Below are 115,343 nucleotides of genomic sequence, written 5' to 3'. Positions count from 1 at the left end.
TAATCAACAACCCGCCGAATTTCTTGCGGTGAATATTCGCGTTGCATCCAGACCCGATAGTTGCCGCGTGGCAATTCGATCATGGCATGTTCTTCGTGAATCAATTGGGCGTTATCAGCGGTCACTTCGACGAACAGTGAATCGCCGCGTTGCCAAAGCGCAACCGTATCGGCCAATTTGAAACGATGGCTATGGCCAGTGACTTCGCCATAAGCCAAAGTTGAGCCATTGCGCGGCGTTGCATCACTTGGAATTTGATCAATTGCTGCGATGAGGACATCACCATGTCGCCACATTTGCAAGCCCTTTCTGCTCAGCTGAGCACTAATGCCGCTGCGAATGCTGCCGTTCCAGCGACCCTTCCTGAGCTAGTATAACGCCGCGCCGTGTCAAACAATGTCACAGAATATTTTATAGACTATCCATTTATCGCCTCCCTTCCGTCCCTCCGCTGGAGGGAAACGCAGGGGGTTTTCATCCCCCTGCACCCCCTAAAGGGCAATTTGTGGGCATCAGGAGATGCTTGATGAACTTAACGATCTGTGATTTACATGAGGAAACCTATCAACGATGCTTGGAAACTCACGAGACAAATTGGGGGTGGAAAACAAGCTGTTGCTAAGGAGGAATAGTTGGGGAAATCAAAGGGCATCACGTGCAACATCGAAGCTAAAAAGCGATGCCCATTGCCCAATTTAATCAGGCTTACGAGGCATCGCTGCTACAATACCAACGGCCAACCACGGCGACGCTCACGCCGCTGCTATCGGTAACAACCAAGTTTACCCGACCTGTGCGGCCAAGCGTACAACCACCATACACCGAGCTACCAGCATGCTGCATAATGTCTGCATTCAGCCCAGCACTCCACGTATAACTATAGAGACCGGTTCCACCGATCGCGTAGGCATCGCATGCAAACGCACCACGATTATGCTGAATACCATTGCTATAACAGTCAACTCCAGCGGTCAACGGCCCAGCCAGCGGCGCTGCTGCCGCCGGAACCAAGGGCGCTACGGCCAAAACACATGTTGCAACCAACAAACCAACCAACCGCCGTGATGTTTTGAGCATTGCCAAATCCTTCCATATTCCAGCAAATTTCCTAGCTAGGTACGTAGCTCAAGATTATTATTCATTTGACAGTGTTAATCAATAGGTACTTCATGAATATTTCATTAATAAATATTAACCACACCAACATTAACCTTCTTGACAATCAATAAAGTATACGATATGCTTAGGTTGCTAAGTAATAAGGTTTGTATGTCAAAACCAATTCGCTACTTAAAACTCAGCTATATTCTCATGCGCAAGGGTTTAGACGAAGAACTAAGCGCCTATAATCTGACGACTTCGCAATTTGAAATTTTGGGCTATCTGTATGGTGAGGCTCAATTAGAGCAACAACAACTCCAGCAGTATAGCGGCGTTACTCCAGCAACCTTGACGGGAATTTTGGATAAATTAGAGCAGCGAGATCTCTTGAGACGAAGCCTTAGTCATGATGATGGCCGCGCCAAAATAGTTGGGCTAACCGCTGCTGGAGATGCACTAGTTGGGCAATTAATCGGTGTTTTTCATTCTTTCGAAGCAAAAATGCTCCAAGGCTTTTCAGCCGCCGAGCAGGCCTTATTCACCGATTGGCTTCAGCGTATTGCAGCAAATTTAGGCTATCACGAGCCTGATTAATTTTTTTGACATATATTTAGCATCCTAATTAATTTATCAACTTGGAGAACTTAATGAATGTGGTTGTAACTGGGGGAACCAGCGGAATTGGCGCGGCGGTCGTGCGCGAACTGAGCCAAAATGGCCAGCGTGTGAGCTTTATTGGGCGTAATCGTGAGCGTGGTCAAGCGATCGCTGCTGAAACAGGCGGCCATTTTATACAAGCCGATTTATCGTTGCTCCGCGAAACGCACCAAGTTGCCGCGCAATTCCAAGCGCCAATCGATAGCCTAATTCTCTGTGCTGGTGGTATTGGCTCAAAAGCAACACCTCTCGTTACGAGCGAAGGCTTTGAAACCGTGTTCGCTACCAATTATCTGAGCAAATTTAGCTTATCACAACAGTTACTCCCACAATTAACTACCAATGCCAGTATTGTGATGGTTAGTGGGAATAGCCGTTACAACCATGCTTCAACTGCGTGGCAAAGCCCCGAAAAAGGCTTGCGAGCGGCGTTAAAAGCAAGCCTAGCGCTAGATTTATATGCTCAGCAGCTTGCCAAAAACCAGCCAACGCTCCGTATTCATACTTGTTATCCAGGCATGGTTCGCACTAATTTATTTAAGCAACAGGCGTTGCCAGTACGGCTATTGATAGATTTATTTGGTCAAGCGTCAGCCCAAGCCAGTAGCTATCTCACGCGGCTCATTTATGAACGTCATGAGGGAGTTCATTGGCACAAAACCAGCCCAATGCAGCTTCATTTGCCGCCAACCGCTGCTGATGTAGCGCTTGAACTATGGAATTATAGCCATAGCCTGCTTGCCAAATATAGCTAGGAGTTACCAATGAACTACAAACTTGGATGGTTAGTTGATCAGCACGTTTTAGCGCTTACTCATTTTACCTCGGCTATCACTCCTGAGGAGTTTCATGCTATTTTGGCTGAAACTCAAACCTATTTACAGCAGATTACGCATCCTTTTCAGGTAATCATTGATAATCGTATGATCAGCGATCGAAATGTTGCATCACTAGCCATGATTATGCAAGCTTTTCCAAGCTTAAACCATCCACAATTAAGCTGGATTGTGATGATTTTACCTGAGCCAATTAAACATACCGCGGCTCAGCGTCCAATTCAGCAGCATGGAACAATTCAATTAATCTATGTTGAAAATTTGGTGCAAGCATTTGATCATGTACAGCATGTTGAACCAAACATCGACTTAAACCAGCGTGACCAAGGCTTTTTCGATCAGCCCTAACGCAGGCGTTGCGCCAATAGGCCTTTGACCAAGCCAAGGATCACAAATGAGATAACTAGCAGCAGCAGGGCCAAAACCAGCGCCACATTTAGATCTTGCTCAAAGCCTTGGTAAATTGCCAAAGGCATGGTTTGGGTGCGGCCCACGAAATTGCCAGCAAAAATGATGGTTGCCCCAAACTCACCCAACGCTCGCGCCCAAGTCATCACGGCTCCGCTCACTAGGCCTGTCCACGCCAAGGGAATGCTGATAAACCAAAAAATTTGGCGCGCATTAGCTCCATCAAGCGCCGCTGCATCCTCAAGATCATGGTCGATGGTGGCGAAGGCAGCACTAGCAGCTTTGATGTAGAACGGCGAGGCCACAAACACTTGCGCCAACACCACCGCAGCCGTCGTAAAAGGCAATTCAATCTCAAGGATGCGCAGATATTGCCCAAGCAAGCCACGCCGCCCAAATGCCATCAACAAGGCAATGCCCGCAACCGAGGGCGGCAAAATCATCGGCAAATCAATCAAGGTATCGAGCAAGCTTTGGCCGCGAAAGCGCGGACGCGCCAGCAAAATCGCAATTGGCGTACCAAAAAGCAGCGTAATGAGCATACTGCTGCTGGTGGTCAAAATGCTAAGGCTGAGGGCTTCGCGGACTATTTGCTTGCCAAAGGTGCTAGCTAAAGCAGCAACTGGCACGCGTAGCGCTAAGGCAATTAATGGAATCAGCAAAAAGCCCAGCAACGGCAAACTACCAAGAATGAGCCAAAATTGACGACCAAAGCGCTTGTTTCGCATGAATCTTCCATAAAAACAGGATAGGCTACAACCTATCCTGTTGGTCTATTTAGGCGATGATGAGCTTTATTCTACCCTGATTTTGACCAGCTTTTTAATTTGGTTGGCGTTCATGGCACTTGGCACAATGCTGGTAAAACTGCCATCACTATCAAGCGCAATAATCGCCCTTGGATCGGCAGTTAAGTCGGCAATTGGCACAACGCATTGGTTGCCATCGCTGCCAATAAAAGTAAAGGTTTTGGCATCGGCCTTGGGTTGAATTTGAATCAACAATTGGCCAATGCCTAGGCCACGAAAACGCTCATCAGCAAACTCGACTTGTTGGAGTTCGTAGGTTTTGAGCAAATCGGCGGTCAACGTGAGCGGAGTCGTCAGATTGCCTTCGATCAGCAGTTGGTTGGTCGTGCTCGCTGGAGCATCGCTGACGGTGATAAAGCCATAACGCCGCAAAATTTGCTGGCCTTCAGTCGCCAAAACCCGATCGATAAAGGCTTGAGCTAAGCTTGGGTTGGGACTATTTTGGGTGCTTGCAATCGGATAGGTGGCGATCGTATTCAGCTCATCAGGAATTGTCAACGTGCCAATGCTACCATCGCTAATCGACGCGGCATCGGTGGTATAGACAATGCCTGCATCGGCCTCGCCAAGCGAAATTTTGCTCAACACGGCTTTGACATTGGCCTCATACGAAACCACATTCAACAGCACGGTTGGGCTATAGCTGGTGTCATATTCGGGCAAAGCAGATGCTTTGGCCAGAAAATCCAAGGCATAATTGCCAACTGGCACGCTGGCACTGGCCAAAACCAGTTTTAAATTGGGCTTGGCTAAATCCTGCAAGCGTTGAATTTGGCCAGGATTATCTTGGGGATAAATCACAATCAAGCGATTACGGGCAAATGGCTGGCGCGCTGCATCGTTAATTACGCCAGCATCAACCGCAACTTGCATTTGTTTCGAGTTTGCGGAAGCAAAGACATCAGCGGGCGCACCTTGTATCATTTGGGTTGTCAATTGATCGGAGCCAGCAAAATTGAAATTAATCTTCGTGCCGGGATGGCTTGTCTGAAATTCGTTGCCAATTTCAGTAAATGCGCCAGTGAGCGAGGCTGCCGCAAAAACATTAATCTCGCCATTCAAACTTGGCGCGCCGTTGGTTGGGTTGGCGGGGGTTGTTGGCGCAGGGGCGTTTGTAGCACCACAGGCCAATAACCCAAGGCTCAATCCGAATAATCCGATCTGCCGAAGTAGCTTCATTCTCAACATCCTTATCCAGCCCCACAATCAGGGTTTATTGCCGTTTTCAAGCGCCTAGCATACCACGTTAATCAAGTAAGAAGGAAGAATTATGAAGGATGAAAATCAAAGGCGGATTTGGAATTGCGAACTTGATCCACGAAGGGCACGAAGGAACACGAAGGACGAAACCGCAAAGAGCACGAAGGGGAAGTTTTAACGCAGAGCCGCAGAGGCAGTGAGGCTATGGGCTATCGGCTATCGGGAGAATAGGTGGATTCGGCGAAGAAGCTGGGGATTGAATACATACCCGATTCCCAGCCCCTAGCCCCCGATCCCTAGTGCAAAACCGCGAAGAGCACAAAGGCTATAGGCTGTTGGCTATAGGCTATTGACGTTCCCAACAAATCTCCGCTAGCCTAACGCCTCCAACCGATAGCCATGATTTTTCGCCACAGATTGGCACAGATTATTCAGATTATTGTTCTGTCCGATAGCCATCAGCCAAAAGTCTATAGCCCTTCATGCTCTGCGCCTCTGCGTTAACATACCGCTCCCCAACTCCCTCTGTTCTATGTTCTCTGCTCTATGTTCTTCATCCTTCATCCCTCATCCTTCATCCTTCATCTAGTCGCGCCACCACGTGGTTAAGCCAGCGGGCTGACTTGGCTCGACTGGCTGGCCAAGTTGCGGCGTGAGAATGGCGATCGGGCTGCCTTCAGCGGCTTTGAGCAAGCGCTCAATCGGCTCATCCCAGGCGTGCAGCGAGAGGCAATATGCGCCCCAATGCACGGGCAACATCGTGCGAGCTTGCAACATTTCGGCTGCTTGCAAGGCTTCTTCTGGCTGCATATGCACGCCTGGCCACGCAACATCGTATTGAGCCATTTCGATGGTGGCGAAGTCGAATGGGCCATAGCGTTGGCCAATATCCTCAAAGCCAGCAAACATGCCGCTATCGCAACCAACGTAAATGCGGGAGCTTGGACTCATCACGACCCACGAAGCCCACAGCGTGCTGTTGCGTTTGATCCCACGGCCTGAGAAGTGCTGAGCTGGCACGGCGGCAATCGTCAAATCAAATTCGGCCAAATGCAATTCTTCCCACCAATCAAGCTCGTGGATGCGGCTGCTGGCAACGCCCCAATGCTCCAAATGCTCGCCAACTCCTAGCGCTGTGACGAACGGCATCGTGCCCCGCGCCAGCCAGCGAATCGTCTGTTTATCGAGATGATCATAATGGTCGTGCGAAAGCAACACCAAATCGATTGCTGGCAATTGCTCAAGCGCAATCGGCGCATTTTGAAAGCGCTGCGGCCCAATGCCTTGAACTGGCGATAAATGCTTGGCCCAGACCGGATCGGTCAAAATCGTGATCCCGGCAAATTCGATTAATAAGGTTGAATGGCCGAGCCACGTCACCCGCAAGCCCGATGCTGGCGGCGTTTGATGAAAGCTTTGGCCAGGCCATGCACTTGGCAGTGGCTTGTTTGGCCGCCGCTGTTCCTGGCCAAAAAATTGGCGCTGCAAGGTCGAAAACATCGAATTAGCTTGCATCATCGTGGTTGGATACAAATTTTGAAATTGGTTATTGCGATAGTATGGCGATGCCAAAATACGTTGTTTTCGACTGCGCATGAGCGTTCCTCAAACAGAAAATGTAGCTAAATTGAGCATAACACGCTGGCAATCGAATATTCTGCCAGAATGATGAATAAGTTGTGATCAACCATTAACGGCGATTCTTTGGGGTACAATGAATTGCGATGTTGTGTTGTGAGGATCTTCAGCAATGCCTATTTTTGAACCAATCGGCCTCGCCTATATCGAGCTAGCCTTTCGGATTAACCAACATATCGATGGCTATGTTGATGCTTATTCTGGCCCAAATTATTTGCGCGATCAAGTAGTGGAGAGCGCTGTTTGGCCAACCAACCAACTGGTGCAGGCCGCCGACCAACTGCTTGAACAGATTGAAACCAGCGATTTGCCAATTCGCCGCCGCACCTATTTGCGCAAGCAAGTTGCAGCCATGGCCACAACCTGTCGCCAATTAGCAGGCGAGCAGTTTGATTACCGCGAGGAAGTGCGACGCTGTTTCGATATTGAGCCAGCGATGATCGACGAAGCACTGTTTGAAGAAGCAATCGAAGAACTTGATAGCTTGTTGCCAGGCCAAGGCGACGTGCTTGAGCGCACGCAAACCTGGCGACGACAATTCGACATTAGCGGCGAGCAAGCACGCCCGTTGATCGAGGTGATCGAAACTGAATTGCGCAGCCGAACGTTGGCCTTGTATCCCTTGCCTGCCAGCGAAAAAGTCGATTTCCGCTTGGTCAACAATCAGCCATGGAGTGGCTATAACTGGTATTATGGCAATTATCATTCGGCGGTTGATATTAACACCGACTTGCCAGTTGCGCTCAACGGCTTGACAAGCTTGGTTGCTCACGAAGCCTACCCGGGCCACCACACCGAACATTGCATCAAAGAACGTGATTTGTATGCAGGCCGAGGCTGGGCCGAGCACTCGATTTTTTTGCTCAACACACCAGAATGTGTGATGGCCGAAGGCATCGCCAATAGCGCAGTAGGAGTGTTATTCACGCCCAAAGAATTGGTTGAGTGGCAAGCCCAAAATCTCTATCCCAAGGTTGGCATCACTGGCGATCCCGCCCAAGAACTGCGGATTAACCTTGCAATGAAAGCCTTAGCTGGGGTGGCCGGCAATGCAGCCTTATTGCTGCACGCCGAAGGTCGACCTGCCAATGAGGTTGTTGATTATTTGGTGCGCTATGGCTTGACCAGCGAGGAACGTGCCCAGCATCGCATGCGCTTTATCAGCGCTCCATTGTGGCGGGCCTACATCTTCAGCTATTTCTATGGCGAGCAAATGATTAACCGCTGGTTTGAAGGCGGCGATCGCATCGAACGCTTTCGTACCTTGCTCAGCGAGCAAATCTATCCATCGTTGCTTGAGCAATGGGTGATTGAGCAAGCGAACCAGTGTTATAAAGGTTAATTTGGGTTCCCTCACCCCCCAGCCCCCTCTCCCACGAAAACGCGGGCGAGGGGGAGCATCGATTTTAACCACGCATTGCCACGGAACCGCAGGGTTATAGCCCCTCGCCCGTCGGACGGGAGTGGGGTTGGGGTGAGGGGAAGTGTAGTTTAACCAAGTTGCTGATTAAGCCAATTGACCACCACTTGCAAACTATCGAGATTTATTTCGTGGCCCATGGCAAATTCATGGTACTCCAACTGCACCGGCAAGGTTTGCAGAAAATCGCGAATCGCTCGCCCATACTGAATCGGAATCACCTCATCGTAGAGGCCATGGACGGCTAAAATTGGCTTGTTGGCAATATGCTCGCGGTCGGTTTGCGGCCCAACTTCGGGCATCCAACGGCCACTCATCAAAATGGTGCCCGCAATCAGTTCTGGTTTGGTCAGGGTTGCGCCCAAGCTCATAATTGCGCCCTGCGAAAAGCCACCCAAATAGATTCGCTGCGGATCGCAATCGTAGGCGCTGCATGCTTCGCCCAAAAAGCGCTGCACTGTTTCCCAACTTTGTTGGGCTTGGTTGGTATCGATATTAAATCCTTTGGAATGCCACTGAATATCGAACCACGAAAAACCACCAAATTGGTAGCGATGCGGGGCGCGAGCAGCAACCACACATAAACGCGGGTCGAGATATTGGGCCAATGGCAACAAATCGCGTTCGTTCGATCCTACACCATGCAACATCACCAAAAGCGGGGGTTTGCCATTCGCACTTGGTTGACGAGGTTTGGCAACCTCGTGAGTGAGCGAAAATTGACTCATACTACTTCGTTACTCCTTAGGCCCAACGGCGACCGCCATCAACAAAGATCGTTTCGCCAGTAAAATAGGGCGCTTCAACGATAAATCGCACAGCTTTGGCAATATCTTCGGGCACGCCAAGCCGTTTGAGTGGAATTTTATTCAGTGCATTGCCATCGTCTTGCCAACCATCGGGCAAGAGTGCCACGCCTGGCCCAACCGCGCCAACCCGAATCTTGGGAGCCAAGGCCAAGGCCAAGCCACGCGTCATCATAATAATTGCTGCTTTGGTCATGCCATACGGCACAAAGCTAGGCCATGGCACTTCGCCGCCAACATCAGCAATATTCACGATTACGCCATGCGCTGGCATCAATTTGGCGGCTGCTTGGGCACAGAAAAATGGCGCACGCTGATTAATCGCCATCAACGAATCCCATTCTTCGACAGTCACGCTGCCAACTGGCGTGCGCGGAAAATCGGCGGCACTATTGACCAACACGGCCAGCGAGCCACAACGGCTTTCAATCGCGGTAAACATGGCTTCAATCGCCGCAACATCACGCAAATCGGCGCTATAAGCCCATGTTTCACGGCCAAGCGCTTGAATTTCGCCACAGGTTTGCTCGGCCTCAGCGTGCGAGGAATTGTAGTGAATAATTAAATCGTAGCCTGCGCTAGCTAATTCCAAGGCGATAGATTTGCCCAAGCGGCGCGCGCCACCAGTCACGATTGCCCAACCATTACTCATAGATTCTCCTCGGCCTGCTTCTGAAAAATCAACAAAAATTGATGTACCTGATTGGCGACAAAACTATAGGGATAGCCAAACGGATACAACATTGCACTTTGATCGTACCAAATCCGATAGCCACGATAGCGCAGTTGCGACAACTGATACAACGCTGACACAATATCGGCATGGAGCATGTTATGATGCTCTGGAGTTGGTTGCAGGTCTTTGACAAATAAGACCAAATGACCGCCAACCCGCAATGGTTGCAAGCTTTGCGCCACAATCTTGGTGAGTTCGCTCAGGAAGGTTGGGTAATCCACATTGCCCAAATCAGCAGGATCGTCGGTGAAGGGCGTGGCAGCAGCATTGCCCTGTTTACGGCGCTGGCCAGTTCGCGCCCGACTGAGCATCGAGCTATAGGGCGGGTCGGTCAAGACCAAATCAAATTGCTGTTGCTGAATGCTTGGGCTAGTGAGCAATTCGCGGGCATCGCCCTGCAACACTTGCAAGCGTGGCAAAGCCAAGGCATCAGCCGCTTTGCCATACAATTCAATATACTGCTGCGATAATTCAATGCCGATTGCTTGGCGTTGGGTTTGGGCGCAAGCGAGCAAGGTTCCACCAACTCCGGCAAACGGGTCGAGCACCCAACCGTTTGGTTTGGTAAAAAACCGAATAATTTCGCTGAGCAAGGCTGGTGGTTTGGGCGATGGATGCGCTTTGCGAATGTGATGCGCGGCTGAGGCAGAGCCACGGGTTGGGTAGGCACTGGCTAAAACTGGCCCCGACCAAGCTGCCCATTCTTCAGGCGTTAAATCATTGAGTGGCGTTGGCGGCGTACCAGTAAGCGCAATCGATCGCGTTGCATACAGCCATTCGCGGCCCAGCAAATCGTTTAACTGGTTGCGGTGGTGCGGCTGTTGCGCTTCTGAATCGCTCATAGCGGCTCCTTCTTTCGCTAACACAGGCTGGCGCTATTGTAGCATTGAACGAGTCGGCTTTGATTGGATTGTTTTAGAATACTTATGTTAAGGAGAACTGTGTATGAGCGACCAAAATTCACGCGCTGCCTATGCGAATCAGGTGCAAATTAGTGGTAGCCCTTACGATTTCACCATCGATTTTGCTTGTGTCGAAGATGTGCGCAATAACACCGCCAGCGTGCAGCCAGTAGCACGGATAATGATGAGCCCGCAACATACCAAGGTGCTTGCCTTGATGTTGCTCAAGCATGTCGCCGCTTATGAGCATGCAATCGGCGTAATTGAGCTACCAAGCGCATTATTGAACGATATGAAACTTGGCAATTTAGAACATTTTATTAGCCAAGTTAATTTAAACGAATAACCAAATTACCCTTGAGGAGAATGTGGATGTCAACGCCATCACGCCTGCTTTCGCCATTGCCCGCTAGCCGCAAACGCTGGTATCATCGCTTGCCTTTGGGCTGGGTCGTTGTGCTTGGGTTTTTAATTGTAGCCTTGTGTTATCCAGTTATTTATTTTGGCCGCACCGCTGTGTCACTGATCTATATCGACCAAGCTGATAACGCTATGCTCAACGGCAAATGGGATACCGCCCGCGCCGCCTATGTTAATGCCATGGATTGGAGCCTGGAATACGAGGAGCCGTTTGATTTGCGCTGGAGTTTGGCGCTGCGAGCCAACGCAGTTCAGGCAGCTGTTGATGACTTTAGCGACGTAATTAAAAATCATCCTGATCGCTATATGGCCTATTGCTATCGCGCCGAAGCATACATGGATTTGGATTTGCCTGCCGAGGCCTTGGCCGATTTTCAGGCGTGTCTTGAGCGCGAGCCAAGCCCTACCTGGCGAGCAAACGCCAAAAATATGATTGATTATTTGCAAAAATAATGGGAAGCACCGCAATGCATGGATTATTGATCATTGGTCATGGCAGCTTGTTGGCGGCTTCGGGCGCAACCATGCTACGCTTAGCGGCGCGGCTGCGCGAACGCGGCGTAGCTAGCTTGGCAGGAGCTGGCTTTCTTAATTATAGCCAGCCGGATTTGGCCCAAGCGACCGCCCGTTTGGTCGAGCAGGGCGCAACTGAAATTACAGTGCTGCCCTATTTTTTGATTGATGGCTATTTTGTGCAAGTAACGTTACGTCAACAAGTTGAGCACATGGCCAGCCACTATCCGAATGTGGCGTTTAATCTTGCTCCGGCCTTTGGCGAGCACCCAGCCTTGGCCCAATTAGTGCAAAAACGTGCCGATCAAGCATGGCCAGCGCTTGAATACAATCAAGCAGGGTTGTTGATTTTAGTCCATGGCAGCCCGCGACCTGCCTCAAATGCCCCAATTCAGGCGGTGGCCGAACGCGTGCGCCAAGCCACACCTTGGGCGGCTGTGCAGGTCTGTTTTATGGATTTGAACGAGCCGAGCATCCCTGATGCGCTTGATGGCTTGATTGCCCAAGGGCTTGAGCAAATTGTGGCCGTGCCCTATTTTATTCAATTTGGCAGCCATGTGCGCGAAGATTTGCCCGAAATTATTCAGGTAGGCCGCGAACGCCATGCTCACGCGCAGATTGTGCTAGCGCAGCATCTCGATTACGATGAATTATTAATTGATGTGTTGACTGATCGAGCAGCTGAGCGGCGGCCAATTCATGGCTGAGGTTGCGGAGGAATAATGCAGCGTTTTCCAAATAGCCAAATCCATAGCTGGGATTTAACTCCTGAGCAAGCGATTGATCTGCAAATGCAGCTGCGTGAGCAAGTGCGAATCGTTGATGATTTTACCCAGCCATTGCAAACCGTCGCCGGCGTTGATGCAGCGTTCGAGGATGATGGCGCAACGACCAGGGCAGCGATCGTTACATTGAATTTTCCAGCGCTCCAGCCAAGCGAAAAAACCTTGGTGCGGAGACCAACTACGTTTCCCTATATTCCAGGTTTATTATCGTTTCGCGAAATTCCTGCCGTTTTGGCGGCGTTGGAGCAATTGCAGCACTTGCCCGATATGTTGCTCTGTGATGGTATGGGCATTATGCATCCACGCCGCTTTGGCATAGCCGCCCACTTAGGCATTTTGACCGATCTGCCGACAATTGGCGTAGGTAAAAGCTATTTGTGTGGCAAACACGCGCCAGTGCCCGACGAACAAGGCGCGTGGGTTCCAGTCTTTGATAAAGGCGAACAAATTGGGGCCGTCGTGCGCACCCGCGCCGGCACTAAGCCACTCTACATCTCGCCTGGCCATCGAGTAAGCATTCCAACAGCAGTTGATCTGGTTTTGCGTTGCACAACCAAATATCGTCTACCCGAAACCACGCGCTATGCCGACCAACTCTCCAAAGATAAAGCCAATAATGGCGGATTGCAATTGCCACTAGGCTAAGCATGCCCTCACCCCAACCCCTCTCCCACGTGGCGGGCGAGGGGCTTTGATTATGTGGTTCGAGCGCAAATTTCAGCGCAACTTCTCTCTGTTCTCTGTTCTCTGTTCTCTGTTCTCTGTTCTCTGTGTACTGATTCATTGCGTTAACAACGATTCCCCCCTCACCCCCTAGCCCCCGCTCCCGCCAGCGAGGCGAGGGGGAACCACGAATCCAGTGCTCCCCTCGCCCACTGCACGCGGGCGAGGGGCTTTGATTATGCGGTTTGAGCGCAACTGCTCTATGTTCTATGCTCTTTGTTCTGCGCTTTATGCTCTCTTTTTCGCCATCAACAACTCATCGTGATACACGCCATCGTAATAAATGGCCATTTGTTCGACTCCATAGACGCTATAGCCACAGCGGCTATAGAGCTGAATTGCGCTGGTATTGGCAACATGAACCATCAGGCGAATAATTGCCACCGATTGTTGCCAAGCCCAAGCCTCGGCCATGGCAAAAAGCTGGCGGCTGAGACCATAGCCACGCCACGCAGGGTCGGTATACACGCCCCAAATGGTCGCTTGATGGCTCGATTTGACTCCACTTTCGCGCCGAATGCCAACCGTTGCCACCAGCTGCGCTTCATGCAGCGTCACAAAAATTTGCTGCGTGGCAGGGTTCAGATTGGCAATGCGTTCTTGCCAATGGCTATCGGGCTGGGCGGCGCTTTCGGCGAAATCCGAGCCAAAAAAGCTGGGGTGTTGTTGCAAGGCTTGCAAGCGCAAGCGCTTGAATTCGGGCCAGTCCTCGGTTTGGGCAGTGCGCAAGGTTATCTCGCCACGCTCAGTTGCAATCAGCATTCGGCTATCTCCACAGGTAGCAATCAAACGCCACCATGGTACAATAAGCGCGAATTCTTTCTATACAACTTGAGGTGGATATGCTGCTTTTGCTGATCAAATTAACGATGCTTGTGATAATGCTTGCAGGAGTAGTGGCGGTAGCCTATCAATTAACTCAGGCCGCACGCGGTAAGCCATTGGCCCAAGCCAAACCAGCAGCCACGCCAGCCAGCGAAGGCGAGGAAGTTGCTTAATGGCATCGCGCATTCTACACCTTTCCGATTTGCACGCAGGCCCACCGTTCAACCCCGAAAAAGCCAAACAAATTCTTGAGGCTGCTTGGCAAATCAAGCCAACGTTAACGGTGTTGTCTGGCGATTTTGTGCAGCGGGCCGATATTAAAAGCCAATGGCTGACCATTCGTGATTTTATTGCCCAATTGCCTCAACCAACCATTGCGGTCATGGGCAATCACGATGTGCCGCTGTATAACGCGCTCTATCGCATGCTACGGCCCAATTATTACTACAAAAAATATATCTCGCCAATTTTAGAGCCAGTTTGGGGCAATGAAGATTTTGTGGCGGTTGGGGTCAACACGACCCGCTCGTTCACAGTCGATGGCGGCAAATTGACCGACCAACAATTGCGGCAACTTGATCGTACCTTGGCGCGCTATCCTGACAGCTTATGTAAAATTGTGATTATGCATCATCATCCGGTTATGCCGCCAGGCGAAACCCGCGATGTGATTCAGAATGCAGCGGCAGCGCTCAAAACCTTCGATCGCAGCAATGTTGAACTGGTGTTATGTGGCCACACCCATGCCTCGTACATCGGCAACACGCTGGAATTCGACCCCGATTTGCGCCAAGGCACGGTGATTGTGCAAGCAGGCACAGCCACCTCGCGGCGTGGGCGGCGGTGGTATCGCGGTAAAAACGCCTTCAACGTGCTAGAAATCGAGCAAATGCGCACCGTTATTACCCAATATTTATATTTGGAAGATGCAGCACGCTTCTTGCCCGTCAGCCAACACCAATTTCCACGGCGCTCAGCAGGCGTGTATGCCCTGCCATTGAACGAAGCAGTGCTTGAAATTGTTGAACCAAACGCCTAAACCAAACGAGCGCTGAAGTTTCAGCGCTCGTTCCATTTTCAATTTAAGGTTGGCTTGGAACTTCAAAGCCACTATTCGCGACCAGCCACGTGCCATCATCTTGCTCAACAAGTTCGACTAATTGGTTGGCGGGATAATTAATCGCTGCACCATCGTCCATCTGCCCGACCAATGTGCCATTAATTTGGACATACGCGCGGCCATCTTCGATCTTTTCGAGCGTATATTGATCATTTTGATAATCGATAGATTTGATTCGTGGCATGACCTGTCGTAGCTGCCAACCAGCATCACGCCGCATCTCGGGCACCATCAATGCGACCATCCGATCAACATTCCGTTCTTCAGTTGCTGCAACAAATGCCTTGACTTGGTTGACGGGTGCGGTATCATCGCCACCACAGGCTGTGAGTGTTAGCAAAAGGCAGCCTATAAGCAACTGTTTGAAACGCATGGGGAATCCTCCAGCGTGCTGAGTGTTTGTCAGGAGGCGATTATATCATGAGCCGTCGCATTGCACTTGTTTTTTGTTTGATTTTGCTGGTCGGCACCCCCGTCGCTGCCCAAAATCCCTTAACCAGCCCACCCAACGACCCCGATGCCAATAAACAATGGGTTATTCGCCAGCTTGGCCTAACCTGCGCATGGGAGCATCTGACAGGCAGTTCCGATGTGACTGTGGCCGTCATCGACTCTGGCGTTGATATGAATCACCCCGATTTGGTCGATATTTTGCGCACCGACGGCTTTGATGCAGTCGATGGCGATGACGATCCGTCCGATGAGAATGGCCACGGCACTCACGTTTCAGGCATTATTGCTGCCACAATCAACAATAGCAAAGGAATTGCAGGGGTTGCTGGCGGTGGCACGCGCATTTTGCCCATTCGGGTGATGGCCGCCGATGGTTCTGGCAGCAATCAAGATATTATTGCTGGCATTCGCTATGCCGTCAGCAAAAATGTCCAGATCATCAATATGAGCCTTGGTTCGATGTTGCCGCTTGATAGCGAAGATATTGTTGCCGCCATTCAAGAAGCTGATGCTGCTGGCGTGCTGGTGATTATCGCCGCTGGTAATTCGTTTGTGCCCTTGCCCAACTTTGCCTTTGGAGTCGAAGAATTTGCGATGGTTGTGGCCGCAACCGACCCCGAAGATCGCAAAACCGACTTCTCGAATTATGGCAACTGGATTTCGGTTTCTGCTCCAGGTGCAGGTATCTACTCAACCATGCCGACCTACGATGTCTACATGACCAGAGATTTGCCCGCCGAAGAGCGCTTCAACAAAAACTACGACCAAATGAGCGGCACATCACAGGCCACACCCGTTGTTGCTGGTTTAGCGGCCTTGCTGTTTGCCCAACACCCCGATTGGAACGCCGACCAAGTGCGGGCCGAAATTGAAAAAACTGCCGATGACATTTCGGCGCAAAATCCAATCAAGCGCTATGGCCCAGTAACCTATTTCGAGCCAAGCAACCTTGGTACAGGCCGAATTAATGCCTGTAACGCGCTTGGTGGGCCAATTAAGGGCAGTGCAGCGGCGGTTGGTGGCCCCGAAGGCAAATCCAACTTGATCAAGCTGCTTGGTTTTAGCGCGGTGATGTTGGTGGTTTTGGGTGGCTTGACGGTATTTTTGGTGCGCCGCCGCAAACAAAACTCGCGCCCAGGCGCAATTCCTGCTGGGGGGTTCGCGCCGCCGCCGCCAATTCAGTATGATCAAGCCTTCCAACAACAACCAATGTATGATCAACGCAACCTTGCCTCGCAACCGATCGTCGGATCAACGCCACCATTGAACCAAAGCTACGCACCGCCAAGCGCAGCACCAGCCGCTGGTGGGCCAGCATGGGGCAAATTGACGGTTGTGCGAGGAGCCGAAGTGAACAAGTTCTATTTGCTACGCGAAAATCAGGTCTTTATTGGCCGCGAAGCTGGCTTAGATATAGCAATTAGTGGCGATAGTACTGTTTCGCGGCGGCATACGATTCTCTATCGCGATCCGCGTGGCATTGAAATTGAAGATGCGGGCAGCAGCCATGGCACAAAAATCAATGGCATTCCGGTTCAAGGCCGCCAATTGGTTCGACCTGGCGATGTGATCGAAGTTGGGCAGACGCACTTACGTTTTGAGGGCTAAAATTTGGAACTAGCACTTGCATTGTTGATTATGTTCTTGGGTTTGGTCAGCGTGGTTATTTTGCCAATCTTACCAGGCTCAGCCCTAATTTGGCTTGGAGCGTTGCTCTATGCCTCCATGACTGAATTTGTGGTGGTGGGCTGGGGAACCTTGGCGGTTTTAGGCGTGATTGCGCTGATTGCTATGACCAGTGATATTTGGGTTGGTGCTTTGGGGCAACGCCGGGGCGGGGCCTCAATTTGGGCTACCATCTTTAGTATGATTGGTGGTATTATTGGCCTATTCATCCTGAACATTCCAGGCATGTTGATTGGTTCGATCATAGGGGCATTATTGCCAGAGTGGCAACGCTGGCGCGATGGTAAATTCGTGCTTGATGTTTCATGGCGTACCATCAAAAATTGGCTCGTAAGCATTGCAATACAAGTTTCACTTGGCCTCGTAATGGTTACGATCTTTTTGGTGCGCGTGATAACCGGTTAAGCAACCCTAGGCTAAAACCAACGTATAGTCTAACGCTGACAGAAGAATGCGTCACAGTTTTGCCGCTTCTGGCAAAACCAGTGGCGCATTTTAGAGCGAATCAACGAAGTGGCAAGGGCTGTCAATCCACTTTGAAAGGACATCAACCATGAATATCAAACAGCTACTCATCGGGAAGCCGTTCCCCAGCAGTAGTGCCCATCACGAACGGCTCGACAACATTCGCGGATTGGCAGTCTTTGCATCCGACCCCATTAGCTCCAATGCCTATGCCACCGAAGCAATTATGCGGGTGTTGATTTTGATCAGCGCCGCTGCCTTGAGTTACACCTTACCAATTGCAATCGGGATTGCAGCCTTGGTGCTGTTGGTGGTACTGAGCTACAACCAAACCATCCACCACTACCCGATGGGCGGTGGCGCATATATGGTCAGTAAGGATAACCTCGGTCGCACAGCTTCATGGTTGGCAGGTGCTTCGATTCTTAGTGATTATGTGCTAACGGTGGCGGTTTCGGTTTCGGCAGGGGTCAAAGCAATTTCTTCGGCCTTTCCCGATGTTGCCTTTTTCCATGAACACCGCGTGTTAATTGGAATTGGGATTATTCTATTAATTACGTGGCTCAATTTGCGTGGTTTGCGCGAAAGCGGCACCATCTTCGCAATCCCTACCTATGCCTTTGTGATTGGGGTCTTTCTGGTGCTGGCGGTTGGTTTGGCCCGCTACTTTGGCATTTTTGGCGAGCCATTGCCACCACGCAGCGTTGCCACCGATGAAGCTGCACGCTCAGGCCTCGATAACTTCGGCTTTATTTGGCTGGTGCTGCGGGCCTTTGCTGGCGGGTGTACTGCCTTGACTGGGATTGAAGCAATCAGCGACGGGGTGCAGGCCTTCAAAAATCCCGCCCCCAAAAATGCGATTATCACGATGCGCGCCATGGCTATTATGGCCATGACCTTGTTCATCGGGATTAGCTTTATCGCCACCCATATTCCAATTACGATTTTGCATGAAGGCGGCGAGAGCGTGCTTTCGCAGATGACCCGCACGGTTGTTGGCAGCGGTTTTCTCTACTACTGGGTTCAATTTACCACAATGTTTATTTTGATCCTAGCAGCCAACACCGCCTATGCCGACTTCCCACGGATCGCCGCGTTTTTGTCGAATGACGGCTTCTTGCCACGCTGGCTTTCGCGCTTGGGCAGCCGCTTGGTCTATAGCTCAGGGGTGATCGCGCTGGCCTTCCTTTCGTCGCTCTTGCTGGCAGTGTTCGGCGGCGAAGAACATCATCTGTTGCCACTGTATGCAATTGGCGTGTTCCTGTCGTTTACGCTTTCGCAAGCAGGCATGATTGTGATGTGGCGCAAAGTTGCCAAACTCAAACCAGGCGAAAGCCTCAATACGGGCATCACAACCTTGCACTACGAGCCAAACTACAAGCTCAAACGGATTCCAAGTATGATTGGGGTTGGTTTGACGGCAGTGGTTTTGGTGGTGTTGACCGTCACCAAATTTACCGAAGGCGCATGGCTGATTATTCTGGCCTTGCCTTTGATTATGCTGTTGTTCCGCACGATCAAAAAACACTATGACCATGTTGCGACCAATTTAAGTTTGACTGGCCTGCAACCTAGCGATTTGCGCTCGCCTGCTGATGTGGCAATTGTGCCAGTTGGCAGCATTCACCGTGGCTCGTTGCGCGCCATCAAATATGCCTTGAAACTAACCGACGATGTGCGGGTGGTGCAGGTGGTTGGCAGCGACGAAGAAGAAGCCAAAACTCGCAAACGCTGGGAACAGTGGGATGAGGTGTTGGGCAAGGCCAAATTGGTCTTCTTGCACACCGACTACCGCGATTATCTCACGCCACTGGTTGATTATGTCGACCAAGTGAATAGCAAAGAGTTTCCAAGCGATTTGATTACGGTGGTTATTCCAGAGTTTGTGCCCGATTCGACGCTTGCCAAGGCGCTGCACAACCAAACAGCTGTGATGCTCTTGCTCGCATTGCGCAAATATGAAGATGTGGTGGTGATTAGCGTGCCCTATCATTTGCATGCGCTGCCTGGTAGCCCTGAAGATATTGTGGTCAAAAATCCTGCATAACACTCGATCGGCGGGCTTGATTCAGTTCAAGCCCGCTTATTGTTAGTTCATATTCGTTAACAAATCTCATTGACAAAAACCTTGAGTGTACTATAATCAAGCCTATGTTCGCCGCCGACATAACTAAATTTGATTGGGCGGTTTTTTTATGCAAACGGAAACGGGTATGCGCTTTCAGCTACACCAATCCAACTTAACCAATGTCGGCTTACCGTATTGCTCCCAACAAGCACGGCACTCGCCCCATTCTCCCCCACACGCCTAAACTAAATCTGCAACCATAACGCTCCAACTAAGCGCTTCTTTAAGCTGGATTGATCGATCTCCTGCTTGAGTCTGCTTGATTGCGACCTTTGATACAGAACATTTGTTCAAATTTAATTGAATAACAAAACCTCAATTCGAGGAAACGCCAAGGAGTTTTTCCATGTTGACGCAATTAAAGCGGGTTTTAGTGGGGAATCCGTTAGAAACTGCTGCCCAATCGCATGAGCGGCTGGATAAAAAAACCGCGCTGGCAGTCTTTTCGTCCGATGCGCTCTCATCGGTTGCCTATGCCACCGAAGAAATGCTGGTTCACCTTGTGCCAGCTGGCGTGATTGCATTCAGCACCTCGCTCTGGCTGGGAATTGGAATCGCTGTGTTGCTGATGATCGTCACCATTTCGTATCGCCAAACTATTACCGCCTATCCCAGTGGTGGCGGCTCGTATATCGTGGCCTCGGATAATCTCGGCACACTCGCTGGTTTGATTGCTGGCGGTGCATTGTTAATTGACTACATTCTGACGGTAGCCGTATCGATCTCATCTGGCGTTTCGCAATTGATCTCGCTGGTGGAGCCACTCCGCGAATATCGAATTGAAATTTGTATTATTGGGATTGTGCTGCTGACGCTAGCCAATTTGCGTGGCATTCGCGAATCGGGGGCGATTTTTTCGCTGCCAACCTATTTCTTTGTCACGATCATTTTGCTAACGCTTGGCTATGGCTTTTACAAACAACTGACTGGTACGATTCAGCCGTTGGTGCTTTCGGATAGCCTGATGGGGCCGCATGAACAGAGCTTCTCGCCCTTGGGCAACGAAGGGATAACCGCGTTTTTACTAATGGGAGCGTTTGCCTCTGGCTGTTCGGCGCTCACTGGGGTTGAGGCGATCTCGAATGGTGTGCCAGCTTTTCGCAAACCAGAGCCACACAATGCCCGCGTGACCATGGTTTGGATGTCGGGTTTGCTTTTGGTTATGTTCGCAGGCATAACCTGGTTTGCCCACAAATACGGCGCACGCCCGCAATTCAACGAAACCGTGATTTCGCAAATTGGGCGTGGCATTTGGGGTCGGACCACCGGAACGGAAACAGGCTTTCCCAAAGTCATGCATGGCATGCTCCAAATCTCGACGGCAGCGATTTTGCTGGTTGCCGCCAATACGAGCTACGCCGATTTTCCCCGTTTGATGTCGTTGCTAGCGCGTGACGGCTTTTTGCCACGCCAATTCTCATCGTTGGGCGACCGCTTAGTCTTTTCAAATGGGGTTATTTTTCTTTCGGTAGCGGCGGCGCTGTTGGTGATTGGCTTCGATGGCTCAGTCACCAATTTGATTCCCTTGTATGCGGTTGGGGTGTTCCTTTCGTTCACACTCTCACAATCGGGCATGGTCTTGCGCTGGTTGCGGCTCAAGAGCAAGGGTTGGCAACTTAATTTAGTTGTTAATTTTTTTGGGGCAATCGCCACAGGCATCGTGTTAATTATCAATGGCACGACCAAATTCAAAGAAGGCGCATGGCTGGTCGTAATTTGTATTCCAGTGTTGGTGTTGATCTTTATGGCGATCAATCGCCACTATAAAGGCGTGGCAAAACAACTTTCCTTAGAAGGGTTTAGTAAACCAGCAGCTTTAGAAAATAATGTGATTGTATTGGTTTCATCATTGCATCGTGGCACGGTTAAGGCCCTCGAATATGCCAAATCGATTGCACCAGGCAAGGTTCGCGCCTTATATATTGAATTTGAGCATGAGCACGAAAAAACGGCTCGCTTGCAAGAGCGTTGGCAAAACTGGGAGCCAGATGTGCCCTTAGATATTGAAATATCTAAATATCGATCGTTATTACGCCCAATTTTGCGCTATGTTGATCGGATTGAAGCAGAGCGCCATGATGACATTCTAACCATCATTTTGCCCGAATTTATTCCGGCGCGAATTTGGGAATATGCCTTGCATAATCAAACTGCCTTCTTCTTGAAAGGCGCACTGTTATTCCGGCGCAATAAAATCGTCATTAGCGTACCGTATCATCTTGAACGTTAAACTTAGCAACTCTTAATCAAAAAACGCTCGAACTGCCTCAACAGTCGGGCGTTTTTTCTTGACAGGCAATGATGGGCAACGTATGATTACCGCCGTCTAAACCGACACCCACCACAAGCTTAGGAAGGTCAGAAGTGATGTATTTTGTGAGTCAAACCAAGCGCCGCCTAACAGCAGGTCTGTTTGGCGCTGTTGCGTTGGTCCTTGCCGCCTGTGGCAGCAGCAATCCGCCACTGACGGGAATTGTAACAGATAGCTATACCCAAAAGCCCGTTGCTGGAGTAACCGTTCAAGTTGGCGAAGCAAGCGCAACAACTGATGATGCTGGCAAATGGACGATTAATGAATGGGAAACCACCAATTCGTTATTGGTTCAAGCCAGCGATTATAGCTCAGCCACGCTTAGCTTGGCCGATAAAACCCCAGTCAACGAGCAAACGCCGGTAGAAGTTAATCTGACGATTCGGCCCAATACGATTAGCGGGGTTGTGCTCGATCAATACTCACAACAACCTGTCGCCGGCGTGACGGTCAAGGCTGGCAGCAGCCAAGCCACCAGTGGCACCGATGGCCGCTACAAATTAACCAATGTTGATGAAAAAGCCGAAGTTGTGATTGCAGCGAGCGATTACACCAGCGCCACCGCAACCCTTGAAAAGCAAACCAGCTATGATGTGTCGTTGCGCCCAACCAGCTTAAGCGGCATCATCAGCGACAAATATAGCCAAAAACCAGTCAGCGGAGCCACCGTGCAGGTTGGCAGCGCCACTGCTCAAAGCGATGCCGAAGGTCGCTATATCGTGAAGAACATCGATTTGAATGCGCCAGTGGTGTTTAGCGCCACCGACTATAGCAGCCAAACCTTGGAATTGCCCCAAGCAGCCTCGTTGGATGTTGTGTTGCGACCTTCAACGGTGCGCGGCTCAGTCGTTAATAGCGAAACTGGCAAGCCGCTGACCAAGGGCACAGTTATCGCGATGGTCAAGCCATTTGAAGGCGCAGACGAAACCTATCCTTACACGGGCACTGCTGTTACAATGACGCGGCTCAAGCCCGATGGAACCTATGAATTAACTGGCGTTCCCGAAAATGCTCAAATTCAGGTGCTCTCACCTGGCTATCGCAAGGCATGGACGGCGCTGAGCGATGGCAAGTTCACCGCTGATCTTGAAGCAGAAGAATTTGTTGCCAAAGCAATTTACATTACCGCCGCCACTGGCTCATCGAAATCTGCATTAACCGAATTGTTTGATCTGGTTGATCAAACCGAAGTGAATGCGATTGTGCTTGACATCAAGCTCGATATTGCTGGCGAAGTTGGTATGGTTGGCTACATTTCCAAAAATCCATTGGTGATCGAAGCCGACACTGCGGTTGATTATTTGGATATGGAATGGATTGTGGCTGAAGCCCGCAAACGCAATATCTACTTAATTGGCCGGATGGCAGTGATGCGCGATAATAGCTTGGCCGATGCCCACCCTGAATGGGCTGCCCAAAGCCGCGTCACTGGCGGCGTATGGGAAGATGATGGCGGGCTTAAGTGGCTTGATCCATTCAATCAGAACGTCACCGAGTATAATGTTGGCGTTGCCAAAGAAATTGCCGATTATGGCTTTGATGAAGTACAATTCGATTATATTCGCTTCCCATCGGATGGCAGCACTAGCAATTTGATTTTCTCGCAGCCAATTGACCCAGAAAATAATCCTGAAGTGATGTATGAAGCGATTGGCGATGTGCTCAAGCGTGCCCATGGCGACATCAACGGCGCAGGCGCATTCTTCTCAATCGACGTGTTTGGCTATGCTACTTGGCGCAACATGTGGGAAATTGGCCAAAGCCTTGAAATTATGGCCGATCATACCGATTATGTCTGTGCAATGGTCTATCCTTCGCACTACGATCGTAATGAGTTGGGCTTCGATAACGCCGATGCGCATCCATACGAGATCGTCAAAGATAGCATCGAGAAGGGCCAAAAGCGCATGGAAGGCAAATATGCAGTCCAACGGCCTTGGCTGCAAGCCTTCACCGCAACCTGGCTCAATCCAGTCACGAGCTATGGGCGCACCGAAGTTCGCGCTCAAATGCAAGCTGTCGCCGAGGTCGAAGGCACCTATGGCTGGATTCTCTGGAATGCTGCCAACTATTACGACCCAGAGTGGCTTGATTAATTAACCATCATCAAAAATTAAGGGCTATAGGCCACAGTTGCTGCTTGTAACTGTGCCTATAGCCTATAGTCCTTAATTTTCCTGTATCGACGAGGTACCTATGCGCCGTACGTTTTTCATGGCAGCAGTTGGATTATCGCTGGTGCTCAGTGGCGTGGCTTGGCGAGCGAATGCCCAGACCAGCCCCGCGAGCAAGGTGCAAACTGCCACCTTTGCCCAAACATCGGTCGCCGATTGGCAGGCTGGCACGCTCGAAGGCTTGTTAGTGACCAATAATAGCGATGGCGAGTTGCGGCTCGATCAAACTGCAACGCAGGGTACTTTCACATCGGTTGCCCATGAGGTTCCATTTGTTTGGAATGCAGTTTCAGCACATTGGAATTTTGATTTGCCAGTTGGCACTAGCCTTAGCCTCAAGCTACGCACCAGCGCCAATGGCACCGAATGGCGCGAATGGCAAACTCTGAATGTAGCCCAAATTTTGGCTGAGGGCGAGCAATTGCTGGGGCCAATTGGGGTCGAGGCCGGTTCACGCTGGCTGCAATATCAGGTTGATTTTGCCAGTACCACCCAACCTGCCGCACCAAGTTTGCAAGCCATCGCTTGGCGCTTTCTCGATACCAGCAGCGGCCCAAGCCTGACCGACCAGCTTAATCGTGCGCCTGCTGCCTTTGGCGGCACAACATTCACTCGCCCACCACAAGTGATTAGCCGCACCAGCTGGGGCGCATTGCCTGGCATTCCCAATTTGTTGCCTTCACGGCCTCGGCGCATCGAATTGGTCAGTTTGCCGCTCAATAACCAAGCCGATCCGCCAACCATGTTGCGGGCCTTGCAAGCAGCCGCCCAAGCAGAAGGCGGCTCGGATCTACCCTATCAATTTGTGGTCGATCAAGCTGGCAATGTCTATGCTGGGCGCAACGGCTTTCCAGCCAGCAATGGCACGATTCGCTTAGCCTTGCTTGGCGAATTAACCGATGCAGCGCGCACTGGCTTGGGCCAAATTATCGCTTGGATTAGCGAAGCCTATCGCTTACCGCAAACATTAACCGTGCTTGGCGGCTTGGATGTTGAGCAAGCTGAATCGATTCGCCGCACAGCTGACCAATTGACCGTGCGCAAACGGCTGACCTTTGTTGAAAGCAACACCCGCGATTACAACGAGCGGATTATGTTGTTCAATCCATCAAGCCAAGTTGCGCGCACGATCGTCACCTTCTTGCCCGGCCAAACCAATGCCGTGCGCCGCGAATACGAAATTCAACCAGGCCAACGGGTCAATATTATCGCCAACGAAATTTTCAGCGATACCTTCAACTTGCCAATCGAAGTTAGCTCAAACCAAGCAATCGTCGGCGATCGCACGATGTTGTTTGCCAATGATGCATTGGGCGAATCGGGCATTAGCCGCTGGAGCCGCACGTGGTATTTTGCTGAAGGCGATGGCACGAACGATCGCACAAGCTTGCTGTCGCTCTACAATCCACAGCCAAGCGAAGTTGTGGCCAACTTGCTGATAATGCCAACCGATGGCATTACCGCCACGCGCCAAGTGTTGCTGCAACCATTTACCCGCACCCAAGTCGATTTGAGCAACAACAATCCCAAAGCTTTTGGCCTGCGGGTCGCGGCAACTGCCCCGATTGCAGCCGAACGCACGGTGTTGGTTGGCCCAACCAAGGGCGGCGGGTTCTTGACCAAAGGGGCGATTGCACCATCAAATACCTGGTATTTTGCTGAAGGTGCAACCCTTGACCCATTTGTCACCACCTTGGCCTTGCTCAATCCAAATCCGGTTTCGGCGGCAATTACCACCACCTTTATGACTGAGGAAGGCTCGACCTTCACCCGCCGCTATCAAGTGCCAGCCTTGGCGCGGCTCGATGTTGATATGCGCGAAATTGTGCCCTCGCCGCAAGGAGTTGGCACGATGTTGACCTCAAGCCAGCCGATTGTGGCCGAACGCACCAGCTATTTCAATGGTGGCAATAGCGCCACCAACAGCATGGGCGCTGCTGAGCCAGATTATGTTTGGCACTTTGCTGAAGGTCGCACCGCCGACCCAGCCACCGAATTTTTGCTGGTGCTCAACCCAAATCAACGCCCAGCCCAAGTCACGGTTACGCTTGGCAAAGATGATGGCACGACCCAAGTCGTTGAATATACCATTCCGCGCACAGGTCGCATCTCGATTTTGCTCGATACGATTGACCCGAACTTGCAATCGCACACCATTACGGTTGCCTCGAATTTGCCAGTCGTTGCCGAACGCACAATTTTGATCGACAATACCAGCGGCGGCGGTGGCCATAGCGCGCTTGGCACACCCGAACGTTAATCAGCAAACAACCGGATTGTCTATGCAATCCGGTTATTTATTTTAGAAACAAACGCTTATGCCAGAATTACCAGAAGTCGAAACTGTTCGCCGTTCGCTTGAGCAAGAGTTGGTCGGGCGGCGCTTTGTCGCCTTACGCAGCCTTGGTTGGCCCAAAATTGTCAATACGCACAGCCCTGAGCTGTTTGCCGAAGCCATCGCCCAACGCCAAATTCAGCAGGTGCTACGCCGCGCCAAATACTTGCTGCTCGAGCTGGATAACCACGAAACCTTGATTGTGCATCTGCGCATGACTGGGCAAATGTTGGTTGTCGCCGCCGATCATCCAACTGACAAACATACCCATGTGGTCGTCGAGTTGGATAATGGCCGCGAGTTGCGCTTTCACGATCCACGCAAATTTGGCCGCTGGAGCTTGGTTGATCGCAGTGGTGTGGCCGAACTGAACCAACGCTTGGGGCCAGAGCCATTGGGCGACGATTTTACGCTAGCCGATTTTAGCCAGCGCTTGCAACGTAAAGCCACCAAAATCAAGCCAACCTTGCTTGATCAAAGTGTGTTGGCTGGCGTTGGCAATATCTATGCAGATGAAGCGTTGTGGTTGGCCAAAATTCACCCCTTGCGGACGGCCAAAAGCCTCAATCCAGCCGAAGTTGCGGCGCTTTTCGAGGCCATAAAAATTGTGCTGCGCAACTCGATTGAGCATCGCGGCACAACCTTAGTCAATTATCGCGATGCCTATGGTGCAAGCGGCGAAAATCAATATCATCTGGAGGCTTATGGCCGCACTGGCGAGCCATGTCGCCGCTGTGGCACGCCGATCGAGCGCATCGTCGTGGGGCAACGCGCAACCCATCTTTGTCCTGTTTGCCAGGTTTAAGAACAAAGAGCATAGAACATAAGGTTTAAGCAACGAGTACAGAAGTTCTATGGTTAACGCAGAGGCGCAGAGAAAGTATTTGCTCTGCGCCTCTGCGTTAATTTATATCTTCGTGAATCTTCGTGTTCTTCGCGGTTAAAACTGGCCCCTAACCCCTGACCTCTGGCCCCTGCTAAATCAGCTTGAGGCTCGGCGTGGCATCGAGCGACCAATCTTGTTGCAGGCCTGCCTGATAGCGATAATAGGCGGCAGCGCCGATCATGGCGGCGTTATCGGTGCAGAGCCAAATTGGCGGGTAGGCCACCGGAATTGGCTTGGCGGTAGCACTGAGCCGTTCGCGCAAGGCGGTATTAGCGGCAACTCCACCAGCCAAAATAATCGTTTTGGCTTTGTATTCGCGGGCGGCGGCAACCGTCTTTTGCACCAACACATCAACCGCCGAATCTTGGAAGGCGGCAGCAAGTTGGGCGGTAAACGCAGGGTCAACCTCTGCCAATTTGACTTTCTCCATGCGCTCGCCCAAACGATCGTTGACCACGTTCAGCACAGCGGTTTTCAAGCCGCTAAAGCTCCAATCGTAGGTTCCGCGCAACCAAGCGCGCGGCAATTTGAGCGCACCAGGGTTAACCCCACGGGCAACTTTCTCCATTTGCGGGCCACCAGGATAGCCCAAGCCCATAATGCGGGCAACTTTATCGAAGGCCTCGCCCACCGCATCATCGCGGGTTTGCCCAAGCAAGCGATAATCGCCATGATCGTTGAGCAGCACAAGCGCTGTGTGGCCGCCAGAAACAATCAAGGCCACACACGGAAATTCGGGTGCTTGATAAGCCAATTCTTTGGCCGTATGCAACCACGAAGCATAAATATGGCCTTCTAAGTGATTGACCCCGATAAACGGCAAATTGCGCGACCACGCAATTGCTTTGGCGGTGTTGATGCCCGTTAATAAAGCTCCTGCCAAACCTGGACCATAGGTTGTGGCAATCGCGTTGATTGCGCTCCAACCACCAGGCACTTGGGCCAGCACCGTATTGATCACCGGAGTAATGGTTAAAATATGCTGGCGTGAGGCCACTTCGGGCACAACACCACCATACCGCTGATGAATATCGATCTGCGAAGCAACGCTATTGGCCACAATCTCGCGACCATCGCGAATCACTGCGGCAGCGGTTTCATCGCACGATGTTTCAATCGCTAAAATCGTAAAGCCTGGGGGCAATTGATGTGACATGGATTCCTACGTTCTATTTCACCTAGCTGTCAGTTGCGTTGGATTGACGCTGTGCCGTGGCTATGGCATGATACGAGTGGATAAAAACGACAACACCCCGTTTTTGGGGTGCTGTCGTGCGTTTAGTGCTGTGAAGTGGCTTCCCCAGCGTGGCTATCCACAACGACTTCGGTATCGTGAGCGTCTTGATTGGTTGCATCTTGATGCTCATGGCCGTGGTCTGCATCATGATGATCATGATGGCCATGGCCACCAATGTTATATTCACGGACTTCGCTGGCGGCTTTAACCCGCCGATCATATTCGCCATCGATGGCATCGCGAAATGCCACAAAAAACTCTTTAATGCCCATTACGGTTCTCCGTTGAATGATCTGCTGTCGCATTATACCAAAAGTGGCAGCACGGTGTAAGAAAGAATAGTATTCATGTCAACTGTTGGTTGTTTAATTTTACACGGCTTTACGTCATGCGCCGATTCAGTCAATCGCGTGCCAAGCCGTTTAATTCCGCATAATATTCCCTATCGCATGCCCTATTTGCGTGGTCATGGCACCTTGCCCGAAGATTTGCAAGGCGTGACCTGGCACGATTGGTATGCTGATGCCAACGCAGCCTTTCGCGATTTACGCCGCGAGGTCGATAAAGTTATTTTAATTGGGCTTTCGATGGGCGGCTTGGTTGCCAACCATCTGGCTGCCGCCCATCGCGACGAGGTACTTGGCGTGGTCAGCGTGGCCGCAGCTATGCGCTTTCACTACAAACATGCCGATCGGGCGCGTTATGTTGCGCCAATGCTGGGCATGTGGGGCGACGAAAATCGCGATATGGGCGCTGGCTGGTACGATAAAGAGACAGGTCGCCAACATGGCAATTATCGGCGCTTTCCCGCTCCGGCGTTTGTTTCATTATGGCGCTATGCCAAAGTCGTGGAACAACAATTGCCACGAATTACTGCGCCAATTTTAATCATTCATTCACATCAAGATCGTACAATTCCAACTGCTGCTGCCGAAGCAATCTACCGCCAAGTCGGCTCAGTCGATAAACAATTAATCTGGTTCGATAAAAGTGGCCACGAAATGCTCCGCGATGGCGAATCGCCAGCAGTTTTAGATGCGGTTGAACACTTCGTGCTGCATCATCGTGCGCAATATCAATCATCAACAAACAAGGAGTAGTTAGCTGCATGCCTGCAAAAACCGATACGCCTGAGGAATCGACCAACGGGTCAGCCAACGATCTATCGCTCGATGCTGAGCATGTTAGTAGTCAAGCTACCACGCCCTTGCCCACGCGCTCGCGCCCAAAAAGCAAGGCCAGTTCCAACCCTAACGATGCAGCGTTAATGAATGAATTGCTGTTGAACAACCAAGCGGCTCCTGCTCGCCCACGGGCGCGCACGGTTCCCCGCGCCGAGCACGAGGGAGCCTATGTGCGCGTACCCAAGGCAGTTCAATCGGCAGTTGGCGCAGGCCCAACCTCACGGCCTTTGCCACCCAAACACAAACAGCCCCCAGTCAAGACCACCTCGCGCGGCGCTGGCTGTGGCATGATTGCGCTTGGCATCTTGCTGGCTGTGGTCTTGGTTGGTGGCGGTACAGCTCTTTGGGGCTATCTCAAGGTCAAGGGTGCTACTAGCGATATGTTGGTCACCATTCCAACGCCAGAGCGCAATGTGGTTGAGAATCCAAATAATCAAAATTCGCCACCAAACCAGCCACTCGCGACCCCCGATATTGTCAAAGATCCCTTTAACTTGTTGTTGATTGGGGTCGATTTACGCGAAAATGATACCGAAGCTCGCACCGATACGATCATCGTGTTGCACGTTGATCCAGCGCAAAAATGGGCCAGCATGGTTTCAATTCCTCGCGATAGTTGCGCCGAAATTCCAGGCTATGATGAGCCTGGCACCTGCTCACAACGGATCAACGCCGCCTACGAATTGGGCTATAAACGTGGAATCGAGAAAAAAATGGCCAATCCTTCAACCGAAGGCATGGCCCTAACCCGCGATACCGTCGCCAATATGCTCAACCTCAACATCGATTATGTCGCCCAAGTTGATTTCAAGGGCTTTCGTAAAATTGTTGATGCAGTTGGTGGCATCACAATCAATGTGCAACGCCCGCTTTGGGATGCGTCGTACCCAACCGATGACGATGATTATGGGGTTATTCGGCTGTATATTCCTGCTGGTTTGCAGCACATGGATGGCACGACAGCCTTGCGCTATGCTCGCTCGCGCCATCAAGATGCCGATTATGGCCGCTCACGCCGCCAGCAAGATGTGATTCGAGCATTCGTGCAAACCCTCAAAGACAAAGGCTTGTTTGATCAAATTGATTCATTGAACAGCCTCAGCGAACAACTCAAAGGCTCGTTCTACACCGACCTGCCGATTACCGATCTTGGTAATTTGCGTGCGCTGGCTGGGCTTGGCACCGACATCGCCAATGGTCGAATCAAGAGCGTCAAATGGGATACTAGCGCCGTCGCAGGCTATATTGATGCAGCTCAATATGTACCAATTTGGGATCAATCAAGCATCAATGCCACCGTCAACGAACTGTTGACCTCGCCGATTCCCGATACCAACAGCCCAGTTGATGGTAGCTCAAACACACCATCAGACGATAACTTGAGCATCGAAGTGATCAATGGGGCCCAAATTAGCGGGTTGGCGGGCGATGTTGCGACCCATCTTGAAAATCGCGAATATCAATTGCTCACCTCGTCAACGGCTTCAACCGTCTACGACACCACCAAAATTATCGATTTTGGCAATCATAAAGAGCTGCGCGAGCAACTAGCCGCCGAATTGGGCATCAACAGTCGCAACATCATTGTGGTCAGCAAAACCAGCCCCGCGCCCGAACAACCAAAGGGCAAGCCGGCCTTGGTGCTGCTACTTGGCCGCGATTACGACGAGAGTTGGCGCACGCCCTAAGTTTTACCAAGGCGCAGGAATCTAACCTGCGCCTTAATGGTTTAGCTGAACATTATGCGCCGCCGTGGCAAAGCATGCTCACGATGGTGCTATAATAGGCCCATTGTATCGGCAATCGGACAACTGAAGGATGACGCAGCGTTGTGCGTCGGATGGCTCACTGCATGCTGCGGTGAGCTTTTCATATATCCCAAGGAGGATAACCCCATGCCAATCGATTGGAGTGCTAAGTTCGCGTTTGAAGGGCTGACCTATGATGATGTGCTGCTGATTCCAGCCTACTCTGATGTCTTGCCCTCGCAAATCGACGTTAGCACGTGGCTAACCCGCGAGATTCGTTTGAATATTCCAGTTGTCTCGTCTGCGATGGACACGGTGACTGAGGATCGCATGGCGATTGCGCTTGCTCGCGAAGGTGGCCTTGGCATTATTCACAAAAATATGGCTCCTGCCCAACAAGCAGATTTGGTGCGGCGGGTCAAGCGCTCAGAAAGTGGCATGATTACCGACCCAATTACCTTGCGCCCCGAACAAACCATCGGCGAGGCTTGGGAACTGATGAGCGATTACCATATTTCAGGGGTGCCGATTACCAGTGCTGCTGGCGAATTGGTTGGCATACTCACCAACCGCGATTTGCGCTTTGAAACCGACCCCATGCGCAAAATCAGCGAATTGATGACCAGCGAAGAACTTGTGACCGTGCCTGTTGGCACAACCCTCGATCAAGCTAAACAAGCCTTGCACCAACACCGAATCGAAAAGGTTTTGGTTGTCGATGAACATGGCAAACTCACTGGCTTAATCACTGTCAAGGATATTCAAAAGCAGATCGAACATCCCGCCGCCACCAAAGACGCGTTTGGCCGTTTACGGGTTGGCGCTGCGGTTGGCGCTTCACCAAGCGAATTAGAGCGCGTAAAGTTATTGGTCGAGGCAGGCGTTGATGTGATTGCAGTCGATACCGCTCACGGCCATTCCAAAGCAGTGCTCGATGCGATTGCCCGCATCAAACAACAATATCCCGACCTGCAAATCATTGGCGGGAATGTTAGCACCGGCGAAGGTGCACGCGCCCTGATTGAACACGGTGCTGATGCGGTGAAGGTCGGGCAAGGGCCCGGCTCAATTTGTACCACTCGGGTGGTATCTGGTGCGGGGATGGCCCAAGTTACGGCAGTGATGGAGTGTGTAAAAGCAGCTGAAGAAGCAGGCGTGCCAATCATCGCCGATGGTGGTATCAAGTATAGCGGTGATGTAGCCAAAGCCTTGGCCGCTGGCGCGCACACGGTTATGCTCGGTGGCTTATTGGCAGGAACCGACGAATCGCCAGGCGAGATGATTCTCTACCAAGGGCGCTCGTTCAAATCCTATCGCGGCATGGGTTCGATTGGCGCGATGCAACAAGGTAGCAGCGATCGCTATTTCCAAAGCAATCAGCCTGCCCGCAAACTAGTCGCCGAAGGGATCGAAGGCATGGTTCCCTACAAAGGCGCGCTCGCCGATACGATTTATCAATTGGTTGGCGGCTTGCGCTCAGGCATGGGCTACGTTGGGGCACATAATGTTGATGAACTGCGCAAAAACGCGCGCTTCTCACGGATTTCGCCAGCAGGCTTGGCCGAAAGCCACCCGCACGATGTGACAATTACCAACGAAGCACCAAACTACGAACGCCGCGGCTAGATTTCGCAAACAGCCCTGCTTCCGATTATAAAGAAGCAGGGCTGCTATTTTTAGCCAACTTGGGCGCTATCGTTGCCAACAGCAGCCAAAGTTTCTTTTAAATGATGGCCTTCGTGCCAGATACACCCACCAGTTTGGGCAACTGGTGAAGCTGCCTCGCCACCCCAAGGCGCAACCATTGGCGCTGCGATTTGTTCAGGAGTAAAGCTTGCCAATGTATCCTTGATTTGCTGGCGCACTGTTGTCCATTGATCGAGCGCTTCTTCGTAGCTCAGGTGCTTGCGTTCGCCAACCGTGCGACCATTGAAAGCATTCAGCCCTGCATCGTCGCCTTCCAAATCTGGCATTTCGGTCAGGTAGCTTTGGCCTGCCTGATGGGCCTGCAACCCCTTCAAAAACTCTTCTTCCCAAATAGTCAGATGGCTAATGATATTGGTGACCGTCCAAGGGCCATTAGCATAGACCAAGGCATTTGGGTCAAGCTCGCCAAATTTGGCTTGATTCGCCGCCCGATCAGCATCGAGTTTCGCGATCATGGATTCGACAGTAGGGTTTTGCATACACACTCCCATAATAGAACGTCTGTTCCATTATAGCCAAATCGCTGCTGGATTAACTCCATCTTTTGGCGGAGTTTGCGCTATTTGCCTTGCCATTTGGCAGCACGTTTTTCCAAGAATGCGCTTGTGCCTTCTTTAACATCTTCGGTCACGCAGAGTTGGCCAAAAATGCCATTTTCGTAGGCAATTGCATCGCGTAGGCTCATTTCAGCGCCACGATTAATCAAGCGTTTGGCTAAGGCTGTGGCCAATGGCGCATTTTTGGCAACCTTGGCCGCCAGTTTATGGGCTTCGTCGAGCAATTCTGCTGCCGGCACAATTTTTTCAATCAAGCCAAGCCGCTGGGCTTCACTGGCTGGAATGCGCTCGCCAGTCAGCACCAAATATTTGGCCACGCCAGTGCCAGCCAAGCGTTGCACCCGCAATGCGCCACCCCAGCCAGGCACCAAACCTAAACCAACTTCGGGCAAGCCAACTTGCGCTTGTTCGCTAGCTAGCCGAATATCGCAGCCCAAGGCAAGCTCAAAGCCGCCACCAAGCGCAAAACCGTTGATTGCGGCAATCGTAACTTGCGGCAATTCGCCAAGTTTCCACAATACATCGTGCAACGCTTCCGACATTTGGCTGCCTTGCAATGAGCTTTCGATGCTGTTGACTTCGCTAATATCAGCGCCAGCAACGAAGGCTTTTTCGCCAGCCCCAGTAATAATCAAGGCGCGAACACCGGAATCTTGGGCCAATTGATCGACGGCTTGGCCCAATTCGCGAATCGTTGCGCTGTTTAAGGCATTCAAGGCCTTAGGCCGATTGACCGTTATAACCGCAACCTGTTCGTTAATTTCAAATACAATATTTTCAAACGCCATAGAAATCCCCTGTCTGTAAGTATGAATTATGAAGGATGAGGGATGAAGTTTGGATCAAACATTACTAGAATATTGCTCATCTCGCACGATTTATGAGTCGAAAATGCGCAGAATCCAGTGAAAGATCAAACAAATTCATAGAAATGAAGGATGAATTAAGTGATTCATCCTTCATCCCTCATACTTATAAAAGCCTTGGCCCGATTTGCGCCCGAAGTGACCTGCCAGCATCATGCGCCGCAGCAATGGTGGTGGGGCAAAACGTGGCTCGCGAAATTCATCAAACATAATATTGGCAATCGAGTAGACCGTATCAATGCCCACAAAATCGAGCAAGGTTAATGGCCCCATCGGATGCCCACAGCCCAGTTTCATGCCCTCGTCAATATCTTCGCGCGTAGCAACCCCGCTTTCGAGCAGGCGCACTGCATCGAGCAAAAACGGCACAAGCAAACGATTGACAATAAAGCCGGTGGTGTCACTGGTATCGATTGGAGTTTTGCCCAAGGCGCGGGTAAATTCGTGCAATGCGGCAATTGTTTCATCGGAGGTCGTCAGCGCGCGCACAATCTCGACCAATTTCATAACTGGCACAGGATTGAAGAAGTGCAAGCCAGCAAAGCGATCAGGGCGCTTGGTGACTGCTGCCATTTCCATAATTGTTAGTGATGAAGTATTGGAAACAAAAATCGTGCTGGGGGGACACAATGCATCAAGCGCAGTAAAGACTTCGCGTTTGGCTGGCAACTGCTCAACAATCGCCTCAATAATCAAATCACAATCAGCCAAATCGTCGAAGCTGGTGGTGCCATGCAAACGGGCTAGGCTTGCATCGCGGTCGGCGGCACTAAGCTTACCTTTGCCCACATCCTTGTCCAAAATGGCGTTGATGCGAGCCAAGCCTTTATCCAACACAGCTTGATTAACTTCCCGCACAACCGTCGTGAAGCCTGCTTGGGCGGCAACTTGGGCAATGCCCGCGCCCATCAAGCCACAGCCAAGTACCCCGACTTTTGTGATCGCCATCGATCATCTCCTTGTGCTACAACAAGCAATCTATTGGCGCTATTATAGCCGACTTAGAATGCAGTGCGTCACATGGAATTATGAAGGATGAATTATGAAGGATGAAATCAGGGAGCATGTTTTAGGCTATGGGCTATAGGCTGTTGGCTATTGGAGAATTGTTCGAGCAATTCGTGGCGAAAAGAATTATACTTCGTGCTCTTCGTGCTCTTCGTGCTCTTCGTGGATCAAACCTTAACGCAGAGCCGCAGAGAATTAAGGGCTGTTAGTTATGCGCTTGAAAGTCCAACCATTGTTCCGATAGCCCATAGCCGAGAGCCTCATGTTCGTGCTCTCTGCTCTCTGCTCTCTGTTCTCCTGCATGGCAACAGCGGCCAGCTATCGAAAGCACTACTTGCTGATAACTGACCGCTGCTCGCTAGCGCCCGACAGATTAGTTATGGCTAATTGGTTGCGGTTGGCCTTTGCTATCTTCAGGTATTTTGGTTGGCACTGGCGCTGGCGGTTGTGGCGTTGGCACTGCCGCCGTCGGTTGTGGCGTTGGCATCTCGGTTGGTTTAATATCTTCAGGCACTTTGGTTGGCACTACCACGGTTGGGTTACGCACAACAACTGGTGTTGCAGTAGGCAGCCCAATAATGGGATTTTCGGTCGCTGTTGGCAGATTGGTTGGAGCACTTGTTGGCAAGGCTGTTACTGGCGGCAACTCGGTCGCCGTTGGCACATCGGTTGGCAACGGTGTGCTGGTTGGTAACAGCGTTGGCACTAAGGTAGCCGTTGCAATCGGCTTGACTACTGGTGCTGGAACCTTGGTTGGCTTCACGGTTGGCAATGCGGTGCTCGTCGAGGTCGGCAAAACAACCTCGGTTGGCTCAAGCGTTGGAGTTTGGGGCTTGGGCGGCACACGTGGGTTGGCAATATTTGGCCCAACTGTTGGGTCGGATAAGATAATCGGCTGATCGGCGATTGTTGGTTCAAGCATAAGCTTGACCATTTGGGTTGGGGTAGCCGAAGCACTCGCAACCATGCGCTGACTACTTTGATCAAGCGTCTCAATCAAATCATGGTGCTTAACGTCATCGCCAAGATTTTCGCTTGGGATAATCGCAATCGTTGTTTGCAGTTGTTGATTGGCTTGGCGTAACTGATCACGACGTGGATCATTGGTATGGGTTGGCGCAAGTGCTAGCTCGATCGATTGAGTTTCATTCACCACTTCATCAAGCAAGCCATTTGGCACTGGCTTATTTAATGCCACCAAGCTGGCAATTTCGCGCTGACGTTCATTGACCAACTCAATCCGCACAGCCAACTGCTGATCGCTTGGCGTAAAAGCAAGGCTCAGCGATTCGCTCCAGCGTTTAACACTATAGAGATTATCGCCTGGCAGCGCACGAGCTGAAGCCGATAAAACCAGATTACCACTCAAGCACAGCAAGAACACAATCGTGGCAGTTGCCCACAACCAACGTTGGGTCAGCAGCGAACGGCGTTGCTTCGGCTTTGCGGCGGCCTGTGCCCGATAGTGTTGAGCTAAACGCAGAAAATCGGCCTGCGCTTGACTCGCCCGTGGTGACAGCGTTGGTGCGTTGACCTGTTGAAGTGTGATTAATGGATTAATCAATTGGCGAATAGCGTCGGCATGGTGCGGATATTGCTTGCAGAGCGTTTCGAGGCTAACCCCATTCTGCCAAGCATCAATCACCAGCTCGCTCAAATTATCATTCATTAGTCCCCCACTGGTCGAAGTAATCGACCTAGCGCGTTAAGTGCCCGATGCTGTAATGCTTTGATAGCACCTTCGCTACGACCAGTGATTTGCGCAACATCACGAATACTCCGATCTTGCAAAAATCGCAGTATGATCACTTCAGCTTGCTCATCGGTGAGTTGCTGTAACGCCGCATAGAGTTCAGCATGATCCAACGATGCTAACGACTGTTGATCAGGCCCGTCGGTAGGATCAACCACCGTATCAACCAAGGTTTCCTGTTTGCGTCGCCCTTGTCGCCGTAAATGGTCAACGACCCGATCATGAGCGATGCGATATAACCATGAGGCGATGCTCCAACCTTGATAATTGAACGAACCAAGGCCTTCAAGCATCTTGATAAATACATCGGCGCGGATATCTTCAGCAGTTTCACGGTCGCCGATGCGATAATAAATATAACGAAACAACGCTGGCGAGTAGGCCTCGTAAAGGTGTTGCAGCACTGCATGATCGTAGGCTTTGGCGCGTTCGATAATTTCTTGATCGCTGAGAGACTCGATCAAAACGAGCATCCCCTTTCAATGTATACCGTCTGAATGCTCAATTCGTTACGGTTAAGATCGTTAACGTTTTTGACCATTCATCCCCATGGTACAATAGCTTGCGTCTCAGCGCGCAGTCATTGGGTTTTATGGTGACTGCTCTTGCCAATGGGCTGCCTCAACTGTCATTATGTAGATCACAAAGGAGTGTTCATGGCATCGTCAGTGGCCTTACCACCGTTTCAATCAAGTGCTCGCTTAGCTCGTTGGTTGATTCAACCAGGTGCTGTGGTTGCAGCAGGCCAAATTGTGGCTTTGGTTGTTGATGCTCACGCTGAATGGGCGATTCCAGCACACCACGCTGGAACGATTGCAGCATTATTGGTAAATGAGGGAGCCAGCCTCGATGCAACCACTCCATTATTACAATTTGTTGAAACGGTGTCAAAACGCCAACTTACTGTCACCCCATTGGCACGCAAGATTGCCGAACAACATAAGCTTGATTTAAGCACGATCAGCGGCACGTTGGCTGATGGTCGGGTTGGCAAACGTGATATTTTAGCCCACTTGCCTGATCACGCCGCACCCACGCCTAATCCTACTGAGCAACTAGCCGCTCCAGCTGATGGCTTTTGTGTCGCCGAACAGATGGGCAATGCGTTTGCCCAATCAGAGCAGGTGATTATTGTGCCTGCGCCAAAAAGCCAACCAGCTCAGCAACCAACCCAACAATCAAGCAGCCTGCAAGCCTGGACCAACGAGCAACAACAGCAGCTTCAATTGCGCCAAATCGCTGCCGCAACCATCCCGCAAGCCTATTGCTCACACTCAATTAGCGTCGATCGCTTTGCGCCGAGCGAGCTAACCGCCCAACTCCTCTTGGCAACAATCCATCTGTTGCAGCGCCACCCATTGTTGCGCAGCCTCTGGGTTGATGGCGATCGGCTGGAACGCGCCAGTTTGCATATTCTTGCCGAGCATCCAGCGGGCAGCACGAGCATTCCATTTGCAGCCGATCTCAATTTGCGCGGCTTGCAACGAGCGTTAAGCACCAACTCAAATCAGCAGCCATGCGTGTTTAGTTTTATCCAAAGTGATGTCAATCTGTGGAGCGCAGCGCCGATTCGCTACGGTCAATCGGCAACCTTGCACATCGGCGGTGTGCGCAAAGTGTTGCTTGGCGAGGCACTACAAATCAGCCAACAAGCAATTGCAACCCTCAGTTATGATACCCGCTTAATCAGCGATTCTGCTGCCGAAGCATTTTTAGCCGATTTAGCCAAGGCAGTTGCTTAATGATACCCTCGCCCGCGTCCAGTGGGCGAGGGGCTTTAAGCCTGTGGTTTTTACCGCAATCAAGCTCGCCAACTGGATGCGGACGAGTGGGCTGATGGAACGCTCCTGGAGCTAGGGCTGAAGCGGCTGAATCGCCACCGCATCGGCCCAGGTGATTGTGCCAGGAATCGCACTCAGGCCAATGCGGCCAATTTGCCCAGGCTCAAACCAAAATTCGCCCAAACTCAGCCAACTTCCAGCATGCTTCGCTTGATCAATCACGATTTCGTTCATGCCATCGCTATGCGCCACTCGATAATGCGCCGTACCAGCATTAGTCGCCGTATTGGGGATAAACACAAGCACGCGATAGCGGCCTGCTTGGGCAATCCATGGCCGCCAGAGGCTTTGGCCACCACCGTTTGTCCAATGCGAGCCATTGAAATTCCCAGCTGTATCAGCCTGCCAATGGCTGCCATAACGAGTTGTGGTCGCCGGATCGCTGTCGTCGGCCAAACTGCTCAGCGCTGGTTGATTGCAACTATCAACTTGATCCAGCCAAAGCCAACGACTGCTTGCCCCAGCAGGATGCACCGCCCATGGATCAGGCAGATTGCTACACCAGCCAGCAGGATCAACATCGCGACCCAAGCGCTGAATGCTCAAATGCAGATGGTAATTAACACTACAGCCCGTTTGGCCCACCAGCCCAATCAGGGCCGATTGGGCAATTTGGCTGCCAGCCTGCACATCAACTCGCGCCAAATGCCAATACGAACTGCGATAGCCATTGGGATGTTGAACCACAACCACTCCGGCGGGCGTTGTACAACCGCTATCAACCCAGCCAGCAAATAGCACTTTGCCCGCTGCTACAGCCAAAATTGGGCTATCAGCAGGCAAATCATAATCCCAGCCATTATGCCCATCATAGCCCAATTCGAAGCTTAACCCATTGCTCAGCATCGTCCCATCGGCCTTGATCAAGGGATATTGATGGTCGAATTGGGCAATTGGATGGTTGGCAGCATTAAACGGGGTAAACATAAATGGTTGATCAGCAACCGGATTGTAGATTGGCTGACGTGGATCGCCCATAATTGGCGTGACTTTAGCCACCCAAGCCGCGTTTCCAACCCCAAGCAAGCTTTCAAGCTGGGTTTGATCGTGCGTTTTGGCCAAAACCCGCAACAAGCTGGCGTTGGCCAAATCCAAAGGCTGCTCAGTCGACCACCAACTTCCATCATTAAGTTGAAAGGTGTTGGTTAATGGTTGGCTCAAGCCCTCGCGCAAGCTAAGTGTAACCCACAGCACTTGTTGCGGAAAGCCAGCTTCAGGGCCGCCAAAGGCCTTATCAAAGGCTAAGGAGTTGGTTAAACCGTGATTGATGGTCAACAAGCTGACCAAGACCAAGGGATTGATATTCCAGCGCAGCGCTTGCCCAGTGATGATATTGGCAGCATCTTGGCGCATGTCATTACCAACCGCAAAGCGTTGGTCGGCCAGGGCTGGCAGATAGGTGGCGATGAGAGTTGCCACCGTTTGCGCATCGCCATAACGCGCATCTTGCAAACGCACCGCATCAATTAATAACGGCAGTTGGCGCTGTTCGCCAGCACTCCCGATGCCGGCACCATGCGCGATCGGGGTGGCAAGTGGCGCTTCAACGTGGGTTTGGAGTGAGGTTTGCGCTACGGGCCGCTCGCCAAAAACAGCTGGCAATAAAAATGGCACTGGCAACAACAAACATAAATCGAGCAACAACAGCACAATCAACGGCTTGGGCAAGCCGCGATCAAAATGCCACGCACGCTGCAATGGTCGATGAGGGATAAACGAACGGCGAGCCATAGACCAAACTCCTGCTGCATACAAAAACTGCTACAAGCCTAGCGTGCAACACAGCAAAATGCTATCTACGCAGATTACCAACTGATGTCAGCAGCAGCAATAGCTCACCAAGCATCCAATTCTGCACAGGAAAAACCCCTCGCTCACGGTATGCAGGCGAGGGGCTTGAATGATGGCAACGAAAAGGAGCTTATTGACGCACTACAAACGGCAACAAGACAACATAGCTTTGTTGGCGCTGGCTCAAATTAACCGTTAATGGGCTGATTACGCCGCGCGCACTCACCAAAACTTGATAACTTCCCGCTACTGCGTTGGCAGTGAGCATAACGCTTTGCAGACCATTGCTGGTGGTTGGGATAGCTACCGTAGCGGGGGAAATGCTAGCTCCAGTGTTTGGCGCAGTTAAGTGAATCAAACCACCAGAGCCAACTGGCTCTTCGGCAGCATTCGCTGTGATTGAAAAAACCAGCGGCTCAGCAAATGACGTGTTAGTCAGGGTCGTTTGGTGGTCGCCACTCACCAAATTTAGCTGAAACCCACGTGATTCAAACGCGCCAATATCGCAGCTTGCAGCGCGCGCAACCCCACGTTGATCGCTGCTTGGACATTGCGCAGCACCAGCTGCATCGATTGCAGGACTCCCAGGCAATAAGGCATAGCTGGCGTTCGAGCCGCCATAATTGGCCAATGGAGCGAGCAATGGCGCTGTGTTAGTTAATGTGTTGGTCGTTGAGCCGCTTAAACTTGCGGCGCTCAAATCGCCAATCAAATTGTAATCGCCAGAAACGAAGTTGCCCGCCAAATCGTTGGCTAAGCCATTTCTACGATTATTGCTGATCAACGAATTGATGAGCGTGACCGTCCCAGCAACACGCCGAATGCCTGCGCCATTCAAACCAATTGTTTGGTTATCGGCAATTGTGCTGTTGATGATGTTGAGCGTGCCATCGTAGTGCATAATTGCGCCGCCGCCAGCATCGCTGCCACCATTAGCTTGGTTGGCGCTCAGCGTCACATTGATTAATGTGGTGCGGCTGCTCGCAACCTCTAGCTGAATTGCGCCACCAGCGCCAAGCCCTTGCACTCCATCGACAATATTGCCCTGCAACAAACTTTGGGTAATGGTTAATACCCCGTTGCTATGAATTGCCCCGCCAGCATTGGTTGCCTGATTGGCTTGTAGCAGCACATTCTGCATCGTGGTGGTTGCGCCAGTGTTGCGTAAGCCGCCACCAATAGAGGCGGTGTTGCTCAAAATTGCGGTATCAACAATTTCAATCGTGCCACCTAAGGCATTCAGCAAGCCACCGCCAGCAGTTGTGGCAGTATTGGTGCGAATAATACAATCCTCGATTTGGAGCTTGCCGCCATTGGCAACCATAATTCCAGCGCCACGGGCCGCCGTATTCTGCTCGATAACACAATTGTGTAAGCTGGCCCAACCAGTGTTGTAGAGGCCACCACCACCTTGGCCATTAACCGTAGCGCTGGAATGATTATCGACCAAGCGAACGGATTCAAGCCAAAGCTGGCCTTGATTTTGAATCGCGCCGCCGCTGGTTGCCGTGCCATCAACAATCAGCAGGTTGCTCATGGTCACGCTAGCAGTGCTGGCAATCAAAAATGGTTGCACATCAGCAGTCCCATTTTGGTCGCTATCACCACTAATTACAACATTATGTTCAGCACCAGCAATCGTTACCCGTTGATTCAAACTCAGAGTGCTTGCCAAATGAATGGTTTTAGCGCCATCAAAGTTAATCAAGCCAGCGTCGCATATATTCTCAATTGCTTCGCGCAACGAGCCTGGGCCAGCATCAGCAGCGCTGGTTACGGTCAGGTGCATCCCAGCACAATTGTTTAAATGAAAACTTAATTGATTGGCAGCCCCAAGCGCTGAGGCCGCAACCACATAGTCGCCAGTAAATGCATTCGCGTTGAGTGTTGCACTTACCAAGCCCGTTTGATCAATTAAGCGTGTGGTTTGGGTTGGGATCGTGCTGGCCCCGCTCAATGGTGCTGCAAAGCTAATTGCCCCAGTCAGAATCGGTTCATTGGGATTATTAGCCTGAACTTGCACCGTCAAGGCTTGGGCAAAAGGCTGATTTACGACAGTTGTTTGTTGATCGCCACGAACCAACTCCAGCGTAAAACCTTGCGATTCAAATGCACCAAGATCACAGGCAGCCTCGCGTACAACCCCACGTTGATCGAGGCCTGCAACTAGCGTACTAGCACAGGCACTACTGTCGCCTGCATCAATCGCTGGACTGCCAGGCAATAGCGCAATCGTTGCAGTTGAACCGCCATAATCGCCCAGCCTGCTCAGATACGCCTCGCCACTCAAGCTCGCAGCACAACTCGCATCGGCGACAAAGTTATTATTATTGGTTCCCAATGTCGTCGCCAAACAATCGCCACCAGCATTGTCACTGATCAAACTATTGACCAAATGCAATTGACCTTGGCTGCGCAAGCCACCAATGCTTGGCGAGCTGTTCGACACAATCGTTGTATTGGTTAGGCGCGCATTGGTTGAGCCACCAAAAATATACACGCCACCGCCACGTGTGGTTGCTTGATTATGGGCAATCGTGCTATTTGCAACCACTAACGTGCCACCAAGTGTATCAATGCCGCTACCTTCTAGCGCTTGATTCCCAATAATACTGCTATTGGTAATAATCAGCATCCCATTGTTTAACTCAAACCCAGCTCCAAAACTGGCAGTATTGCTGATAATTGTGCTATTGCTGACATTGGTGCGATTGTCACTACCAGTTGTAAAAATTGCTGCTCCCAATGAAGACCGATTGCCAGTCAATAAACTGTTGGTAACGGTTAAAACGCCACTATTATAGATGCCAGCTCCGCTTGGATTTGTGCCAATCCCAAGATTGGCCTGAATCACGCTCGTATCAACAAACAAATCGGTTTCGTTGTAAATAGCTGCGCCCCGATTAGCCGAGCCATTGATCAGCGTCAAGCCTTTGAGCATAGCAGGTTTGGTAGCATTGACATAGAGAATGCCATTGCTATGCAGCGAGCCATCAAGCGTAATCGACGTATTCTCTGCATCAAGCGTAAAGCCTTTCAAGATTTCTAACCGACTGCTTGGCGTGATCACCATGCTTTCAGCAAAGCTCACCGTTCCTGCAGTGCAGGTTTGGGCCAATGCCTCACGCAATGAGCCAACGCCACTATCGTGATTGGTGCTTACCACACGATTGGGAAAACAGTTGCTTAAGCTGAAGGCAATTGGATTTGCCGCACCTTGCAGGCTGGCTGTAACGCTATAACTCCCGCTAATTGTGTTGGCAATTGGTAGAATGCTCGCTTGAGCATTGCTTGCTAAGGTTGTCGTGAGGGTTGGCGTGTTCAGACTTGCACCACTGGATGGCGCGCTCAAAGTCAGCACTCCACCCCCACCAACTGGCTCGTTGGCAGCATTGGCAACTGCTTGGATGCGCAACGCCAAGGGAAAAGCACTCGCCAAATCTGCCACTTGATGGTTGCCAGCCAGAAGCGTTAAATGAAAGCCTTGTGATTCGAATGCACCAAGATCACAGCCCACACCTTGAGGTCGAGCAATTCCACGTTGATCGATTAGCGCACAAACAGCGCTATCACCTGCATCGATTGCTGGGCTACCAGGCAACAGAGCCATGGTTGGGGTTGAGCCAGTATAATCTGCCAAGCTTGCCAGCAGCGGATCGCCAGTAATCGTGGCAGCACATGAACCATCTTCAATCAACGTATTGCGATTAAGTGCCAACGTACCTAAGCAATTTGGGCCGCTACGACTATTGGCCAAAATAGTATTGGAGCTATTCACGCTGCTACTTATGATTCGCAAATCGGCTCCATTCGTGCCACTATTCGCTGAAAATGTCGTATGCAGCAGATTTGCTGTAGCATTGAAAATGGCAAAGCCGCCGCCATTGGGTGCAGTATTACCCACAAGCGTGCTATTAATCAAATTTGTCGTATTGGCTTCGCTCCAAATTGCGCCGCCATTAATCCCAGCAGTATTTGAATCAAAGGTCGTTTGCTCAATTGTGAGCGTGCCTGTATCGGCATAGATTGCCCCACCAGAACTGCTAACTCTATTGTTGCGAAAGAGGCTATCGCGAATCGTCAAATTGCCGCGATTCCGAATAGCGCCACCATCGGTTCCAATACCATATTCAAGCGTCATGTGGGTTATTGTGATGCTGGCTGTTACCGTAATATCAAAAATTCGCACATTGGCTGAGCCATCGTTAGTACTATCACCACTTAAAATAATCGAGCGCCCAGTAGCATCGATGGTGATGGGTTTGCTAAGTTGTAATGCCGTATTCAAATAAATACGGTAATCATTGGCAAATGTAATTCTGCCATTAACACAAACATCAACAATTGCCTGCCGTAACGAACCAACTCCAGAATCATTGGCATTGCTCACGATCGCCGGATTGTTACAAAGCGGCGAGTTGGGATTGTGTTGGGCAAACCCTTGCTTCACCAAGCTACTGCCAAGTGGATTGAGCCAAAGCAAACTCATAAGTAGCAGCAATGAGCATGCGCTACGCATCCGCCGAAAGCCAACAAACTGACGCTGAAAATGGTCGTTCATAGCCACCTCATGCATACGTTGCCTAGCACCCAAGCATTCAAGGGCTGAAATTGGGGTTTAAAAATTAGGAGTTGTAACAAATGAGCAGTCGGTAGCAACAATCTTACGCTGCTTGGCACGATTAAGCGAGTTTAAATAGCAACAGGATTGACATACCCCAATATGTCAATCCTGTCGTATCTGCCCAACTCTCCCACAAACTGATGCATATGGCGACCTTCTACGACCTAGCATAGCGGCTTCGCACCTATTTGGCTAGATATTTGTCTAGGGTTTTGTTACGCTAAATCAAGGCAACTTGACATTGTTTCAAAGGCTTGGTAGCATCAAAAAAGGTGGTTTATCCTTGAAAAAGTCAAAGAAGCAATGACGAAAATTAACGATCGGGCTGGACAAATTAACGCTGCCTTTATTGCTGCTGCCGAAACTATTCGGATTCAACGCAAGCGCGCCTTTGAAGATCAGCTTTGGCACAATAAACAAAAAAAGCAGCCTAATCCTTTTAGCCAACAAGCAATTTGGGCCGAATATCCAACCTATAAACGCCTGCTCGAGCAAAGGGCCAAAAATCAGGTAGCCGAACATGTTGTGCGTGGAATTGCCAGTTTGTTGGAATGCCCAACCCATGAGCGCAACCATCTGTTGCGGAGCGCGGGCTACGCCGAAGATCCTGATATTCTTAGCGGGGTAGCCCTCGATGCCCAAATTGCCCAATATCAAAATTTACTCGATATTTTGGTCTATCCGGCATTTTTGGTTAATCAAGTTTGGGATTTGTTGGCGATTAATCAACCGATGGTGCATGTTTTTCAGCAATTTTTGGGGCTACGCTTTGAGAACATTCCCGAACAACATCGCAATATCTTGCACTTCATGTTTGATTCTGTGAATTATTCAGCCCGCAAGCTTTTAAATAAAGGTGGTTTGCAATGGGATCGGGTCGCCCGCAGCTATGTCTACAGTTTTCAACAGGCCAATCGCACCTGCCAATTTGAATCGTGGTATCAAGAGAAAATTACCAGTTTGATGCAACTGCCCGATTTTGAGCGCATTTGGCAGAGCATCGATCCAACCATCAAAGCCCACGATATGTTGAGCCAAATTCAAACCGATAATTTAGTCTACGGTTTGCGCACCATTTACATCAGCGAATCCGATAGCTATACCTACCCCCGCATTCATGCCTATGTTGATGCCACAGGTACGAAACCGGAGCATGATTAGCTGCCGCGACGTTGAGGAGGTTTGGCTGTTGGCTATTGGCTCTAGGCTATCGGAAGCATAATCATGAAAATTTGGGCCAATCTGGGGCGAAAAAACTCAACTTTCGCGTCCTTCGCGCTCTTCGTGGTTCCGATCCTTCGTGTCCTTCGTGGGGAGGCATTTAACGCAGCGGCGCAGAGGATATATGGCTATGGGCTATTGGCTATCGGACATGTGTTGGTAACGTCAAGAGCCAAAAGCCCATAGCCCATAGCCTAGAGCCTCTTTTCCTTCGTAGATCAAAACTGATCCCCGACCTCCAACGATCGATCCCTACTCCTAACAAACTGCCAAGCCAAGCGTGATATGCTATAATGGCTTCGTCTGTTAACAAACATTGTGTGGTGAGAAAACAGTGCAAAGAGCCTCCACGACGTTACAAACAACCCCCATCACGCGGATAGAAGCATCGAATGGCTGGGTTTCGTTGCAATTGCGCGAACTTTGGGCCTACCGTGAATTACTGTTTTTTCTGATTTGGCGCGATGTCAAAGTCCGTTATAAACAGACAGTGCTTGGCGCAGCATGGGCAATTATCCAACCAGTGTTTTCGATGATTGTCTTTACGCTGATTTTCGGCAGGCTGGCCAAGTTGCCCTCGGATGGCATCGCCTACGAAGCTTTTTCGATTACGGCGCTGGTGCCATGGGCGCTGTTTGCCAACGCCCTCAGCCAAGGCTCAAATAGCCTAGTCGGCAACGCAAACCTGATCAAAAAAGTCTATTTTCCCCGCTTAACCGTGCCAATCTCGACCGTGCTTGGTGGCTTGGTCGATTTTGCGATTGCCTTTGTGGTGATGTTTGGCATGTTGCTGTGGTTTGATATTACGCCAACCATCCGCATGCTAGCGTTGCCGCTCTTTATTCTTTTGGTGATCATCACAGGCTTAGGTGTAAGTTTATGGTTATCTGCATTAAATGTGCAGTTTCGTGATATTCGCTACGTCATTCCGTTTATGGCGCAGCTTTGGCAATATGGCAGCCCAGTTGCCTACTCCAGCAGCTTAATTCCCAACCAATGGCGCTGGTTGTATGGGCTGAATCCAATGGCTGGGGTGATCGATGGCTTTCGTTGGTCGCTGCTTGGCACTGGCCAAATCACGTGGTCAACGATGCTGCCATCAGTTGGCATTGCCCTTTTCCTGCTGATCACCGGAGCGTTATATTTCCGCCGCGTTGAAAAACAATTTGCAGATATGGTGTAACAATGAGCGAGATTGCGATTCAGGTCGAGCATTTAAGTAAGCAATTTCGCATTGGGGCGAATTCGTTTCAGAAAACCTTTCGCGAAACTGTGTCCGATGCCATGCTTGCGCCAGCCAGGCGTTTGCGTTCGGCGCTACGTGGCCAAGGCACCCAAGCCGCAACCAAAGAGTTTTGGGCGTTGCGCGATGTCTCGTTCGATGTCAATCAAGGTGAGGTCGTGGGAATTATTGGCCACAACGGCGCTGGCAAAAGCACGTTGTTAAAAGTGCTGTCGCGCATCACCGAGCCAACCGCTGGCTCGGCCATGATTCGTGGGCGGGTTGGCACCTTGCTCGAAGTTGGCACCGGCTTTCATCCCGACCTCACAGGCCGCGAAAATATGTATCTCAACGGGGCAATTCTCGGCATGAGCCGCGCCGAAATTAACCGCAAATTCGATGAAATTGTGGCTTTTGCTGAAGTTGAGCAATTTATCGACACGATGGTTAAGCATTATTCCAGCGGCATGTATTTGCGCTTGGCCTTCGCAGTTGCCGCCCACCTTGAGCCAGAAATTCTGATCGTCGATGAAGTATTGGCGGTTGGTGATGCTCAGTTTCAAAAGAAATGTTTGGGCAAAATGGGCGAAGTTGCCCAGAATGGCCGCACAGTGCTGTTTGTTAGCCACAATATGGCAGCAATTCGCAGCTTATGTCAACGCGTTATTTGGCTCAACAAAGGCACAGTGCTCAAAGATGGCCCATCGGCCTCGATCGTCAACGAATATTTAATGGAAACTGTGACCTCAAGCAGCTCGCGCGTCGATTTGCGCGAGGCCGTGCGCCATTACGATTATGGCAAACGCTTCAAAATCAACGATTTGACCTTCAATCATGGCGAGCCAATTTTGCATGGCGAAGCGCTCAACGTCAGTTTCAACTACGAAGCCTATGCCGATGTTTATGGCGTTTCGTTTGGCTATGGCTTTTCCTCGCTCGAAGGCACACGCTTGATGACGGTTGATAGCGATTTGAACGCGCCACGCTACCAAATCAAGCGCGGCCAGCATGGCCAACTCACTAGCACCATCGACACGCTCAATCTTCAACCAGGCATCTATTTGCTCGATGTTGGCGTGCGTTCTGGTGATGGCAGTGCGCTGGATTATCTGCCTGGTTGCGCGCAAGTCGAGATTTTGCCCGGCCCTAGCACGCCACCATCAATGAGTCGGCTCGATTATGCAGGCAATGTACGGCTGAGCGGGCAGTGGCAGTGGCCTGAAACGGCGCAAGAGGATCGCGATTAATGCAACCATTAAAGATTCTGGTATTGACCAGCTTGTTTCCGCCGCACTATATCGGCGGCTATGAGGTTGGTTGTGGCGATGTGGTTGCCGGATTGCGAGCCAAAGGCCACGATGTAACCGTGCTCACCAGCACCTACGGCGTGGATCGCGAAGTGCGCGAAGGTTTTGTCGAGCGCTCATTGACGATCGATATTCACCCTGTAGCTCAAACCACACTCGCCCATCAACGGCGTTTGTACGAACGCGAAATGCACAATCAGCCGCGTATTTTAGCGCTTGCCAAAGCGCTAAAACCCGATATTGTGTTTGTGTGGAGCTTTTACCAAGCATCGATGTCGGCAGTGCGCATGCTACAAGATCAGGGCTATCGCACCGTCTTTTTCATCTCCGATCACTGGCCAATTCGGATTGGCATTTTCGATCCATGGCACTATATGCCGCGCCACCCGTTGCGTTGGCTTGGGCGCAAACTGCTGGGCTGGAAGCTAGGGCGCAAAACTGGCTTTCGTAATCATCTGCCCATTAGCTATGCGAATGCAATTTTTGCCAGCGACTTTTTGCTCAAGCAAACCCAGCCAATTGGCCCCATGCCCAACACTCACGTTATTCGTTGGGGCGTTGATTACGATTTATTTGTGCGCCGCGAACGCTCAGCAGCGATGGGCCAGCGCCTGTTATTCGTTGGCCAAATTTCTGGCCACAAAGGCATGGAAACCTTGCTCGAAGCCTTTGCCTTGGTGCAACAAAACCATGGCTTCGCACAAGCGACGCTCTCGATTGTGGGTGCTGGGCTTTCCGCCGAATACACCAGCGACATGCAGCGCTACGCCGAAACACTGGGCATCAGCCAAAGCGTCGATTGGCGGGGCAAATTACCGCGCCAAGAACTGCCCGACATTTACGCCAACCACGATATTCTGATTTTCCCATCGCGCTGGGACGAGCCATTTAGCATCACCGTGGTTGAGGCCTTGGCCATGGGCTTGGTGGTGGTTGGCTCGGATACTGGCGGCACGACTGAAATTATCAAGCACGAAGAAACTGGCATGGTCTTTGCTCGCGACGATGCCGCTGGCTGCGCCGCCCATATTGCCACGTTATTCACCCAACCAGCCTTAGCTGAAAAACTACGCCAGCAAGCGACCGCGATTGTTGATCGCGAGTTTCGCATGACCACGATGATCGATCGGGTTGAAGCAGCGCTGTACGCTGCCTGTAACAAGGATTCGCGCCATGACTAAATATATTGCTCGCACACGCCAAATTGTTTGGAAAAATTATCTGCGGGCTTTGCCAGCACTCAAAACGGTCAGCCGCGCCTTTGGTGTCGAAAAGGTTGCCCGTTCGGCGATGCGCACAATTTTGCCAAAAATTCAGGCCAAACGTACCACCAAATGGGCTTGGGCCAGCGAAACCTCGAAATGTCGTGCGCGGCTCGACCCATTTTGTGTTGGCTATGGTTTAGATTTAGGCTTTGGTGGCGACCCAATTAATCCTCGTGCCGTGCGGGTCGATTTGCCGCAACCGTATACTGCTGTTGGTCAATATCCAGTGCAATTGGGCGGCGATGCCGATAATTTGTATTGGTTTGCCGATAATGTGATCGATTATATTTATTCGTCGCACTTGCTCGAAGATTTTGACGATACCAAAGCTGCATTAAAAGAATGGTTGCGGGTATTGAAAGTTGGCGGACGTTTGGTTATTTTCTGCCCTGATGAGCAACGCTTTCGGGTACATTGCCAAAAAACTGGCCAGCCCTACAATCCACATCATAAGCATGCCCATTTTTCGCTGGAGTTTGTCAAAGGCTTGTTGCGTGAACTAGGTCAAACCAAGTTTATCCACGAAAATCCCGATGTTGATATTTATTCGTGGGAATTGGTGTGCGAGAAAATTGAGGCCTAGTTGTGGCAGATCCAAACCAAATTTCATTTTTAGCGCGGGTTCAGCGTCGCTTGCGCTACGATTGGCAAAGTAAATTCATACCACGTTGGTGGCATTTAAATTTGCACCTGCGCAAGCCAATAATCAAGCGAGTACTAGGCTTTGGCGGTGGTCTTGGCGACCAATTATTATGTACAGCAATTTTTCGCGCGTTACGCGAACATGGCGAAGCTGACCTGTGGATGCAAACTAACAATCCCGAATTATTCGCCCATAATCCTGATGTTGCTGGAATTATTCCAGTTATGCCATACTATTTTAAAATTATCGAACAACACAACATGGCCTTTAAACGGCTGAATTATACGACCCATATTAAAGAGCAAGGCCGTGATTTACCACCGCAGCAACATCTAATTACTAATATGGCTTCAGTGCTGGGGATTGATTATCCGGTTGGTATCCGGCCTTATTTGCATTTAACTGCGGCTGAATGTTCACAACATATTATTTCCAAGCCCTATATTGTGGTGCAAAGCTCAATTTTAGCAGCACGTTATCCGATCGCCACCAAAGAATGGTATCCCGAACGGATGCAAATTGTAGTTAATGAATTAGCCAAACGCTTTACGGTAGTTCAACTTGGCATGCCCAGCGATCCCAAACTTGAGCATGTGCTTGATCTACGAGGTAAAGCGAGCATCCGTGAATCGGCAGCAATTTTGCAGGCGGCGCAATTATTTATTGGCTTTGTTGGCTTTCAAATGCACCTCGCACGGGCTGTCGATTGCCGTTCGGTGATTATTTTTGGTGGCCGTGAAGCGCCATTTCAATCGGGCTATAGCTGCAACAGCAATTTGTACACGCCATTAAATTGTGCGCCATGTTGGCTGTGGGAGAATTGCCCAATCGAGCGCCAATGTATGCAGGAAATTACGCTCGAGCAAGTGCTGGCAGCGGTCGAAGACCAATTGGCCTTAGTTGGTCAGCCCTTAAATGTGGATTATATCAAGCCGCGGCCCGCCCATGAGCTGATCGAATTGGAGATTCATCGTGCATGAATTAACCGCAACGCTGGCCAAATTAAGCCAACAACGGGTCTTAATTGTTGGCGATGTGATGCTCGATGAATATATTTGGGGCGATGTTACGCGGATTTCGCCCGAAGCGCCAGTGCCAATCGTCAATGTGCGCTCGCGCAGCTATCGGCCTGGTGGAGCCAGCAACGTGGCCGCTAGCATTGCCGCGCTCAATGCAGAAGTGCTACTTGGCGGCGTAATTGGTGACGATCTGGCTGCCCAACAGCTTAAATTGGCGCTCGAACAGGCGGGCGTTGGCGAAAGCAGCGGCTTGATCAAGGCCCAACGCCCAACCACGCTCAAAACGCGGATTATCGCCCATAACCAACAGATGTTGCGCTATGATAGCGAGGTCAACACTACGCTCGATGCGGCCAGCGAAACTGCGTTGTGTGCGTGGGTTGATAAGCAGATTGCAAATTGTCAGGTTTGCATTCTCTCCGATTATGCCAAGGGCGTGCTCACAGAGCGGGTTTGCCAACATGTGATTCAACAAGCGCGGCGTTACAATATTCCAGTGGTCGTTGATCCCAAGGGCATCAATTATCAGCGCTATGCCCAAGCCAGCGTGATTACGCCTAATCTGCAAGAAACCCAGGTCGTCACTGGCCTCAGCTTACACAGCCTTGAACAACTGCAACGTGCCGCCGATCACTTATTGGATTTGCTGCAAGGCGCGGCGCTTATTATCACCCGCAGCGCTGATGGCATGGCACTCTATCGCAACCAACATGCGCCAGTTTTTTTGCCAACCCACGCTCGCAATGTCTACGATGTGACCGGAGCAGGCGATACGGTCGTAGCCATTTTGGCCTTGGCCTTGGCCAGCGGCAGCAGTTTGGAGCAGGCCATGCAATTGGCCAATATCGCGGCGGGCATCGTGGTGGGCAAAGTTGGCACGGCCACCGTCGATCTGGCCGAATTATCGCAAGCAATCACCAGCCTTTATTCAGTGTAAAAGGAATCGCTATGTCGTGGAAAAGCCGAGTGCGGCCATTTATTCCCAAGCCAATTATGCAGCGCTACATTGCTTGGCGCGTCGCCAGCAATCAAAAAACTGTGCGCCAACGCCTGTTTGAGCAATATGGCCGTTACGCCGAATATACCCTGACCCAACGCTCGTTGCCTGAGTTATTTCCCGAAGGTCGCCAAGCGAGCATCGAAGTGCCAGTTGCCTCGATTGTCCGCGACGATACTATGGAAATGCCCTTGGCCGAATTGTTGTCGTTGGCGGGCGTGACCCAAATTAGCCAGCCCAAAACGATTTTTGAATTTGGCACCTACATGGGCGCAACCACGCGCATGATGGCCCAACATAGCAGCCCCGAAACCAAAATCTACACGCTTGATCTTGATATTAAGACCCGCAACGAATATTTGCGCCGCAATGGCTATCAGTTTGAATTGACTTTCACGCCAGGCCAGCATTTTCACAACACCCCTGAAGCCAGCAAAATCAGCCAACTTTGGCTTGGCTTAGAGCCATTTGATTTTAGCCCGTATTATGGCCAAATGGATCTCGTGTTGGTCGATGCAGATCATTCGTATCCCTTTGTGAAGGCCGATACCGAAGTGGCGCTCAAATTGGTACGGCCTGGTGGCGTGGTGGTTTGGGATGATTATACCTGGGTCGATGCCCACCCTGAGTGTGTTGGCGTAACTCGCTGTGTCAACGAGCTAGCCGATCGCTTACCAATTTATCGCATTCAACAAACCCGCTTAGCAATTTACCGAGTGCCTGCGTGAAACAACGGCTGTGGTTTGTTACCGATAGCACTGGCCTTGGCGGCGCTGAAGGCTATTTAGAAACGCTGTTGCTGAATGCCGATCAACAGCGTTTTGAGCTTGGGTTGTTGATGCCGCCGCGTGCAGCCACCCAACCTTTGATCGATCGGGCCAAAGCTCATGGAGCCAGCATCGCAACCTTGGATGCGGTGCATGAGCATGGTTTATCGTTTAAAGCAGTTAACCAAGCGGCGCAGCTATTTCGCCAATTACGGCCTGATATTGTGCATTTTGTCGTGCCATCGCCACGCCGCGCCGCCGAATTGGTGCTAGGTGCAGCCTTAGCGCGCGTTCCACGCCGCATTATCACCTTCCAATTGGTTACACCAATTCCGCGCTTCAATTGGCTTTCGCACCATTTGCGCTTGCTCAATCGGCGCTGGCAATATGCCACCTTACACGCTGGAATTGCAGTTTCGCAAGGCAATGCCCAGTTGTTACTTGAGCAATTTGGCTTTCCTAAGTGGCGCTTGCACACCATTTATAATGCCGTCGATAGCCAGCGCTGGCAGCCACAACCGCGTGATCCAGCAACCCGCGAGGCTTGGCAAATTCCCCACGATGTGCCACTTTTAGGCGTGGTTGGCCGCTTGAGTCGCCAAAAAGGCCATCAAATATTGTTCGAGGCGCTACCAACAATTTGGCAACAGCAGCCAGATGTTCATGTAGCGCTCATTGGCGAAGGCGATTTGGAGGGTGAATTACGGCAAGCTGCCCAACATTTGCCCAAGCCTGATCAGGTTCATTTTGTCGGCCAACAGCATGCTATGCCCGCAGCATTGGCAGCCCTTGATGTATTTGTGCTGCCCTCGCTGTACGAAGGCTTATCGTTTGCCTTGCTCGAAGCCATGGCCAGTGGGCAAGCGATTGTGGCCAGCAGCACCGACGGCACGCGCGAAGCGATCAGCGATGGCCAACAAGGCTTATTGGTCGAGCCAGGCCAAAGTGCTGCACTAGCCCAAGCCATCGGGCGCATGCTCAGCAACCAATCATTAAATCAAGCTTGTCGCCAAGCCGCTCGCCAACGCATTCAGCAGCAATTTGAATTGCAAACCATGTTGCAACGCACGTTTGAGCTGTATGAAAAAAGAACATAGAACATAGAGCATAGAACACAAAGGCTATAGGCTTCAGGCTATAGGCTATCGGGAATAAGACCAAAAGCCAATAGCCAATAGCCACCTTCCCTTCGTGCTCTTCGTGCTCTTCGTGGATCAGAAATTTAACGCAGCGGCACAGAGGAACAAAGGATGAAGGATGAAATCAAAAGTCAGAAATCAAAAGTCAAATGTCAAAAATCAGAGTGCGAAGAATATAAAAAATAATCATAAAAATCTGTGGCAAAAAAACTTAATCTTCGCGTTCTTCGTGCCCTTCGCGGTTTCCAAATCTAGCCCCTGACCCCTGATCCCTAAGCCCTCGTTGCTCGTGGATCAGCCTAAAGCACGATTGCCCAAACGCCCAAACTGGCCTACAATACTGCTGCGCAAGAGCGCAAGCTGAGACTAAAGCTCAAGCTGAATCGGCACAGTGTGTTAGAAAGTGGAGGTTCGAATCCTCCCCCAGCCACCACATTCGGCTGGGTAGCCCAATTGGCAGAGGCGCAACCACAGCCACTCAAATTCAGATTATCGCTCTAGATTCAGTATTCGCTGTTGAACATCAAGTCAAGCACTATCATGCATATACCGCTGGATGCTAGTTCGAATCTAGCCAGCTCCGCCAAACTTTGGGGCCGTAGTTTAATGGAAAAACCCAGCGCTTTTAGGACTGACGTGGTAGTTTAAACGTATTGATGTGTGCAAATCAATAGCAACAATGAGGCCCGACACTAGGCTAGAGTTCGGGCCTCTCGCATTTAATCAACATCCAACTCATCAAGCCGCTTGCCAGTATGCTGCACTAAATCTCGTCGTTTCGCCCAGCCAACTCGTTGGGCCACATAGATTCCGCGATGGCCAGAAACTGTGTAGGCAATCACGGTTGTCAGCATCAATGGCACGAGCAAAGCCGAGCCAAATAATTCAACGCCCATCAACACGCAAGCCAGCGGCGTATTCGCTGCCCCTGCAAAGACCGCAATCAAGCCCAAAGCCGCCAGCAGATCGCTTGGCAAACCAAAAAGCTGAGCCAAGGCAGAACCAAGCGTCGCGCCAATCACAAACAATGGCGTTACTTCACCACCTTTGAAGCCCACACCCAACGTCAAACCAGTTAACAATAACTTGAGCGCAAAAGCCCATGGTACAACGCCTTGTGGCTCAAATGCTTGGGCGAGCAACGGCAAACTCAGCCCATTGTAATCACGAGTATTCAACAAAAAACTTATAATTACAATCACTAAGCCGCCAAGCATTGCCCGCAGAATTGGATTGGGCAGCCAATGCCGCGATCGGCGCTGCACCAATTCTGTCCAGATCGCAAAAGCAGCACTCGTTAATCCAAAACAAACCCCAGCAACAATCAAAATAATCCAAGTTGTGCTCAAATCAGGGACACTTGCAACCTGATAATGGCTATGCGCAACATTCAACCAGCGCACCACCGCATCGCCAACCAAGGCCGCAGCCAAACATGGCAATAATGCTTCGTAGCGCAAAACCCCAAATGCCAGCACTTCCAGCGCGAAGATCGTGCCAGCAATCGGGGTGCCAAACACACTCGCAAAGCCAGCACTCATACCCATCATCAGCACTAAACGCACTTCAGCCTGCGGCAAACGCCACCAGCGGCCAAGCTGTGCTGCCAAACTTGTGCCCATTTGCACCGCCGTGCCTTCTCGGCCAGCAGAGCCTCCGCCAAGATGGGTCAGCAAGGTTCCAAGCAATACGAGCGGAGCCATCCGCAAGGGAATTTCCGCTGCGTCTGGGATATGCAATTGTTCGATGATCAGATTATTGCCAGCCGCCACGCTCTGGCCAAAACGCTGATAGAGCCAAGCCAACAAGCCACCAAGCAACGGCAAACAAAGCAACAGCCACCAATTGGTGGTTTGCAGCTGAGTTACCCACGCCAAACTGACGAGAAAAAGCGCACTTGCCAAACCAGCAGTTAGCCCAATTGCCAAGGCCAAACCTGTCCAACGCCCAATTTGGCGCATCAGAGGAACAATTGTTGCCACTATCTGCTTCCTAAACTATCCAATCTGATCCTAAAAACTATCCCCGATCCCTAAACCCTGACCCTTGATCTCTCGTCAACCGAATCACGCTAATTTCTGGGCGTTTGGCAAAACGCAACGGCGGGCCAGTAAAGCCCCAACCACGATTAACATAGATCTGGCTGGTGGCAAGTTGATAGCGGCCCTCCACAAAGCGATCACGCGAACGCACGGCGCTTTCGGTCAAGATCGGTACCCAAATCTGGCCGCCATGAGTGTGACCAGAAAGCACGAGTTGCGGCGCATAGGCACTAATCACGCTTGGTGCAAAAATTGGGTTGTGCAACAATGTGATGCATGGATCGCTAGCATGCAGATTGGCAAAGGCCCGCGCCAAATCAATATTGGCATGGCTCCAGCCATTGCCATCATTATGCTTGGGATCGTCCAAGCCAACCAGATTTAAGCGCTCAGCGCCACGCCGAATAACGGTTTGCTGATTGATCAACAAGCCCAGATCGGCGCGTTTAATTGACCAAATCATGCGATCAATATCACCAGTATAATAATCGTGGTTGCCGAGCACCGAAAAAATACCTTCGCGGGCTTGTAATTGGCGCAACGGAATCGTCGCATCGTCGGCAAATTTGGCATGGCGATCAACAAAATCGCCAGTAATCGTCACAATATCTGCATCAAGCCGATTAATCAAGGCCACAGCGCGGGCCACATCATCGGCGGGAGTGTAAGCACACACATGCAAATCGCTCAATTGCACAATCTTAAAGCCCTCGAAGCGGCTTGGCAAATTGGCGATTGGCAGCTCAAGCTCTACAATTTCGGGGTTGAATGGCTCGATCAAGCTGCTATAGCCAACCAAGCCACCAAGCAGGCCAGCCTCGATCATAAAACGCCGCCGATTGAGCGTTTCGTGGGCCAACGGAGCAGTGTTCGAGCTTGAATCAGCCTTCGGTGTTGGCAATAAGCGCCGCCCAAGCCATAAAGGATGGAGCAATAACAACAAGCCTAGCACCAATGGCAAAAACAAGAGCACCCGAAAAACCGCTTGGGCAAGCCAAAAACGCCAGCCAGTTTGCTCAGCTAGCCATTGCCATTCCTTGAGCCAAGCCAAATTCCAGCCAAACAGGCCGCCACATACTGCCAACCCAACCAGCCACAGCAGCATCCCCAATAGCCCAAACCCAAGCTTGCGTTGCACCGCTTGCTCCTCACCTAAACCAGCGCAATTTTAATAATTCTAGCACTCAAGTATGCTGGTAAGTAGGCCTCAATGCAATCAATCGCTAGTCCACCTCCATAACTAGCATTGGGGGAGGAAGAAAGGCAAAAGTCAGAAGGCAAAAATCAAAAGTCAACATTTAACGCAGCGGCGCAGAGAAATAAAGGATGAAGGATGAGGGATGAAGGATGAAGGCAAAATGTAGAAATCAGAAATCAGAAGGCAAAAATCAAAAGTCAGAAATCAGAAGGCAAAATCAACATTTAACGCAGCGGCGCAGAGGAAGCATGGCCCTTGGCTGTAGGCTATTGGCTATCGGGCATCAATTGGTGAAATTTAGGCAATTCGTGGCTAAAAAAGATCAGCTTGTTGGCACTGCGGAATAATCACATAAATCTGTGCCAATCTGTGGCCAACGGCAAGGATGAAGGATGAGGGATGAAGGGATAGGCTCTCCCCATGGAGCTTGACGTTCTTCGCGTCCTTCGCGCTCTTCGCGGTTTCCATCCTTCGTATCCTTCGTGGATCAAGCACTTCGGGGTACAATGCTGGTGGAATATTGTCTGTGTGAGGATGTTTGATGCAGCTTGATCCTCTATTACGCCAAGCAATCGAAGCCGATTCGGGCTTTCAGCTCGAACACATCAGCGTTATCGGCGCTGGTTGGTTTGCCCAAGCCTACCAATTTGAACACAATGCCCAAACTTATGTGGTGCGAATCAGCAAGCACTACCAAGATTTTTTAAAAGATGCATACGCCGCCCAGCATTGGGGCCAATATTTGCCAATCCCACCAATTATTGCGCATCAGCAATTTGCCGATGGCTGGGTCTACGCGATTAGTCCATTCATCGCAGGCCAAACCATCTCAGCGTTTGAGCCACAGCAACTCAGCCAAATCCAGCCGCACCTGTTTCAAACACTGCACCAACTGCATCAACAAGACCTTGGCCCAAGCACAGGCTGGGGTTTGGCCAACAGTCAAGGCCAAGGCCGCTACCAAACATGGGCCGAAGAAATTTTAGATATTGGCAATTATAAATTTGATTATGTTTGGCGCGATTGGTACGAACGACAAGACCAGACCGGAGCCTTATTGCGCCAAGGCTATCGCGTCATGGAAGGGTTACTCAGCACAATCACCACCGAACGCTCATTAATCCATCGTGATTTTGGCTTTGATAATGTGCTTTGCCAGCAGCAGGCAATTGTGGCCGTGCTCGATTGGGCCGAATTTGGCTATGGCGATTGGGTTTACGATCTTGCCCAACAAAGTTGTTATGGTCAGGCTACAAATTATTTACAACCATGGCTGCGATTTGCCCAACAGTACGATATAATTCCCGCTAATCTTGAAAATCGTTTGCACTGTTATTGGCTGCACATGAACTTAACTGATTTGATTGTCGCGCAGCTGCGCAACGATTGGGCTTGGCATCGCGAGATTGTGCCAGAACTAACCGAGTTAATCGAACATCCTGTGCGAGTGAGGCTGAATTCATGAAGATTACCACCCATCAAGAATTAATTGGCTGGCATCGCTATCTCGAAGCATTAGGGCCGCGCCTAACCGGCAGCGAAGCTCATCAGCGCTTTATCGAATTTTTGGCCACCGAATTAACTGCCCTTGGCTGCGAAGTCCAACGCGATCGCTATTTTTTCACGCGCTGGGAAGCTCAAAACTGGGGCTTGGCGCTACAAAACGCCAATCGCAGCGAAACCAGAATTACCACAAGTTTCTACTATCCCTATTCTGGCTGCACGCCTGCCGAAGGCATTCTTGGCGAATTGGTCGATTGTGGCAAAAGCCCAGGCAATTTCCAACAAGCAGCTGGCAAAATTGCTTTGGTCGAAGTTGCGGTTCCAGCTTTGCCAACCATGCTGTTTATTCACCCAACTAAGGCGGCCCAAGCCAGTGCAACCCAACTCCCAAAAACGCTGCGTAACCCAACCCTTGGCTCGTTTCTCGGCGGCCCCGACCTGCAAGCCGCCAAAAAAGCTGGAGTCAAAGCCGTAATTTGCATGTGGTCGAAAATCTCGCCAGCCAATGCAGCAGCCCAATATTTGCCCTTCACCACCAACTACCAAGATTGTCCGGCGCTATGGGTCGATTCAGTGGTAGGACAGCAACTCAAGCAAGCAGCTGCCCAAGGCCAACAAATTCGCTTCACCCTAGAAGTCACGCTAACTGAGCAATGCCCAACTGAGAGCTTGTATGTGGTTTTGCCAAGCCAAACCTCGAACGAAAGTATTTTGATTAACACCCACACTGATGGGCCGAACGCTCCAGAAGAGAACGGTGCGTTCGGCTTATTGGCCTTGGTACGTTGGTTCAAAAACCAAAGCCTTGAGCGAAATTTAATTTTTATCTTTGCAACAGGTCACTTTCAACTGCCGCAACTTGGCAAGCATGGTCAAGCTACCAGCACATGGCTCGCCGAGCACCCAGAATTATGGAACGGCCAGCAATTTCGGGCAGTTGCTGGGGTTACCTTGGAGCATTTAGGCTGTAGCGAATGGCACGATAATCGAGCCTTCACCAGCTATCAACCAACGACCCAACCAGAAATTGAGTTGACCTATACCACCAGCCCAATGCTTGAACAACTGTATTACAGCGCCCTTTTGCAGCGCACCAAGCAGCGCGTGCTCACCATTCTGCCGATCAACGATATTTATTTTGGCGAGGGTGAGCCATTCTACAAAGTCAATATTCCCACAATTTCACTAATTCCTGCGCCCAATTATTTATGCGCTACGCCCAGCAATGCAGCCATCGATAAACTTGATTTTGATTTGATGCAGCAACAAATCGAAACCTTCGCGCGCGTGATTGGATTAATCGATCAAACCAGCTCTAGCCGCTTGGGCGTTGCCGAACCGCAACCATTTAGCTTGGTTGGCAGCCTATTCCGTCGCATGGTCGGCGCAAATCAGGAGCATTAATCGCCTAGAGTTTTAAACATAAAAATATGGTGCAAGGCTAAATTTCTAGCCTTGCACCATTTGCATTTTCAAAATCACATTTTTATTTCAAAAAACCTATTCAAATTCCAAATCAATTTCATAATTGCCGAATAAAAAGCCGCGATAGCGCAACCAGCCACTCATATTTTCGCCAGCTTGATCCTGTAATTCAACTTTATAGACTTGATCATTTTCGCCTGTGCGCCAGAGAAAGGGGCCAAGGCTCAGCCAAGGGCGTTTAATCGCTACAATTTGATATTTTTGCTGCACAGCCCAATCTTCAATATGTTCATCGCGTTTGAGAATCTGATAGCGCCCAAGCAAAAATGCGCCACTCACAACCGCTAAAGTAACCAAAACATACACAAGCATCAAAAACCTCTCCTTTCAAAACAATCTTGCTCTCGATACGCAGTTAATGATTAAACGTTGCGCTGGCATTATTTTTGGTATGCAACCGCAAGGAGCAGCCATGCCAAAATATCCAACAACTCCCGATGGACGCTATTTTGTGGTCAAGCAACGCTTATGGCGCTGTAGCAACCCAAACTTAGATCCTGAAGAACGTCAACATTTGGTCAATCAATTGATGAACGCCCGCCGCGCTGTTGGCCAAGCCAAACGCCAACAAAACCACGAGGCCGAACGCACAGCTCGCGCCGAGGTTCAGCGCTGTAAAGTGGCGCTCGGCGAACGCGGCCCAGTTTGGTGGAACGATCAAGCACCTGATTATAATCGGCGCTTGATCAAAAACACGCCCTATTGGGATTGGTTTCAAGCTTATGAATCGAATCGGACTGTCAGCTGATCGGAGAAAAGCCCGCTAAACCAGCCACCACAGCGAATCCAAACAGCTTGCATCGCGCCTTGCGCATTAATCACATCAACATAGAACACAGTATGGTATTTACTAGAGCGCCAAAAGAAGGGGCCGCGCCGAAACCAGCGTTGCTCAAGCTCGAGAATCTGGTAGCCGTTGCTAGCAGCCCATTGCTGAATTAACTGGACTGAACGTTTATGTTCAAAGACATGCCAAGCGATAATCAGCCCAACCAAACCGACAAATACCAAAAACGAAAATATTGAATCCATAACAACAATCCTTTCAAACTCTCAATTCGTAGAATAGGTATCCTAAAGCTATACGCTAGGCTGCATAGGGAGTTTCAGCATGAGCAATGAGCTATTTTTACGCCGTAAATGGACATTCAAGGCCCATGGTTCGCAAGTGGTAATGATTAAACGCCCAGTCGAATCAAGCGAACATGTGATTATGAAGGCATTAATTTGGGCTTTATATTTGCCCAACTATCCCGAGGCCCGAGTTGAAACACCAATTGGCTTGCGCTATAAGCCTGATGTGATTGCCCTCGATAGTCAAGGAGCACCGCTGTTTTGGGGCGAGGCTGGCCATGTAGGGATGGATAAATTGGAAACGTTGCTCAAGCGCTATCGCCAAACCCATTTTGTGTTTGCCAAATGGGCCAGTAACCTAGAACCATTAACCCAAGTAATTGCCGAATTAACCAGCACGATTAAACGCTCAGCGCCAATCGATCTGCTGTCGATTCCAGTTGATAGTGGCGAGCGCTTTTTCGCTGCCGATGGCACAATTAGCGTTGAGCACAGCCAAATTAAGTATGTGCAGCTAACGCCGCCATAATTTGGCTGACTGTATGTTCGTGATCGTCGCCAGTGCACTGCACCGTAATATCGGCAAATTGTTGGTAGAGCGGCACACGCTCGGCATATAAATCGGCAAAGGTCTGGCCTGGCTGCATCACAATTCCGCGCGAATCCATATCGCTGATCCGTGGCAAAAGTTCAGCAAATTCAATCGCAAGATAGACGATCGTGCCAAGCCGCTGAAAATTGGCCATGGCATCGGGGCTGTAAATCACGCTGCCGCCAGTTGCCACCACATATTGATCAAGCTCTAGCTCGGCGCAATATTGGTTTTCGACTGCGCAAAATTGCTCAGGGCCAAGCCGTTCGAGAATCTCAATCAAGCGGCCATGCTGGCGAGTTTGAATCACCACATCAGTATCAATAAAATCGAAGACCAACGCTTTGGCCAATAAAATACCCAGCGTACTTTTGCCTGAGCCAGGCATGCCAATTAAAATCACATTGCGATGCTGCGCCATTGCCAAATCTCCAAAACACAAGCGAGGTTGTATTATAGCCAAAAAACTCGCACCGCGATCTCATGGAGAGATCAGCGCGGTGCGAGCAATGCAGGGTATTTTTTACCATCGCAGAGCCGGCTCACTGGCTTTGCAATAGTCGCAGATCGAGTAGGATTTAGGATGTTGAAACCACGAAGAACACGAAGAGCACGAAGGGAAATTGGCTATGGGCTATAGGCTTTTGGCTATCGGAATTATTGCAATACTACAAAATATTCCGCTAGCCTAGCGCCATCTATGCTCTGCGCCTCTGCGTTAAACCTAATCCCTGATGACTTCTAAAGCCTACTTTTGACTTTTGATTTCTGACTTCTGACTTTCCTTATGTTCTGTTTCTACCCCTAAATCCTACTCTTCATCCTTCATTCCTCTTCCCTCATCCTTTCTAATGGGCTCCAACAAATTGTTCGTGCTCGGTCGAGCCGCTCAAGGCGGTGGTCGATGACATACCACCGGAAACTGCTTGGGCAACCATATCGAAGTAGCCAGTGCCAACTTCGCGTTGGTGCTTGACGGCGGTGTAGCCTTCGCTTTCGCGGTTGAACTCAGCTTGTTGCAACTGAACATAGGCGCTCATGCCTTGATCGCGGTAGCCAGATGCCAAATCGAACATGCTGTAGTTCAAGGCGTGGAAGCCAGCCAAGGTGATGAATTGGAACTTGTAGCCCATTGCGCCGAGTTCGCTTTGGAACTTAGCAATCGTGGCATCGTCCAAATTGCGCTTCCAGTTGAACGATGGCGAGCAGTTATAGGCCAACAATTTGCCTGGATATTGGGCATGAATCGCTTCAGCAAATTTGCGAGCTTCTTCCAAGTCTGGGGTTGAAGTTTCACACCAAATCAAATCGGCATATGGCGCGTAGGCCAAACCACGGGCAATTGCTGAATCGATGCCGCCGCGAATGCAGAAGAAGCCTTCTGAGGTGCGTTCGCCAGTACAAAACTCGCGATCACGAGGATCAACGTCGCTGGTCAAGAGGTATGCGCCATTGGCATCGGTGCGAGCGACGACCAAGGTTGGTACGTCCATCACGTCGGCGGCCAAACGAGCAGCTTGCAGCGTGCGAATGAAGTGGCTCGTTGGGATAAGCACTTTGCCGCCCAAGTGGCCACATTTCTTTTCTGATGACAATTGATCTTCGAAGTGCACGCCTGCTGCGCCTGCTTCGATCATGGCTTTCATCATTTCGAAGGCATTGAGTGGGCCGCCAAAGCCAGCTTCAGCATCGGCGATAATTGGCGCAAACCAGTAGGTGCCATCTTTCGCTTCTGAATGATAAATTTGGTCGCAGCGTTGCAAGGTTTGGTTGATCCGCTTGACCACTTGTGGCACGCTGTTGGCGGGATACAAGCTTTGATCGGGATACATTTGGCCTGCCATATTGGCATCGGCGGCAACCTGCCAGCCACTCAAGTAAATTGCTTTCAAGCCTGCTTTGACCATCTGCATCGCTTGATTGCCAGTCAGCGCACCCAACGCATGCACGTAATCTTCGCTATGTAAGAGATCCCACAAGCGTTCAGCACCCATACGAGCCAACGTTTGCTCAATAATGACTGAACCGCGCAAACGCACAACATCTTCTGCTGTGTAATCGCGCTGAATCCCCTGCCAACGTGCGTCCGTTGCCCAACCCCGTTCCAGTTCTGTTGTTGAGATACCGTTCGTGGTGTTCATGGCTGACTCCTTTGTCAAATTACAATGGTGGCATGTAGCTCGTTACAATCGCCAAAGCGCTAGGGCAACATCGCCAAAGTAGCGAGTAAAAATCAAATCTATCCCGACACAGCATTGCAGGTTTTAGTCATTGTTGTTTGATGCTAGCACCTGCACGCTGCCAATTTAATTAATCGATTTGGTCGTAAGCAGGAAGGGTGAGAAATTCGGTAAAGGTTGGGTTGGCAACCAGTTGCTCAAACAATTGGCTAGCGCGGGCATAATGACCATTACGATAGCGTTCTGCGCCAACTTCTTGTTCAATTGTGGCTAATTCTTCCACAACCAACTCGCGCACCCATTCGAGGGTAATTTTGCGAAACTCTTCGGTGATGCCATTGGGCTGATGTACCCATTGCCAAACTTGCGCACGGGAGATTTCGGCGGTTGCTGCATCTTCCATCAAATTGTAGAGCGGCACACAGCCTAAGCCACCAAGCCAAGCCTCGATATATTGGATACCAACGCTGATATTTTTGCGCAAGCCTTGCTCGGTAATTGGCGCTGATGGCTCGAAACGCAGCAAATCATCGGCGGTAATTTCAACTTCAAGCTGCTTGCCAATTTGGTTAGCTTCAGGCATCAAGGCATCAAAGGCGGCCTTGGCCAACGGAACCAAGCCTGGGTGAGCAACCCATGTGCCGTCGTGGCCGTCGCGGGCTTCGCGCTCTTTATCTGCTTGAACTTTGGCGAGGGCTTCGGCATTGGCTTGGGCATCGTGCTTAATCGGAATCTGAGCTGCCATACCGCCCATCGCATGCGCACCACGGCGATGGCAAGTTTTGATCGCCAGCAACGAGTATGAGCGCATAAAGCGTGAGGTCATCGTTACGAAAGCCCGATCAGCAAGCACAAAATGCTCAAGTTTGGCAAATTTTTTGATGCAGCTGAAGATGTAATCCCAGCGGCCACAGTTGAGGCCAGCAGAGTGGTCGCGCAATTCGTAGAGAATTTCGTCCATCTCGAAGGCTGCCAAAATTGTTTCGATCAAGACAGTTGCTTTGATCGAGCCATGGGGCAGGCCGAGTTGCTTTTGGGCAAAGACGAAAACATCATTCCACAAACGGGCTTCGCGATGGCTTTCGAGTTTTGGTAGATAAAAGTAAGGAGCAGAGCCACGGGCGAGTAAGGTTTTGGCATTGTGGAATAAGTACAAACCAAAATCGAACAAACCGCCAGCCATTGGTTCGCCATCAACGGTGACATGCTTTTCGAGCAAGTGCCAGCCGCGAGGCCGCACAAACAACACCGCAACGTGGTCATTTAAGCGATAGGCTTTGCCAGCTTCGTTGGTGAAGCTAATCGTGCGGTTGACTGCATCGCGCAAATTCAATTGACCGCTGACCAAGTTATCCCAGCTTGGAGTGGTGGCATCTTCACAGTCGGCCATGAAGACGTTGGCTCCAGAGTTGAGCGCATTGATGATCATTTTGCGATCGATTGGCCCAGTGATTTCAACCCGCCGATTGCGAATTTCATCAGGAATTGGGGCAATTTGCCAGTCGCTGGCTCGAATGCTAGCAGTTTCAGCGAGAAAATCAGGGCGTTCGCCTGCATCGAGTCGGCTTTGGCGTTCCACTCGTCCGTGCAATACGTCGCGGCGAGTTTGGTCAAAGCTGCGATGCAAAGCAGCTAAAAAGTGGAGAGCTGGTTCCGTCAACAATTCCGCCGCAGCGGGGGTGATGGGGGCGTTGATTTTCACGCCATGTTGCCGATCAGTCATGCGGTCGTTCCTTTCCGGTGCGTCACCATCGACGTTGGATTGGTGCATGGATTCTAGTAAAAACAGGCTTGGTAGATAATTTTTATCGCCAGCGAATTTTCACTGAGCGAAGAATATCACAATGTTTTAAAGCTGTCAAGCGAATATTCGCTAGCAGATAATTTAGTATATTTTAATCCAATGAAGAGCATGAAGGACACGAAGTTGAAACCGCGAAGCACGCGAAGAGCGCGAAGCTGTATTTTTAGCCACAGATTCCCACAGATGTTGAGGATTAGGCTATAAGCTTTTGACTTTTCACTTTTGCCTTTTGATTTGGTATTTCATCCCTCATCCTTCATAATTCATCCTTAAAAAAAGGGGATCGAGCCACTATAGCCCGATCCATATGTTCTATGTGTAATGGTACATGAGGTTAACCGCCGCCTGATCCCCTCACCCCAACCCCTCTCCCACGGCGCGGGCGAGGGGCTTTAATCTTGTGGTTCTACCGCACGGCGTGGTGAAATGGGTGCTCCCCCTCGCCCGCGTTTTCGTGGGAGAGGGGGACACGGTTGCCAATCCCAAATCCCTATGTTCTATGCTCTATGTTCTATGTTCTATGCTCTTTGCTCTATGTTCTTCTAATGAAACGCCGCCATGCCAGCAGCGCCGGTTTCGCCATCTTGCTCGACTTGCGCGCCAGCTTTTTTGCGTCCGCCGCGTAGTTCGATTTCTTTGAGGAAGAAGACGACCACAAAGCCCAAAACCGTGATCCCAAAGCTGAAGATAAACACATGGTGAATACCATCAACCAAGCCATATTTGACCGCGCCCAACAAGGTGTTGTAGAGCGCTTGGCCTTGCTCGCCGCCTTGGGCAAACTGCGCCTGAATCAGCGATTGGGTTTCAGGCGAAAGCAAAATTTGCGGATTGTTGAAGGCTGCCAAGCTTTCGGCTGGTACGCTTTGCACAATTTCAGCAGGAATTGCTGCTTTGAAGGCTGGCAAATAGGCCGAGTTCATCACCGAACCCATTGCCGCCAAAGCAATTGTGCTACCAATCGAGCGGAAGAAGGTTAAGGCTGAGGTTGCTTGGCCAATTTTGTTGGGCAAGGCATTTTGGGTAATCAAGGTATACAGCGACATGCCAGCGCCCATGCCCAAGCCTAACACAACCATATCAATCGCCACATTGGTATTGGTCGAATTCAAATCGAGTTGCAGCAGCAAGAAGCCGCCCAACACGCTAATTGCCATGCCCACAATTGCAATGATTTTGTATTTGCCAGTTGCGGCCACGATTTGGCCCGCCACCACGCTACAAATAATCGCAGTCAGCATCAACGGGGTCATAATCAAGCCACTATTGGTAATCGAGGTGCCAATCACGCCTTGCACAAACAAGGGCAAGAAGAAAATATTACCAAACAGCGCCATATTCGAGATGATTGTAATCAGCACCGAAATGCGGAAAATGCTGTTTTTGAAGAGGCTTGGTTCGATAATTGGCTGGCCATTATTGCGTTCGAGCCATGCTTCATAGGCAATAAATGCGCCCAAAAACACAATCGATAAGCCAAACATGCCCAAAACTTGGGCTGAGAGCCAAGCATATTTCGAGCCAGCCCAGGTGAAGCCCAGCAACAGCGGAACCGTCCCAACAACCAACAAAATCGAGCCGATGTAGTCAATTTTGACCCGTTGGGCTTTGCGTCCAAGGGTTGGCATCAAGAAAATCAAGGTCAAGAGCGCGATAATCCCCAACGGCAAGTTGACGTAGAAAATCCAGCGCCATGAAACGTGTTCGGTCAACCAGCCACCAGCGGTTGGCCCAAGGATGGCCGAAATCCCAAAAACCCCACCAGTGATGCCTTGCCAGCGAGCGCGTTCGCGCGGCGTGAACAAATCGCCAACAATCGCCAAGGCAATCGGCATCAAGGCGGCTGCGCCTAAACCTTGCAAGCCACGAAAAATAATCAATTGGTTCATGCTTTGGGCCGCGCCACACAAGCCAGAGCCAATCAAAAAGACAATTAAGCCAAAGATAAAGAGCGGCTTACGCCCAAACATATCTGAAAGCTTGCCATAAATTGGCACCATCACCGTTGAAGCCAACAGATAGGCCGTCGTAACCCAGGTATAGCGATCAAAGCCGTGCAATTCGGTGATAACTTTGGGCATCGCCGTGCCAACGATTGTTTGATCAAGTGAGGCCAACAGCATCACCAAGAGCACGCTCAACATTGTGAGCAAGGTTTCGCGCTTGGTATAGCGTGGCTGTTCAAATTCGGCTGCTGCTGAAGCCGTTTGCTTAATTGCCGTTTCCATTCCGCGCCTTTCTTAAGCTTGCTTCCGTGAAATCCCATGGAAGAAAATTTGGATTATTTGAGGCAGCAACTCTTCAAACGCCACTGTTTGATCAGTTGTCAGATGATGATAGTTGCGAGGTGAAAGCAAATTGAGATACATCACAATCATCACTTTGGTTGAAATGTGCTGATCAAATTCCCCCTGAGCTTTGCCCTGCTCGATAATTGCCCGTAGCAAATTGCGTGCATGATCAATGATTGGCTGGGTTCGTTCGTGTTTTTCAGCAAAGCGCGAACGCATATCGGCACTACCAAACACTTCGAGAAAAATCTGCATGCGCCGCGCTTCGCTTGGATCGTAAGTGCGACGCAAAATCGCTTCCAAGCGTTCGCGAGCGCTGCTGGTGCTCGCCGCCACTTCTTCGATCACCTGCACAAAGTTTTGTAATTGCCCTTCCACCAAGGCAATCATCAAATCTTCTTTGCTGGGAAAGTGTAAATAGACCGTGCCTTTGGCAATCCCAACTTGGCCCGCAATGTCGTCAATCGAGGTTTCGTGATAGCCACGCTCCAACAAAATCGTTTGGGCGGCCTCTAAAATCAGGCGCGCCCGTTCTTCGCGTTGGCGCTCTTTCAACGACACGGCAGGCTTGGTCGGTTTCTCAGGGCTTGGCATGCTCAGTTCCTTACGCTCAGCCATTATTTGACCATCAAATAAAATATGACTGACAAGTCAAATAATAACTCTAACACTATTCGATGTCAATTCGGTCATAAGTCCTAGGACTTGGGGTTAAATAATAACAGCGCCAAAGGCTGGCGCTGTTGCTGATTGCTTGAGGATTAACAACATTATGGCAATAAGGTACGCCGAATCTCGGCAATCGCGGCATTACGGCGGTCGCGCAGTTGCTCGCCCCACAGCACGGTTGGAACCGATTTCCGCACCGCACAATCGTCAATTGGGCAGCGCTGGCAGGTTTCATGAATCACCGTGCGATGAATCGCCGGATCATCAACAAACTTAATCACCTTCGATAACTCAGGCGTGAAGCGAAAACCAACCACCACGCTGCTGCCGACGGTTGGTGTAAGCACCAAGGGTCGAGCAAACCCAATATCCAAGAAGCGATCTTGGCTTTCTAAAAATTGCGAAATTTGCACATCGACCAACGGCTGCTGCTGTGGTCCCGTTTGCTCAGATAAGTTGATCAGCAGGCGCGAGGCCAACCAACGCCGACAATAGTGTTCATGTAAACCGATTCCACTTGGCAGCAACAAGCGATTCATATTGATCCGTTTGATCAGTTTGTACGAACCATCGACATTGTGAAAGCGCAAAAAGTGCAGCGAAATGCCAAAGGCCGCTGGAATCACCTCGCTAAACCGATAGAGCAACATTTCGGGCGTTACATCATAGTGATTGAGCATCGCCAGCAGCGGCTCGGCACTCCAGCTGGTTTGATTGAACAAGGTCGAAATATCGGCAATCATCGGCTGGCGGGGCATTAATAAAGCTCCGCCAAAATATGAGGCTTTAAAATCATTCGAAACTTGGCGAAACGACAACACTTGATCGGGCGTTGAGGTGACTGAGCGCTCGTTCAGTCCCAAGGCGGCATAGCCAAGCTCGCGCGCCAAAATAAATTTGCGCTGTAACTCATATAAATTTGGGTTGATCAGCAAGGTTTTGCGCGGTGTGTCGATATAAACAGCGCGATAATGCGAAAGTAGCTCGTGATCAGCCAAGGTGGTTTCATCAACCCGATAGCCAAATTGTTGCTGCAAAATCTGCTTAAGCTGCTCGATGCCCACCGGAAACAAATTAAGGTGATATTTGGCAGCAAAGGCTTCAGCCTCTTCTTCGATTTCGGGAAAATAATTTTCGTGAATTTCTTGATACGAACGCAGCGCTGCCCGAAAGAAATGCTCATCCTTCATATCGTATTGGCGCGCAATCTCCCAAATGGCGTGCAACAAGGCGCTCGCTTTATCGGGAGCTTTGGTAAATAAGCCAACCAACTCATTGGGATCAAGCTCAAATTCCTCGAAGGGAAAATGGCGCAACAACGGCGATGAAAGCATATTTTCGAGGTAAGCCAAAGCAGGATTCAGCTTAATCGAGACCAATTCATCGTAGGCTTTGCCCAGCACATGGGCCATTTTAACAATTTTATCGGGCTTGGGATATTTGCGTCCCTTCTCCATCTCAGTCACATACGATGGCGATAACTCGGCTCGTGCAGCAAATTCGGTCAGACTTAAATTGGCTTCGAGGCGGGCTTGACGCAGTTTCATGCCAAAAATTAAATTAATAACATCAGTACTCATTCGATTCCTTCATGCTGCAAAGTCTCTGAACATAGCGTGAGGCAAACACTCTCGCTTAACTATACCATCAGAATCGACCAGCTTGATTATGCTCAGTCGCAAGGCGGAGATATTTAATCGGCCTAAGGCTGATGGCAAAGCGCGGCCAGCAAACGATACTTGAGCGTAGCAACCAATCAAACCAACCAAGCAGGAGCATCCAAAATTTTATGACAGAGCAACAGCAATCAATTCACCTTGCCAACCTACCGCAGATTGACGGCTTGCAGGTGCGTTTCTTTCGCGATGATACAGACTTTGCCGCGATGGCTGAGATTTTTACCGCCGCCTCAAAAGCCTTGGCCGAACGCAATATTACAACGACTGAGGATATTCAACGCCAATATCGCAACACCCCAAATACTGATCTGCATAAAGATCTGGTGATTATCGAAGTTGATCATCAACCAATTGGCTATGCATTTAGTCGTTGGTACGATGAAACTGCGGGCAACCGAATTTTACGCGCAATCGCTCATATTCGACCAGAATGGCTCAATCGCGGGATTGGCCATGCAATTCTGGCCTATCAAGAACAACGGCTACGTGAAATTCATGTCGAGAACCCCACCAGCAACACACCCTTCTTCCAAACATATGGCTTTGATCGTAACCCCTATAGTGCCAAGCTTTATCAAGAATTTGGCTATGCGGTGGCACGGCGTGGTTTCAGCATGAAACGCGATTTGAGCCAGCCGATTGGCAGCCAAGAGCTACCCGCAGGCATCGAAACCCGCCCAAGCCCACCCGAAGTTTATCGCCAAATTTGGGCAGCCGATGCCGAAGCTTTCCGCGACCATTGGGGCTATTCCGAGCCAACCGAAGCCGATTTTCAGCGCTGGGTTCAATCGCCATTCTTCCAGCCCGAGCTTTGGCAAGTGGCATGGCAGGGTGATGAAGTGGTGGGAATGGTGCTCAACTATCTTGATCAGAACGAAAATAGCGAGTACAACCTCAAGCGTGGCTATACCGAAGGCATCAGTGTGCGCCGACCATGGCGCAAACAAGGCGTAGCCTCAGCCTTGATTAACCGCAGCCTTACGATGTTTCGCGAGCTGGGCATGACCGAGGCAGCCTTAGGGGTGGATAGCGAAAACCCAACCGGTGCATTAAGGGTCTATCAACAATGTGGCTTCGAGGTTGAATATAGTTCAAGCACCCATCGCAAACCGTTGGCATAGCATAAAGAACAAAGAACATAGAGCATAGCTGTAATAGTTCATGAGGTTAACCACGGCTTGATCCCCTCACCCCAACCCCTCTCCCACGTAGCGGGCGAGGGGCTTTAATCCTGTGGGTCTGCCGCACAGCGTGGTGAACATGGGTGCTCCCCCTCACCCGCGTTTTCGTGGGCGAGGGGGGATCAAGTCATATATCAGTACACATATTAGCGTTTGGTGCGATTAACTTGATCTGGATGAACAGCTTGTTGGCATAATTTAAAGCCGCATTCGTTAGTGCTTAATCGGAATGTTCATTGGCAGCAAAACTATTTGGCGGCGTGTAAAGCCGAAAATCTTGGAAACGGCAAATAACTGGGGTTGGCGATTGGCTAATAATCCCCAGATCAAGCCGCGCCTGCGGCAAGCGCTCAATTTCTGCCGAGCCAACCCAAACATTATTGATAAAAAAATGATGTTTCTGCCCAATAACCAATAGGCCCAATTGATTAAACGCAGCTGGGCGGATCATTGGAGCATTGGTACGATCAAGGTGAATCTGAAAATAATCGCCGCCGTTGCGAGTGCTGATTACCGACGCAATTTGGAGTTGGTCGCGAATGCGAAAAATTGCATGGCTGGCATCGCTGATTTCTTCAAAAATAAGCGCAAACCCATCATTTTCGCTGCCGCCCGCGACGCGTTGGGCATAGACGCTTAGGTAATAGCTCGGCGGCGCAAAACAGTGGGAATCGCCGCCAATAAAAACATCATTATGAAAACGATTATGTAATGTTAGTTGATAATTACCATTGATCATCGTTCGCTCAACGCGGCAAACCCCATCATCTTTATAGCCTAAGCCCCAATGTTGGCTATTTGAAACAAACGAATCGTGGATGATAAGCTGCCATGTTGATTGCACCGTTGCCAGCGAAACATCCAGATCAGCAACTGCATCAACCCGCGAAACCAACTCCTCACGATAGCGCACAATCGCATATTTCTGCAAAACATCATGCTGCGTGCCATAAGTATTCCATGCTTCTTTGACCGAACATAGCAGCAAATCGGCCTCTAACGCAGTCAAGCCCAAGGCTGTGGCTAAGCGCAAAACCTGATCTTTGAAGCGTGGCGTATGTTTGCCGGTGAACCAATTACTCAGGGTAGGCACCGACACACCTACTGTTTGGGCAAGACTATTTTGATTGATTATCTCGCTACGGCTGCGTTCGAAAAAGATTCGTAACAATTCGGCAAAGGTATAGGCTTGATAGCGATAATCCATTATTCCCCCTGAAAAATCCACACGATTGGCTGTTCAAGCAGGCAATTGATTCGTGAGTGCTAAAAAAACATAACTGCAAGCTGCAACGCCTTGGTAAAGTAGCTGCATCAAGTTCTTGTGCTGCGCAGCATACGAAATTCAGAGCAAGCAACGTGAATCGCGAATTCATGCTTAATTGAATCAAGGAGCCTGTGCCGTATGAATAGCCTTAGTACGCGTGAATGTGATGTGTTGGAATTGGTTGATCAAGGCTGTAGTGATGCAGAAATTGCCCAGCGTTTGGATATTTCGATTTGGACTGTGCGCAGCCATCTGCGCAATAGCGCGAGCAAACTTGGGGTCAAATCGCGCCAACAAGCAGTTTATGCCGCCCGCAATCAGCAAGCGCTCAAACCAGCGGCGCAGGGCAAAAATCGCTAAATTTAGCGATGTGTTTTCCTAGGCGATTGAGTATTATCGTGCTATCCCATAATCCAATACTTCACACCCACAGAGCAATGCTTGCAACCATTTCCTGATTCGTTTTTGCCGCTTGCAATAGGCTCAAACTATCCAGCTGGATTAGGTAAACAATTGATCGTGGCTGGCAGGCGGTTTATAGCCAGCTAAACCCTTGGCATCCACGATCATCAATTCAAGCTTGAGTTAGGCATTATTACGCCAAAGGAGCATCCATGAGCAAGCAAGCAGTTCAACTTACGGCTAACGAACAGCGGATTATGCAAATTCTGATTCAAGGCAAAACCAACAAAGCAATCGCCCACCAACTCCACACCACCGAAGGCACAATTGAAACCAGCCTCCACCGCATCTACACGAAACTCAACGTCGATAATCGCGTCAGCGCCACCCTAGCCTATCTCGCGCTTGAACCCACGCAACATGCTAGGGATGCCTAACATAACTGCAAATCGCTAGGAGATCCTAGCAGCGCAATTATACCGCGATCGCTATACTCTGCTCAAGCCAAATGTTTAAATTTTGTAAAAGGAGAATAGATATGTAGCAAAAGCTAAGGACTTCGATTGATACATAGCATCGATTAGCAATCCTCGCAGAACATACCACTCAGCATCCATCAATCGATACCTATCCACTGATTAATCGCAAACTATAAAGCACGAGATTAAGCACTTTAGATTTGGAGTCGTATTATGCACAAGCGGATGTATGGATGGTTATTGCTCGCAATGTTGCTCACGGTGTTTAATCATATTAATAATGCAACAAGTCACGCGCAATCAAACGACAAAACTGCACCCAACGAAGCCTTCATTTCGCGAATTAGCAATAATGGTACGGGCAAATGCATGAATGTTTATGGTGGTTCACAGAATGATGGTGCTGATATTATTCAATGGCCATGTAACAGCGATACTAACGAACAATTTTATTTTGAGGCTGATGGCGGTGTGCACAAAGATATTGAAACGGAGATAGAATATCCAACTTACCGAATCAAAACCTATGGCGGCGAAATTGGCAAATGCTTCGATGTATATAAAGATTTAGATCTGCCAGGCACTCGGGTAGTCCAATGGAATTGTCATAGCGGAAATAATCAGCGCTGGATTCGTAAATATACCGACTATGGATATGCTATCGTATCGGTTAAAAGTAATTTATGTTTGCAACCATCCCAAGGTTCAAGCGCTGATGCAATTCGTATTCTGCAAGTATCGTGCGATAATTGGCAAAATAGACAAACCTTACTTTGGCAATATTCCTAAATCGTAAGCAATCGTTTAATTGCAAAAAAACAGCACGCGATCGCTCAAATCGCGTGCTGTTTTTTATGCGCGTGCTCGGTCATAGCCTATAGCCAACAGCCAAGTGCCTTATGTTCTATGTTCTATGCTCTCTGTTCTTCCAAGGCCAATTGCATGCGTCGCAAGCCTTCAGCTAGCACCGAGCGCGGCGTGGCAAAATTGACACGCCAGAAGCCCAAGCCAGCCTCGCCATACAAGCCACCTTTTTCTGGCCCAACCTTGGCCTGCGTCCGAAAACGCTCAGTTAGTTCGTCTTCGCTCCAGCCAGTTGCCCGAAAATCGAGCCATGCCAAGTAGGTGCCTTCGAGCGGAGTTAACCGAACCTGCGGATGCTCAGCAAAAGTTTGTTCAATCAGACGATAGTTTTCGCGTAGATATTCACGCAATGCATCGAGCCATTCAGCACCAGCTTCATAGGCTACGGTCAGGCCAATATCGCCAAAGACGGTGCCAACGTGATAGCCGCTACGACCTTTTTCTTCCTCATAGAGCTTACGCTTTTCTTCATTGGCAATCACGCCATACGAGGTTGTCAAGCCGGGCAAGTTGAAGGTTTTGCTCGGTGCGGCCAAGGTAATCAGCAAGTCGGCCAAATCGGGGCGCAAACGGCCAAGCGGGGTAAATTCGGCAAATAACGTTAGGTCGCAGTGAATTTCGTCGCTCACGATTATGACGTTATGCTGCAAACATAAATCAGCAATTCGATTCAGCTCATCTGCGTTCCAAACCCGCCCAACCGGATTATGCGGGCTGCACAAAACCAACATTTTGGCTTGGGCTAATTTGGCATCAAGATCAGCAAAATCAATTTGGTAGCGACCATCGACTTCAAGCAGCCGATTTTCGATAATCGTTCGGCCATTATCAGTAATCGCGCCATAAAACGGGGCATACACTGGCGGCTGCACCACAATTCCATCGCCTGCTTGAGTAAAAGCGCGCACTGCCACGTTCAGCGCAAACACAACCCCAGGATTAATCACCAACTGTTCTTGCGGAATTTCCCAGTGATGGCGGGTCTGATTCCAATGTTGAATTGCCTTGAACATGCGCTCAGGACGCGCAGCATAGCCATAAATTGGATGTTGAGCACGCTCGATCAAGGCCGCTGTAACCGCTGGCGGCGAGCGAAAATCCATATCAGCAACCCACAATGGCAACACATCAGCGCCGCCAAGGTATTGCTCGCGCATATCCCACTTTACCGAATTGGTGTTAACTCGATCAATCACCTGATCAAAAAAATCCGCAGCAATCATGCATGCTTCCTCACGGCCACAAACAAGCTTCTTCAGCACCAGAACCATCAAACAACTCGGCGCTGAGCCGCCCAACGGTTCTGTTGGCAGTAATTGTACTACCAATTTGCAGCCGATTTCGAATAGTTGATTGCCAGCACTCCTCAATTTTTACTCGTCAATGAGCATGAACAACTCAACCAAAAAAGCCCCTCGCCCGCGCTGTGGGAGAGGGGTTGGAGGTGAGGGAACACCTATTTAGCGGCGATAGGCTTTGGCTGCTTGCTGTTTCTGGCGCTCAAAGGCATATTCAACACCCGCTTGCAACGTGCCTTGGGTGCGCACACCCTGCAAATTCACCCCAAGTTGCACGAGCGTTTGGGCCATCTCAGGTCGAATGCCCACCAACAGCACTTCGGCTCCCACCAATTTGGCGGCTTGGGCCGATTGAATTAAATGGTGAGCGACTTGGGTATCAACCACCGGAACCCCCGTTACATCGATCAAGACAGTCGAGGCTTGCTCCTCACTGATGCGATTTAAGAGCGCTTCGGTAATGCGGCTGGCGCGGTATTCGCCCAACGTACCAATCAATGGCACGACCAACACGCCTTGAGACAATGGAATAATCGGCGTGGAGATTTCTGCAATTTGGCTGGCCTGCTCGCGAATATGCTGTTCGCGTAACTTGAGAATCGTATCGGAAAGTTTCATTGCGCCAGTATAAATAATCGCATGCATCCGTTGCATCCACCACAACAATGCGCTTGGATTCGACTCAAAGGTTTGAAGCAAATCGTTACTAATCACCTCAACGCCCATATTGATACCAAACAAAATATCTTCGACCGATGCGCCTTGTTCTGCGCGTTGCGGCCCAATGCGCAGCAGAAAATTGGACATTTCTTGGACTGTGCCATTGTTCAGATCAGTCACGAACGCAGTATAAGCATAGCGAATTGAGGTTTCTAGTTGCTCATAGCTAAAACTGCGATAGAGATTAATTTTGGCATTAAACACACGGTTAGTCGCTGCTTTAACATACTGATCAAAGTGCGCTTGAACATGGTCAAGGATGATTTGCATGGGAGGCTCCATTGCTGGCGCACCAGTGATCGCACATGGGACAGTGATCAGCGTGGCGCTGAATAATTTTGTTGATCAATAAGGGCTAAATCCATCATAGCCTAGAATAATCGCCCTCGCAATCCTGTTTATTCGCCCGTACTTTGTCCCCTCTAAGTGGGATTTTGGCGGCGCGAATGTTAATAGCTTGTAAGCAGCGCGGCCAGCTTTTCGGTTCTATAATACTCACAGGTTTCTTTTGCAGGAGACAGATGATGACACTTGCAACCAATGTTCATCGGCTGCCCAATGGCTTGACCGTAATTACCCGCGAAGTACATACCGCGCCAATCGCCACCAACTGGATTTGGTATAAAGTTGGCGGGCGCAACGAGCGGGTGGGAATTTCGGGCATTTCGCACTGGTGCGAGCATATGTTGTTCAAAGGCACGCCCTCAATGCCCAAAGGTGCCTTCGATGCAACGATTGCGCGCAATGGCGGTACCTTCAATGGCTTTACTTGGATCGATTACACCGCCTATTATGAAACATTGCCAGCCGATCGCTTGAAATTGGGCTTGCAAATCGAAGCTGATCGCATGGTCAATTCATCGTTTGATCCTGATGAGGTCGCTTCCGAACGTACGGTAATTATCTCCGAACGCGAGGGCAACGAAAATAGCCCGAGTTTTTGGCTTGATGAAGAATTACGCTCCACCGCCTTCAAAGTTCACCCCTATCGGAATGGCGTAATCGGCTGGAAGAGCGACCTGCGGGCCATGACCCGCGAAGATTTATATACCCACTACAAAACCTTTTATGCGCCCAATAATGCGGTGCTGGTCGTCGTCGGCGATTTCAAAACCGACGAAGTGCTGAAGCAAATCGAAGAATTGTATGGCCCGATTCCTCAAGGCTTGCCATTGCCTGAAGTGCGCGGCGAAGAGCCAGAGCAACAAGGCGAACGCCGCGTCCATGTTTCGCGGCCCGGTCCCAACTCGATGATTCAAGTTGCTTTCCATGCGCCACCAGCCACCTCGCCCGATTGGGCAGCATTAACCGTGCTTGATGCAGTCTTGACTGGCGGCAAATCGCCGTCGTTCACTGGTGGCGGCGCGCAAACCAATCGTTCAGCCCGCTTGTATCGGGCTTTGGTCGAAGGCGAATTGGCAACCGGAGCTTATTCGTCGTTTATGGCCACGCTTGATCCATTTTTATTCGAAGTTGGCGCAACCGTGCGCCCAGATCGCACAGTCGAGCAAGTTGAGCAAGCGCTCTACGGCGAAATTGAAAAGCTGCAACAAACGCCAATCAGCGACGCAGAATTGCACAAAATTCAGCGTCAAGTGCGCGCTCAACAAGCCTATAGCCTCGAACGTATTAGCAACCAAGCTATGATGTTAGGTATGTGGCAAACCCTCGATAGCTACGAACGCGCCGATAGTTCGTTGGATGAAATTGCTGCTGTTACTGCTGCCGATGTGCAACGCGTTGCCCAAGAATATCTAGCGCCCCAAAAACGCAACGTGGGGATTTTCACTCCAAGCAATAGCAGCGGCGGTGGCCAAATTACCCCAACCGCTCGCACATTTCACCCAGCGCTGAGCTTTTATAATGCCAAAGCCGCTGAAGCCGAAGCGACTGCCGCAGCCAATAATGGCTCGCAAGCAACCCGCCATGTGCTGAGCAATGGAATTGTTGTGTTATTGCAGCGCAATCCCAACAGCCCAACCGTGAGCATTCAAGGTGAAATTGCGCTTGGTCAAGTGCACGAGCCAGCCGCATTAAATGGCGTGGCCGTGTTCACTGCCTCGGCACTCAATCGTGGCACAACCACGCGCAGCTTCCACGATATTACAAATATCACCGAAGATCGCGGCTGCTCGATTGCCGCCAGCGCAGGCCGCCACACCACGTCGTTTGGTGGCAAAGCCTTGAGTGACGATGCACCATTAATTTTGGAATTATTGGCCGATGTGCTGCGCAACCCAACCTTCCCCGAACGCGAAATTGAACGCTTGCGCACCCAATTTACAACCATGCTGCGCCAAAGCGAGCAAGATACACGCTCGCAAGCCTCGAAAGCCGCCCGCGAGCAGCTGTATCCCAGCGATCATCCGTATTATTTGTCGCCCAATGGCTCGCTCGAAACCGTGCCATCCATCACGACCGCCGATTTGGCAGCCTTTGCCAAACGCTATCACCCAGCTGCAACCACAATTGCAATTGTTGGCGATATTGATGAAACGGCGATTTTGGCCGAAGTTGAGCGCTGGTTTGGCGATTGGCAAGGCCAAGGCGAGCCGCCAGCCACCAACGTGCCCGAAGTTGCCCAACCGCAAAGCGTGCAACGTCGCGAAATTGTGGTCGAAGGCAAAACCCAATCCGACCTTGTTTGGGCAGTGCCAGGCTTAGCCCGCACCGACCCTGATTTTTATGCAGCTATGATGGCCAATTTGGTGCTTGGCCAACTAGGCTTGATGGGCCGTTTGGGTGAAAATGTGCGCGACAAACAGGGCTTGGCTTATTACGCCACCAGTCGCATCGATGCCGATGTTGGGGCAGGCGCATGGGTCGTCTATGCAGGCATCAATGCCAAAAATGTTGATCGCGCCCTCAACGCCATTCAAGAAGAAGTTGATCGTTTGCTGGCCGAAGGCATTAGCGAACTCGAACGCAGCGATTCGGTTGCCTATCTCACGGGGATGTTGGGCATTAGCCTTGAAGCTAATAGTGGCATCGCCAACATGCTCTTGAATATCGAGCGCTTCAAGCTGGGGCTGGATTATGTTCAACGCTACCCCGAAATTATCGGCTCAGTCACGCTTGAGCAAATTCACGCCGCTGCCAAACGCTTGCTCTCCGCCGATCGCTATGTGATTGGCGTAGCTGGCCCAGCAGCCTAGATTGGGATAAGTTCCCTCACCCCCCAGCCCCCTCTCCCACTAGATGCGGGCGAGGGGGAGCACGATTGAAAACCAAGAAATCAGGCTTCAACCACTGAACTAAACTCCCCTCTCCCGCGCCACGGGAGAGGGGTTGGGGGTGAGGGAACTCTTCATTCCCACTATTAAATTTAGCTGGTTGCAGCCTCGATCGCTGCTGCAAGATCAGTCCACAGATCTTCTACATCCTCAATCCCAACGCTCAGGCGCAATAACGATGGTGGCAGATGCTCCTGCCCAGGAATTGCCGCCCGCCGTTCCATCGTCGATTCAACTGCCCCAAGGCTGGTCGCATGGTGGATTAATTGCACTTGCTTGCAAACTGCATCGGCAACCTCAGCTCCGCCCACAAGATCAAACGAAATAATCGTGCCAAAACCTTTGAGCACCCGTTGCGCCGTCACATGGGTTGGATGCGAGGCCAAACCAGGATAGCGCACACGCATAACCTGCGGATGGGCTTCAAGCCGCTCGGCTAGTAGCATTGCACTTTGTTGCGCCCGCTGGAGCCGCACCGCCAAAGTCCGCGCGCCACGCACCGCGAGATAAGCCTCAAGCGTGCCGGGCGTTGCTCCGGTTAGTTCACGCGATTTTTTAAGCGCATGCCAGAAGCCAAGATCGTTGGTCGTCGCAACACCAGCCAACAAATCTGAGTGGCCACCAATAAATTTGGTTGCCGATTGCAAGGCCACAGTTGCACCAAAAGCAAGCGGCTGCTGGTTGAGCGGAGTCGCAAAAGTATTATCAACCGCAACAATCGCGCTTGCTTTGCGCGGCGCAGCACAAATAACCGCTAAATCAGCAACCGTCAGCAATGGGTTTGATGGCGATTCGAGCCAAACCAAATCGGCCTTAGCACACGCAGCAACCCAAGCAGCAGTATCATCAACTGCAATACGCTGCAACGACCAACGTCCACGCTCAGCACCAGCCATGGCCAACCCAGCAACGCCTTGATAGCAATCATCAGGCAGCACCACCAGCGCGCCAACCGCCAGCTGATCAAATACCGCCGCAATTGCCGCCATGCCTGAGGCAAACGCCAGTGCTTTACCACCTTCTAAGCCGCCAACCACCGCTTCAAGCGCTTCCCACGTTGGCGTGCCATCATCGCGCGAGTATTCACGGCCACTACCGATAAGAAAGTTTGAGGCTGGCATAAGCGGCACATTCAGCGGATCGCCTGGCTGCGAACCACGCCCCGCTGAAACGAGCCACGATTCTGGTTTGATGTTTGATGAATGGGCCATATCAATCCCCCAAATAACAAGTAATTCGCTCCGAAGCTCATGGTTGATCATAGCAAATTAGGGTTGGTGCTTCAAATTGATTCTAGCTTTCTTCTCCATAGAACAATTGGGTTCTTAATGATGTTAAATTTCAATCTGGGTTCACCACCCTTCCGTCCCTCCGCCGGAGGTTTTCATCCCCCTGCATCCCCAAATATTAATCCTGTGGAATCTATTCCTTATTACAATTCCCCTTATTTTACTTTGCGTGCTTTACAGGCATAACGAATGCGCCAGAATAAACTATCTGGCTTATTTGACAAGGATAAAATTCATATTACTATTAGATATATCACGGAAGGATATATTATGGAATATGTAATTTTGGGCTTATTGCTGCTCAAGCCACGCAGCAGCTACGAAATCAAGAAAATTCTTGAAGAAACGATCTCGCTGTTTTATAGCGCCAGTTTTGGCAGCATCAACAGCGCACTTGAAAAACTGATCGCTAAGCAAGCAATTACGGTAGAGGAACAGATTGAGGCTGGTCGATTTAAAAAAATCTATAGCCTCACACCTGTGGGAAAAATTGCCTTCGATCAATGGCTGGCAAGTGCCATTCCCCAAGAGAAGGTCAAAGAACCAGCCTTAACGCGCTTGTTTTTTATGGGCTTTCTCACGCCAAACGAGCGCATTCGGCTGGTGCGCGAACATCTTACAAGCTTGCAAATAGTGCATGCCCAGCTCAATAGTTTGCTGCGCGAGCGCGAACAAACCGCCGTTGACCAACATCAACAAGCGATCGCCGATTTTCAATGGCTTACCTTGGAATATGGCGTGGCCTACTACAACTTCAGCATCAACTGGTATCAACAATTATTAACCAAACTTGAGGAAACTGGCCATGAGTGAAGCACTAAACGCCAAAATAATGGCGTTGCACAATTTTGATTTGCACTACTATACGCTGGGCAATCCCAGCAACCCAAGTTTGGTGTTAATTCACCCAGCATTTGGCGATCATCAATGTTTTGTTCAGCAGATTGAAATGTTTGCCAAACATTATTATGTTATCTTGATCGATCTGCCTGGCCATGGCCGTTCGCAACCAAACCAAAGCATAATTGGCATCGAACGCACTCCCGAATATTTGGCAGCGATTTTGCAAGCAGAAAACCAGATGCAAGCTCATGTGTTGGGAGTTTCGCTTGGCTCACTCGTCGCGCAAGAATTTGGCTATCGCAACCCAAGCCTGGTCAAAAGCCTAATTGTGGTTGGTGGCTACAGCATTTTTGGCGATCAACGAGCGATCATGCGGGCGCAACGCAAAGAAATGCTGAAATGGATGTTTTTGGTGGTGTTCTCAATGGAGCGTTTTCGGCGCTATGTTGCCAAAACCAGCGTGTTGTATCCAGCAGGTCAAGGCTTGTTTTACCAACGCATGCAGCATTTTTCACGCTCATCATTTCGATTAATGAGCAAATTGAATCAACTGATGCACCCAAATCAAACAGCACCAAATCACCCATTATTAATTCTGGTTGGCGAGCATGATCAATCGGTTATTGTGCAAGCAGGCCGTGAATGGCAGCAACGCCAGCAACATGCTACACAACATCTGTTGCCAAATGCTGGCCATTGCGCCAACATGGATAATCCAGAATTATTCAATCAACTGGTGCTCGATTTTCTGCACCAAGCCCAGTAAGTTTGTAACAGCCTGTACTGGGCTAATGTGGTTTTCATGCCCTCACCCCTAGCACCCATTTTTACCGACGAATTGTGACAAGAACCACAATAAAAAGCCCCTCGCCCGCTCCGTGGAAGAGGGGTTGGGGTGAGGGCATGTAGCTATTTGCTTGCCCACGGCAAATAGATCTGGATTCGGTGGTTGATTGGCTGGGTCGGCATAAGCGTTACAGTTGGCAACTCGCTCGGCGTTGCGGTTGGCACTTCAGTTGGCGTAATTGTTGGTATTTCGGTAAACGTTGCAGTTGGCACTTGTGTTGGTATCACAGTTGGCGTTGGCGTATTGGTTGGTGTATTCGTCGCAGTGTTAGTTGGCGTATTGGTTGGTGTTTTGGTTGGTGTATTCGTCGCAGTGTTAGTTGGCGTATTGGTTGGCGTATTGGTTGGTGTATTCGTCGCAGTGTTAGTTGGCGTATTGGTTGGCGTATTGGTTGGTGTATTCGTCGCAGTGTTAATTGGCGTATTGGTTGGGATTGCGGTTGGCGTGGCGGTTGCAGGCTCTTGGGTAGCAGCTCCAGGATTATAAACCTCAAAAATACGCGATTGGCTGCTGCTGGCTTGGGTTCCGCCAGCAGGCACATAGATTCGCCCGCCAACCAACATTGGCGCATGCCCTTGACGCGCCGTGGGCATGGCAGCCACGCTGCGCCAACGCTTCGTCACAGGATTGTACACATCAACCCGATCGCTGACACTCGCTTGATCTGACCCGCCCAGCAGATAAAATTCGCCTTTGTGCCAAATAGCTTGGCCCAAATCAGCCCGCGCTTGCGGCAAAGGTGGAATTGTCTGGTCGCTCACGCTACTCGTCCATGTTTGGGTCAGCGGATCATAGATTTGCACATCGGCGCTCGCCGCCCCAGTTGGGCCGCTAGCTCGCCCGCCAAACAAGTAGAAATAGCGCCCATCAGTGCCGCCAGCAGCGCCATTGCGCGCCAAGGGGATTGTTGGCAACGAAGCCCACGTATTGGCAACTGGATCATACAGCGCATGATAATTTGAGGTATTGCCGCTGACAATTCCGCCAGCAACATAGATTTTGCCATCAATTAATGCAGAGCTAGCAGCCAGCGTGGCAAATGGCATCACCGCGCCTTGCGACCACGTATTGCTCGAAGGTTGATAGATTTGGACTTTGCCAGCGCTTGTGCCTGCGCCGCCAAACAAATAGAGCCGTTGATTCCAAACTTGGGCCGTGTGGCTATGGCTTTTATACGGGCGTTGCGCCAAACCAGCATTCCACGAGTTGGCCCCAAGATCGAAGGCCGCTGTAGCGCCATTGCTCTCGCCAACCAAATACATTTTATTGCCGATAATCCCGCCAGAAGCCTCACCGAGCGAGATTGGCAAAGTTCGGGCCAATTCCCAATGATCTTCAAGCTGGCCAATCCACATTTCTGGATTGGGCACATAGCCGCCAGTGGTGACCAAAATTTTATTGCCATAGGCTGCGCCAACTGGAGTTTTGCGTACCCCAGGAATCGAGGTTAATTTCATCCATACATTGTCATTGGGATCATAGAGCATCACATCGGCAGAAGCTAAGCCATAATCGCCACCATTGACCGAGCCACCAACGACCATAATTCGGCCATCGACTTCAAACACCGACGAGGTGATATGGCCACGGCCTTTGGGCAAATCGGCCACCCGCGTCCAGCTATCGCTAACGGGATCATAGCGATCAACTTCGACTTGGCTGCTGGTCGATTCAGCGGCTAGATATTGACCGCCAATCGCATAGACAGAGCCGTTCAGCGTCGCCGCGCCAAGATGATTGCGGGCATTGGGCATGGGTGCGGCTGTGCGCCAAACTTGGCTATCCAAATTAAGCACAAAATGCTGGTCGCTATCCCATTCTTCGAGCTGGCGATCGCGGCGATGCGCACCACCAAAAAAGTGAATTTCGCGGCCCAACTTGGTTGCGCCAGCTGCGCCCCGATCTTCTGGCAAATCGGGGCCACGGCTCCACGCATTGGTAATGGTGTTGTAAACCCAGACATGCTGCGTGCTGCCGCCTGGCGAATCGCCAATATAGCCACCAAGCACATAAATCAAATTCCCATCGGCAACGACAGGCGCATGGGTGATCGCTTCAGGAATATTGGCACAAATTCGCCATTGATTGGTAGTGATGTTGTAGGCAAAAACGGTATCAGTGGCTTGCACTTGGTTGGTATAAAACCCGCCAATCACATACAAGCTATCGCCCACAATTGCCCCGCCAGCCTCAAAACGAGCTAAAGGAATCGGCTGAAACGTATCCCAATTAAACATATTTGGGTTGGCAGCAACGCGAGAATGGGAAATCTGAGGAGCAATGTGGGCTTGGATTGGTTTTAAATAGCGAAGACCAAACAAACCCAGCATGCTGAATAGCAGCAACCAACGAACAAAGCTTAAGCGCATAACATCCCTAAAGCAGCGCTAATTAAGCGTAATGCAGTTAATCAGCAAACTGGATATAGCCAAAACGTCCGGTGCAGGCTATTATACAAAGAGCGTCAAGTTGAAAGAGCAAATCAATTTCATATTCATTCACAGTGCTGCAACAACTGTGAACGTGTTGTCGTCCAATCGAGGCCAAAACCATAGGAGGAAGTTATGCAACCATACACCGATAATGATACCGAACGCGCACGCCAAATCGAGGCTGCCCAAGCTCAATATCCGATCTATCAAACCAATCAACCAGCGCCAAGCAACAAATTTCTAGATCAACTGACTGCGCAGCGCGATTCACGTGGGATTGCCGCAATTGGCTTGATTGTGTTTGGGGTTTTATGGTTTTTAGCTCGTTTAATGGGCGGCGCTGATTTTGGGATCGATACCGACGCATTTATTCCAGCCATGATTTTATTTACGATTGCCAGTTGTTTCTTCTTCTTTGCCTTTGCCAAACGCCTATTTGGGCTTTTCATTCCTGCGGCAATTCTGACTGGACTTGCGGTTGGGATTCCCTTTGCCAACCTCACCAATGGCTTGTCGGTTGTTTGGGGCTTAGCCTTGGGCTTTGGCTCAATTGGCCTGCTTGGCAAGCCACTATTTCGCACCAATGGCTTTTGGGGCTTTATTCCGGCCTCGATTTTGTTTGTTGTTGGTACGATTATCGCAATTACCACCTTGCCAGGTTTCCTAAGTCTTGGTATGGTATGGGTGCCGATCGTGCTAATCGGGGCAGGTCTCTACCTTGGTTGGGGCCGCAGCCGGATCTAGTCATACTCGGCAGTATTGAACAACCACGGAGCCAATTCCTCGGCTCCGTGGTTTTTTGTTGGCCTTAAGCCTGCTATAGAGGCCCACCAGCTAGCTTAATGGAGTTCGATTCGATGCAACAATCACCAACCAACGACACGTGGCAAGCAGATGTTTCCGAAACTGCAATCGGCGGTTTGCGCGCAATCTTGATTTCTACCGCCGCCACTGCTGGCTTGATTGCCATTTTTTGGTGGCTTTCAGGCTTTATTAATAATGACATTAACCAATTTGATCTTAATGGCTTGGCTGGTGGGTTTTGGTTGCGCAGCCACGCGCCCTATCTCACGCCAATTTTTTATTTGGCGACATGGATTGGCACGCTCTATGGCTTAAGTTTCCAAACCCTGCTCGTTGGTTATTGGCTGTATCGGCGCAAGCCAACAGCATGGCGCAGCCGCTTGAGCTTAATCGTCTTAGCCCTGCTTGGGGCTGCAATTTGGATGACGGTGCTCAAACAGGGCTTCGAGCGGCCACGGCCCAGCATCTTCGAGCCAGCCTACCAGATCAGCACCTATAGCTTTCCCAGTGGCCATGCCATGGCCGCGGCAGCATGGTACGGCAGTTTGGCAATTGCCCTCAGTTATGGCCAGCGCCAACAACGCCGCTTGGGCCTTATTAGTGGCTTGGCAGCAATCGCCGTGCTGATTGGCATTTCACGGGTCGTTTTTGCCGTGCATTATCCCACCGATATTAGCGCTGGCTGGATTGGCGGGATCGCATGGTTAGCGTGTTTGCGGACCTTGTGGCATGGCATTAGTTGGCAACGGCAGCGCCATCGAGCCAATTAAGTTAACAGCTGCTTGGCCACAATATAGCCAGACCCACCGTTAATTCCATGGCCCGGCCAGGTTGCAGCCCCAAGCATAAAGATATTGGATACCAAGGTTTGGTGGCTTGGTTGGGCTGGCATTGGCCGCAACAGATAGCTTTGCGCAAAATCGTGTGCACCTCCATAGGGATCGCCAGGCCCAAGGTTGGGGCTAAATTGGGCCAAACTGCTTGGCGTAATCACGTTTATGCCCAAAACACTTGATGGAATATTCGGAATATGGCGTTCAACGATTGCCAAAATCCGTTCAACAAAGCGCTTGGTCAAATCGCCTGTCCATGTGCCATCGCCAACCGCAATCTGGCCAGCAGCATCGCCAAGCGGGCGGCACGGCACTTCGAGCACTTGCACCCGCATAATCGCCTTGCCTGCTGGCGCACGGCTTGGGTCGAGGTTGGTTGGGCAATCAACAGTAAACGTCGGATTACTCGGCAACAAGCCCGCCATTGCTTGGGCAACTGCCAAGGTGCATTGATTCAAGCCATCGGTTAAATGCGGCTGGCCAATCCGATTAAAGCGTTGATCAGGCCAGCGCGGCGGCTCGCTGAGCGCCAAATGAATTTGCACGCAACCGCGCCCATAACGATAGTTTTTGGCTTGCTGGAGCACATAATCTGGCTGTGGCGTGTCGGCCAACAAGCGCAAATACAGCTGATCAGGATTGACCGACGCAATCACATGCTCGCGCACCTTGAAGGCCTCGCCAGTATTGGTATGCACTTCGCTGGCCTTGCCATTAGCCAGCACAATTCGCGTGGCTGCGGTTTGCGTGCGAATCACGCCGCCATGATCGCTAATTAAACGGCCCAACGCCACGGCTAATTGCTCGCTGCCACCTTCTGGTGTGGCCATGCCCGCGCCCATCGTCGCCAACACAATCAGATAAACCCATAAACCACTGCCAATTTCATCGGGATTACGGCCAAGATGCATGACCCATGGCGCAAGCATGGCCTGCATCACTGGCGATTGAAATGGGCTGACCACATGGCGCGCCGTTTCAAACAGCAACTTACTAAATGGCGAATAACCAGCTTCGCCACGCAGCAAGCGTTGAATAATCGTTTGCGCTGCGGGCGATTGCAGATCCATCGCGAACAAGCGAAACACATCCTCAACATAGGGATTGAATGAAGCCAGCATTTGACCAAAGATTGCGCCATCGCCCGCTGCTAAGCGCTCAGCCTCGGCCAAAACAGCCTCGAAGGCTTGGGGTAAAATCGCGGTTCTGCCATCGCTAAACGATACGCCAGTTGGAATATCGGTGTTGATGTAGCGCAAACCACGGGCGGTTAACTCAGCGCCAAGCTCGGCATAGGCTTGGCTAGTAGTAAAAAGTGGATGCGCCGAGGAATAGACATCGTGCTTGAAGCCAGGCAAGGTTAATTCTTCCGTCCGAACCAGCCCGCCAATCCGATCGTTGTTTTCGAGCACCAACACCGATTTGCCTGCCCGCGCCAAGTAAGCTGCTGTAATCAGGGCATTGTGTCCGCTGCCAATCACCACACTATCGTAGCTATCCATAACACTCCTTTCACACGCCGATAAAGCAAAAGGTAGCGCTAGCTAGCTATTCAAACAGCTATTTCAAGTCATCTTTGATTAAAACCCTTGCATGCGCGTATCTTAACGTGTTTTAATTAATTTCATTGGAATAAGTATTGGTCTTTTGATCAAAGGAGCGCCAACGATGTTCTCAAGGAGACGATTTTCTGCTCGTGGTGGATCGCGCTTGGCCTTATTGGCCTGTTTGCTACTCAGCCCAATGCTGTTTTTGGGCAAGCCCCAAAGTACGTTTGCCGCAACCAACCTCGCGCTGGGCAAAACCGCGCTGGCCTCAAGCAGTGAAAATGCCGATTTTGGCGCGGCACTGGCACTCGATGGCAATGTAAATACCCGTTGGAGCAGCAGTTTTGCCGATGGCCAATGGTTGCGGGTTGATCTTGGCAGTGTGCAAAGCTTCAATCGCATTGTTTTGCGCTGGGAAGCAGCCTACGCCAGCAGTTACCGCATCCAAAGCTCCAACGATGCCTCCACGTGGACGACGATTCAAACCGTCAGCAACAGCGATGGCAATCTTGACGATTTGAGCATCAGTGGCATAGGTCGCTATCTGCGAATCGAAAGCATCACTCGCGCCACAGCGTATGGCATTTCGCTGTTTGAATTTGAAATTTATGGCGTTACAAATAGCAGCAATCTTGCATTAAACAAAATAACGCTTGCCTCAAGCAACGAAAATGCGGCCACAACAGCCAACTACGCTGTCGATGGTAATCTGGATACTCGTTGGAGCAGCAGTTTTACCGATGGCCAATGGTTGCAAGTTGATCTTGGTAGCGTACAAAGCTTCAATCGCATTGTTTTGCGTTGGGAAGCGGCCTACGCCACGAGCTACCGCATCCAAAGCTCCAACGATGCCAACACATGGACGACCATCCAAACCATCAGCAACAGCGATGGCAATCTTGACGATTTGAGCATCAGCGGTACAAGCCGTTATCTACGGATCGAAAGCATCACTCGCGCCACAGCGTATGGTATTTCGTTATTTGAGGTTGAGATTTATAGTGGCAGCAGCCAACCAACCGTTCAGCCAACGACCCAACCGACAGCTCAGCCCACCGCCCAACCAACCACAATTCCAAATAGCTGCCCAACTTCGAGCAACATTGCCTTGAACAAACCAGCCTATGCTTGGTTTTACGAATCGAAAACTTCGACTCCGGCCCAAGCTGTTGATGGCAACGCCACGACTACGCGTTGGAGCCATCTTTGGTATCCAAGCGGCCCAGCCAATGCGTGGTTGTATGTTGATTTAGGTTCAACCAACGCCACAATTAATCGCGTGCGCATTCTGTGGGAATCAGCCTTTGCCGCCGATTATCAAATTCAAATTTCGAATGATCGCAGCAATTGGACGACGCTACGCAGCGTGGTTGGCAACACCCAAACCAGCAACGACTACAATCTGACTCCGGTTACTGGCCGCTATCTACGCATCAATATGACCAAAAAAGCCACCGAATATGGCTATTCAATCTGGGAATTGGAAGTCTATGGCTGCAACGCAGGCAACCCAAGCTACGATCCAGCGCCTACGCCATTAACGGGGAGCTATAGCCGAGTTTGGGTTGAAAATTTCGATGGCACTAATTTGAACATGAGCAATTGGGCCTACGATAACGATGTGCATGTCAATGGCGAGCAGCAGCAATATACCAGCAACAATGTTGCAGTCAGCGGCGGAACCTTGAAAATCACAGCCCGCAAAGAAACCGCCAACGGCTATCCCTTCACCTCAGGCCGAATTTTCGGCTTAGGCCGCCAAAGCTTTTTGTATGGCAAAATGGTTGCGCGTATGAAAATGCCGGTTGGCGAAGGCTACTGGCCAGCCTTCTGGATGATGGGCGCAAATATCAACGAAGTTGGCTGGCCTGGCAACGGGGAGCTTGATATTATGGAAAATATTGGCTATGGCAACTGGACATCAGGTGCATTGCATGGCCCAGGCTATTGGGGCGCTGGCTCGGCTGGCGGCTTGGTTAATTTACCAGCAGGCCAAACAACTGGCAATTGGCACACCTACGCCGTCGAATGGGACCCAACCTTTATCAAATGGTTCGTCGACGATCGCGAAATTCTGAGCTTTACCCGTGCCCAAATCATCGCCGATTATGGTCAATGGACATATGACAATCCCAAATTCTTCATCTTGAACTTGGCTTTGGGCGGCGAATATCCCGCTGGCTACAATGGCTGCACTGGCAATCCATTACCAGCAGGCTGTGCCTACTTCGGCATCAAACAATCAACCGTCGATAGTATTGTGGCGGGCAATGGCTTGCTCGAAGTTGATTATGTTGAAGTTTGGCAAAAACCAGCTTCAGCAGCCCAATACTTGCCACTTGCCCAACAATCTAAATAGCATTACCCTCAATCAGCGACCCGATTGATCCTCGATGGGGTCAGTCGGGTTATTATTTAAGCAGCGCATTCGTTTTAAGGAGCCAACCTATGCCTTCAGTGATTAATCTGCTTGAGAAATTTGGTCACTTCAACGATTATTGGAATCCACGGGTTGTTGGCGAGCTTAACGGCCAACACGTTAAAGTGGCAAAACTTCAAGGCGCTTTTGAGTGGCATCATCACGAACATGAAGATGAATTATTTTTCGTGGTGCAAGGCCGCTTGCGCATGCAACTGCGTGATGGCGATCAAGTACTGAATCAAGGCGATATGTTGATTGTGCCGCGTGGGGTCGAGCATTGTCCCGTAGCTGAAACCGAAGAAGTTTGGTTGATGATGTTTGAGCCAGCAACCACGCTCAACACTGGCAATTTGAACAACGAGCGCACCCGTAGTCAACTCGAACAGATTTAGCCAAGGATTAAGATCAAGCAAGCCTCTCATAGTTTTGCTGCTACGAGAGGCTGATGATCAATTAAATTGTGCCGCGCACATAGGCTTGGCCAATTGTAAACGTCATAATCACAAACAAAAACGAGCCAACGGTGACGGCTGCTGCAAAGCGGGTTTTGAGCTTCGGGCGGGCAATCGGAATCCAATAAAACAGCGAGCAAAAGAAAAGTGGTGCTAGCCCGCCGACATAATGAATATATAACTGCACGACACCAAGCCCTTGATCAAGCAACTTAATCCCCAACAGCGCTTGAATCATAATCACCAGTTGCATGCTAATAATCGCCACATTCGCCCAGCGATTAAGCTCTTTACCTTTCCAAGCCAGCCAACAGGTATAACCCATCGCCAAAAGGCTAACTATGATCACAAGCGACCCCATATGCATGTGAATAGTTGGCGAAAGGAACATACGATCGATCACAAAGACCTCCTAAATAGATTCTGAGAACCATTCTCACCGCATCTCGAACTGTATCATAAAAATCTCGCTTAATAAAAAAAACCGCCCTGTTTGTTGAACAAACAGGGCGGCTGAGCCTACGAAGATTTATTCGCCTTTCATTGCGATTGGCAAGAAAATCTTGACTTGGGTTGGTTGAGTCGTCGCCGTCGCAGTTGGCACGTTGGTGCTCGTTGCAGTTGGCACGTTGGTGCTCGTCGCAGTTGGCACGTTGGTGCTCGTCGCAGTTGGCACGTTGGTGCTCGTCGCAGTTGGCACGTTGGTGCTCGTCGCAGTTGGTACATTGGTTGCCGTTGCCGTGGCAGTTACAATTGCCGTGGCTGTTGCAGTCGGTACGTTGGTTGCCGTTGCGGTCGCAATCGACGTTGCGGTCGCGGTTGCAATCGCTGTAGCGGTCGCGGTTACGGTTGGCACGTCAGTCGCCGTCGCGGTCGGGACACTGGTTGCCGTTGGCACATCAGTTGCCGTCGCGGTTGGTACATTGGTCGCCGTTGGCACATCAGTGGCCGTTGCGGTCGGAACACTGGTCGCCGTTGGCACGTCGGTTGCCGTTGCGGTCGGGACACTGGTTGCCGTTGGTACGTCAGTGGCCGTTGCGGTCGGGACACTGGTTGCCGTTGGGACATCAGTTGCCGTTGCCGTTGGCACGTCGGTGGCCGTTGCGGTCGGAACACTGGTCGCCGTTGGTACGTCAGTGGCCGTTGCGGTCGGAACACTGGTTGCCGTTGGTACGTCAGTCGCCGTTGCCGTTGGCACGTCGGTTGCCGTTGCGGTCGGGACACTGGTTGCCGTTGGTACGTCAGTCGCCGTTGCCGTTGGGACATCAGTGGCCGTTGCGGTCGGAACACTGGTCGCCGTTGGTACGTCAGTGGCCGTTGCGGTCGGAACACTGGTTGCCGTTGGTACGTCAGTCGCCGTTGCCGTTGGGACTTCGGTCGCCGTTGCGGTCGGAACCTCGGTTGCGGTTGGTACAACGCTGGTTGCCGTTGGGACTTCGGTCGCTGTTGGCACTGGCGTATTAGTTGCCGCAGGTGCATCAAAGACTATTGGACTGGTACCATTGGCAAATTCGGTTGCATTGTCATAACTGTCGTTATCAGGATTGCCAGCTGCCCCATCATCACCAGTACCACTCAATGGATCAAGTCCATAGCTTACTTCCCAACCATCGGGCAAGGTATCATTATCACTATCGCTATCGTTTGGATTAGTAGTATTGCTATATTCGTCGGCATTGTTCAAATCATCAGCATCTGGGTCGCCAGCTGCCCCATCATCACCAGCGCCACTCAATGGATCAAGCCCATTATCAACTTCCCAGCCGTCAGGCAAGCTATCGTTATCGCTGTCACTATCGTTTGGATTGGTGCCTGCGACAGCTTCAGCGCCATCATTCAAGCCATCGTTGTCACTATCGTTGTCATTGGGATTCGTGCCATTTTGATATTCTTGCAAGTTGCTCGAATCATCAGCATCTGGGTCACCAGCTGCACCATCATCACCAGTACCGCTCAATGGATCAAGCCCATTATCAACTTCCCAGCCATCGGGCAAGGTATCGTTATCGCTGTCACTATCGTTTGGATTGGTGCCTGCGACAGCTTCAGCGCCATCATTCAAGCCATCGTTGTCACTATCGTTGTCATTGGGATTCGTGCCATTTTGATATTCTTGCAAGTTGCTCGAATCATCAGCATCTGGGTCGCCAGCTGCACCATCATCGCCCATGTTGCTCAATGGATTCAGGCTATTATCAACTTCCCAGCCATCAGGCAAGCCATCGCCATCACTATCAGCATTATTTGGGTTGGTACCCAGGCTCGATTCTTCACCGTCGGTCAAGCCATCATTATCGCTATCATTGTCATTTGGATTGGTGCCAGCTGCATATTCAGCAGCGTTATTCGAGCCATCAGCATCGGGATCGCCAGCTGCACCATCATCACCAGTACCGCTCAATGGATCAAGCCCATTATCGGCTTCCCAGCCATCAGGCAAACTATCGTTGTCGGTGTCACTGTCATTTGGATTCGTACCAACTGCGACCTCATCACCATCGTTTAACCCATCGCTGTCGCTATCAGCAACCTGTGGATTAGTATCGTTGGCAAATTCATCACCATTATCCAAGCCATCGTTATCAGGGTCGCCAGCAGCATCATTGGGATTCAATGGATTCAAGCCATTGTTCAATTCCCAGCCGTCTGGCAAACCATCATCATCACTGTCACTATCATTTGGATTCGTGCCAGCAACAGCTTCAGCGCCATCATTCAAGCCGTCGTTATCGCTGTCATTATCATTTGGATTGGTGCCATTTTGATATTCTTGTAGGTTATTCGAGCCATCAGCATCGGGATCGCCTGCTGCGCCATCATCGCCAGCGCCGCTCAATGGATCAAGTCCATTATCATCTTCCCAGCCATCGGGCAATCCATCGCCGTCAGTATCAGCGTTATTCGGATTCGTGCCCAAGGTGGCTTCTTCGCCGTCAGTCAAGCCATCGTTATCGCTGTCGTTATCATTTGGATTCGTCCCATTTTGATATTCTTGCAAGTTCGATGAGCCATCGGTATCGGGGTCGCCTGCTGCACCCTGGGTGCCAGTTGGATTCAAAGGATTCAGGCTATTGGTAACTTCCCAGCCATCGGGCAAGCCATCGCCATCACTATCAGGGTTATTCGGGTTGGTTCCCAACGCAGCTTCAGCGCCATCAGCCAAGCCATCATTGTCGCTGTCATTATCGTTAGGATGGGTACCTGCTGCATATTCGGCTGCATTATTCGAACCATCATTATCGGGGTCGCCGGTTGCGCCGTTGTTCCCGGTACTGTTCAATGGATTCAAGCCATGGTTGACTTCCCAGCCATCGGGCAAGGTATCGCCATCGCTATCAGCATTATTCGGGTTCGTGCCAGCGCTGGCTTCAGCGCCATCGGTCAAGCCGTCGTTGTCGCTATCATTATCATTGGGGTTGGTGCCATTTTGATATTCTTGCAAGTTGCTTGAGCTATCAGCATCAGGGTCGCCTGCTGCACCATTTGCGCCAGTATTGCTTAATGGATTGAGGCTGTTTGCAACTTCCCAACCATCGGGCAAGCCATCGGCATCACTATCGGGATTATTGGGATTCGTGCCCAAGGTGGCTTCCTGGCCATCCGTCAAGCTATCGTTGTCGCTATCGTTGTCATTGGGGTTCGTGCTATTTTGATATTCTTGCAAGTTGGTCGAGCCATCAGCGTCAGGGTCGCCTGAGCCACCTTGGTTGCCGCTTGCATTCAATGGATTGAGGCTGTTGGTAACTTCCCAGCCATCGGGCAAGGTATCGTTATCGCTGTCACTATCGTTTGGATTGGTGCCAAGCGCTGCTTCAGCACCATCGTTTAACCCATCGCCATCAGTATCAGCATTTTTGGGATTGGTGCCTCTTTGATATTCTTGCAGGTTGGTTGAACCATCAGCGTCAGGGTCGCCAGCTGCGCCATTTGCGCCAGTTGAACTCAATGGATTCAACGTATAGGTCACTTCCCAACCATCGGGCAAACCATCAGCATCACTATCGGGATTGTTCGGATTGGTGCCGGCGGTTGTTTCAGCGCCGTCATTCAAGCCATCGCCATCAGTATCAGCATTTTTGGGATTGGTCGATTTTTGATATTCTTGCAAGTTGGTCGAGCCATCGCTATCTGGGTCGCCAGCTGCGCCATTTGCGCCAGTTGCATCGTTTGGATTGAGCGTATAGCTGACTTCCCAACCATCGGGCATGCCATCGCCATCAGTATCGGGGTTATTCGGGTTAGTCCCATTGACGATTTCTTGGCCATCATTCAAACCATCGCCATCAGTATCAGGGTTAAGGGGGTTAGTGCCGTTGGTAATTTCATCACTATCATTCACCCCATCGTTATCGCTATCGGGGCGAAATGTTATCGCTGCAACTGCATCAATTTGATATGCAGTTAACAGTGAGGTAAAGCGGACATAGCGGTATGGAGTAGGCTTATTTGCATAGGTTACAGTGGTTGAATAAATCGAACCAAGTGATAAACCAATCAGATTTAATGGAGCCGAGGATATCACTTGGCGGCTACTATTGAGGAACTGAACCGTTGGAGCTATTTGTACGCCGATCCCAGCGTAGTAGACCACAAGGTCGCCAGTACCTTCTTCGTTTAAGCCCATATCGAGGGTCAGATTTAAGCCGACCAATCCTAGCACAGTTGTTGTAGTACCGTTTGGTGCGCCAACCGCATTATTGCCATTAACAATCACCCCGCTCGTACTCGAATCAACAGAATTAGCGTAGGGAGTCTCTCCAGCAGCTGCCGCAGAGCGTGCCATACCAAGATTAAGAACGACGATTAAGGCGAGTAAAAGCCGCCCATAATTGCGCTGAGACCGGAAGAAATTCATACGATTGCTCCTCTGAAATGGCTACATGTCGCGTTCAAAAATGCTGAAGTGCTAAGTAATTTGGGCTACCAGCTGCATCACAGTGGTTAATCGCTGCATTCGATAAAAATCAATCGTACCGATTAGGTAATGCAGCACAATAACTGGAACACTCAGACTTCAAAGCTACAAATATCAATCACATAGACCACAAGACACTGCATCAAATCATGGATGCTAGCATATCCATCACAAGCTTGTTGTTGATCAACGTTGATCGACGATCGGCAGAAAATGCAGCTACATCCTATACCATGCCAATTCAGATTCTGGTAATCTTTAGTCCTATATGCTTGAATTACCATGGTAATACAGGGGATGGGCTAGTACCACTTCTTGCTTAACCGTTATCACCCCAAACGGGGATTTATAACCCCAAAAGGTGATACGCTTTTTTATGGCTCAATTGCCCACAATAGGGCTTCACAAATTGAAACTCTTAATGTATTTTTAGAATTATAAATATGCGATTTTCGCTAGCTGAGGAATCGGTTTCAATAATCAATCACCTTGCAAGCAATCGTAGCAACAAGCATCAATGCAAATACGAAGGGACAATGTATGTCACAGAAACACCGTTCGTTTCGCAGTCGGCTGGCCATGCTTGGCGGCCTCGTAGCGCTGGTTCTAGCTGGGCAACCTGCACACACTAAGCCCACCGCCGCAGCCGCAGTTTGTGAGGTCACGTACACAATTTCCAATCAATGGGAGACTGGCTTTACCGCCAATGTAAGCGTTAAGAATCTTGGAATCGGTCTCAATAATTGGCAACTAAGCTGGGGGTTTGCTGGCAATCAGACAATTACTAATCTCTGGAATGGCACGCTCAGCCAAACTGGGCCTAGTGTGAGTGTGGCGAATCCAGCATGGGCCGCTAGTTTGCCAAGCAATGGTACCGCTAGTTTTGGCTTTCAAGCGAGGTATAGTGGTACTAATGCATTGCCAACGGCGTTTAAGCTCAATGGAGTCAATTGTGGCGACGATCAGCCCAATCCAACTGCAACCAACACCCTCGTTCCAACCACTCGGCCTGCAACGAGTACCCCAACAACCCCACCAAATACCACAATTCCCACATTAACTGGCACGCCACGACCAACCAATACGGCAATTCCAACCAACATTGCAACAGCCACCAGCACGCCACGGCCAACCAACACCGCTATTCCAACCAGCATTGCAACGGCCACCAGCACACCAATCGGCAATAGCAACACCGACGATTGGTTGCATACCAACGGCAATCAAATTGTTGATAGTGCAGGCCGCCCCGTTTGGCTAACCGGAATCAATTGGTTTGGGTTTAATGCAACTGAACGGGTTTTTCATGGGTTGTGGTCGGCAAACTTAACCACAATGCTACAAAGCATCGCCCAGCGTGGCTTGAATATTATTCGCGTGCCAATTTCAACCGAATTAATTTTGGAGTGGAAGGCTGGGATTTTCAAAACACCCAATGTCAACACCTATGCCAACCCTGAGTTAGAAGGCTTGACCTCGTTGCAAATTTTCGATCGTTTTGTGCTGCTTTCGAAGCAATTTGGCATCAAAGTGATGATCGATGTGCACAGTGCTGAGGCTGATAACGCTGGCCATTATGCCCCATTGTGGTACAAAGGCTCAATCACCAGCGAGCAGTTTTATCAGGCCTGGGAATGGATTACCGATCGTTACAAAAACGATGATACGGTTATCGCAATGGATATTAAGAACGAGCCACACGGCACTGCTCACGATAATCAAAGCAGCGGCCAATTTGCCAAATGGGATAATTCAAGCGACATCAATAATTGGAAATATGTCTGCGAAACTGCCAGCAAACGCATTCTGGCTATCAACCCCAATGTGTTGGTGTTGTGCGAGGGCAACGAGGTTTACCCCAAAGCAGGAGCAAATTACAGCTCAAATAATAAAAACGATTACTATTTCACCTGGTGGGGCGGTAATTTACGCGGCGTGCGCGATTATCCAGTCAATCTTGGAGCCAACCAAGATCAATTGGTCTATTCGCCGCACGATTATGGCCCGCTGGTGTTCAATCAATCATGGTTCTACCCTAGTTTTACCAAAGAAACGCTTTACAACGATGTTTGGCAGCCTAACTGGTTCTTTATTCATGAAGAGAATATCGCACCTTTGTTTATTGGTGAATGGGGTGGCTTTTTGGATGGCGGCGCAAACGAACAATGGATGAAAGCGCTGCGCGATTTGATCAAAGAGCACTATTTGCACCATACGTTCTGGGTGCTTAACCCCAACTCTGGCGATACTGGTGGCCTTTTGGGCTACGATTGGGCCACGTGGGATGAAGCCAAATATGCCTTGCTCAAACCAGCATTATGGGCTGATCGCAATGGTAAATTTGTCAGTCTTGATCATCAAATTCCGCTTGGTGGCGCGGCTACTGGCACAAGCATCACCACCTATTATCAACAAGCAAACCCAGCTCCAACCAACCCCTAAGTAATGGGTTAAATAGTAAAAGGCCTTGACATACTATCCTGTCAAGGCCTTTTCTTTTATGTCAACAAAAATTTAGCAGCAATCGCCTGAGCAGCAAGTTGCTTGTTCTTCTGCTGAGCAGCAGTCGTCGTTCGATTGGGTGGGTTCGTTCGTTGCCATGAGCGGCCTCCTGTAAGTGAACTACCACGCCCACGAGGGGCGTGGCTTCTGCCTTCAACGATGGCTACCAGCATTTCGCTGGATTTACACCATCTCCGGCAGCGTTTTGGCTTTCCGTCGTCCCAACGGCAAGCAGGCGTATTCCTTCGTGCAACATGTTGATCGCGGCGTTGACATCGCGATCATGGATCGCGCCACAGGTGGGGCATGTCCACACGCGATCTGCCAGCATCAGGGCAGTTTTGGTTTTGCAGTGATGGCAGGTCTTTGATGAGGCGTAGAAACGTCCCACCTTAATAACCCGCCGTCCGTGCCATGCTGCCTTATCTATTAACATCTGCATGAAGGTACTGAGGGCGGCATCACTGAATGATTTAGCCAGCTTGGTTTTCACAAGGCCTTTGATATTCAGGTCTTCGATGCACACCACGTCGAATCGTTGAACAATCCCCAACGCATGCTTATGCAGCCAATCGGCGCGTTGGTTGCTGATTTTCTGGTGAATTTTAGCAACGCGCTTACGAGCTTTCAAGCGATTGTTGCTCCTCTTTTGAGCGCGGAAGAGTTTGCGCTGAGCGCAGGCAAGTTTCTTCTGGCTGCGGCGATAGAACTTCGGCGGCGCGGTTTTCTCACCCGTTGACAGCGTGGTAAAGGATTCAAGTCCCACATCAATGCCCACAGGACAATCAGTCGTTGGTTGACCATCAGGGCGTTCAATATGACAGACGAAGACAACCCACCATGCGCCCGTTGGATCGTGCTTGATCGTTGCGCCCTTCGCTGTTCCCATGAGTGGGCGATGAATGATCGCCTGCATTAGTCCGATTTTTGGTACGCTGATGGTACGTTCATCCACGACGATTACGCCTTGCGGGAAGCGTAGGCTGTGAGGGGTGATTTTGCGGGCTTTGAATCGCGGGTACTTGGCGCGTTTGGCAAAAAAGTTGGTGAAGGCGGTTTCTAGATCCATCAGGCTTTGTTGCAACGGTTGCGAATGGCAATCGCGCAAAAAGGCTGTTTTCGGTTGGCGTTTCAGGTCAACCAACATCGCCGCAAGCCGTTGATAGCTCAGTCGTTGACCCGTTATTTGGTAGTGGGTTTGCTTGCAGTGCAATGCCCAATTCCAGACGAAGCGTCGGCAACCCGCCCACTGGACCAAGGTGGTTTGTTGATCAGCGGTAGGGTATAGGCGATATTTATAGCAACGGGTCAGCGTTGACATGATCAGGCTCCTTTTGATTGGCGCTATCCATGGCCATGGTTTGGGCAGAAACCGTCCCCGCCGAACCGTCACCCAGCGGGTACCCGGCATCCATCAGTCCAAAGCCCACGACCCCAACAATGACAGCGTTTCAGCGTGGGGAACGTGCGAAACCCATCCGGAATTGTAGAATGTTCTTAGCACCCAACAAATTTATTTGTATCAAAATTATATACTATTATATATATTTGTCAATAAATAATTATATACAAGTATTGACTAGAGAGCTACTATATAATAGACTATGAATATAAAAACCATATCTCATCAAGGGGCAGACATGTCAGCGGAATTTTACACAACTGAGGAATTAGCCGAATATCTAAAGCTGTCAGAACAGACCATTCGGCTATGGATTAAGCAAGGCAAGGTCAAATCGTATAAGTTTGGACGCGCCCATCGTATCCCAATTGAGGAGGTTCAGCGATTCCTTGAGGAGGCAAGAAAGGAATCGCAAAAAGAAGTAGGTGATAACAAATGAGAATGCCCTCACGCTGCTACAAACAGCCGAGGGCGCGGCTACACCGAACCAAGGAAGGCAGAGCGACGACTATTATACGCGATACTAGTCGTTTTTTTGACTGTATAGAATAGCGTATGTTTCACGCAGTCAAAATAACCGAATAACGCATGATTATATAGTCACGGGGTAGCTTGCTCTTGCTCTCGTTAATTGCTCTTCGTCAGAACTGGCACGCATGCATCCCGCGCGGGGAACCAACAGCATGGGTCTTGGGGCGGGGTGTTCTGCGGCGTTACTATAAATAGTGTTGCAGCATGCGCTTTGAGTCATTCACATGCGTTGTACTATTAAAGACGGTCAATTAGCAAAAGGACGCAGCTTAAACGAGTTGAATTGATTGCGGCTGTGGATAACAATCCAACACATGGCCATCAGCATCGCGCTCAATCGCACAACATTGATCGAACAGCTGGCGTAATTTCTGGCGTGCGCGCTGAACCCGCGATTTTGTTCCCGAAAATGACAAGCCCAATTCGAGGCTCAAGGCCTGTTGACTGATGCCTTCAAAGGCTGTGCGTTGCAAAACCAAGCGATCTTGGGCCGGCAAACGGGCCAACATGTGCTGCACACACTGCTCAAAGTCAGCTAAAATTGGCGGTGTTTGTTGCGGTTCAGCCGTCAAATTTTCATCAATCTCGCTGGTTTCGCGACGGCTACGATAGCGATCGATGAGTTTGCGACGGGCAATTTGCCACAACCAAGCCCGACTACGCTCAGGGTCGTGGAGTTGCTCGCGATTGAGATAGGCAGCCAGAAAAATATCTTGCAACAAATCTTCGACCGCAGTCGGATCAGCCAAACGTGCGCCGAGAAATCGACGGAGTGGCTCGGCTAAATTCAACCAAAGCTGATTCAAATCGAGCTGGTTCATTGCCACACCGCCCAACGACAACAACGAGTTGGTTGATGTGCGTGTGCTTGAATCTGGCGCACAACTCGGGCTGCATCAGCGCCAACGCCGCGCAAGGTTGCCGACGCGAAATTATATTGTTGCTCCAAGCCAACATAATACAGATTATCAACCGTGGTGCTAACTCCAGCCTTGTGCAATGGCAAGCCAGCTTCATCCAAGGCATCGAGGTTTTGCAGGTAGCCTAAAGCTGGCCGATAGCCAGTTGCAAATAACACGACATCAACTGGCTCGGGCTGCCCAGCGGCCCAAACAATCCCAGTTTCAGTAAAACGCTCGAACATGGCTCGACGCTGCGGTTGATTTTGACTAATCTTTCTGTTATACAGACCAGTATCGAGGACAATTCCCTGAGTGCGTTGCTGAATCCAGCGGCCCAAACGGCTATCGAGCGACAAGCGATCAAAGCCCGTCAGCCACCACCACCAATGCAGATCGCGTCCGGCAATCGTTTGGGCTTGAAAGCGAATTGGCTGGCGGGTGGCAAGGGTTACGTTGGCAACCTCGGCAAGCTCAAGCGCAATTTGAATCGCCGAATTGCCAGCACCCACCACAATCACCCGTTTGCCAGCAAAATCACGTGGTGTGCGATAGCTAGCACTATGTAAAATCTGGCCTTGAAATAAACCTTGATCAGGCAATTGAGGCATAAAAGGCCGCGAAAATGCTCCAGTTGCCGCAATAAGCTGGCCAGCTTGAAAAACCCGCCCATCGTTCGTTAGCAGCCGAAAACCAGCTTGCTGGCGTTCGATCGTGCGAATTGGTGTGTTGGTTTGAATTGGCAACTTAAAATGCTCAGCATAACGCCGCAAATAGGCAACCACAGCATCGCGGTCGGGATAGCTAGCAGCAGGCGCAGGAAAATCAAGGCCCGGTAAACTCGAAAATCGAGCAGGCGAAAAGAGCTTCAAACTGGCATAATAGGCTGGCCAGGAGCCACCAACCAGCGGCTGGGCCTCGAGAATTTGAAACGGCACCTTGGCTCGTTGCAGCCAATAGCCAGCAGCGAGGCCAGCCTGACCTGCGCCAATTACAATCGTTTGCTTAGGCATTGCTTGCACCTCGAATGAAGTAAATTGCTGCTGCGCTGATTAGACACATCAGCAACAATAAGCCAAAAAGTGGTTGATAACTATGCAGCAGCGCCACCAACAAGCTGGCCAAAACCGGGGCCAACGCCCGCGCAGTTGTCGTCAACAACGCTAAAGCTCCGCTGATGCTGGCATATTGGGCGCTGCCAAATACATCGGCCACCAAGGCTGCACGAGTTGGAGTCAACGCACCAGAACCAGCGCCAAACAAGCAGGCAAAGAGCATTAAGCCCGCAACGCTTGGCACAGATAAGAAGATTGCAAAAGCCAAGCTTTGCACCAAACACAACATCCACGCTAATTGTGCTTGAGGCAAACGCCGTCCTATGCTGCCAATCAAAATCCGGCTGGGAATTTGCGAACCACCCAAGATTGCAACAGCCAAGGCCTGAATTTCTGGCGCATAGCCTTGGGCTTTAATCGCCGAGATCAAATGCACGCCAAGCGTAAATGTTGCCATCGTGGTCAGGCCAAATGCCAACGCCAACCACCAAAATGCGCCAACGCGCAGAGCCTTGCTCAACGACATCGATGGTTGAATCGGCGGCGTAGACGCAGTGGCAACAACAGGCAACGGCTCTCCATCGGGCAACAAGCCCAAGTCGGCAGGTTTGGCTCGTAGCACCAAGCCATGAAGCGGAATCGTGAGGATCGCCAAGCCACCAGCTAGCCAAAGCAAGACTTCGCGCCAAGCCATTGTGCTGAGCAAACGCGTGATTAAGGGCACATACACAACGCTCGCCAAACCACCACCAACCGTCAAAATGGTGAGTGCATGTTGGCGTTTGCGCTGAAACCATGTTGCGACGACGGCAAATGCTGGCTCATATAAAATTGCCGCCATCGCCACCCCCAAGCCAGCCCAAATCAGATACCAAGCCAAGAGCGTTTGGACATTGGCCCATGCCACAACCAAAACCGTTGCCAAACACGAGCCAAGCGTCATCAAACCACGTGCGCCGTGCTGATCGAGCCAGCGCCCAATTGGCAAGGCAACAATCCCTGAAATAAACAGCGCTAACGAAAATCCACCAGTAAAATGGGCCTGCGACCAACCCAACTCCTGCTGCATCGGAGCCAAAAGCACGCTAAATGCGTAGTAAATCACGCCCCACGAAGTCATTTCGGTAAATCCTAGCGTGCTCACAATCCACCAGCCATAAAATGGGCTTTGCCGCATAACCAAATCCTTTTTTACAATTGCTTGCTAAGCGGCCATTCTACAACTGCAACAGAATCTCGCTGCGGGCTGAGGTTGTGCCACAGCATGCCTCTCCACCAAATTGAGTTTTACAAACTCCCGTTTCAGGCAAGACCAACTGCACATCGCGGGCAGCTTGCCAATCGCCAACAATTGCCGCGACAACCGAGCGCACTTGCTCATAGCCTGTCCGCATCAAAAATGTTGGCGCACGACCATAGCTTTTCATGCCCACAATGTAGAAATTTGGCTCAGGATGGCGTAATTCTTCAGCGCCATGGGGGCGCACCGTGCCACAACTATGCGCATTTGGATCAATCAAGGGAGCCAAAACCCGTGGGCTTTCGACTGCTGAATCAAGCTCCAAACGTACTTCGCTGAGCATAGCCAAATCGGGGCGGAAGCCAGTTGTGGCAATCACTTGATCAAAGCCAGTCAGTTGCTGCTCGGCTGCGTGCAAACACAGTTGTTGACCAATCTGGCTAATTGCATCAATGCGAAAACCAGTAACCAGCTTAAGCCGTCCACTCGCCAGCAGTTGCTCAACCTGAGCACCTAAAACCCCGCGCTGAACCAACTGATCGTTTGCTCCGCCGCCATACAAAGCAGCATCAAGCTGTTCGCGCCGCATAATCCAGGTAATCGTCGTTGCCGACGCTTGTTCAGCGAGGCTAGCCAAATCGAGCAGCGCATTAAAGGCCGAATGGCCACTACCGACCACCGCCACCGAACGATTAGCATAGCGCGCCTGCTCGCTGCCCAAAATATCGGGAATCCCATAGTAAATCTGGGCTGAGGCATTTGCTTCGCCCAAGGCTGGCACACCAGCAGCACCCAATGGATTTGGGCTGCGATAGGTTCCCGAGGCATCAATCACTGCTTTGGCATGAATTTGATAGCTCTCGCCAGCAGTTTCAATTGTTAGCACAAATGGCGTAGTTGCCCGCCCTGCATTTTTCAATTTATCCAAACCCAAGCGCGTAATTGCCACAACTTTGCTATTGAGCCGAATCTGCGATTCAATTTGGGGCAACTGAGCCAATGGCGCTAAATAATCGCGCACCAATTCAGCTCCAGTTGGAAAGTGGCTTAAATCGGGTGCTTGCCAACCAGTGGCAGTCAAAAGCGTTTCAGCCAGCGGATCAAGGTTGAATTCCCAAGGCGAGAAGAGCCGAACATGGCCCCATTTTTGCACCGAATCGGCCACCCGTGGGCCAGCTTCGAAAAGCAGCGGCGTTTGATTGCGCGCCACCAAATGTGCTGCCGCCGCCAAGCCAACAGGCCCCGACCCAATCACGGCCACTGGTAAATGGTCAAAATCCATCCAAAACCTCCTGAATAACGCTAGATTGAAAATTTTCAATATCTAAGCGAAACAAAAATCCACCTCAAAATGATGATGAATTGAATTTTTTCGATAAGCGATTGCTAAAAATATGCCAGCCTTGTGCTGACTAGCATGCGAAGTTTGGTTGCTGCTTAGCCTAGCATAGAGATTGAAAAAAATCAATATCGAAAAACAAAGCTAATTGCAACCACGCGCTAATTGCTTCGTACCATAGCGCTGTGTATACTTATGGAACTACAACTCAGGAGAGAAGCAATGAAATTCTATCTTTCACTCAATTCGATTCCAGAACTTGATGGCTACCCTAAACCACAAAAGCGCCTTTTATGGAAACAAGCGCTAAAAGCAAATCGTAAAAATAAAAGGGTTTGGCTTGGCTATGCTGTGCTCTATGTGGGGATCGTTACTGCAATATTACTTTTTCCAAGGCTCGATAGCCTTTGGATGGGAATGCTAGTGGGTGCAATCACTGGGGGAATTATTGGCTTAATTAGTAATGCCATTATTATTGCTGCACTGCGCCCAACTTTATCCCACTATCGCTATGAGCTTGAGGAGAATGCGGCTGAGCATAAAAATGAATATTTCGTGCCTCATGCTTGATTAATCTCAATTCTAGTACAGGAATCGCCATGAAAATTTATTGGTCGAATAATGCAGTTCCTGAATTGCAAGGGCTTGATAAACATAAACAGATTGATTTGCGCTATCGGGCAATTAAAGCTAATCGTTATAATCCACGCTTATGGTTGGGTTTGCTAGCCATATTTGCGATCCATATGGGAATATTTACATTAATTACATTTAATATTCATTTTTCATTATTATTATCGCCAATTATTCAATTTACAACAACAATGATATTTATATTCTGTTTCAATCAGTATATTATTCGTCTGATTCGACCACATTTGCGTTTATATCGCACGGAATTAGATAAGCCACGCTCAAACAATGATAACGATTATTTTGTGCCACCTGCATTATAGCTATCACAAAAGCTCCAATCTGCAACCTGTTGCTTAAACAAGTGTAGATTGGAGCTACGTAAATTGCGAATTTGGCAAATGCTAGCTATTCGTTGCTTGGACTTGAGCCAGCCGCTGCTCAAGAATCCATTGCAGCACTTCGGCGGTCGAACCAACGCCATCGATACAAATATCGGCAGTTTCGGCCACCGATGGATGCGATTCTGGATTGATTACGCCAATCGCCACAGCTTGGCAGCCACGTTTGCGTGCCGCTGCGATCGCCCGAAAGCCATCAACATCGGTCAAATCGTCGCCAAAGAAAATCGCCGCATCAAGTTTTTGATCGTCGATCAGCCAGCCAACTGCGCTGCCTTTATGCCAACTGACTGGTGGCCGAACCTCGAAAATCATCAAGCCTTCGGTGATAATCAAATTGTGGGCGGAAGCTAATTCGCCCAACACTTTGCGCAACCAAGCTTCAGCAGCAGCTTGATCGGTAGCCAAACGATAGTGCAAAGTTGCGGTGATGCCCTTGGATTCAAGCACAACCCCTTCGGGCAGCTCGTAGCGCTCCATCGCCACCACAAACTCGCGCACCGCAGCGCTAAACGGTTGGGCGGCAGGCACCAGCACACCGCCATCTTGGCCCCACACTTCCAAGCCATGATTGCCAATGTAGCGCATGGCTGGCAATTGCAACATGCGCTGCACATCGCGGGCCGCCCGACCGGAAACCGCCGCAACCAAGGGCAAATGCTCCGATAACTGGCTCAAAGCGGCGCGGCATAACGGATCAACCGTCGCGCCATCAGGCGTTGGCGCAATGCGGCTGATCGTGCCATCAATATCGGTGATCAATCCCAGTCGCTCGACGGCGATAATTGGTTGGAGGCGTTGCTTAAGCGTCGTCGAGAGCAAGGCGTGCTCCTTCTAAGCGGAACCACATAAAACCATGTGGCGCTAACGAGAGAAAATAAGGGGTTTCGGCCACCGCTGGAAATGGCGTTTCGCCAATCAATTCGACCAAGCGCATGCCCGCAAATTCAGCTAAATCAAGCTCAACTGGCTGAATAAAGCGCGAAAGATTATTGACAATCAGCACAATTTGGTCGGAATAGCTACGCAAATAGGCCAAAACTTTGCGATTTTGAGTTTCGAGAATGCGAATATCGCCACGGCCAAAGACCGAATAGCGCTTGCGCACCCGAATCAGCCGCTTCATCCAATTCAGCAGCGACGATTGGACGCGCTCTTGGGCTTCGACGTTGATCGCTTGATAGCCATAAACTGGATCGATAATTACTGGGCTATACAAACGAGCAAAATCGGCAGCTGAAAAGCCCGCATTGCGGTCGCCATTCCACTGCATCGGAGTGCGCACGCCATTGCGGTCGCCAAGATAAATATTATCGCCCATCCCAATTTCATCGCCATAATAAATAATTGGTGAGCCAGGCAAACTCAATAACATGCTATTCATTAGTTCCATTCGCCGCCGTGCGTTATCCATCAAGGGCGCTAAACGACGACGAATACCAATATTGATTTTCATGCGCGGATCGGCTGCATATTCACGATACATATAATCACGTTCTTCGTCAGTGACCATTTCGAGGGTTAATTCATCGTGATTGCGTAAAAATGTTGCCCATTGACAATTATCGGGAATTTTTGGCGTTTGACGCACAATATCGATAATTGGTGTACTATCTTCCTTGCGCAACGCCATAAACATGCGTGGCATAACCGGAAAATTAAACGCCATATGAAATTCATCATCATCGCCAAAATAATGGCGCACATCATCGGGCCATTGATTGGCTTCTGCAAGCAAGACACAATTTGGATAATGCTCATCAACAAATTGGCGCATTTTGCGCAAAATTGCATGGGTTTCAGGGAGATTTTCGCAATTTGTGCCATCGCGTTCGATCAAGTAGGGGACTGCATCAATCCGAAAGCCATCGACCCCGCGATCAAGCCAAAACCGCATCACATTATACATTTCTTCTAAGACAGCAGGATTTTCATAATTCAAATCGGGCTGATGGCTAAAGAAACGATGCCAATAATAGGATTCTGAGAGATCATCCCAAGCCCAGTTTGAGCGCTCTGTATCGGTGAAAATAATCCGTGCATCACGATAGAGTTGATTGTTATCGCTCCAAACATAATAATCGCGATATGGCGAATCAGGTTGGCGCGCAGCTTGAAACCATGGATGTTGATCCGAGGTGTGATTAACCACAAGGTCGATCATCACCCGCAAGCCACGCGAATGGGCTGCTTCGAAAAATGTAACGACATCTTCCATTGTGCCATAACTAGGATGCACATTACAATAATCGGCTACGTCATAACCATCATCTTTGCCAGGCGATGGATAGAATGGCAATAACCATAAACAATCGACCCCTAAACTTTGCAAATAATCCAAGCGCGAAATCAGGCCGCGAAAATCGCCATTACCATCGCCATTACTATCTTGAAAAGCTCGTACATGCAATTCGTAAAAGATTGCATCTTTATACCAATCGTTCTGCATATAACTCCTTTAGTAGCTAGCGTGCTTCCAAACCTGAGGCTTGTTCAACCGACTCTGAACGCTTAACATTGGCAGCTTGCAAAAAGGTATCAACCCACCAGTAAATATCATATTGATTGATTGAATGGCGTAATTTGCTAATGTGTTCCATTCGTTCAGCACGCGGCATTGTGACTGCATTATAAATTGCTTGAGCCGTGCCAGTAAGATCATACGGATTAACCGTCAATGAATGTTCAGATAGTTGCATTGCAGCGCCAGCAAATTCACTCAGGATCAGCACGCCATCATCAGGGCCGCAAACCGCATATTCCTTTGCTACAAGATTCATGCCATCCTTTAATGGCGTGATTAATGCAGCATGAGCGGCGCGATAATAGGCTAATAATTCTTCGCGGGGCAATGAGCGATAGATATAATGAATCGGCACCCAGCCAATTTTGGTATATTTACCATTAATTTCGCTCACCAATTGCTGAATTGTTTGCTTCAAATCGGCATATTCGCTAATATCTTCGCGGCTTGGCACCACTACTTGAGTTAATGAAATTGCTTGCTGAAGTTCGGGGTAGGTTTCGAGCAAGGTGCTAAATGCTTGCAAGCGTTCTGGAATGCCTTTGGTGTAATCCAAACGATCAACGCCAAGAATTAATTTACGCGCTGGAAACGATTCGCGAATTTGGCCATACAAGCTATCAACATCTTGGGTATGCGCAGCTGCGCGAAATTCATGCGGATCGATGCTAATTGGAAAAAAGCCAACTTTGGTTGGATTGCGATCGGCGTGTAAAATTAATGGATATTCACCAGAACGATCAATCTCAGCATCGGGCAATAATGCTTCAACACAAATCAAAAAATTATTCAAATCGCGATTGGTTTGAAAGCCAAGCAAATCATATTCGAGCAAGCCATTGAGAATTTGCTCGCGCCATGGCAATTTGAGAAAAATATCGATGTGTGGAAAAGGAATATGTAAAAAGAAACCAATATGGGCATCGATCCCAAGCTGGCGTAATTCACATGCCACATTAATCAACTGATAATCTTGCACCCAGATATAAGTATCATCGCGATAATGTTCAGCGATGGTTTCAGCATATTTACGATTCACTTGCTCATAGGTTGTCCAATAACTTGGGTCAAAATTACAGCGCGATTGCAAATCGTGAAACAATGGCCAAATAATTTCATTGGAAAAGCCCAAATAAAACTTTTCCTGTTCTTCTTGGCTCAAGTGAATCGCATGCATATGATAACCAATTGAATTTGTTGCATCTTCGAGCAATTGATCAACCGTCTGATCAGCATCATTGGTTCCCGACCAGCCGATCCATGTCCCGCGGGCTTGACGCAAAATTGGGTCAAGCGCAGTAACCAAACCACCAGAGGCAGGTTTGAGCATCGGCGTGCCATTGGGTTGCTCAGCGATTGTAATCGGCAGGCGATTAGAAACAATCATCAGACGATTCGGTAACTCTTGCATGATTTGCCATCCTTCTAAAAACACAGCACTACTATCAATACTATCAATCCACAGCAAAATACGCAGCAATACAGCAGTATTGCAGGCAAATACAGCACAGCGTTGAGCAGATACTTAGGTTGATTAGCAGGGATAGTGCCAGAAATAGCAGGAATTTCGTGGGTTAAACGGAGCGTTTAAGCGATTAGAATGGGCTATTTCGTGGTTTAAGCACAAGCGTATACTGCAATCGAATGTTAATGGATGTTCAAAGGTTAATCAGGCTATAGGCTATAGGCTATCGGAGCATTATCGATCTCAAAAGCCAATAGCCCAAAAGCCAATAGCCCAAAAGCCAATAGCCCAAAAGCCAATAGCCCAAAGCCAATAGCCTAAATTCCATTCAAGCCGAGGGCGACTGCATTGCCGCGCAGGGCCGTAATCACTTCTTCGATCAAGGTTTCGAGTGGTACGTCGAGTTCTTGCGCGCCGCGCAGAATATCTTCGCGATTGACGGCGCGGGCAAAAGCTTTATCCTTCATTTTCTTCTTGACTGAGCTGACTTCAACGCTATGCACGCTTTTATCGGGGCGAACCAACGCCACAGCAGTGACAAAACCAGAAAGTTCATCGACGGCGTAAAGGGTTTTTTCCATAGGCGTAATCCGCTCAACATGGCAATAATCGGCATGTGATAAAATAGCGCGACAAATCTCCTCGCTCCAGCCGAGTTCACGGAGCACCCGCACTGCTTCGGAGGGATGTTCGGCTGTAGGAGATTGGGCAGCATTGGGAAAACGCTCATAATCGAGGTCGTGAATCAAGCCAACAGTTGCCCAAAGCTCGGCATCAGCCTGGTGACGTTGCGCCATATGACGCATGGAGGTAGAAACCGCGAGGCAGTGTTTGCGCAGGCTTTCACTTTGGACCCACTCAGCAAGCAACGCTTCGGCGGCAGCATAACTATTCACCATACAGATCTCCTAAAAATAGCCAGCAAATTGGAGCACATTGCGGGAGCTAAAAAGCAAAGAACACAGAACCAACTCGTTCTATGTTCTTCTTGTATCCATCGCTCCAGCCATATCCACGCAAATGAAACACGAGGCACTGGAAAACGCATTTGGGGTTATAGATGGGTCATTGGCGTTGCCAGCAAAGGTTTATAAGCCTTCGCCATCAAGCCATGCTTGAACCGCAGCATCATCAGCGCCGGTCTGACCACCTGAGATATAGCGAAAACGTTCGCCATAGCCTTCCATAATATCGTTGCGCTTTGCTTCGGTATCAGCGTCGGAAGCCGTGTCATCAATGCTGATAACACTACCCGACTCAAGATCGAGATAACAACTAATCGTCGTATCGGCGGTGCGCAAGGCCTCCAGAATTTGTGCGCGGTCAATGGGCGCAGCCATGGTTGAGTCCTCCTAAGGGTTAGTTGAACGTCGTGGTTCAAACATAGCTTAACATACAAACGTGCCCCAAACGGAACAATGGAGCGCGGTAGTACGTGCGGCATCGCGATCATACTACAGCACACGGTAGAAGTCAAAAAGAACAGGAAGCGTATGCGACAGCCTGCAATCACGCAGTACATCGATACTTATTGGGACAAACTTGTTCGTCAACAGCCGGAAGATCGAAAAACCTTAATTGGCTTGCCCCATACGTTTATGGTGCCAACCCATGACCCAACCTTCCAAGAAATGTTTTATTGGGATAGTTTTTTTATTGCCTTGGGCTTGGGTGGCACACGCTACGAAGCAGCGATTGTGGGCATGGTTGAAAATATGGCCTATCTCTATCAGCGTTTTGGGGTGATTCCCAATGCTAGTCGCTATTATTTTCTTTCGCGCAGTCAACCGCCGTTTTTCACTCAATTGATTTGGCTGGCCTACCAAACGAAAGTAGCAGCAGGCGATGCCGATTGTGCAACGTGGCTGCAAACCATGATGGCCTTGGCTGAGCAAGAACATGCCAGCGTTTGGCTGGCAACCACGCACCCGCATCAACGCCAAGTGCATCGTGGCTTGTCGCGCTATTTTGATATTAATTATCTTGATACCTTAGCCTGCTGTGAAAGCGGCTGGGATCATTCGACCCGCTGCAATGGGCAATGGATGAGCCATTTGCCAGTTGATTTAAATAGCATTTTGTATCTGCGCGAATGTGATTTTGCCCAAGCAGCCCGTTTGCGTGATGATCAAGTAGCGGCTGAGCAATGGCAAGCCCGCGCCGCCGAACGCGCCGCCACAATGCAGGAAGTATTTTGGGATGCAGCCAGCGGCTTTTTCTACGATTACAATTATCTCAACGAAGAACCTGATTTGGAAAACCCATCGTTGGCTGGTTTTTACCCACTGTGGGCTGGCTGGGCAAGCGCAGACCAAGCGTCGCAAGTAGTTGAGCAATGGCTACCCCAATTTATGCGTGCTGGTGGGTTGGTCACGACGCTCAAAACCCATTCAAGCTATCAATGGGCTAGCCCCAATGGCTGGGCACCTTTGCAATGGATTGTGGTTGAAGGTTTGTTGCGCTATGGCTATCAACAACAGGCGCGCGAAGTTATGCACGCATGGTGCTCGCTCAACGAAACAGTTTTTGAGCGCACCAACGCCATGTGGGAAAAATATAACGTAGTTGATCCTGCGGGCGATGTTGAAGGTGGCAAATATGGTTCGTTGCCAGGCTTTGGCTGGTCGAATGCAGTTTATCTCGATTTCAAGCGCCGCGTAGACCAAGCAACAATTGAACGTTGGCAACTTGGCGGGTAATGAGATTCCCTTGCCCCAACCCCTCGCCCGTGCGCGGGTGAGGGGCTTTAACGCCGTGGTTTTCGCCTAATTTGTGGTGAATATTGATGCTCCCCCTCGCCCGCATTTTCGTGGGAGAGGGGGTGAGGGGACATACTTAATCCAACACGCGCTGTACCATGCTAGCCAACATTATTGATCAAATACTCGATCAAGCGCGCCATCGAGGTTAGGTCGGCTAAAGCCACGTGTTCATTAATCACCCGTACATTGCTATCGGGGCGCTGAATGCCCATAGCAACTGCTGGCACATTCATACCTGCGGTAAAGAAGTGTAATGGCACCGAGAATGGCGCAAGCGGCACAACTTGCGGCGTAGCGCCATAGACCTGCTCGACGGCGGTTGCCAAGGTATTTAATAGGGGCGTACTCAGCGCATTCATCGCTGGTGGGTAAGCACCTTTGACAATTTCCAAATGCACATCGTGGAAATCGGCACTATTTAAATGCTCGCGCAACAAACGCACAACTTCGGTTGGCCGTTGTTCGGGCACAAGGCTAAAATCAAGCAGCACTTCGGCGCTGGCTGGAATGGTTGGCGGCGGGCTGTGGCCGGTATCAACGGTTAAATCGGCAACATTACAGGTGGGGTTGAAGGTTTCGGCGCGGGCTAGGCCAGCACCACTCATGCCGAATAAAAACTGAGGCATGCCCCATGCCTTGAGCCGCGTTGCTTCATCAAGCTGCAAACCACGGGTCAGCTTATTGGCTTCACGAGAAGGTGGCACAACCGCATCATAAAAACCATCGATCGTCACTTCTTCACTATCGTTTTTGATGCGATTAACGGCCCAGAGAATCCGCCACGCAGGATTTGGCACGCTGGTCGCCATATCCGCGCCAATCGGAATTTTAGCTCCCTCAGAGCGTAAACGCACCAACAAACGCCCACGCGCTCCAGCATACAAATAGGGCAAGCGCAGATGATCAAGCGTACCACCGAAACTCAGCAACGACATAGTATGCCTATGTCTGTCGTTTGGATGGCACACACCAAGCGAACATGTGTTGGTCTAGGCAGCCACGCAACGGTTTG

Annotated in this window: 98 protein-coding genes (1 of these 98 running past the window's edge); 50 read left to right on the top strand and 48 right to left on the bottom strand. The window is 50.3% G+C overall.

Annotation, left to right across the window (positions count from 1 at the left end; all coding sequences use genetic code 11):
• Both JOD20_RS15475 and JOD20_RS15470 read right to left on the bottom strand, forming a co-directional pair.
• Nucleotides 1-296 carry the 5' portion of a hypothetical protein gene (locus JOD20_RS15475; RefSeq protein ID WP_110515137.1) on the bottom strand. Its footprint begins 1 nt before the window's first position, so only the first 296 of its 297 coding nucleotides appear in the window; it begins with the start codon at nucleotides 294-296; its stop codon straddles the left edge of the window (only 2 of its three bases are visible, at nucleotides 1-2).
• 409 nt (nucleotides 297-705) lie between these two features.
• Nucleotides 706-1,077 carry a hypothetical protein gene (locus JOD20_RS15470; RefSeq protein WP_204756136.1) on the bottom strand — a complete coding sequence of 124 codons (372 nt, stop codon included), beginning with the start codon at nucleotides 1,075-1,077 and terminating at the stop codon, nucleotides 706-708.
• Nucleotides 1,078-1,269: 192 nt separating this feature from the next.
• Here JOD20_RS15470 and JOD20_RS15465 point away from each other — a divergent pair, with 192 nt between their 5' ends.
• From JOD20_RS15465 to JOD20_RS15455, 3 genes are read left to right on the top strand one after another with little or no spacing between them, the layout of a single operon-like run.
• A complete protein-coding gene (locus JOD20_RS15465) occupies nucleotides 1,270-1,695 on the top strand; it encodes a MarR family winged helix-turn-helix transcriptional regulator (protein ID WP_204756135.1) in 426 nt (141 codons plus the stop codon).
• A gap of 53 nt (nucleotides 1,696-1,748) precedes the next feature.
• Nucleotides 1,749-2,513, top strand: coding sequence for an SDR family NAD(P)-dependent oxidoreductase (locus tag JOD20_RS15460; protein ID WP_204756134.1), 765 nt, complete (start codon nucleotides 1,749-1,751; stop codon nucleotides 2,511-2,513).
• Between the two features lie 9 nt (nucleotides 2,514-2,522).
• Nucleotides 2,523-2,942 (top strand): hypothetical protein, encoded by a 420-nt coding sequence (locus tag JOD20_RS15455; protein WP_204756133.1) that lies wholly within the window; start codon nucleotides 2,523-2,525, stop codon nucleotides 2,940-2,942.
• On the opposite strand, the gene JOD20_RS15450 is transcribed toward JOD20_RS15455, so the two are convergent.
• From JOD20_RS15450 to JOD20_RS15440, 3 genes are all read right to left on the bottom strand, one after another.
• Nucleotides 2,939-3,730 (bottom strand): ABC transporter permease, encoded by a 792-nt coding sequence (locus tag JOD20_RS15450; RefSeq protein WP_204756132.1) that lies wholly within the window; start codon nucleotides 3,728-3,730, stop codon nucleotides 2,939-2,941. The two genes, JOD20_RS15455 and JOD20_RS15450, sit on opposite strands and share 4 nt — an antisense overlap.
• A 66-nt stretch (nucleotides 3,731-3,796) precedes the next feature.
• On the bottom strand, nucleotides 3,797-4,990 hold the full coding sequence (modA, locus tag JOD20_RS15445) for a molybdate ABC transporter substrate-binding protein (RefSeq protein ID WP_204756131.1): 1,194 nt from the start codon (nucleotides 4,988-4,990) through the stop codon (nucleotides 3,797-3,799).
• A 606-nt stretch (nucleotides 4,991-5,596) separates the two neighbouring features.
• Nucleotides 5,597-6,607: an MBL fold metallo-hydrolase gene (locus JOD20_RS15440; RefSeq protein WP_204756130.1), complete on the bottom strand. Its 1,011-nt coding sequence runs from the start codon at nucleotides 6,605-6,607 to the stop codon at nucleotides 5,597-5,599.
• Nucleotides 6,608-6,761: 154 nt separating this feature from the next.
• Between JOD20_RS15440 and JOD20_RS15435 the strand changes: the two genes are divergently transcribed.
• Nucleotides 6,762-7,991 carry a hypothetical protein gene (locus JOD20_RS15435; RefSeq protein WP_204756129.1) on the top strand — a complete coding sequence of 410 codons (1,230 nt, stop codon included), beginning with the start codon at nucleotides 6,762-6,764 and terminating at the stop codon, nucleotides 7,989-7,991.
• 149 nt (nucleotides 7,992-8,140) lie between these two features.
• Here JOD20_RS15435 and JOD20_RS15430 read toward each other — a convergent pair whose 3' ends face one another.
• The 3 genes from JOD20_RS15430 to JOD20_RS15420 are packed head-to-tail and all read right to left on the bottom strand — an operon-like array spanning nucleotide 8,141 to nucleotide 10,453.
• Nucleotides 8,141-8,797 carry an alpha/beta hydrolase gene (locus JOD20_RS15430; protein ID WP_204756128.1) on the bottom strand — a complete coding sequence of 219 codons (657 nt, stop codon included), beginning with the start codon at nucleotides 8,795-8,797 and terminating at the stop codon, nucleotides 8,141-8,143.
• 16 nt (nucleotides 8,798-8,813) lie between these two features.
• Nucleotides 8,814-9,527 carry an SDR family oxidoreductase gene (locus JOD20_RS15425; protein ID WP_204756127.1) on the bottom strand — a complete coding sequence of 238 codons (714 nt, stop codon included), beginning with the start codon at nucleotides 9,525-9,527 and terminating at the stop codon, nucleotides 8,814-8,816.
• Nucleotides 9,524-10,453: a DNA methyltransferase gene (locus JOD20_RS15420; RefSeq protein WP_204756126.1), complete on the bottom strand. Its 930-nt coding sequence runs from the start codon at nucleotides 10,451-10,453 to the stop codon at nucleotides 9,524-9,526. The genes JOD20_RS15425 and JOD20_RS15420 overlap by 4 nt, the downstream gene beginning before the upstream one ends.
• Before the next feature lie 103 nt (nucleotides 10,454-10,556).
• Between JOD20_RS15420 and JOD20_RS15415 the strand changes: the two genes are divergently transcribed.
• The 4 genes from JOD20_RS15415 to nfi are packed head-to-tail and all read left to right on the top strand — an operon-like array spanning nucleotide 10,557 to nucleotide 12,876.
• Nucleotides 10,557-10,859, top strand: coding sequence for a DUF3467 domain-containing protein (locus tag JOD20_RS15415; protein WP_204756125.1), 303 nt, complete (start codon nucleotides 10,557-10,559; stop codon nucleotides 10,857-10,859).
• 26 nt (nucleotides 10,860-10,885) lie between these two features.
• Entirely contained in the window at nucleotides 10,886-11,386 is a 501-nt protein-coding gene (locus tag JOD20_RS15410) for a tetratricopeptide repeat protein (protein ID WP_204756124.1), read from the top strand.
• Between the two features lie 14 nt (nucleotides 11,387-11,400).
• Complete coding sequence (locus JOD20_RS15405; RefSeq protein ID WP_204756123.1) at nucleotides 11,401-12,153, top strand: sirohydrochlorin chelatase; 753 nt, start codon at nucleotides 11,401-11,403, stop codon at nucleotides 12,151-12,153.
• Between the two features lie 15 nt (nucleotides 12,154-12,168).
• Entirely contained in the window at nucleotides 12,169-12,876 is a 708-nt protein-coding gene (nfi, locus tag JOD20_RS15400) for a deoxyribonuclease V (protein ID WP_204756122.1), read from the top strand.
• A gap of 306 nt (nucleotides 12,877-13,182) precedes the next feature.
• On the opposite strand, the gene JOD20_RS15395 is transcribed toward nfi, so the two are convergent.
• Nucleotides 13,183-13,716 (bottom strand): GNAT family N-acetyltransferase, encoded by a 534-nt coding sequence (locus tag JOD20_RS15395; RefSeq protein WP_204756121.1) that lies wholly within the window; start codon nucleotides 13,714-13,716, stop codon nucleotides 13,183-13,185.
• Between the two features lie 80 nt (nucleotides 13,717-13,796).
• On the opposite strand from JOD20_RS15395, the gene JOD20_RS15390 reads away from it, so the two are divergent.
• Together JOD20_RS15390 and JOD20_RS15385 are read left to right on the top strand one after the other, a co-directional pair.
• Nucleotides 13,797-13,952, top strand: coding sequence for a hypothetical protein (locus tag JOD20_RS15390; RefSeq protein WP_204756120.1), 156 nt, complete (start codon nucleotides 13,797-13,799; stop codon nucleotides 13,950-13,952).
• Complete coding sequence (locus JOD20_RS15385; protein ID WP_204756119.1) at nucleotides 13,952-14,818, top strand: metallophosphoesterase family protein; 867 nt, start codon at nucleotides 13,952-13,954, stop codon at nucleotides 14,816-14,818. The genes JOD20_RS15390 and JOD20_RS15385 overlap by 1 nt, the downstream gene beginning before the upstream one ends.
• 43 nt (nucleotides 14,819-14,861) lie before the next feature.
• Here JOD20_RS15385 and JOD20_RS15380 read toward each other — a convergent pair whose 3' ends face one another.
• Complete coding sequence (locus JOD20_RS15380; RefSeq protein ID WP_204756118.1) at nucleotides 14,862-15,272, bottom strand: hypothetical protein; 411 nt, start codon at nucleotides 15,270-15,272, stop codon at nucleotides 14,862-14,864.
• Between the two features lie 47 nt (nucleotides 15,273-15,319).
• Here JOD20_RS15380 and JOD20_RS15375 point away from each other — a divergent pair, with 47 nt between their 5' ends.
• The 7 genes from JOD20_RS15375 (at nucleotide 15,320) to mutM (ending at nucleotide 27,256) form a co-directional block, all read left to right on the top strand.
• Entirely contained in the window at nucleotides 15,320-16,960 is a 1,641-nt protein-coding gene (locus tag JOD20_RS15375) for a S8 family serine peptidase (protein WP_204756117.1), read from the top strand.
• Between the two features lie 3 nt (nucleotides 16,961-16,963).
• Entirely contained in the window at nucleotides 16,964-17,443 is a 480-nt protein-coding gene (locus tag JOD20_RS15370) for a DUF456 domain-containing protein (protein WP_204756116.1), read from the top strand.
• A gap of 148 nt (nucleotides 17,444-17,591) precedes the next feature.
• A complete protein-coding gene (locus tag JOD20_RS15365) occupies nucleotides 17,592-19,550 on the top strand; it encodes an APC family permease (protein WP_204756115.1) in 1,959 nt (652 codons plus the stop codon).
• Nucleotides 19,551-19,977: 427 nt separating this feature from the next.
• Nucleotides 19,978-21,861: an APC family permease gene (locus JOD20_RS15360; protein WP_204756114.1), complete on the top strand. Its 1,884-nt coding sequence runs from the start codon at nucleotides 19,978-19,980 to the stop codon at nucleotides 21,859-21,861.
• Nucleotides 21,862-21,998: 137 nt separating this feature from the next.
• A complete protein-coding gene (locus JOD20_RS15355) occupies nucleotides 21,999-24,038 on the top strand; it encodes a putative glycoside hydrolase (protein WP_239583886.1) in 2,040 nt (679 codons plus the stop codon).
• A gap of 100 nt (nucleotides 24,039-24,138) precedes the next feature.
• Nucleotides 24,139-26,376 carry a DUF5719 family protein gene (locus JOD20_RS15350; protein ID WP_204756112.1) on the top strand — a complete coding sequence of 746 codons (2,238 nt, stop codon included), beginning with the start codon at nucleotides 24,139-24,141 and terminating at the stop codon, nucleotides 26,374-26,376.
• A 58-nt stretch (nucleotides 26,377-26,434) separates the two neighbouring features.
• Entirely contained in the window at nucleotides 26,435-27,256 is an 822-nt protein-coding gene (mutM, locus tag JOD20_RS15345) for a bifunctional DNA-formamidopyrimidine glycosylase/DNA-(apurinic or apyrimidinic site) lyase (RefSeq protein ID WP_204756111.1), read from the top strand.
• Between the two features lie 172 nt (nucleotides 27,257-27,428).
• Here mutM and tsaD read toward each other — a convergent pair whose 3' ends face one another.
• Both tsaD and JOD20_RS15335 read right to left on the bottom strand, forming a co-directional pair.
• On the bottom strand, nucleotides 27,429-28,493 hold the full coding sequence (tsaD, locus tag JOD20_RS15340; RefSeq protein WP_054533691.1) for a tRNA (adenosine(37)-N6)-threonylcarbamoyltransferase complex transferase subunit TsaD: 1,065 nt from the start codon (nucleotides 28,491-28,493) through the stop codon (nucleotides 27,429-27,431).
• A gap of 122 nt (nucleotides 28,494-28,615) precedes the next feature.
• Nucleotides 28,616-28,846, bottom strand: a complete 231-nt coding sequence (locus tag JOD20_RS15335; RefSeq protein WP_204756110.1) for a hypothetical protein — start codon at nucleotides 28,844-28,846, stop codon at nucleotides 28,616-28,618.
• Nucleotides 28,847-28,921: 75 nt separating this feature from the next.
• On the opposite strand from JOD20_RS15335, the gene JOD20_RS15330 reads away from it, so the two are divergent.
• From JOD20_RS15330 to guaB, 3 genes are all read left to right on the top strand, one after another.
• The gene (locus JOD20_RS15330) at nucleotides 28,922-29,674 is read left to right on the top strand and encodes an alpha/beta hydrolase (protein WP_204756109.1); all 753 of its coding nucleotides are present in this window, start codon (nucleotides 28,922-28,924) and stop codon (nucleotides 29,672-29,674) included.
• Nucleotides 29,675-29,682: 8 nt separating this feature from the next.
• Nucleotides 29,683-31,446 carry an LCP family protein gene (locus tag JOD20_RS15325; RefSeq protein WP_204756108.1) on the top strand — a complete coding sequence of 588 codons (1,764 nt, stop codon included), beginning with the start codon at nucleotides 29,683-29,685 and terminating at the stop codon, nucleotides 31,444-31,446.
• 207 nt (nucleotides 31,447-31,653) lie between these two features.
• Nucleotides 31,654-33,132 carry an IMP dehydrogenase gene (guaB, locus tag JOD20_RS15320; RefSeq protein ID WP_204756107.1) on the top strand — a complete coding sequence of 493 codons (1,479 nt, stop codon included), beginning with the start codon at nucleotides 31,654-31,656 and terminating at the stop codon, nucleotides 33,130-33,132.
• A gap of 50 nt (nucleotides 33,133-33,182) precedes the next feature.
• Here the strand turns inward: guaB and JOD20_RS15315 are convergent, their stop codons facing one another.
• From JOD20_RS15315 to JOD20_RS15295, 5 genes are all read right to left on the bottom strand, one after another.
• Nucleotides 33,183-33,692, bottom strand: a complete 510-nt coding sequence (locus tag JOD20_RS15315) for a DinB family protein (RefSeq protein ID WP_204756106.1) — start codon at nucleotides 33,690-33,692, stop codon at nucleotides 33,183-33,185.
• Between the two features lie 80 nt (nucleotides 33,693-33,772).
• Nucleotides 33,773-34,558 carry an enoyl-CoA hydratase/isomerase family protein gene (locus tag JOD20_RS15310; RefSeq protein WP_204756105.1) on the bottom strand — a complete coding sequence of 262 codons (786 nt, stop codon included), beginning with the start codon at nucleotides 34,556-34,558 and terminating at the stop codon, nucleotides 33,773-33,775.
• Nucleotides 34,559-34,729: 171 nt separating this feature from the next.
• Nucleotides 34,730-35,584 (bottom strand): 3-hydroxyacyl-CoA dehydrogenase family protein, encoded by an 855-nt coding sequence (locus tag JOD20_RS15305; protein ID WP_204756104.1) that lies wholly within the window; start codon nucleotides 35,582-35,584, stop codon nucleotides 34,730-34,732.
• 433 nt (nucleotides 35,585-36,017) lie between these two features.
• Nucleotides 36,018-37,313: a DUF5667 domain-containing protein gene (locus JOD20_RS15300; RefSeq protein ID WP_204756103.1), complete on the bottom strand. Its 1,296-nt coding sequence runs from the start codon at nucleotides 37,311-37,313 to the stop codon at nucleotides 36,018-36,020.
• Complete coding sequence (locus tag JOD20_RS15295; protein WP_204756102.1) at nucleotides 37,313-37,870, bottom strand: sigma-70 family RNA polymerase sigma factor; 558 nt, start codon at nucleotides 37,868-37,870, stop codon at nucleotides 37,313-37,315. The genes JOD20_RS15300 and JOD20_RS15295 overlap by 1 nt, the downstream gene beginning before the upstream one ends.
• Before the next feature lie 183 nt (nucleotides 37,871-38,053).
• Between JOD20_RS15295 and JOD20_RS15290 the strand changes: the two genes are divergently transcribed.
• Nucleotides 38,054-39,139: an E3 binding domain-containing protein gene (locus JOD20_RS15290; RefSeq protein ID WP_204756101.1), complete on the top strand. Its 1,086-nt coding sequence runs from the start codon at nucleotides 38,054-38,056 to the stop codon at nucleotides 39,137-39,139.
• Nucleotides 39,140-39,250: 111 nt separating this feature from the next.
• Here JOD20_RS15290 and JOD20_RS15285 read toward each other — a convergent pair whose 3' ends face one another.
• Nucleotides 39,251-40,969 carry a peptidoglycan DD-metalloendopeptidase family protein gene (locus JOD20_RS15285; RefSeq protein ID WP_204756100.1) on the bottom strand — a complete coding sequence of 573 codons (1,719 nt, stop codon included), beginning with the start codon at nucleotides 40,967-40,969 and terminating at the stop codon, nucleotides 39,251-39,253.
• A gap of 190 nt (nucleotides 40,970-41,159) precedes the next feature.
• Nucleotides 41,160-45,590, bottom strand: coding sequence for a right-handed parallel beta-helix repeat-containing protein (locus tag JOD20_RS15280; protein ID WP_204756099.1), 4,431 nt, complete (start codon nucleotides 45,588-45,590; stop codon nucleotides 41,160-41,162).
• Between the two features lie 366 nt (nucleotides 45,591-45,956).
• Here JOD20_RS15280 and JOD20_RS15275 point away from each other — a divergent pair, with 366 nt between their 5' ends.
• The 9 genes from JOD20_RS15275 to JOD20_RS15235 all read left to right on the top strand — a co-directional run bounded on the left by JOD20_RS15275 (nucleotide 45,957) and on the right by JOD20_RS15235 (nucleotide 55,191).
• A complete protein-coding gene (locus tag JOD20_RS15275; RefSeq protein WP_204756098.1) occupies nucleotides 45,957-46,814 on the top strand; it encodes an MmyB family transcriptional regulator in 858 nt (285 codons plus the stop codon).
• 394 nt (nucleotides 46,815-47,208) lie between these two features.
• The gene (locus JOD20_RS15270; protein ID WP_204756097.1) at nucleotides 47,209-48,057 is read left to right on the top strand and encodes an ABC transporter permease; all 849 of its coding nucleotides are present in this window, start codon (nucleotides 47,209-47,211) and stop codon (nucleotides 48,055-48,057) included.
• Nucleotides 48,058-48,059: 2 nt separating this feature from the next.
• A complete protein-coding gene (locus JOD20_RS15265; RefSeq protein ID WP_204756096.1) occupies nucleotides 48,060-49,343 on the top strand; it encodes an ABC transporter ATP-binding protein in 1,284 nt (427 codons plus the stop codon).
• Nucleotides 49,343-50,584, top strand: coding sequence for a glycosyltransferase (locus JOD20_RS15260; protein WP_204756095.1), 1,242 nt, complete (start codon nucleotides 49,343-49,345; stop codon nucleotides 50,582-50,584). Before JOD20_RS15265 ends, JOD20_RS15260 begins: the two co-directional genes overlap by 1 nt.
• Nucleotides 50,577-51,251 carry a class I SAM-dependent methyltransferase gene (locus JOD20_RS15255; RefSeq protein WP_204756094.1) on the top strand — a complete coding sequence of 225 codons (675 nt, stop codon included), beginning with the start codon at nucleotides 50,577-50,579 and terminating at the stop codon, nucleotides 51,249-51,251. The genes JOD20_RS15260 and JOD20_RS15255 overlap by 8 nt, the downstream gene beginning before the upstream one ends.
• Before the next feature lie 2 nt (nucleotides 51,252-51,253).
• Entirely contained in the window at nucleotides 51,254-52,291 is a 1,038-nt protein-coding gene (locus JOD20_RS15250) for a glycosyltransferase family 9 protein (protein WP_204756093.1), read from the top strand.
• Nucleotides 52,284-53,267, top strand: coding sequence for a D-glycero-beta-D-manno-heptose-7-phosphate kinase (gene rfaE1 / locus JOD20_RS15245; protein WP_204756092.1), 984 nt, complete (start codon nucleotides 52,284-52,286; stop codon nucleotides 53,265-53,267). Before JOD20_RS15250 ends, rfaE1 begins: the two co-directional genes overlap by 8 nt.
• Before the next feature lie 11 nt (nucleotides 53,268-53,278).
• A complete protein-coding gene (locus JOD20_RS15240; RefSeq protein WP_204756091.1) occupies nucleotides 53,279-54,055 on the top strand; it encodes a class I SAM-dependent methyltransferase in 777 nt (258 codons plus the stop codon).
• The gene (locus JOD20_RS15235) at nucleotides 54,052-55,191 is read left to right on the top strand and encodes a glycosyltransferase (RefSeq protein ID WP_204756090.1); all 1,140 of its coding nucleotides are present in this window, start codon (nucleotides 54,052-54,054) and stop codon (nucleotides 55,189-55,191) included. The genes JOD20_RS15240 and JOD20_RS15235 overlap by 4 nt, the downstream gene beginning before the upstream one ends.
• 761 nt (nucleotides 55,192-55,952) lie before the next feature.
• On the opposite strand, the gene JOD20_RS15230 is transcribed toward JOD20_RS15235, so the two are convergent.
• Both JOD20_RS15230 and JOD20_RS15225 read right to left on the bottom strand, forming a co-directional pair.
• Nucleotides 55,953-57,215, bottom strand: coding sequence for a chloride channel protein (locus JOD20_RS15230; protein ID WP_204756089.1), 1,263 nt, complete (start codon nucleotides 57,213-57,215; stop codon nucleotides 55,953-55,955).
• Nucleotides 57,216-57,252: 37 nt separating this feature from the next.
• Nucleotides 57,253-58,413, bottom strand: a complete 1,161-nt coding sequence (locus tag JOD20_RS15225; RefSeq protein WP_204756088.1) for a metallophosphoesterase — start codon at nucleotides 58,411-58,413, stop codon at nucleotides 57,253-57,255.
• 601 nt (nucleotides 58,414-59,014) lie between these two features.
• On the opposite strand from JOD20_RS15225, the gene JOD20_RS15220 reads away from it, so the two are divergent.
• A complete protein-coding gene (locus tag JOD20_RS15220) occupies nucleotides 59,015-59,938 on the top strand; it encodes a phosphotransferase family protein (RefSeq protein WP_204756087.1) in 924 nt (307 codons plus the stop codon).
• On the top strand, nucleotides 59,935-61,380 hold the full coding sequence (locus JOD20_RS15215; RefSeq protein ID WP_204756086.1) for a zinc-binding metallopeptidase family protein: 1,446 nt from the start codon (nucleotides 59,935-59,937) through the stop codon (nucleotides 61,378-61,380). The genes JOD20_RS15220 and JOD20_RS15215 overlap by 4 nt, the downstream gene beginning before the upstream one ends.
• Before the next feature lie 96 nt (nucleotides 61,381-61,476).
• Here JOD20_RS15215 and JOD20_RS15210 read toward each other — a convergent pair whose 3' ends face one another.
• Nucleotides 61,477-61,773: a hypothetical protein gene (locus JOD20_RS15210; RefSeq protein ID WP_204756085.1), complete on the bottom strand. Its 297-nt coding sequence runs from the start codon at nucleotides 61,771-61,773 to the stop codon at nucleotides 61,477-61,479.
• 100 nt (nucleotides 61,774-61,873) lie between these two features.
• On the opposite strand from JOD20_RS15210, the gene JOD20_RS15205 reads away from it, so the two are divergent.
• Nucleotides 61,874-62,209 (top strand): hypothetical protein, encoded by a 336-nt coding sequence (locus JOD20_RS15205; RefSeq protein ID WP_204756084.1) that lies wholly within the window; start codon nucleotides 61,874-61,876, stop codon nucleotides 62,207-62,209.
• On the opposite strand, the gene JOD20_RS15200 is transcribed toward JOD20_RS15205, so the two are convergent.
• The gene (locus JOD20_RS15200; RefSeq protein WP_204756083.1) at nucleotides 62,182-62,493 is read right to left on the bottom strand and encodes a hypothetical protein; all 312 of its coding nucleotides are present in this window, start codon (nucleotides 62,491-62,493) and stop codon (nucleotides 62,182-62,184) included. The two genes, JOD20_RS15205 and JOD20_RS15200, sit on opposite strands and share 28 nt — an antisense overlap.
• Before the next feature lie 79 nt (nucleotides 62,494-62,572).
• On the opposite strand from JOD20_RS15200, the gene JOD20_RS15195 reads away from it, so the two are divergent.
• Complete coding sequence (locus JOD20_RS15195; protein ID WP_204756082.1) at nucleotides 62,573-63,064, top strand: hypothetical protein; 492 nt, start codon at nucleotides 62,573-62,575, stop codon at nucleotides 63,062-63,064.
• Here JOD20_RS15195 and JOD20_RS15190 read toward each other — a convergent pair.
• From JOD20_RS15190 to JOD20_RS15165, 6 genes are all read right to left on the bottom strand, one after another.
• Nucleotides 63,036-63,548 (bottom strand): shikimate kinase, encoded by a 513-nt coding sequence (locus tag JOD20_RS15190; protein WP_204756081.1) that lies wholly within the window; start codon nucleotides 63,546-63,548, stop codon nucleotides 63,036-63,038. The genes JOD20_RS15195 and JOD20_RS15190 overlap by 29 nt on opposite strands.
• Before the next feature lie 427 nt (nucleotides 63,549-63,975).
• Nucleotides 63,976-65,268, bottom strand: a complete 1,293-nt coding sequence (gene aceA / locus JOD20_RS15185; RefSeq protein ID WP_204756080.1) for an isocitrate lyase — start codon at nucleotides 65,266-65,268, stop codon at nucleotides 63,976-63,978.
• A 169-nt stretch (nucleotides 65,269-65,437) separates the two neighbouring features.
• Entirely contained in the window at nucleotides 65,438-67,030 is a 1,593-nt protein-coding gene (gene aceB / locus JOD20_RS15180) for a malate synthase A (protein ID WP_204756079.1), read from the bottom strand.
• A gap of 623 nt (nucleotides 67,031-67,653) precedes the next feature.
• Nucleotides 67,654-69,339, bottom strand: coding sequence for an MDR family MFS transporter (locus JOD20_RS15175; RefSeq protein WP_204756078.1), 1,686 nt, complete (start codon nucleotides 69,337-69,339; stop codon nucleotides 67,654-67,656).
• 12 nt (nucleotides 69,340-69,351) lie between these two features.
• Nucleotides 69,352-69,996 carry a TetR/AcrR family transcriptional regulator gene (locus JOD20_RS15170; RefSeq protein ID WP_204756077.1) on the bottom strand — a complete coding sequence of 215 codons (645 nt, stop codon included), beginning with the start codon at nucleotides 69,994-69,996 and terminating at the stop codon, nucleotides 69,352-69,354.
• A gap of 176 nt (nucleotides 69,997-70,172) precedes the next feature.
• Nucleotides 70,173-71,651 (bottom strand): helix-turn-helix domain-containing protein, encoded by a 1,479-nt coding sequence (locus JOD20_RS15165; RefSeq protein ID WP_204756076.1) that lies wholly within the window; start codon nucleotides 71,649-71,651, stop codon nucleotides 70,173-70,175.
• Nucleotides 71,652-71,860: 209 nt separating this feature from the next.
• Between JOD20_RS15165 and JOD20_RS15160 the strand changes: the two genes are divergently transcribed.
• Nucleotides 71,861-72,871 (top strand): GNAT family N-acetyltransferase, encoded by a 1,011-nt coding sequence (locus JOD20_RS15160; protein WP_204756075.1) that lies wholly within the window; start codon nucleotides 71,861-71,863, stop codon nucleotides 72,869-72,871.
• Between the two features lie 280 nt (nucleotides 72,872-73,151).
• Here JOD20_RS15160 and JOD20_RS15155 read toward each other — a convergent pair whose 3' ends face one another.
• The gene (locus tag JOD20_RS15155) at nucleotides 73,152-74,138 is read right to left on the bottom strand and encodes a helix-turn-helix transcriptional regulator (RefSeq protein WP_204756074.1); all 987 of its coding nucleotides are present in this window, start codon (nucleotides 74,136-74,138) and stop codon (nucleotides 73,152-73,154) included.
• A gap of 198 nt (nucleotides 74,139-74,336) precedes the next feature.
• Here JOD20_RS15155 and JOD20_RS15150 point away from each other — a divergent pair, with 198 nt between their 5' ends.
• From JOD20_RS15150 to JOD20_RS15140, 3 genes are all read left to right on the top strand, one after another.
• Nucleotides 74,337-74,558 (top strand): helix-turn-helix domain-containing protein, encoded by a 222-nt coding sequence (locus JOD20_RS15150; RefSeq protein ID WP_204756073.1) that lies wholly within the window; start codon nucleotides 74,337-74,339, stop codon nucleotides 74,556-74,558.
• Between the two features lie 254 nt (nucleotides 74,559-74,812).
• Nucleotides 74,813-75,037, top strand: coding sequence for a response regulator transcription factor (locus JOD20_RS15145; protein WP_204756072.1), 225 nt, complete (start codon nucleotides 74,813-74,815; stop codon nucleotides 75,035-75,037).
• Between the two features lie 255 nt (nucleotides 75,038-75,292).
• Nucleotides 75,293-75,868, top strand: coding sequence for an RICIN domain-containing protein (locus tag JOD20_RS15140; protein ID WP_204756071.1), 576 nt, complete (start codon nucleotides 75,293-75,295; stop codon nucleotides 75,866-75,868).
• A gap of 122 nt (nucleotides 75,869-75,990) precedes the next feature.
• Here the strand turns inward: JOD20_RS15140 and JOD20_RS15135 are convergent, their stop codons facing one another.
• On the bottom strand, nucleotides 75,991-77,166 hold the full coding sequence (locus JOD20_RS15135; RefSeq protein ID WP_204756070.1) for a MalY/PatB family protein: 1,176 nt from the start codon (nucleotides 77,164-77,166) through the stop codon (nucleotides 75,991-75,993).
• A gap of 237 nt (nucleotides 77,167-77,403) precedes the next feature.
• Complete coding sequence (locus JOD20_RS15130) at nucleotides 77,404-78,231, bottom strand: STAS domain-containing protein (RefSeq protein WP_204756069.1); 828 nt, start codon at nucleotides 78,229-78,231, stop codon at nucleotides 77,404-77,406.
• A gap of 251 nt (nucleotides 78,232-78,482) precedes the next feature.
• Here JOD20_RS15130 and JOD20_RS15125 point away from each other — a divergent pair, with 251 nt between their 5' ends.
• Complete coding sequence (locus JOD20_RS15125) at nucleotides 78,483-81,116, top strand: M16 family metallopeptidase (protein WP_204756068.1); 2,634 nt, start codon at nucleotides 78,483-78,485, stop codon at nucleotides 81,114-81,116.
• A 170-nt stretch (nucleotides 81,117-81,286) separates the two neighbouring features.
• On the opposite strand, the gene JOD20_RS15120 is transcribed toward JOD20_RS15125, so the two are convergent.
• Entirely contained in the window at nucleotides 81,287-82,405 is a 1,119-nt protein-coding gene (locus tag JOD20_RS15120) for a trans-sulfuration enzyme family protein (protein WP_204756067.1), read from the bottom strand.
• A gap of 348 nt (nucleotides 82,406-82,753) precedes the next feature.
• Between JOD20_RS15120 and JOD20_RS15115 the strand changes: the two genes are divergently transcribed.
• Entirely contained in the window at nucleotides 82,754-83,296 is a 543-nt protein-coding gene (locus tag JOD20_RS15115; RefSeq protein WP_204756066.1) for a PadR family transcriptional regulator, read from the top strand.
• Nucleotides 83,289-84,092 (top strand): alpha/beta fold hydrolase, encoded by an 804-nt coding sequence (locus JOD20_RS15110; protein WP_204756065.1) that lies wholly within the window; start codon nucleotides 83,289-83,291, stop codon nucleotides 84,090-84,092. The genes JOD20_RS15115 and JOD20_RS15110 overlap by 8 nt, the downstream gene beginning before the upstream one ends.
• A gap of 143 nt (nucleotides 84,093-84,235) precedes the next feature.
• Here JOD20_RS15110 and JOD20_RS15105 read toward each other — a convergent pair whose 3' ends face one another.
• Entirely contained in the window at nucleotides 84,236-86,542 is a 2,307-nt protein-coding gene (locus JOD20_RS15105) for a Kelch repeat-containing protein (RefSeq protein ID WP_204756064.1), read from the bottom strand.
• 195 nt (nucleotides 86,543-86,737) lie between these two features.
• On the opposite strand from JOD20_RS15105, the gene JOD20_RS15100 reads away from it, so the two are divergent.
• The gene (locus JOD20_RS15100; RefSeq protein ID WP_204756063.1) at nucleotides 86,738-87,349 is read left to right on the top strand and encodes a hypothetical protein; all 612 of its coding nucleotides are present in this window, start codon (nucleotides 86,738-86,740) and stop codon (nucleotides 87,347-87,349) included.
• A 113-nt stretch (nucleotides 87,350-87,462) separates the two neighbouring features.
• Nucleotides 87,463-88,179, top strand: a complete 717-nt coding sequence (locus JOD20_RS15095) for a phosphatase PAP2 family protein (protein WP_204756062.1) — start codon at nucleotides 87,463-87,465, stop codon at nucleotides 88,177-88,179.
• Here the strand turns inward: JOD20_RS15095 and JOD20_RS15090 are convergent.
• Nucleotides 88,176-89,744, bottom strand: a complete 1,569-nt coding sequence (locus JOD20_RS15090; RefSeq protein ID WP_204756061.1) for a phytoene desaturase family protein — start codon at nucleotides 89,742-89,744, stop codon at nucleotides 88,176-88,178. The two genes, JOD20_RS15095 and JOD20_RS15090, sit on opposite strands and share 4 nt — an antisense overlap.
• 166 nt (nucleotides 89,745-89,910) lie before the next feature.
• Between JOD20_RS15090 and JOD20_RS15085 the strand changes: the two genes are divergently transcribed.
• Both JOD20_RS15085 and JOD20_RS15080 read left to right on the top strand, forming a co-directional pair.
• Nucleotides 89,911-92,148: a discoidin domain-containing protein gene (locus tag JOD20_RS15085; protein ID WP_204756060.1), complete on the top strand. Its 2,238-nt coding sequence runs from the start codon at nucleotides 89,911-89,913 to the stop codon at nucleotides 92,146-92,148.
• An 89-nt stretch (nucleotides 92,149-92,237) separates the two neighbouring features.
• Nucleotides 92,238-92,603 (top strand): cupin domain-containing protein, encoded by a 366-nt coding sequence (locus JOD20_RS15080; protein ID WP_204756059.1) that lies wholly within the window; start codon nucleotides 92,238-92,240, stop codon nucleotides 92,601-92,603.
• Between the two features lie 61 nt (nucleotides 92,604-92,664).
• Here JOD20_RS15080 and JOD20_RS15075 read toward each other — a convergent pair whose 3' ends face one another.
• Both JOD20_RS15075 and JOD20_RS15070 read right to left on the bottom strand, forming a co-directional pair.
• Nucleotides 92,665-93,066 (bottom strand): hypothetical protein, encoded by a 402-nt coding sequence (locus JOD20_RS15075; protein WP_204756058.1) that lies wholly within the window; start codon nucleotides 93,064-93,066, stop codon nucleotides 92,665-92,667.
• A gap of 126 nt (nucleotides 93,067-93,192) precedes the next feature.
• Nucleotides 93,193-97,518 carry a hypothetical protein gene (locus JOD20_RS15070; RefSeq protein ID WP_204756057.1) on the bottom strand — a complete coding sequence of 1,442 codons (4,326 nt, stop codon included), beginning with the start codon at nucleotides 97,516-97,518 and terminating at the stop codon, nucleotides 93,193-93,195.
• Nucleotides 97,519-98,118: 600 nt separating this feature from the next.
• On the opposite strand from JOD20_RS15070, the gene JOD20_RS15065 reads away from it, so the two are divergent.
• The gene (locus JOD20_RS15065) at nucleotides 98,119-100,020 is read left to right on the top strand and encodes a cellulase family glycosylhydrolase (protein ID WP_204756056.1); all 1,902 of its coding nucleotides are present in this window, start codon (nucleotides 98,119-98,121) and stop codon (nucleotides 100,018-100,020) included.
• Between the two features lie 223 nt (nucleotides 100,021-100,243).
• Here JOD20_RS15065 and JOD20_RS15060 read toward each other — a convergent pair whose 3' ends face one another.
• On the bottom strand, nucleotides 100,244-101,401 hold the full coding sequence (locus JOD20_RS15060) for an RNA-guided endonuclease InsQ/TnpB family protein (protein ID WP_204756055.1): 1,158 nt from the start codon (nucleotides 101,399-101,401) through the stop codon (nucleotides 100,244-100,246).
• Nucleotides 101,402-101,720: 319 nt separating this feature from the next.
• Between JOD20_RS15060 and JOD20_RS15055 the strand changes: the two genes are divergently transcribed.
• Nucleotides 101,721-101,921: a helix-turn-helix domain-containing protein gene (locus JOD20_RS15055; RefSeq protein WP_204756054.1), complete on the top strand. Its 201-nt coding sequence runs from the start codon at nucleotides 101,721-101,723 to the stop codon at nucleotides 101,919-101,921.
• Nucleotides 101,922-102,282: 361 nt separating this feature from the next.
• Here JOD20_RS15055 and JOD20_RS15050 read toward each other — a convergent pair whose 3' ends face one another.
• Genes JOD20_RS15050 through JOD20_RS15035 form a run of 4 tightly spaced genes read right to left on the bottom strand, consistent with a single transcriptional unit; the run spans nucleotide 102,283 to nucleotide 106,489 of the window.
• Entirely contained in the window at nucleotides 102,283-102,834 is a 552-nt protein-coding gene (locus JOD20_RS15050; RefSeq protein ID WP_204756053.1) for a sigma-70 family RNA polymerase sigma factor, read from the bottom strand.
• Nucleotides 102,831-103,925 carry a flavin-containing monooxygenase gene (locus JOD20_RS15045; RefSeq protein WP_204756052.1) on the bottom strand — a complete coding sequence of 365 codons (1,095 nt, stop codon included), beginning with the start codon at nucleotides 103,923-103,925 and terminating at the stop codon, nucleotides 102,831-102,833. The genes JOD20_RS15050 and JOD20_RS15045 overlap by 4 nt, the downstream gene beginning before the upstream one ends.
• Complete coding sequence (locus tag JOD20_RS15040) at nucleotides 103,918-105,144, bottom strand: MFS transporter (RefSeq protein ID WP_204756051.1); 1,227 nt, start codon at nucleotides 105,142-105,144, stop codon at nucleotides 103,918-103,920. Before JOD20_RS15040 ends, JOD20_RS15045 begins: the two co-directional genes overlap by 8 nt.
• A gap of 40 nt (nucleotides 105,145-105,184) precedes the next feature.
• Nucleotides 105,185-106,489: an NAD(P)-binding domain-containing protein gene (locus tag JOD20_RS15035; RefSeq protein ID WP_204756050.1), complete on the bottom strand. Its 1,305-nt coding sequence runs from the start codon at nucleotides 106,487-106,489 to the stop codon at nucleotides 105,185-105,187.
• 279 nt (nucleotides 106,490-106,768) lie between these two features.
• Between JOD20_RS15035 and JOD20_RS15030 the strand changes: the two genes are divergently transcribed.
• Entirely contained in the window at nucleotides 106,769-107,116 is a 348-nt protein-coding gene (locus JOD20_RS15030; RefSeq protein WP_204756049.1) for a hypothetical protein, read from the top strand.
• A gap of 29 nt (nucleotides 107,117-107,145) precedes the next feature.
• Nucleotides 107,146-107,502, top strand: a complete 357-nt coding sequence (locus JOD20_RS15025; protein WP_204756048.1) for a hypothetical protein — start codon at nucleotides 107,146-107,148, stop codon at nucleotides 107,500-107,502.
• A gap of 81 nt (nucleotides 107,503-107,583) precedes the next feature.
• Here the strand turns inward: JOD20_RS15025 and otsB are convergent, their stop codons facing one another.
• The 5 genes from otsB to JOD20_RS15000 all read right to left on the bottom strand — a co-directional run bounded on the left by otsB (nucleotide 107,584) and on the right by JOD20_RS15000 (nucleotide 112,909).
• A complete protein-coding gene (otsB, locus tag JOD20_RS15020; protein WP_204756047.1) occupies nucleotides 107,584-108,402 on the bottom strand; it encodes a trehalose-phosphatase in 819 nt (272 codons plus the stop codon).
• Nucleotides 108,383-110,029 carry a maltose alpha-D-glucosyltransferase gene (treS, locus tag JOD20_RS15015; protein WP_204756046.1) on the bottom strand — a complete coding sequence of 549 codons (1,647 nt, stop codon included), beginning with the start codon at nucleotides 110,027-110,029 and terminating at the stop codon, nucleotides 108,383-108,385. Before treS ends, otsB begins: the two co-directional genes overlap by 20 nt.
• 16 nt (nucleotides 110,030-110,045) lie before the next feature.
• On the bottom strand, nucleotides 110,046-111,515 hold the full coding sequence (locus tag JOD20_RS15010) for an alpha,alpha-trehalose-phosphate synthase (UDP-forming) (protein WP_204756045.1): 1,470 nt from the start codon (nucleotides 111,513-111,515) through the stop codon (nucleotides 110,046-110,048).
• Nucleotides 111,516-111,886: 371 nt separating this feature from the next.
• Complete coding sequence (locus tag JOD20_RS15005; protein WP_204756044.1) at nucleotides 111,887-112,468, bottom strand: HDIG domain-containing metalloprotein; 582 nt, start codon at nucleotides 112,466-112,468, stop codon at nucleotides 111,887-111,889.
• Nucleotides 112,469-112,657: 189 nt separating this feature from the next.
• Nucleotides 112,658-112,909: a hypothetical protein gene (locus tag JOD20_RS15000; protein ID WP_054533626.1), complete on the bottom strand. Its 252-nt coding sequence runs from the start codon at nucleotides 112,907-112,909 to the stop codon at nucleotides 112,658-112,660.
• 153 nt (nucleotides 112,910-113,062) lie between these two features.
• Between JOD20_RS15000 and JOD20_RS14995 the strand changes: the two genes are divergently transcribed.
• Nucleotides 113,063-114,268, top strand: coding sequence for a trehalase family glycosidase (locus JOD20_RS14995; RefSeq protein WP_204756043.1), 1,206 nt, complete (start codon nucleotides 113,063-113,065; stop codon nucleotides 114,266-114,268).
• Nucleotides 114,269-114,429: 161 nt separating this feature from the next.
• On the opposite strand, the gene JOD20_RS14990 is transcribed toward JOD20_RS14995, so the two are convergent.
• A complete protein-coding gene (locus JOD20_RS14990; protein WP_204756042.1) occupies nucleotides 114,430-115,266 on the bottom strand; it encodes a M20/M25/M40 family metallo-hydrolase in 837 nt (278 codons plus the stop codon).
• Nucleotides 115,267-115,343: the final 77 nt, after the last annotated feature.

The sequence above is a fragment of the Herpetosiphon giganteus genome (assembly GCF_016907925.1).
GTDB classification, from domain to species: Bacteria; Chloroflexota; Chloroflexia; order Chloroflexales; family Herpetosiphonaceae; genus Herpetosiphon; species Herpetosiphon giganteus.
The sequence above is the reverse complement of the archived record's forward strand: the minus strand, read 5'-3'. Positions and strand labels throughout refer to the sequence as shown.

Coding starts and splice junctions, on each gene's coding strand:
- JOD20_RS15125 (WP_204756068.1), top strand. CDS start 78,483: ATGATGACACTTGCAACCAATGTTCATCGGCTGCCCAATGGCTTGACC.
- JOD20_RS15325 (WP_204756108.1), top strand. CDS start 29,683: ATGCCTGCAAAAACCGATACGCCTGAGGAATCGACCAACGGGTCAGCC.
- JOD20_RS15470 (WP_204756136.1), bottom strand. CDS start 1,077: ATGCTCAAAACATCACGGCGGTTGGTTGGTTTGTTGGTTGCAACATGT.
- JOD20_RS15385 (WP_204756119.1), top strand. CDS start 13,952: ATGGCATCGCGCATTCTACACCTTTCCGATTTGCACGCAGGCCCACCG.
- JOD20_RS15175 (WP_204756078.1), bottom strand. CDS start 69,339: ATGGAAACGGCAATTAAGCAAACGGCTTCAGCAGCAGCCGAATTTGAA.
- JOD20_RS15365 (WP_204756115.1), top strand. CDS start 17,592: ATGAATATCAAACAGCTACTCATCGGGAAGCCGTTCCCCAGCAGTAGT.
- JOD20_RS15205 (WP_204756084.1), top strand. CDS start 61,874: ATGCCAAAATATCCAACAACTCCCGATGGACGCTATTTTGTGGTCAAG.
- JOD20_RS15440 (WP_204756130.1), bottom strand. CDS start 6,607: ATGCGCAGTCGAAAACAACGTATTTTGGCATCGCCATACTATCGCAAT.
- JOD20_RS15085 (WP_204756060.1), top strand. CDS start 89,911: ATGTTCTCAAGGAGACGATTTTCTGCTCGTGGTGGATCGCGCTTGGCC.
- JOD20_RS15420 (WP_204756126.1), bottom strand. CDS start 10,453: ATGAGCGATTCAGAAGCGCAACAGCCGCACCACCGCAACCAGTTAAAC.
- JOD20_RS15050 (WP_204756053.1), bottom strand. CDS start 102,834: ATGAACCAGCTCGATTTGAATCAGCTTTGGTTGAATTTAGCCGAGCCA.
- JOD20_RS15005 (WP_204756044.1), bottom strand. CDS start 112,468: ATGGTGAATAGTTATGCTGCCGCCGAAGCGTTGCTTGCTGAGTGGGTC.
- JOD20_RS15275 (WP_204756098.1), top strand. CDS start 45,957: ATGACGAAAATTAACGATCGGGCTGGACAAATTAACGCTGCCTTTATT.
- JOD20_RS15130 (WP_204756069.1), bottom strand. CDS start 78,231: ATGCAAATCATCCTTGACCATGTTCAAGCGCACTTTGATCAGTATGTT.
- mutM (WP_204756111.1), top strand. CDS start 26,435: ATGCCAGAATTACCAGAAGTCGAAACTGTTCGCCGTTCGCTTGAGCAA.
- JOD20_RS15350 (WP_204756112.1), top strand. CDS start 24,139: ATGCGCCGTACGTTTTTCATGGCAGCAGTTGGATTATCGCTGGTGCTC.
- JOD20_RS15040 (WP_204756051.1), bottom strand. CDS start 105,144: ATGCGGCAAAGCCCATTTTATGGCTGGTGGATTGTGAGCACGCTAGGA.
- JOD20_RS15115 (WP_204756066.1), top strand. CDS start 82,754: ATGGAATATGTAATTTTGGGCTTATTGCTGCTCAAGCCACGCAGCAGC.
- JOD20_RS14990 (WP_204756042.1), bottom strand. CDS start 115,266: ATGTCGTTGCTGAGTTTCGGTGGTACGCTTGATCATCTGCGCTTGCCC.
- JOD20_RS15200 (WP_204756083.1), bottom strand. CDS start 62,493: ATGGATTCAATATTTTCGTTTTTGGTATTTGTCGGTTTGGTTGGGCTG.
- JOD20_RS15460 (WP_204756134.1), top strand. CDS start 1,749: ATGAATGTGGTTGTAACTGGGGGAACCAGCGGAATTGGCGCGGCGGTC.
- JOD20_RS15285 (WP_204756100.1), bottom strand. CDS start 40,969: ATGGCTCGCCGTTCGTTTATCCCTCATCGACCATTGCAGCGTGCGTGG.
- aceA (WP_204756080.1), bottom strand. CDS start 65,268: ATGAACACCACGAACGGTATCTCAACAACAGAACTGGAACGGGGTTGG.
- JOD20_RS15455 (WP_204756133.1), top strand. CDS start 2,523: ATGAACTACAAACTTGGATGGTTAGTTGATCAGCACGTTTTAGCGCTT.
- JOD20_RS15255 (WP_204756094.1), top strand. CDS start 50,577: ATGACTAAATATATTGCTCGCACACGCCAAATTGTTTGGAAAAATTAT.
- JOD20_RS15145 (WP_204756072.1), top strand. CDS start 74,813: ATGAGCAAGCAAGCAGTTCAACTTACGGCTAACGAACAGCGGATTATG.
- JOD20_RS15435 (WP_204756129.1), top strand. CDS start 6,762: ATGCCTATTTTTGAACCAATCGGCCTCGCCTATATCGAGCTAGCCTTT.
- JOD20_RS15295 (WP_204756102.1), bottom strand. CDS start 37,870: ATGCTCGTTTTGATCGAGTCTCTCAGCGATCAAGAAATTATCGAACGC.
- JOD20_RS15110 (WP_204756065.1), top strand. CDS start 83,289: ATGAGTGAAGCACTAAACGCCAAAATAATGGCGTTGCACAATTTTGAT.
- JOD20_RS15260 (WP_204756095.1), top strand. CDS start 49,343: ATGCAACCATTAAAGATTCTGGTATTGACCAGCTTGTTTCCGCCGCAC.
- JOD20_RS15120 (WP_204756067.1), bottom strand. CDS start 82,405: ATGGCCCATTCATCAAACATCAAACCAGAATCGTGGCTCGTTTCAGCG.
- JOD20_RS15150 (WP_204756073.1), top strand. CDS start 74,337: ATGAATAGCCTTAGTACGCGTGAATGTGATGTGTTGGAATTGGTTGAT.
- JOD20_RS15160 (WP_204756075.1), top strand. CDS start 71,861: ATGACAGAGCAACAGCAATCAATTCACCTTGCCAACCTACCGCAGATT.
- JOD20_RS15315 (WP_204756106.1), bottom strand. CDS start 33,692: ATGCAAAACCCTACTGTCGAATCCATGATCGCGAAACTCGATGCTGAT.
- JOD20_RS15395 (WP_204756121.1), bottom strand. CDS start 13,716: ATGCTGATTGCAACTGAGCGTGGCGAGATAACCTTGCGCACTGCCCAA.
- JOD20_RS15035 (WP_204756050.1), bottom strand. CDS start 106,489: ATGGATTTTGACCATTTACCAGTGGCCGTGATTGGGTCGGGGCCTGTT.
- JOD20_RS15220 (WP_204756087.1), top strand. CDS start 59,015: ATGCAGCTTGATCCTCTATTACGCCAAGCAATCGAAGCCGATTCGGGC.
- tsaD (WP_054533691.1), bottom strand. CDS start 28,493: ATGTCACATCAATTGCCCCCAGGCTTTACGATTTTAGCGATTGAAACA.
- JOD20_RS14995 (WP_204756043.1), top strand. CDS start 113,063: ATGCGACAGCCTGCAATCACGCAGTACATCGATACTTATTGGGACAAA.
- JOD20_RS15415 (WP_204756125.1), top strand. CDS start 10,557: ATGAGCGACCAAAATTCACGCGCTGCCTATGCGAATCAGGTGCAAATT.
- JOD20_RS15010 (WP_204756045.1), bottom strand. CDS start 111,515: ATGCAAGAGTTACCGAATCGTCTGATGATTGTTTCTAATCGCCTGCCG.
- modA (WP_204756131.1), bottom strand. CDS start 4,990: ATGAAGCTACTTCGGCAGATCGGATTATTCGGATTGAGCCTTGGGTTA.
- JOD20_RS15155 (WP_204756074.1), bottom strand. CDS start 74,138: ATGGATTATCGCTATCAAGCCTATACCTTTGCCGAATTGTTACGAATC.
- JOD20_RS15360 (WP_204756114.1), top strand. CDS start 19,978: ATGTTGACGCAATTAAAGCGGGTTTTAGTGGGGAATCCGTTAGAAACT.
- treS (WP_204756046.1), bottom strand. CDS start 110,029: ATGCAGAACGATTGGTATAAAGATGCAATCTTTTACGAATTGCATGTA.
- aceB (WP_204756079.1), bottom strand. CDS start 67,030: ATGACTGATCGGCAACATGGCGTGAAAATCAACGCCCCCATCACCCCC.
- guaB (WP_204756107.1), top strand. CDS start 31,654: ATGCCAATCGATTGGAGTGCTAAGTTCGCGTTTGAAGGGCTGACCTAT.
- JOD20_RS15450 (WP_204756132.1), bottom strand. CDS start 3,730: ATGCGAAACAAGCGCTTTGGTCGTCAATTTTGGCTCATTCTTGGTAGT.
- JOD20_RS15215 (WP_204756086.1), top strand. CDS start 59,935: ATGAAGATTACCACCCATCAAGAATTAATTGGCTGGCATCGCTATCTC.
- JOD20_RS15290 (WP_204756101.1), top strand. CDS start 38,054: ATGGCATCGTCAGTGGCCTTACCACCGTTTCAATCAAGTGCTCGCTTA.
- JOD20_RS15165 (WP_204756076.1), bottom strand. CDS start 71,651: ATGAGTACTGATGTTATTAATTTAATTTTTGGCATGAAACTGCGTCAA.
- JOD20_RS15425 (WP_204756127.1), bottom strand. CDS start 9,527: ATGAGTAATGGTTGGGCAATCGTGACTGGTGGCGCGCGCCGCTTGGGC.
- JOD20_RS15210 (WP_204756085.1), bottom strand. CDS start 61,773: ATGCTTGTGTATGTTTTGGTTACTTTAGCGGTTGTGAGTGGCGCATTT.
- JOD20_RS15090 (WP_204756061.1), bottom strand. CDS start 89,744: ATGGATAGCTACGATAGTGTGGTGATTGGCAGCGGACACAATGCCCTG.
- JOD20_RS15380 (WP_204756118.1), bottom strand. CDS start 15,272: ATGCGTTTCAAACAGTTGCTTATAGGCTGCCTTTTGCTAACACTCACA.
- JOD20_RS15195 (WP_204756082.1), top strand. CDS start 62,573: ATGAGCAATGAGCTATTTTTACGCCGTAAATGGACATTCAAGGCCCAT.
- JOD20_RS15310 (WP_204756105.1), bottom strand. CDS start 34,558: ATGGCGTTTGAAAATATTGTATTTGAAATTAACGAACAGGTTGCGGTT.
- JOD20_RS15030 (WP_204756049.1), top strand. CDS start 106,769: ATGAAATTCTATCTTTCACTCAATTCGATTCCAGAACTTGATGGCTAC.
- JOD20_RS15135 (WP_204756070.1), bottom strand. CDS start 77,166: ATGATTGCTGCGGATTTTTTTGATCAGGTGATTGATCGAGTTAACACC.
- JOD20_RS15280 (WP_204756099.1), bottom strand. CDS start 45,590: ATGAACGACCATTTTCAGCGTCAGTTTGTTGGCTTTCGGCGGATGCGT.
- JOD20_RS15080 (WP_204756059.1), top strand. CDS start 92,238: ATGCCTTCAGTGATTAATCTGCTTGAGAAATTTGGTCACTTCAACGAT.
- JOD20_RS15105 (WP_204756064.1), bottom strand. CDS start 86,542: ATGCGCTTAAGCTTTGTTCGTTGGTTGCTGCTATTCAGCATGCTGGGT.
- JOD20_RS15190 (WP_204756081.1), bottom strand. CDS start 63,548: ATGGCGCAGCATCGCAATGTGATTTTAATTGGCATGCCTGGCTCAGGC.
- JOD20_RS15240 (WP_204756091.1), top strand. CDS start 53,279: ATGTCGTGGAAAAGCCGAGTGCGGCCATTTATTCCCAAGCCAATTATG.
- nfi (WP_204756122.1), top strand. CDS start 12,169: ATGCAGCGTTTTCCAAATAGCCAAATCCATAGCTGGGATTTAACTCCT.
- JOD20_RS15335 (WP_204756110.1), bottom strand. CDS start 28,846: ATGGGCATTAAAGAGTTTTTTGTGGCATTTCGCGATGCCATCGATGGC.
- JOD20_RS15065 (WP_204756056.1), top strand. CDS start 98,119: ATGTCACAGAAACACCGTTCGTTTCGCAGTCGGCTGGCCATGCTTGGC.
- JOD20_RS15300 (WP_204756103.1), bottom strand. CDS start 37,313: ATGAATGATAATTTGAGCGAGCTGGTGATTGATGCTTGGCAGAATGGG.
- JOD20_RS15140 (WP_204756071.1), top strand. CDS start 75,293: ATGCACAAGCGGATGTATGGATGGTTATTGCTCGCAATGTTGCTCACG.
- JOD20_RS15330 (WP_204756109.1), top strand. CDS start 28,922: ATGTCAACTGTTGGTTGTTTAATTTTACACGGCTTTACGTCATGCGCC.
- JOD20_RS15060 (WP_204756055.1), bottom strand. CDS start 101,401: ATGTCAACGCTGACCCGTTGCTATAAATATCGCCTATACCCTACCGCT.
- JOD20_RS15170 (WP_204756077.1), bottom strand. CDS start 69,996: ATGCCAAGCCCTGAGAAACCGACCAAGCCTGCCGTGTCGTTGAAAGAG.
- JOD20_RS15355 (WP_239583886.1), top strand. CDS start 21,999: ATGTATTTTGTGAGTCAAACCAAGCGCCGCCTAACAGCAGGTCTGTTT.
- JOD20_RS15305 (WP_204756104.1), bottom strand. CDS start 35,584: ATGGCGATCACAAAAGTCGGGGTACTTGGCTGTGGCTTGATGGGCGCG.
- JOD20_RS15405 (WP_204756123.1), top strand. CDS start 11,401: ATGCATGGATTATTGATCATTGGTCATGGCAGCTTGTTGGCGGCTTCG.
- JOD20_RS15410 (WP_204756124.1), top strand. CDS start 10,886: ATGTCAACGCCATCACGCCTGCTTTCGCCATTGCCCGCTAGCCGCAAA.
- JOD20_RS15055 (WP_204756054.1), top strand. CDS start 101,721: ATGTCAGCGGAATTTTACACAACTGAGGAATTAGCCGAATATCTAAAG.
- JOD20_RS15465 (WP_204756135.1), top strand. CDS start 1,270: ATGTCAAAACCAATTCGCTACTTAAAACTCAGCTATATTCTCATGCGC.
- JOD20_RS15000 (WP_054533626.1), bottom strand. CDS start 112,909: ATGGCTGCGCCCATTGACCGCGCACAAATTCTGGAGGCCTTGCGCACC.
- JOD20_RS15375 (WP_204756117.1), top strand. CDS start 15,320: ATGAGCCGTCGCATTGCACTTGTTTTTTGTTTGATTTTGCTGGTCGGC.
- JOD20_RS15095 (WP_204756062.1), top strand. CDS start 87,463: ATGCAACAATCACCAACCAACGACACGTGGCAAGCAGATGTTTCCGAA.
- JOD20_RS15265 (WP_204756096.1), top strand. CDS start 48,060: ATGAGCGAGATTGCGATTCAGGTCGAGCATTTAAGTAAGCAATTTCGC.
- JOD20_RS15070 (WP_204756057.1), bottom strand. CDS start 97,518: ATGAATTTCTTCCGGTCTCAGCGCAATTATGGGCGGCTTTTACTCGCC.
- JOD20_RS15045 (WP_204756052.1), bottom strand. CDS start 103,925: ATGCCTAAGCAAACGATTGTAATTGGCGCAGGTCAGGCTGGCCTCGCT.
- JOD20_RS15390 (WP_204756120.1), top strand. CDS start 13,797: ATGCTGCTTTTGCTGATCAAATTAACGATGCTTGTGATAATGCTTGCA.
- JOD20_RS15430 (WP_204756128.1), bottom strand. CDS start 8,797: ATGAGTCAATTTTCGCTCACTCACGAGGTTGCCAAACCTCGTCAACCA.
- JOD20_RS15100 (WP_204756063.1), top strand. CDS start 86,738: ATGCAACCATACACCGATAATGATACCGAACGCGCACGCCAAATCGAG.
- JOD20_RS15025 (WP_204756048.1), top strand. CDS start 107,146: ATGAAAATTTATTGGTCGAATAATGCAGTTCCTGAATTGCAAGGGCTT.